Below are 113515 nucleotides of genomic sequence, written 5' to 3'. Positions count from 1 at the left end.
AAAATTTTTCTGATTGGTCCTATAATACCCCGCAAATCATAGATCTGCTAAAAGTTAAACCAGATGGGAGCCCAAGGGTATTGATTGCCTATGTTGATATAGGGCAAGCAGAAGACTACCGGGCTTACTGGCAGGATGACTGGGTCGCGCCCACAAAAACCAGCCGAGGATACCCGAGCTTTCTGATTACGATTGATCCTGACGGGTGGTCAGGAAATTTTCCCGTCGCCTATTGGGAAGAAGACTGGCAATCGCTTTGGCTAGGGTCAAACGGGATTATTGCGGATCTCGCAAGGTATGGCTTTGACGGTGTTCTCCTGGATTGGGTTGAAGCCTATGATGATGACCTGGTTCGCAAAGCCGCCAAAGAGGCTGGCGTTTCTCCTGAACTTTCGATGATCGCATTTATTGAGAAACTCGGGGAGGCCGGAAAAGCAATTGACCCAAGCTTTCTGGTGGTTGCCCAAAACGCCATTTATCTTATCGATACTGATCCTGACCGATACACAAACTCCATTGATGCATTGGCAGTTGAAGATACTTGGTTTCATGGGTGGGGTGACAGTGACTGGGATGATCCAGACGGGGGGGATCAGCAATACCGTCACGATGATGAATACTCTACCAACGCGCGGCTTGCGCAAATCGCTCTGTACCAGAACGCAGGACTACCTGTCTTTTCCGTAGACTATGCGCTCGATAAAAATAACGTCTCAAAGGTATACAGCGAGGCTAGTAATCACGGCTTTGTTTCACTTGTAACGCGCGTGGCACTTTCTAAGCTGACCGAAACACCGCCACCAAGCCTTGCATCCGATTAGGTGGCATCACGCAAATCCGCACCAAATCTGCCTGCTTTGGGCTCACTGTCTCCACTTTCCGGTGTGTAGGCAGCATGCATGGATCGCATTGATCCCTTGGCGCAGGTCGCACAAACGGCTGCTGCCCGCCCGCCTAGGGCCATCATCGGGCGTCGACTACCGGTACTGTGGATCTAGTGGACAGTCAGCGGTGCCGTAGCAATAGTCTTTCTGTCAGCTTTCATAACATATCGTATTTCATAGTTACCCGGTTTAGCCGGTGCCGTGATCGTCAGCGGCGAACCATTTCTGGTGTAGGAGTAAGTCTGGTAGTTCTCGCCAGGCACACCAATTGCAATGATATCACCTCGATAGTCAGGACCGGTCCATATGACTTCGATCTTTCCTCCGGCGGACGCGCTGGGCGGTGCTGACAAGGTGGCAAATACCTCCGTGACGGTGATTTCTGATGTCGTCAGTGACTTTCGTTCCGCTCCGGCCAGATACTTCACAACGTAGTCACCGGGTAATGCAGGAAGAGTGAGATCGAGCGGTGTCCCACCTTTGGTGTAGCTGTAGTTCAGATAGCTGCGATCTGGTTCATCGGGTTTGCTGATGACAATGATATCCCCCCTGTAATCCGGGCCCTGCCAATCAATTTGAATGGTGCTGCCAGCAGGCGCTGTCTCAGGGGCCGTCAGGCTGGCGCCAATCTCAGTCACTTCGATTTCAGTTGTCGCCTGCACCACACTACCTTGTCCGAGAATGTAACGAATTTCATATCGCCCGGGTTTTAGCGGCAATGTCAGGTCAAGCGGTGAACCTTGTTTGGTGTAGGTATAGGAGAGGTATTTCCGATTGTCGGCTCCGATTTCGGCCACCGCAATGATATCACTCCGATAATCCGGCCCGATCCAATCGACCTGTACGTCACTGCCTGCGGGTGCTGACGCGGGCCCGCTCACTGAATACTGCAAGCCAGTCACTGTCACCGGCATACGGGCCAGCATCCGGTTTTTCTGGCTCATTCGATAGACAATATCATAGTCGCCGGGTTCAGGCGGCAGCATGAGTTCTGCGGGTGATCCATGCTTGGTGTAGACGTAGTTGATCCGTTGATCCGTCCCCGGTGCGGTGACAGCAATCACATCACTTTTATAGTCGGGGCCGCCCCAGTCGACCAATACGGTGGCACCGGCAGGCAAGGTCTCAGGTGGTGTAATCGAGGCCTCAACCGGGGTGACTGTGATTGCCTGAGTAGCCAGCACCTTGCGATGATCACTTGATACATACCGCAACTCGTATGCACCTTCCTCCGAAGGCATCACCAGATCCAGAAAAGGGCCGTCTTTTGTATAGGCGTAATTGATCCAGGGGGATGAGGTTTGTGGGTCGGCGACGGAAATCAGATCACCCTTTTGGTCTGGTCCAGACCAGCGCACTTGTATCGTGGAACCGGCAATTGCGGTTGCAGGCCCTTCGATCGTGGCCGAAGGACGAAACTCTGGCAGCTCCAATACGACCTGCTTGTCTACAGACCCGATGCCAAAACGTTTTTCCACCGTTTCCTCATCAGCAATTCTGAGGACCGAGATCACGTATTCGCCGCGGTCCAGTTCGGTCCTGATGTCCGCAACAGCTTGATTTTCGAGGATTGACCCGTCTGGTGAGGTCAGGTTCCAGATCAAACCTTCGGTGATACGTGGGCCATTGCGCCCATCGATTGCATGAGCACGCAGGCTAACGGGATCAGGCTCTGGTTCTGGGGCTGGCTCTGGCGTGGCAATCACCGCTAGCGCAGTACTTAGCTCGGCAGCTGTATCAGCCGTTCTGAACGTGCCGCCGGTTTCTTCGGCTAGACACCGCATCTGGGCAATTGCTTCGGGGTCTCCGATATTAAACCCGACAACATGGGCGGTGAAATCAACACCTGCCTCTTCCAGCGCGCGTGCTGCGGCGCAAGGGTCTGGATTGCAGGTCTCAATCCCGTCAGAGACGAGGATAACTGTGGCCTTTTCCTCGGTATAACGCAGTGCTTCGGCGGCGTTGATAACCGCGTCCGTCATTGGCGTTTTCCCTTTGGGCTTGATCGAATTTACCGCCTCGACAATTGCCCCGTGTTGACCGACCTCAGGGGGGATGATCGTTTCGATGTCACTGCAATCCCCCTTGCGGCGATGACCATAGACCGTCAGTCCCAGTTCCTGGTTGTCAGGTAGTGTCTTGAGCAACTCTCCAACCACGTCCTGGGCGATTGAAATCTTGGCCGTACCGTCGATCTGCCCCCACATCGAACCCGAACCATCAAGTACCAAAATGGCCCGCGACTGCTCTTGTGCGGTGCTTTCTGATGGTGCGATAACGAATAATGCAGTGACGGCAGCAAGAAGTAATCTGATCATGTCCTCAGTCCCTTGGCTTAGCAAAACGGAGAGATTGCGGTAGGAATTGTGACCATGTGTAGTTGGGCTCTCACAGTTTGGCCGTCGTAAATTGGCAAAGCACAAACTTCTGCCTAGGTTTCTAGCCAGAATTCAGGGGCAACCACGGACAAACCGTAGCAGGTGCTCCGATCTGCAATCAAATAGATGGCCTTTCCCTAAATTCAATCCAGTTCAGTTCCTCAGGTAAGCATGGCAACGCTTGAAGCGCCTGAGGAGACTGTCCGATGACCACTCACAACGGCTATCTATTGATCGCCGATATTTCCGGTTACACCCAGTTTCTGACATCTTCCGAACTTGAGCATGCGAACCCAATTTTGCAGTCACTGCTCAGCGCTATGGTCGAACAGGTCGGCGAACCGCTGCAGTTCTGGAAAATGGAAGGCGACGCGGTACTGGCCTATTCAACACTGCAGGGCTTTCCCACCGGTGAGACTTTTCTGGCCACCTGTGAGAACCTCTACAATGCTATTGCAACCCGTCGGCAGAACATCATCGCCAACACCACTTGCACCTGTCAGGCCTGCGCCAATGTGACTGGATTGGATCTAAAAATCATTGCCCACCACGGGGAGTTCGAAGAGATGCAAGTTGGCCCAATGAAAGACATCTCGGGGGCGGATGTGATATTGGTTCACCGGATGACCAAGACCGATGTTGGTTATGTCACAGGCATCCGCAGTTACGCCCTGTTCAGTGAGGCGGCGGTGACGGCCATGGATATAGAAGATGCGCTGGTCCCTTATTCCCAGCCCTTTGAGCACTTCGGCGAGGTTTCGATGCAGGTCTATGATCTGGCCAAAGCCTGGGAGAGCTTCCGCGCAGGCTGTGAACATTTTTTCTTGGAAGAAACGGATGGTGTCTGGACTTACCATCGCCATTTTGATCTGCCGATTGTCGCAATCTGGGATGCCTTGACCGCCCCGGAACTTAAAAAACGCTGGATGGACGGTATGATATCGGTGACGGTCGAACGTCCAAAAGGACGTATTGGCGCCGGATCAGGATATCATTGTGCCCACAAAGCTGCCGACTTTCGTTATTGGGTCACGGATTGGGAACCCTTTGAATATTTTTCCACGCGTATCCATGATCCGGGCCGGGAGGGCATTAGTATGCCTGAGACGTACCAGCTGAAACCAACCTGTACAGGAACTGACTTTCGCTACACCATTGGCCAGGCCCATGACGCCGAGGGAAATCGTTCTGAGATTTCGGAACAGGAGGCTGTTGGTTTTCTTTCGGAATTCTGGCCGGTTTGCTTCGATGAAATGGAAGCGCTGCTCCGCAATGTTGAATAGTCATATGATCCATATAGCTGGGATTGAGTGTTGCCCAAGCCAGTTGAGCCACTGGCTGTCCGCCGGGACAAGACTTTTGAAAACCGTTGGTATGGCGATCCGTTGTAAGTGAGCTATCTTTGGTCGATCCAGCCAATTACTGGCTGTGTTATCAAACCGGAGGTCTCCATGACACTTAAGCAATCCGCTCAGCAGTTCTTTGATGCTTGTGAGACTGGAAAAGGGTGGGACATCTGCAAGCAATGGTGCCACGCCCAAGCGACGTTTTCAGCACAGGCTGATGCCCTTGCTGAGGTTTCAACGCTCGAAGGCTATACCGATTGGATGAAGGGGTTGCTTACACCAATTCCGGATGGGCACTACGAATTGAAGTCCTTTGCCGTGGATGATGAGCGAGGCAATGTGATGGCTGCAGCAGTGTTCCACGGAACGCATACCGTTGATGCCGGGTCAGGTGCGCCAACAGGTAAATCCGTTTCTGCCGACTATGTTTATGTGATGGATTTCGACGGTGAGAAAATCAAACACATGACCAAGATCTGGAATGATGGCCACTCTCTGAAACAACTCGGATGGGCGTAACAAGCGTATCGAGACACTGAGCGCGGGGCCCGGATTTATTGACCATTTAGACGGCTCGGTTTTGCTTGCCCGGCGTCCGCGCTCTTACAACGAATGGCTCCTCTCAAAGGCAGATGCAGATACCCATTGTAGGGCATGTTTGAAAACCGGTTGGAGCAGGAGCCATTTCTCCAGTCTGCTCCTCGCCCATTCTAACAAAATTCCGTACCAATGGCATCGTTCTCAGGGGGCGCTGGGCGGCGTATTCTATGTATCGTTCAGATAACACTTTTCGAATGGAATTGTTCGCAAACAATAGTTTATCAACGGTGCCTTGTCATTTCACATAACCGAGGGTTACCTTCCACTTGCAGCAAATATAGCAATTCTAATATTGGCAAATTGAAGCCGAAGAAAAATTATGTGAGGCGACGTATTGCGAAATTTTCTTAGGCTATTTGGCTCTGCATTGGCCCTCTTATGTGTGGGTTTTGGTCTAAGCTGGCTTTGGGTGATGCCCAAGGGCGAGCTGAAAGGAGTTTGGCAGACTGATGGGTATGGGCTGGTAATCGACGTTAGTTCACTTTGGATTGATGTCTATGAACAGACCAAGGTCAGCTGCTTGCATCAGTCACGCATACCATCACATCTGAGCCTGGTGAACTGGCTTGAAGATGTGACGTTTGGGATAGAGGAAGACCGACTGCGTCTTGATGTGTCTGGTGTGCTTAATCCGATTATGGCGGATGGGATCGCAGTTCTTCCAGATATTTGCCGTACAGCAACGCCCAATGCCCCCGGTACTGCACAAGAGAATTTTGACGTGGCATGGCAGGTCATGCAGGAGCATTATGCTTTTTTCGATTTACATGGCGTAGATTGGAGCGAAAAGCGGAAGACGCTGCGGCCTGCTGCGGATGCTGTTCTGGACGACACCGCGTTATTTGCCCTGCTGAGCAAGCTTTTAACCGGGCTAGACGACGGCCATACCTATATCCAAACGCCCGGTGATGGGTTCTCCCCCGAGTTGACCGACCCATGGCATGCCGAGCGTGTTGCGTTTTCAAAGGTAACTGCAGGGGCCGTTCGTGATGGGCTGACCAAAGTAGACGGAAGCCAACTTAGCTATGGTTGGCTGACACCGGACATTGGGTTTATCTCATTTGCGGGGATGTCAGTTGCTTCTGTTGCTGGTCATACCGACGCGGCTGTGGCGACCAAGGCCCTCGCTGTTGTTGCACAGGAACTGGCAGCGGCAAAGGCCATCGTGTTGGATATACGGTTCAACCCTGGAGGGTCAGATGACGTTGCACTGGCCTATGCCAGTTTTTTCGTAGATGGAGGCGTTCCCGCCTTTACCAAATCCACGCGCAGTGCATCCGGCTATACCTTACCATTTACCGCTTTGATCCCGGACACGCCCATTTCATTCGATCAGCCCAGCCTGCTACTTACCAGTAACTATAGTGCAAGTGCGGCTGAGATATTCGCCCTCGCGATGCAGCCGCTGGAGCACGTTCAAAGTATGGGCACCACAACATCAGGTGGGTTGTCGGATATCATGGAAGTCACTTTACCCAATGGGTGGCAACTCGGATTTTCGCACCAGCGCTACCTAACGCTTGATGGCGTCCTTTATGAAGGCATCGGCGTACCGGCGCATTGGCCCCGTGTGATGGATGTCAGTGGGTTTCGCGCGGGCAACGACAGCCTGTTGGAAGAGGCAAAGCAGCATCTTACGGCAAAGATTTCCGTCGTTTCGGACTGATTTTAGAGAGGTTAGGCTCCCCTAAGGTGTAGTCCGAAAGCAGTTTTATGCGTTTGCGGAACGCACGTCGCCGGATGGCTTCGGCCACACAATGAGAATTTCGTCTGGGTGTGTAAATGGGAGCCTCGATGAGGCATGACCCTGAACATAGGCGCACAACCAAAGTTGTGAGAGCAAATGTGCCAAATTAAGAGGAGAAGGTGCGGTTGCAACTGTCACAAGGCAGATCAATAAAATAAACAAAGAGGGGACACTGTAGAAACGGCGTGGCTTACCAAATTAGCCAGATACCGAATATCCCAGGTACTAAAAAATTTCTGCCTTGCGTTTGTTACAACCGCAACAAACATTTAGCCTGAAAGTTGACCCTAGGGTATGCGGGTATTCCAGACCTTTTGAAGATTGCAGTTTTGGGCCATAGATTCGTTTGATGCATTGACGCCGCTGAGCTGTCGGAACAGTCTGCCGGTATGAAAAGCTCTTTGACCGTTCTCCGCTTGCCACGCCCATTTGATCCTGAACTTGGGGCGGATGCCCGTGCTCTGGTTCCCGCCCTGGACAGCGATCTGGCGGCGCTTGTGTATGGCGCAGCTGGGTCAAGCCCTTACCTAAAAGAGTTGATTGGGCGCGAAGCCAGCTGGCTGGAAGAGGCACTGGATGACCCTCAGCTTGCATTGACACAAGTGTTTGAAGCCTGTCGTGCTCTGGCCCCGGATCAGATGAAACCGGGATTGCGACAGGCCAAACGAAGGGTGGCATTGCTGACGGCTTTGGCTGATTTGGGCGGCGGCTGGAGTTTGGAACGGGTTACCGGTGCGCTGACCGACTTTGGCGCGTTGGCAGCAGATGTGGCGATTAAGGCCGAGATCGCAACCTTGATCCGTCGAAAGAAACTGCCGGGTATGGTTGAAGATGACATTGCCACGGCTGCAGGCCTTAGCATTCTGGCGATGGGCAAAATGGGTGCACATGAGCTGAACTACAGTTCAGACATAGATATGATCTGTCTGTTTGACGAAAGCCGGTTTGATCCCGATGATTTTTTTGAAGTCCGTCAGGGGATGGTGCGTGCGACGCGCAATATGTGCGCAACGCTGAGCGACCGAACGGCTGATGGCTATGTCTTTCGCACCGATCTGCGACTGCGTCCAGACCCGGCCGTTACACCTGTGTGTCTCGCAATGGAAACTGCCGAGCGCTATTATGAAAGTCTGGGCCGCACCTGGGAGCGAGCAGCTTACATCAAAGCACGCGCCTGTGCCGGAGATCTGGCGGCGGGTGAGCGATTTTTGAAAACTCTTCGCCCCTTTGTGTGGCGCCGTCATCTTGATTTTGCGGCCATTCAGGACGCCCACGATATGCGGCTTAGAATACGCGAGAACAAAGGAACGGGTGGAGCCATCGAGGTCCCCGGCCACGATATGAAACTGGGTCGCGGTGGAATCCGGGAAATCGAATTCTTTACTCAAACCCGGCAGTTGATAGCAGGCGGACGCGACGAAGGGCTGCGCGTGCGCGGCACGGTAGAGGGGCTGGCAGCATTGGCTGACCGAGGCTGGATACCAGAAGACGTTGCAGTAAAACTGACCGATCACTACCGCGCGCATCGCGAGGTCGAGCACCGCATCCAGATGGTGCATGATGCCCAAACACATCAAATGCCCAAGTCAGAGGATGGGCTGGCACGCGTGGCATGTTTGATGGGCCGCGATGTCGAAGACTTGAAGGAAGAGATCAAAGAGCGTCTGAGCGAAGTTCATGTGCTGACCGAAGACTTTTTTGCACCCGGGCCTGATGCCAATCATGCCGCACTGTCGCATGATCTAAACGGCGATATCATCGCGCGCTGGCGCACCTATCCTGCTTTGCGATCTGTGCGAGGTGCGCGGATTTTCGAAAGGCTCAAACCCGAGCTGCTGTCACGGTTGGACAAAACCGCGAAACCGGCAGAGGCACTGGTGGCCCTGGATGGATTTTTGGCAGGGTTGCCCGCAGGGGTGCAACTGTTTTCCTTATTGGAAGCCAACCCACAACTGATAGACCTGCTGGTCGATATAGCCGGCACGTCTCCAGCGCTTGCCAGCCATCTATCACGCAATTCAGGCGTTTTCGACGCGGTGATTGGTGGGTCGTTTTTTGATGCCTGGCCCGGAGTTGAGGCGCTGGGGCATGAACTGGCAACCATCCTGGCGCAGGAAACGGACTATGAGACGCAGTTAGACGCTGCCCGGCGCTGGTGTAAGGAATGGCATTTCCGGATCGGAGTACATTACCTTCGCGGTCTGATAGGTGCACCCGATGCTGGGCGTCAATATGCCGAATTGGCAGAGGCGGTGATTGTCGCAATTTGCCCCGTGGTGGTAGCACAGTTTGCCATCAAACATGGACCTCCTCCTGGACGCGGGGCTGCGGTTTTGGCCATGGGTTCATTGGGGGCCGGGAGGATCAATGCGCAATCTGACCTTGATGTCATTGTGATCTATGACCCGCAAACGGAAGACACCTCTGACGGTAAACGTCCACTGGCAACACGTCCCTATTACTCCAGACTGACCCAGGCCCTGATCACTGCTCTGGCCGCCCCGATGTCGCAAGGACGCTTGTACGAGGTTGACATGCGGTTGCGGCCTTCCGGCTCGAAAGGGCCGGTGGCCACCAGTTTTACCAGCTTCATACACTATCAGAAAAACGAAGCCTGGGTCTGGGAACATCTGGCTCTCACCCGCGCCCGGGTTGTGGCTGGGGCCACAGGTCTTGCGCGCGATATTGAAACGTTTCGAAGCTCCGTCTTGTCGACACCAAATGACCAAAATAGGGTTCTGGCTGAGGTGGCTGAAATGCGTGCCCGTCTGGCTGTGGCCAAAAAGCCCGCTGGGATTTGGGATGCCAAGGTTGGTGGCGGCCGGATGATGGATATCGAATTGATGTCACAGGTTGGGGCGCTGTTGTCGGGCAACCCGGCGCAGAATGTCAGCGCAGGATTAAGGGGCACAGTCGCAAGTGGCTGGCTGAGCGTCGCTGAGGCGACACAGTTGCAGGAAGCTTATGATCTATTCTGGTCGGTGCAGACAGCTACACGCTTGTTGTCTGCGACCGGGATAAACACCTCCAATCTGGGCGAGGGCGGAGCACAGTTCCTGTGCCTTAGCACTGGCTTTGACAATCTGGAGGCATTGCAGAATAGCTTGGATGTAAGATACCAGGCCTGCGACGACCTGATTACCCAGGCCTTGGAGCGGGAGAGTGCGGATGTTGGGCAAGACTGAATTGGACCCCAAGTCTCTGATGTATGAGGCGTATCGGATAGACGGGATTACCCCCTCACAATGTCGCAGCATTTTTCTGGATTGGGCGCTCTGCCTGCCTGTAGGGCAGAACAGCCGTGATGCGATCCAGGTGATCCTGGATCGATATGGGGCAAACAATCCTGACCATCCAATGAGTGTGGTATTGCGCCAGGGGTTAGAGGGTTCTGTAACTCCTAAACGGCGTGGAGGATGGCGTGGGCGGGAACGTCCCCAGTAACCCAGACTGGCAGACTACGTTCTCTCTGTCGCGCTCAGTGGTGTTGTCGGCCCCGGGACTGAAAGTTTCAGATCACGACACATTTTACCGCCGTCATTCGCAGGCAATTGGTAACCTCGATCGTCAGACAAACGCCAAGCTTGGTTTTGTCCAGATAGTCGACACCATGTTCGCGCTGTTTTTAGGGGCCTTCCCATGATCCGGTGATATCGCTAAGAGAGGCCCATGACAGCTTCCTCTCCTGCGTCCCAGCGCGCCCGCGTCCGTATGAAACCTAAATCCAATGCCCGTGCCATCCGGCATGGGTTTCCTTGGGTCTATGCCAACGAACTGGTCACCGACCGTCGTACCCGTAAACTTGCGCCCGGTGCTCTGGCCGTGCTTGAGGATGAAGCGCAGACCCCAATGGGGTTGGTGACGGTTAACCCGGAAAGCAAGATTATCGCCCGGATGCTGGATCGCGATCCACAAGCCGATCTGAACCTTGCTTGGTTTGAAGCCCGCTTGACCCGTGCACTGCAGATGCGAGAGCAGCTGTTTGATGCACCATTCTACCGGTTGGTTCATGCTGAAGCAGATGGTCTGCCAGGGATCGTAATCGACCGCTTTGGGGATGCCTGCGTGGTGCAGCCCAACGCAGCCTGGGCCGAAGTGCATATCGAACTGCTGACCCAAGCTCTGGTCAACGTTACCGGTGTCGGCACAGTGCTGAAAAATGCTGCTGGCCGCACCCGCAGCCTTGAAGGGCTGGATGATGTGAACATGGTACTTCATGGTACCGCACCAGAGGCCCCGATAACGGTGCAGATGAATGGTGCCAGCTACATGGCAGACCTTACCGGTGGTCAGAAAACGGGCTTGTACTACGATCAACGATACAACCACGCATTTGCGTCTCAACTTGTTGCACCCGATGCTCGCGTGCTGGATGTCTTCTCGCATGTTGGTGGTTTTGGACTGGCCATGCTGGCAGGTGGCGCAGGTTCGGCGCTTTGCGTGGATGGTTCTGCCCCGGCATTGGCCTTAGCAGAGCAGGGGGCTGCTGCCAGCGGGTTTGGCGATAAATTTAGCACCCGTCAGGGGGATGCATTTGATACCCTCGCTGCATTGGCTGCTGAAGGCGAGACCTTTGATGTGGTGATCTGTGACCCACCAGCCTTTGCGCCTTCCAAACCAACACTGGAAGCCGGACTGCGGGCCTATGAGAGGATTGCCAAACTGGCGGCTCCACTGGTGAAACCCGGCGGCTATCTTGGGCTTTGCTCGTGCTCACATGCTGCAGACCTTAGCAAGTTCCGGGGGGCTTCGGCGCGCGGCATTGGTCGGGCCGAGCGTTCGCCGCAGTTGATTCACACAGGATATGCCGGAGCGGACCACCCTCAACTGCCGCAGTTGGCCGAAAGCGGTTATCTGAAAGCTGTATTCTTCCGTCTCGACTAAGGTTGCAGCATGAAACTGCTTCTGGACACCTGTGTGCTCTACCCCACAGTGATGCGCGAAATGCTCTTGGGCGCCGCCCGGCTGGGGCATTTCGTGCCGTTGTGGTCGACCCGGATACTGGGCGAGTGGGAACGGGCAGCCATTAAACTGGGTCCGGAAGGCTCGGCACAGGCCTGCGCTGAAATTGCCCTGATACGTGCCAACTGGCCGCAGGCAGAACTGCCCGCGGCGCAAGGATTGGAACAACGGCTGTGGTTACCGGATCCTGCGGACATTCATGTGCTGGCCACTGCTATTTCCGGATCTGCAGATGCCATCGTAACGATGAACAACAAAGATTTCCCGCGCAATATCCTGGCGGAAGAAGGCTTGAAAAGGCTTGGGCCTGACGAGTTGCTTCATTCCATTTGGTTAAAGGACAGCGCGGGAATGCAACAGTTGGGCGAACAGGTCCTTACCGTAGCAAACCGTCTGTCAGGCAGTGAGTGGCAGATCCGTCCCTTGCTAAAAAAGGCGCGCCTGCCACGACTGGCCAAAGCACTGGCGGGTTAGGCGGCTTTCAGGATTTCCGCTGCAATTTCAAACGATTTCAACCGCGCCTGATGGTCGTGGATTTGCCCGGTTATGATCAGCTCATCGGGCTGATAGCGTTCGATAATATTGGACAGGGCACCCCGCACCGTGTCTGGGCTGCCGGTGGCAGACACCTGCAAGGCCTCGTTTACACCTGCCAGAACATGTGGTTCCAGATGTGCCGCGATGTCATCAACCGGGGCAGGGAGTTTGCCAGGTTTTCCGAGTCTCAAGCGGGCAAAGGCTTGTTGCATGGTTGTGCGCAACCGGGTGCCTTCAGCATCGCTATCTGCTGCAAAAACATTGGCCGCAATCATGGCGTGGGGTTTTTCCAGATAGACCGATGGCTGAAAACTGCGCCGATAGAGGCTCAGGGCTTCGTCCAGCGCCTGTGGTGCAAAATGTGAGGCAAAAGCATAGGGCAGACCAAGCTGTGCGGCCAACTGTGCGCCATAAAGACTGGACCCCAATATCCAGACGGGAACCTGTGTTCCCTGACCGGGAAAGGCCCGGACCTTTTGCTCGGGGTCTTCAGGGCCCAAGAACTCCATCAATTCCACCACATCCTGCGGAAAACTGTCACCGTGCCCCATACCACGTCGCAGCGCGCGGGCCGTCAGCATATCGGTACCGGGCGCCCGACCAAGCCCGAGGTCGATCCTATCGCCATGCAGGGCCGCAAGTGTGCCAAAGGATTCAGCGATCATATAGGGCGCGTGATTGGGTAACATGATGCCACCGGCACCCACTCGAATGCGCTGGGTCTGACTGGCGATATGACCAATAAGCACCGCCGTCGCTGCGCTGGCAATACCGGGCATGTTGTGATGCTCCGCCAGCCAATACCGGTGGAAACCCCAGCTTTCAGCCTTTTGGGCCAATTCAGTGCTGTTTTTCAGAGCCTGCGGGATATCGCTGCCCTCTGGCACAGGGGCAAGGTCAAGAAGCGAAAACAGCATTGGGTCTCTCCGTGTCATGTTACGCAGACTTGGGCACTCTGATCTCGTGGCGCAAGGGGGCGTTAGGTTTTGTTCCAGCGGCTTTCGAGGTTCTCGAGTGCTGCAATCCGTTCCTCGGTTTTTGGATGGCTCATCAACCAGGCTGGTGCCATGCCCGCACGTTGTTGGGTCAGGGCTTCCAGCTTTAGGAACAGACTTTTTTGCGGCTCAACACCGATCCCGGCTTTGGTAAGCAAAGCAGCGGCATATTCATCGGCCTCATACTCATCACCGCGCGACAAACGGGCAGCCAGCAGCGAGGTCAACATATCGGCAATCCATCCGCTAATAAGAGGAATGTAACGCCCAACGATCATCATCAGGGCTGTGCGCAGGGCATTTTGACCGGAAAAATCTATCATTCGGCGTTTGGCGTGCCCTAACGCCACATGCCCCAGTTCATGTGCAATGACCGAGGCCAGTTCAGCGTCGCTGACTTCACCTGACTGATACTTACGGTAAAATCCGCGGGTGATGAAAATCCGCCCGTCCGGCGCAGCCAAGCCGTTGACCGGATCAATTTCGTAGATGAAAACCGGAATGCGCGGAATTTCCAGCGCAGCGGCCATCCGGTCCGTCAGTGCCTTCATTTTTCGATCGGCAAGCTCGGTCGATTTGGCATCCAGTTCTTTATGGGTGCGCCAGATCGAAATGCGATACATCACAATGCCATAGGCAAGGGCAAGCAGGATTGGGGTCAGGCGTAACATGGCTTAGATATGGGCTGTGCTAACGCAATGGGCAAGGGCAAGCCCGTACTGCGGTTCACCGGGTTAAATCTTTCATGCCTTGCTCTAGTCCCGACAGGGTCATTGGAACCATCTGATCCGCAAAAATTTCCCGGACCATGCCAATCGAGTGGGTGTAGTCCCAGTACTTTTCAGGGACCGGGTTAATCCACAGGTTCGACGACCACTGCTCGCGGGCGCGTTGCAACCAGACTTGCCCGGCTTCTTTGTTCCAATGCTCGTTAGCACCACCCGGATAGGCAATCTCATATGGGGACATCGAGGCGTCACCGACAAAGATGCATTTGTAGTCCGGCCCATAGGTCCGCAGTACTTCGTGTGTCGGGATCTGCGCGTCCCAACGCCGGGCATTGTCACGCCACACGCCTTCGTACAGGCAATTGTGGAAGTAGTAGTATTCAAGGTGTTTGAATTCGGTGCGCGCGGCCGAGAACAGTTCTTCGACAATCTTGATATGTGGATCCATTGATCCACCAACATCCAGAAACAATAGTACTTTGACGGCGTTATGGCGTTCTGGGCGGGTTTTGACGTCCAGATAGCCGTGCTCAGCTGTCGAGCGGATGGTGTTATCCAGATCCAGTTCTTCGTGCGCTCCCTGACGCACCCAGCGGCGCAAACGTTTCAGCGCCACCTTGATGTTGCGGGTTCCCAGCTCGACGTCACCATCCAGGTTTTTGAACTCGCGTTTGTCCCAGACCTTGACCGCGCGCCCATGGCGGCCTTCCTTTTGGCCGATCCGCACGCCCTCTGGGTTATAGCCATAGGCTCCAAAAGGAGAGGTGCCAGCCGTACCGACCCATTTGCTGCCCCCCTGATGGCGCCCTTCTTGTTCCTTCAGGCGCTCCTTTAGCGTTTCCATCAGTTTGTCAAAGCCACCCAGCGCTTCAATCTCAGCGCGCTCTTCTTCGCTCAGGTGTTTTTCCGCCATTTTGCGGATCCACTCTTCAGGGATGTCGACAGCATCCATCACAGCCTGCGCCGAAATAGCCTCTAACCCTTCAAAGGTGGCAGCAAAGGCGCGGTCAAACTTGTCGATATTCCGCTCGTCTTTGACCATGGATGAACGGGCAAGGAAATAGAATGCTTCGATGTCATATGTGGCCAACCCAGCCTTAATGGCTTCGAGAAAGGTCAGGTACTCACGCAGAGACACAGGAATTGAGGCGTTGCGCAGGTTCTCGAAAAAAGGTTGAAACATGGATTCAGAGCGCCATTCGGTGCGCCACAATGGTGATCAACATGCCAGCCAAGCCATATAAAATGCCGTAAACAGCAGCATATTGCAGGATGTCGCCAAGACCCCCACCACGTCTTCGAGCTGAAAATGCCCCCAACAGAGCCCCGATTGCCACGCCGCCGATTACGATCATATTCTGTCCGTCCGTCTATGTATTGGGGCGCAGAGCCGCGATTTCATTCACTTTGGACCGCACCGCCCAGTCTGAACCAAAGCCGTAGCGCGCCCACCCCAGACTGTCCAGCCTGACAGCTTGAGCGGCCTCAAAATCGCCAGTCAGCTCCAGCGCTTCGGCCTGCAAGAGCATCAAGGTGGAGAGCAGGGCGGCATTTTCAAACTTCGCAGCGGCGGTGATGCTGGGGGCGGCTAATGACAAGGCATTGCTGCCCTGACCACGGGCAATATCATAGGCCATCATCCGGGCCACAATTTGGGCCCGGTGCAACTGGGTGCTTGGGGATTGTCCCAGATAACGCAATGCGGTTTGAAAGTGCCGTTGCGCCAAAACCGGATCGCTGCTCTGAATCATGCGACCAAGTATATAGTGGCTGAAGGCACGTCGATGATCTTGCCAGCCCAGCTTTTGTGCTGTGGTCACAGCTTGGTTGGCGGCGCGCCGACGGGTTTCAGTTGATACATCGGGGCCTAATGCGGTTTCTATCGACGAGATCCACTCCCGAGGGCTCTCCTGCAGCGCGGTAGACGGGAGGGCGTCGCCCGCTGGGTTGTAGCGCGTCAGGATTGCGGGCAGGCGGGCAGCGACCTGTGCACGGCTCATGCCTGTGGAGAGTTCAGGCGCGTAGGTTGCACGCAGAATCAGCATGTCGAACCCGGTCAGAACGGTGTGAACATTGTCGTCGTTGAACACTGAGTCCGGCAACCGGTACAGGTCGTTCAGCGGCCCGATAGACTGCGCCAGCTCTTCATGTAAACAATCGCGGACTTCTTGTGGGCTGACGTCATTGGGAATGAAAATGGCCAGGGTCTCGCGCTGCCGCAACTGTGTCCAATTGGTGCTGGCACGGCGCTTGCTGCGCCGGTATTCAGCCAAAGAACTGACGTTGGGCACAACAAAGCAGGCGGCTCTGGGTAGGGCCCGCCGGATTTCTGAGCGGCTGACAGATTCAATGGTAATATTGGCGCTGCCGCTGTTGACGCGGCGAATACTGATGCCTGCTTCTTGTTGCAGCCGAGACAGCAGGTTGGTCAGATCTGAATTCAGATTGCTGGCAGGTTTGCCTGTTACCCGCAGTGTAATAGGGGCATCAAAACGAGTAAACGTGGGTAAAGTCGTACCACCTTCCAGTTTGAAATGCAGGTCCAGAAAATCCCGTGCCATATCGGCATTAGAACGCTGTGGGTCGACCGGGCTTGGGGCGCCAAACGTTTTGACGGGGGGTAAGGCACTGTCAGCAATAGTGGCCCGTGTTGGTGGGCGTTCCAGCGGAACTGTGTCACAGCCCGCCAAGACCACCACAAAAGCCAGAACCGCGCGGCAAATTTTCACCGTTGGTACCGAATAAATGGGGTCTGTTTGCCAATGCGGTCGTAAAGCTTGCGGGCTGTGTGGTTGAACTCTTGTGTCATCCAATACACCGAGCCACTTCCCTGCACATCCGCAGCCGCGTAAACTGCTTCAATCAGGGCACGACCAACACCGGATCCGCGTGTTTCAGGACGGGCATACAGATCCTGCAGATAGCAGGTGTTGTCTTGGGTCCAAGCATGGCGATGAAACAGGTAATGTGTTAGGCCAACCAATTGACCGTCTTGCTCTGCGACAAAACAGGAGAAATCCTGTGGATCATCCCCAATCAGGCGCGCAAATGTTGTGTCATAGACAGCATCTGGCAAAGACGTTTCGTAAAACTCCAGATAGTCATGCCAGAGTTCAGCCCATTCAGGGCGGTCGTCTGCACGTAAGGCACGGATCGTCACTTGGCTGGTCATTGTTGGAAAATCCAATAGGTGGCGGGAATTCTACGGCTATCAATCATGGTGTCACTGGTCATCACTCATGGCAAGATATGAGACTAGCGCTTGCCGCGTGCCATAAAAGCCAACCGTTCAAACAAATGCACATCCTGTTCGTTTTTCAACAGTGCACCATGTAGCCGGGGCAGGGCGTCCGCACCATCACGGGCCAGATCTTCTGGGGTAAGGTCCTCAGCCAGTAACAGTTTTAACCAGTCCAGAACCTCAGAGGTAGAGGGCTTCTTTTTCAAACCGGCGGTATCGCGGATCTCGTAAAACTGGGTCAGCGCAGTCGTTAGCAACGTCTGTTTGATACCTGGATGGTGTACTTCGACGATCTGCTTCATCGTTTCCGCATCGGGAAAGCGGATGTAATGGAAAAAACAGCGCCGCAAAAACGCGTCCGGCAGTTCTTTTTCGTTGTTCGAGGTGATGATCATAATTGGGCGATGCTTGGCCCTGATGGTTTCACCTGTCTCGTAGACGTAGAACTCCATCTTATCGAGTTCCTGAAGAAGGTCATTGGGGAATTCGATATCTGCTTTGTCGATCTCATCAATCAGCAAAACAACGCGTTCATCCGCTTCAAATGCCTCCCAAAGTTTGCCTTTTTTGATGTAGTTGCGCACATCGTGCACCCGTTCATCACCCAGCTGACTGTCGCGCAGACGGGACACCGCATCATATTCGTACAAGCCTTGTTGGGCGCGGGTGGTGGATTTGACATTCCACTCGATCATTCGAAGGCCCAAGGCCGTGGAAATCTGGCGTGCCAGCTCTGTTTTACCAGTGCCGGGTTCGCCTTTAACCAGCAGTGGGCGCTCGAGTGTAACAGCCGCATTTACGGCGATTTTCAGGTCGTCGGTTGCAACATAGTCTTTAGTGCCCTGAAATCGCATGTGTTTCCTACTTTTTTACAGCCATTAGAATGATGATCGGTCGTTACCATGCTTTTAACTCAGTGGAGATACTATTGTGTAGTGACAATCTCGAATGGAGCAGATAAATGCTGCGTCAGAGGGGGCGGCCAGATGTTTGGGAGTACACTATGACCAACATTCATGGCCTGACCGAAGGAGCCGAAATGAAGCAAGAAGTGTTTCTGCCGGATGACTATCGACCGGCCGAAGATGAGCCTTTCATGAATGAAAGGCAGTTGGAATTTTTCCGACGTAAGTTGTTGAACTGGAAGCAAGATCTTCTGGCAGACAGTCGTGACACAATCGAGGGTTTGCAGGATAACACCCGCAATATTCCCGATGATGCCGACCGTGCCAGTGAAGAGACTGATCGATCGCTGGAGCTACGTACCCGCGACCGGCAGCGCAAGCTTGTGTCCAAGATCGACGCAGCAATTCGTCGTATTGAAGAAGGTGAATATGGTTACTGCAGCGTTACGGGTGATCCGATTTCGTTGAAGCGCCTGAATGCCAGACCCATCGCTACCATGAGTCTTGAAGCGCAAGAACGGCATGAACGTCGCGAAAGAGTTCACCGCGACGACTGAAGCGCGTTCAAAGTCTTGAAAACAATTCAACGCCGGGGCCTGTTGTCCCGGCGTTTTTCGTTTATGTGGGTGAAGCATAAACTCGGTTGGACGTGATGGAACTCAAAGGTCAGAGAATTACGATCATTGGTGGCGGTATCGGTGGATTGACCTCCGCCTTGGTGCTGCAGCAACGCGGTGCCTCGGTGACCGTGCTAGAGCAAGCCGAAGCAATTTCTGAAGTCGGTGCCGGGCTTCAGATCAGCCCAAATGGTGTTGCTGTGCTGAAAGCACTGGGATTGCACGATGATCTGGCTTGGCGATCACAGCGGGCACGCGCAGTGGTTCTGCGACATCACAAACACGGGCAGCAAGTTCTTCGGCTGGACCTGGATCAATACAGTGTAGGACAGAATTTCTACTTTGTGCACCGATCTGACCTGATCTCAATTTTGGCAGATGCTGTCCGGCGCGCCGGAATTCAGGTGCGGTTGCTTCAAAAAGTAGATCGGGTTGAGGCAGGGACGTCGCCCGTTGTGCATCTATCCAATGGTGCTCAGTGCGGCGGTGATTTGGTAGTTGGAGCAGACGGGCTGCATTCTAAAGCCCGCAAAGCATTCAACGATCCGGGGCAGCCGTTTTTTACTGGCCAGGTGGCTTGGCGGGCAACGGTACCAAATGTATTGAACCTGCCCCCCGAAGCGCAGATTTTTATGGGATCAAAGAGGCATCTGGTGGCCTATCCTTTGCGGGATGGCAGTCTGGTCAATATCGTCGCAGTGCAGGAGCGCAGCGAATGGGCCGACGAAGGCTGGAACCATACAGATGATCCAGCCAATCTTCGGGATGCGTTTCGTAACTTTGGCGGCACAGCGGCTGGCCTGTTGTCTGCAGTAGAAGATGTCCGGTTATGGGGCTTGTTTCGTCATCCGGTGGCCAAAAATTGGCATCAGGGACGTGTAGCCATTCTGGGCGACGCTGCGCATCCAACGCTGCCCTTTATGGCGCAGGGTGCCAATCTGGCACTGGAAGATGCCTGGGTGTTGGGCGCGTCTCTGGCCTCTGCAGATACCATCGATTCTGGATTGGGTCTGTATCAACAGCAACGGCGCGACCGGGCGGTGAAAGTGGTTGCTGCAGCCTCCAAAAATGCTTGGAAATACCATTTGCGCGCACCGCTTGCCTGGCCTGCGCACCAGTTGCTAAAGCTGGGCGGGCGGTTTGCTCCACAGCGCATGGTCAGCCAATTTGACTGGATTTATCAGCACGATGTGACAGCCCAGCCATAACAGGCTGGCTCTGATCACATCGTAGTGGGGGTTACAGGTCTAGCTCGACCCAAACCGGAACATGGTCTGAAGGCTTGTCGCCACCACGAACATGCTTGTCGATTTGGCAATCCATCAGCAGATCGGCGGCCTGAGGCGACAGCAGGAAGTGGTCAATGCGTATGCCGTCGTCACGATTCCACGCACCCGCCTGATAGTCCCAGAACGAATAGTGACCTGCTCCCTGATGGCGGGCGCGAAAGGCTTCGGTGAAACCCAAATTGACGAGACGCTGAAACGCTGCACGGCTTTCAGGCCGATGCAGGGCATCTTCTACCCAGGCCTCTGGCCGTTTGGCATCTTCAGCCTGAGGGATGATATTGTAGTCACCTGCCATCAGCGCGGGGGCATCCTCAGCCAGCAGCTGCTTGGCGCGTTCGTGTAACCGCTGCATCCAACGCAGCTTGTAATCGTATTTGCCACCCGGTTCGGGACTGCCGTCATCCCGCAGTTCAACCGGATTTCCGTTGGGCAGATAAAGTCCGCAAACGCGCAACGCCTGTTTGCCTACAACAGTCGCTTCAATCCAACGGGCCTGTACATCATCATCATCGCCGGGCAGGCCACGCTGAACATCTTCCAGCGGCAACTTTGACAGGATTGCAACGCCATTGAACCCTTTTTGGCCATGGGTTTCGACGTTATAGCCACGGTCTTCGAATAGCTCACGAGGGAAGGCCTCATCGACGGATTTGACCTCTTGCAGCAACACCACGTCAGGCTGTGCATCATCCAGCCAGGCAGGCAGAGCCTGTGCCCGTGCCTTGATACCATTGATGTTGAAGGTGGCGATTTTCATCTCACGTCTCCTGTTGAGGCCAGGAGTGATCTATTGCCGATACCGGCAGGAGAGGCAAGGCAGCGGTTGTGTTGCAGGGATAAGCGATTCGGTTTTGTGTCAGAAACCGACACTGCACGACCGCAAAATCAACCCGTAGTAGAGTAAATTTGGTTTGCGAATTTGCGCTAGCCGACCTGCGGGCCGGAATACTTTCTGGAAATTTATTGCTCTTTTTTTACAGCGATTTGCGAGGTGAAAGCTACAAATTCGCGGGGTCAATCCCTTTAAGTTGCAAAATCTGATGCTCAAATCAGCCAATACGTGTGTTAACAATATGTATACATCCACCCCAATTTAGGAGTTTAGCCATGACCGCCCTTCGTATTCCAACTGAGCTGCCAATTGTCACTAAAACTGCTTCTACCAGCCAGTTCGACGGAGATGGCACAGCGCTGTTTTCTTCAGGGTCAGCGCCAGAAATGAGTGCGGACATTATGAGCGGCGACGTGACTTGGGCGTTTTCATCTGGTTCAACACCTACCTGCGTTTCGGATGCCTTGAAAGGTGAAGCAACACAGTTGTTCTCTTCTGGATCCACTTCGGTTCGCTGTCAGCTGACATCAGTTGGTGACGGCACAGAAATGTTCTCGTCAGGCAGCTAAGCATACGGGCATGCGTGGCGCCTGATTTTCAAAAGGAAGAGGAAAGACCGAAAATGTCAAATATCATTCCTCTCAGGGCGCCACCATCACAGCCACCAACTGCTCCGCTATACGGAGCTTTGATCGGTAATTTTGCCCAACACCGGAGACAACAAGATGATGTTTTCTGGCTAAAAGAAAACGCAGAGCTGCTGAACATTCTGGAGTGTACCGGTGCCAAATTATGCGGTGATCAATTAGATCCTCTGGTTAACTTTTACAGTAACATTGAAAGCCGGATCTGTTTTTTTCAACAATATTATAGGTTTATTCTGTCCATTTGCCTAGATCTAGAAGATCTGGGGTTTGGTGGCGACAAGGGCGAAGAGATTGCCCATTGGGTAGCACGACAAGGGCTGGCCGAGGCTGAGTTGTCAGACTTACAACGCGCCGAAGCCCGTCGCCTTTTGCTGCGACGCGGTGTTGCCGGCGTCGCCAATAGCATGGCACTTACAGACCGTTTATATCGCTTTATCAACCGCCCCGAGACGTTTGCTCTGCCAAACAAAAAGGCAGCTTATGAACTCACACATATTGTTTTTTACCTATCGGAGTATGGTCGCCGCGATCCCGGGCTTGGCAAGCAAGCCATATTGAGTTTGGAATATGCGGGCCTGCTGGCTTTCTTAGATCAAAACTCAGATTTGTTGGCCGAGGTCTGCATTTCGCTGCTATACGCTGGAAAGCACCCGCCAGCGGCTTGGTTGGACTGGTTGCGTTGGCAAACTGCCGGGTTTGTGATCACCAGTGCCACACCGGGGGCGGGACAAGATGCTTATCATGATTATTTTGTCTGCAACTGGGCAATGGCTACCGTGAAGGGGGTGCCTTTTATTCCACAGATGGCTCCGGGGCCGATGCAGATACGCAAAAGCGCAGCACGGATAGGCCCATTGCGTCAGATGTCGCAGATGTTGTTCGATCTGGGGCGCGATCGTAGCCCTAGTTGGCCGGTAATGCGGCAACATTTGGAGCCGGGACTCAGCAAGGAGTCTTACGAAATCCTACGCACAGCTGAAAGCAGCAGCGTCCATTTTGAGAGGTTCTTTGCCAGTTTTGCACGGTCTTCGTTGGTATTTGGCTAGCAACGGGCAACAAGTCTGGTGTCTTACATTGAGAACGAAGTCCCACAGCCACAGCTGGAACTGGCATTAGGATTTTCAATGGTGAACCGGGCACCAATTAGCTCCTCGGTGAAGTCGATCACCGCATTTTCCAGAAACGGCAGCGACACAGCATCAACCACCACCTGTTCGCCCTGACCCGATAGTACCAGATCGTCGTCCTTGGCATCATCCAGCGCAATTTCGTACTGGAACCCGGAACAGCCACCACCTTCTACCGCGATACGCAGGGCCTGACCCTGCACGGCAGCGCCAATCTCGGCCAGTCGGGCAAAGGCTCTATCGGTTACTTTTGGTGGTAGTTGCATACCATCTCCACGAAGTTCTGTTGCGGCGCAGTCTAATATATAGAAAGGTAGAGGCCGGGCGACAAGATTTGCAAAGGAAAAGATTACAGATGCATGCGCCTTATGCTTCAAAGCCAGAAAATACCCGTGGACGATTGGTTGCCGAAGAGGAGAGTAGTTTTCGCTCGCCCTTCCAACGAGACCGTGACCGGATCATCCATGCCAGTGCCTTTCGCCGCCTGAAACACAAAACACAGGTCTTTGTTGAACACGAAGGTGATAATTACCGCACGCGGCTAACCCATACGATCGAGGTAGCACAGGTCGGCCGCACAATTGCTGGTGCTTTGGGGCTGAACCAAGAACTGACAGAAGCCGTGGCTCTGGCCCACGATCTGGGCCATACCCCGTTTGGTCATACCGGCGAAGACGCCCTGCATGCGCTGATGGAGCCCTATGGTGGGTTTGACCACAACGCACAGGCCATTCGTATCGTCACCGCGCTAGAGCGCCACTACGCTGAATTTGATGGGTTGAATCTGACCTGGGAAACGCTCGAGGCAATTGCCAAACATAACGGCCCAGTGGTTGGCGACCTGCCGTATACCCTGGCCGATTACAACGCGCGGCATGATCTGGAACTACATACCTATGCCAGTGCTGAGGCGCAGGTGGCGGCCCTTGCTGATGATGTTGCCTATAACAATCACGATCTACATGACGGCTTGCGGGCCGGTTTGTTCACCGATGCAGATATTGAACAGTTGCCAATCATCGGTCCCTGTTATGCTCAAGTTGATGCGTTGTATTCCGGTCTCGATCCCAACAGGCGCCGCCACGAAGCACTGCGCCGGGTGTTTGGGGTCATGGTCGGGGATGTGATCAACACTGCGCGTGCCGCATTGGCCAAAACCGGGGTGCAGAGTGTTGAAGCTGTCCGGGCTTTAGATCATCCCGTTGTCCAGTTCTCGCGACCGGTCTGGGCCGATCTGAAGGAAATCCGCGCGTTTCTGTTCACCCGGATGTACCGCGCACCCACGGTGATGGTGAAACGGACCGAAGTGGGGAAGGTGGTCGAGGCGCTGTTTCCTTATTATCTGCAAAAGCCACTTCAAATGCCCGATCGCTGGCATGCTGAAATCCAAGCCGCAGATGGCGAAACCGCTTTGGCACGCATCGTGTCGGATTACATCGCTGGCATGACCGACCGTTTTGCCCTGCAAGAGCACCAGAGGCTAATCAAGGGGCTGGAAGTGAGTAAATAGCGGTTTGTCGTGATCTGGTGCCTGTTTCCAATTCGCAGCATCAGACCATAAGATATTGACCATTGGGCTGGGCATGATACTTCGCGGTCCTGAACCTATGGGACACCAGACATGAACTTGTTTACAGATATCCGCTCGCTTGTGATTGAAAGCCTCGACACGATGGTGTCTGACGGCACGTTGCCCGCAGGTCTGGACTTGCGAAATGTAGCGGTTGAACCGCCCCGTGATGTTGCCCATGGCGACATGGCGACCAATGCTGCAATGGTGCTGGCAAAACCCGCCAAGAAAAAGCCACGCGATATCGCCGAGGCTCTGGCAGTCAAACTGGCCTCTGATGATCGGGTCTCCTCTGCCGAAGTCGCTGGACCCGGCTTTTTGAACCTGCGTCTTGCAGCATCGGTGTGGCAGGGCATTCCCAAGTCGGTTTTAGGTGCGGGTCTGGATTTCGGCCGCTCCGAAATGGGGCAGGGGCTCAAGGTTAATGTTGAATATGTTTCGGCCAACCCCACTGGGCCGCTACATGTTGGTCATACCCGTGGTGCCGTATTTGGTGATGCACTGGCCAGCCTGTTGGACTTTGCCGGTTATGACGTTACCCGCGAATACTACATCAATGATGGCGGCGGTCAGGTCGACGTCTTGGCGCGGTCTGTCTACCTGCGGTATCTTGAGGCACACGGCCAAGAGGTTGCTTTCCCCGATGGCACTTATCCCGGTGACTATTTGATCGACACCGGCAAGGCGCTGAAGGCCAAGGTCGGTGATGCCTATGTTGACCAGCCCGAGGATGTCTGGTTGCAAGAGGTCCGGACCTTCTCGACCGATGCCATGATGGAGCTGATCCGCGCTGACCTGAAGTCGCTGGGCGTGGTAATGGACAAGTTCTATTCAGAGAAATCGCTGTATGGCACCGGCCGGATCGAAGCCGCCATTGGCGAGCTGGATGACAAGGGATTGATCTACGAAGGTGTGCTGGAGCCGCCGAAGGGGAAGAAGCCTGAGGATTGGGAACCGCGCGAACAAACCCTGTTCAAATCCACCGAACATGGCGACGATGTCGATCGTCCGGTCAAAAAATCTGATGGCGCCTGGACCTACTTCGCGCCTGACATTGCCTATCACTATGACAAGGTCGATCGTGGCTTTGATATGTTGATTGACGTCTTTGGCGCTGATCACGGTGGCTATGTCAAACGGATGAAAGCCGCGGTTTCAGCCCTGTCTGATGGCCGGGTGCCACTGGACATCAAGCTGACGCAGCTGGTTAAACTGTTCAAGGATGGACAGGAATTCAAGATGTCGAAACGGGCGGGCACCTTTGTCACCCTGCGCGATGTGGTGGATCTGGTCGGGGCTGATGTCACCCGCTTTGTGATGCTGACCCGCAAAAACGATGCATCGCTTGATTTTGATTTTTCCAAAGTTCTGGAGCAGTCCAAGGACAATCCGGTGTTTTATGTGCAATATGCAAATGCCCGAATTTGCTCAACGCTACGCAAGGCGGGTGAGGCCGGAATCGCTACGGATGATGCGACCCTTGGTGCGGCTGATCTGTCACTGCTGGATGATGATGCACAATTGTCTGTAGCCAAAAAGCTGGCTGAATGGCCGCGATTGGTGGACATTGCTGCCCGGACACATGAACCACACCGGGTCGCGTTCTACCTCTATGATCTGGCTTCAGATCTGCACGGATTGTACCATCTCGGCAAATCCAATGACGATTTACGATTTGTTAACACAAGCAGCCAATCGGCAACACATGCAAAATTGGCGCTGGCTCGGGCCGTTTCGATTGTTATTTCTGCCGGTTTGGGTATTCTAGGGGTGAATCCAGCGCAGGAGATGCGGTAACAAAATCGCCCGAAACGCTGGTCTGAGGCAGATCAATAGACCCTGACATGCGCATCGTCGCATCAAACGGGCAGTGAGGCGGACATGGCGTTAAACGCGCAAGCTGGCGATAGCCAGGCTTATTCTTTAGTTGGCGCATCCCTTTCCAGGGCGGCGAACAATGGAAATCGCTACCAACCACAATATCACAATGATGATCCGCAGGCCTATGGCCATGCGGATCATCATCATGCCATGAACCACGGGTCTCCCGCAGCCGAGAGCGGCGGCGTTGCCAAGGCGGTGGGGCTGCTGGGCGCTGTTGCGTCGCTGGCACTAATCGTTGGCATCGGCGTTTGGGGCTACAAACTGGTGGCGCGTGACGTCAGCGGAGTGCCCGTTGTGCGTTCGCTCGAAGGGCCAATGCGAATACAACCAGACAATCCAGGTGGTCGATCTGCGGACAATCAGGGCCTGGCTGTGAACGCAGTTGCTGCCCATGGTACAGCGGCAGACCCTGCTGACCGTTTGACGCTGGCTCCGGCTTCGATGAATCTGACCGAAGACGATGTACCCGTTTCCGATGTGACTGTTACGGTGGCTCCAATTCCAGCACCACTTCAAGAGGAGCCAATTTCTGAGGCTGCGGTAACAGCCTTCCAGAATGGAGAAATTGATGCCTTGGTGGCTGAACTGACCGAAGGCGTGACCCCGCTGGGTGAGTCAGTGGCTACACTGGCCTCGGTTGCAGCGCCGGTAATTGTCCAACCCACACCTTTGCAGCCAGTGGAAACTGCCGCAATTACGCCTCTTGCCCCGTCACCAGCAGTTTTGAATGCCCCCGGTGTTAAAGTGTCCTTACGTCCTTTGGTGCGCCCTGCGCGTGCATCGCTCTCGCAAGGCAGTGGTACGCCAATACAGGGTCGTTCCGCTTTGGAAGTCGAGGCTACAAGCCTGGCTGCGGGGACTCGATTGGCACAGCTTGGTGCCTATGAAAGTGCAGCTGTGGCGCGGGCTGAATGGGAACGTATTTTTGGCCAGTTTGGCGATTACTTTGAAGGTAAAAGCCGGGTGATCCAAAAGGCCGAAAGTGGTGGCCGCACCTTCTATCGGTTGCGCGCGATGGGCTTTGATGATCTGTCGGATGCCCGCCGGTTCTGCGCAACCTTGGTTGCGGGCAAGGCGGACTGCATCCCAGTGACCACACGCTGATGCGGTTTGGTGCCACCATTTTGGATGCCGAAGGGCTGCGATTGACCGCCGAAGAGGTAGCTCTGTTTCGCGATACGAATCCTTTTGGCTTTATTTTGTTTGCCCGCAATATTAATACGGCTGACCAAGTCAGGGCCTTGTGTGACGATTTCCGCAATGCGGTGGGGCGCAACTGTCCAATTACAATTGACCAGGAAGGTGGCCGTGTTCAACGCTTGCGCCCCCCTCTGGCCCGGCAATGGATGCCGCCGCTGGAACATGTAGAACGTGTTCTTTTGCCTGAAAATACGACCCGAGCGATGTATCTGCGCTATCGTTTGATTGCGCAGGAACTGTTTGCACTTGGAATCGACAGCAACTGTGCGCCGATGGTAGACATTGCAGGCAGTGAAACACATGCGTTTTTGAAAAATCGCTGCTACGCCAGTGATGCTGAAACTGTTGCTGAGTTGGGGCGCGCAGCCGCGCAGGGCTTGCTGGATGGTGGTGTGCTGCCGGTGGTGAAACACTTGCCGGGACATGGCCGGGCCACAGCAGATAGCCATCATGACTTGCCGCATGTCAGCACGGATCCAGGCATTCTGGACAGCACTGATTTTGCCGCGTTCCGCAGCCTGAACGATTTGCCGATGGGGATGACCGCACATCTGGTTTATGATGCAATCGACAGCGTGCCAGCCACCTTGTCTCCTGTCATGATGCAACTCATCCGCGCCCAGATCGGTTTTGACGGGCTGATCATGACCGACGATATCTCGATGAAGGCCCTGCAGGGGGCACCTGCTGATCTGGCGCGTGCGTCTTTGGATGCGGGCTGTGACGTTGCGCTGTATTGCAACGCGCCTTTGGCGGACCGTGCAGCGGTTGCCGCTTCAGCGGGTGAAATGACTGACAAGGCCCAAATTCGGGCTGAACGGGCCCTTGCAGCCCGTCGAACACCCGATGAACTTGACATCGATGCTGTCGAAGCGGAACTATCTGCCCTTATGGGCGGATTGGTGTATGGCTAACGATCTATTTCAGGAGACGGCTCAATCGGTTGCCGAAAGGTTGGCGGCTGAAGCGCTGATCGTGGATGTTGACGGGTTTGAAGGCCCGCTCGATGTCTTGCTGAGCCTGTCCCGTAGTCAAAAAGTAGACCTTCGCCGGATCTCGGTGCTGGAATTGGCGCGGCAGTACTTGAACTTTGTCGAACGTGCCAAGGTGTTGCGGATTGAACTGGCCGCCGACTATTTGGTGATGGCCGCTTGGTTGGCGTTTTTGAAATCACGTCTTTTGTTGCCGCCTGAACCAGGGGAAGACGGACCAAGTGGTGAAGAACTCGCGGCCCATCTTGCTTTTCAACTCGAACGACTTCAGGCCATGCGCGATTCTGCAGCCCAATTGATGGCGCAGGATCAGCTGGGCCGTGACTTCTTTGCGCGTGGCCAGTGCGAGGACATCACCCGGATTAAGACCGTAACCTACAATGCCACTTTGCTGGATCTGATGCAGGGCTATGCCCGTATCCGTACCCGTGATGATTTTCGTCCGTTTGTACTGGACCGAGAATCAGTCTTTACCATGGAAGAAGCACTGGAGCGCATGCGCAAGCTGATCGGGTTTACTGGCAGTTGGACGGATATGCTGAGCTATCTGCCTGACGGTTGGCACAGTGATCCAGTCAAACGCCGCTCCGCCACAGCAGCAACTTTTGCCGCATCGCTACAGCTGGTAAAAGAGGGCAAGGTGCAGCTACGACAAAGCGAGACCTACGCCCCAATTCAACTGCGCAGCTGCGACAAGGAAAATTGATGGAAGACCATAGCGCAGCTCCTGAAGGTGAAAACGAAAGCCTGTTTGACGCACCCTTGATGGCTGAACAGGAACGCATGGTTGAGGCTGTGTTGTTTGCCAGTGCTGCGCCAGTCACCCTGCGAGATCTCGAAGCACGGATGCCGCACGGCTGTAATCCGGGCGAGGCATTGGCGCATTTGCGCAAGAAATACGAAGGCCGTGGTGTGCATGTGGTTCGCATTGGCGATACCTGGGCGATGCGAACGGCACCAGATCTTGGTTTTCTGATGCAAAAAGAAACCGTTGAGACGCGCAAGCTGAGCAGGGCAGCAATCGAAACGCTGGCGATCATTGCGTATCATCAACCGGTGACACGGGCGGAAATCGAAGAAATTCGAGGCGTGTCTGTATCGCGCGGTACGATCGATCAACTTCTCGAAATGGAGTGGATTCGTCTTGGGCGACGTAAAATGACACCGGGCCGCCCGGTAACTTTTGTGGTTACACCACAGTTTCTGGACCATTTTGGCTTGGAAAGTGCCCGTGATCTGCCTGGGTTGAAAGAATTGCGCGCAGCTGGCTTGCTGGAAAACCGGCCGCCGCCGGGTGCAATGGCGCTAGGCGATTTGGATGTTGAAGATGACGATGCCCAAACCGAATTGTTCGAAGAGTGACATTGGCATCTGTCTTCGCCTCGAAATCAACTTAATCGACTGATATTTCTGGCACTGATCTCAAGGGGGTGCCAGCATGAATATGAACAGTTTGATCAACATGATTGTGCGGCAGTTGATGCGGCGCGGTGTGAACTCTGGAATTAGGGCGGGTATCAACGCAGTTTCAAAACGGCGCACCACAGGCCGTCACAATGACCAGACCAAAGATGCGCCAGATTTGAACGGCGATGTCAAACGCCGGGCTAAACAGATGCGTCTGGCGCGACGTGGGCCATGGCAGTAGGTCGACGTAGCCCTTTGGCTTCGAACATCTCGATCAGGCACAAAAACGCTGACACTGCCAAACAACCAGCCAAACCCCAGTTTGCATAGGCCAGCCCGCCAAGCGCAGGCACAGCAAAGATGCACAGATATGTTGCCGTGCTATACAGCCCCATGATGGCGCCGCGTTGTGACGGATCTAAGGCCGTCAGTCTTGCCACCAGCAAGTTTAAGCCAAGGTGCTGAAAGATGCCCCAAAGCGCGGCCACCATCAGAAGCCCATAAAAGGTACCAGACAGTGCGATCATGCATACATACGTCAGGGTGATAGCCAGAAACACCGGCGCAGTGGCGCGTTCCAACCCGATTCTATCCAAGATAGGGTCTGCCAACACAGCCAGTCCAAAACCAATCCCATAGAAAAGCGGAACCAACCCAGCTTTTGTCGTGCTTAAGCCCAAATCAACAGTGACATGGGCGCCAATGAAGAAGTATGTGATGTAAAAACTGAGCATCAACAACACGGTAGCCAGCAGGCCGCGCTTAATTCCGGGGACCTTGAGTGCAGTCAGTGGCGACGTCGTACGGTCGCCCGAGCTTCCCAGATTGCGAAGGCGGGTACTGAAGAGCCAAAGCAAGGCAGTCCCAATGGATAACGCGGTATAGACTGCCCGCCAGCCGAAGTGGTCAGTGATCCAGGCGCCAAGGCTGACACCCAACACCAAGGAAACGGTCCAACCCGTCAAAACAGCTCCCAAAGTCTGCGACTCACGCCCTTTGGGCGCAATGGTCACGGCCAGCGTGTAGATAGATGGCAAAGCGGCCCCAGCGGCCAGCCCGCATAGGGTCTGCGCGGCAATCAAGGCATAAAGAGTAGGCGCAAGGGCGCTGGCGGCCAAACCGACGACCAGAAACACCAGGGTAACCCGCAACAGGCGGCCGGCGCCAAACCGATCCCCCAGGGGGGCCAGTAACATGGCAGCAAGGGCCACACCCAACCCATACGCACTGGCGGCCTGCATCACCTGTGCAGCGCTGACTTGCAGGTCAGCACCAACGGCTGTGACCAGAGGCGACAGCAACAGTGAATTTGCCCCAATCACCCCAATGGCGCTTAGCAAAATGAGAATCGATGCCACCATGATCTTGCCCTCGAAGATTGTTCAGAGGTAACCTCTATTCACGGAATTTGGTTCTGTGAAGCATAGAAGGTACCCGTGATGGCAAAAACAGATAGCATTCAGAGGAAACCCCGTGCTGCACGGGAATTGGACGATCTGGACAGAAGAATATTAGGTGAGTTAAGCCGCGACGCCACCCAAGCCTATGCCGCAATTAGCCAGGTGGTTGGCCTGTCTCCACCCGCGGTGCACGAACGGGTTAAACGGTTGCGCGCCTCAGGCGCGATCAAAGCAACCGTAGCCCAATTGGATGGACCGGCCGTTGGTAAGCCATTGCTTGCCTTCATTCATGTGGACACTGTGGGGTGGGGCAAGACCAGCGCAATGATGGCGCTAGGCGACTGGCCGGAGGTGGAGGAGATCCACTCTGCCACAGGGGACACCTGTCTAATCCTCAAGGTTCGTGTTGCCTCGCCACTAGCGCTAGAGGGGCTGTTGTCGCAACTCTATGATACCAAGGGCGTGCGTGGGACCCGCACATATCTAACCCTGTCGACACATTTGGAACGCGCCGTGCAGGCCGAGGTTTCAACCGACCTGGAAGACTTGGCAGGGATCAGGTGAGGTTAGCTTTATACTTTTGTTTTGAAGTGCTTGGATAGTTTTAGACCCTGGCCCTGATAGTTCGACGCAATGCCGGAGCCATAGAGTTGTTCCGGCACCTGCGCCATTTTCTCATACACAAGCCGCCCGACAACCTGACCATGTTCCAAAACAAACGGAGCCTCGTGGCAACGCACTTCCAGCACGCCGCGCGATCCGGCCCCACCAGCTGCATCATGGCCAAATCCGGGATCAAAGAAGCCAGCATAGTGAACTCTGAACTCCCCCACCATGGCGAGGTACGGTGCCATTTCAGCGGCGTATTCTGGTGGAATATGGACAGCTTCGCGGCTGACCAGGATGTAAAATGCACCGGGATCTAGAATGATACGGCCTTGGGTGGTGCGGACTTCTTCCCAATAATCATGGGCGTCGTATTCGCCAATGCGTTCCAGATCAATCACCCCAGTGTGGGGCTTGGCGCGATATCCAACCAGATCACTGCCGGGCAGCTGCAAATCAACTGAAAAGCCGAGGCCATCCTGAATGACCGCAGGCCCGTCGACCAATGGGGACTGGGCGTGAAGCAAATTCAGCTCATCGTCACTGAGGACGGCCTGACCCGTGCGGAACCGTATCTGGTTCAGGCGCATTCCCGGCCGAACCAGAACCGAAAAAGACCGCGGGCAGATTTCAGCGTATAGGGGGCCAGTATATCCGGGTTTGATACGATCAAACTCCACACCACCATCCGTAATGGTACGGGTGAGCAGATCCAGACGTCCGGTCGAACTTTTGGCATTGGCCACTGCGGAGACATCATCTGGCAGGTCCAGCTGCTCCATCAAAGGAACCACGTAGACGCAGCCCTTTTCCAATACTGCGCCATCCCTCAGGTCGATGCGGTGCATTTCAAATTCGTTCAGACGATCGGCGACACTCTGGCCGTGTCCTGCCAAAAACGAGGCGCGCACCCGGTAGGCCATCGTGCCCAGACGCAGGTCTAGGCTGGCAGGTTGGATCTGGGCGGCTTCAACGGAAGGCGATCCGTTGATTTCGCCGCGTTTGATCATCGTTTCAATGGCTTGGCTGGGTAGTACGCCGGTCATGGTGGATCCTGTCTCTGGTCGTGCCATGAGCGCAACGACCTGCTGATTCTGGCCTATTTTTTGTCTCGGCGCAATTCGACATGTACCAAGAATTGGTCGGCGGATAAACAAAACGCCCGGGTGATTTCTCACCCGAGCGTTTTTGTATGGTCGGGCTAGCAGGACTCGAACCTGCGACCTTCCGTCCCCCAGACGGACGCGCTACCAGGCTGCGCCATAGCCCGTTATTGAGAGCGTTCTACTGGATTTGAGGGCAGGGGCAAGAGGGAAATTTGGTCTTTGGTCAATTGGCAGGCTGATTGTTCTGGTCGGCAATAAATGTTTTGAGTTGCCCGGCACAAATCAAGGCTTGTTCTTGGCTGGCTGCATCCAAAGAGGTGATGTTTGCCAGTTGAGCCAGAACGCCTGCATGTACCACATTCAGCGAGTCATCAGCGATGTCTTCGATCTCGACAATCAGTGGAGCCGCTGCCGGGGGGGGCGTTGTGGTGACATCAGTCTCGTTCAGGGCATCGAAGGTTTCTGCAGGAACAGGGTTGGGCTCTGCAGGAACAGGGTTGGGCTCTGCAGGAATTGGGTCTGGCTCTGCAGGAATAGGGTCAGTCGCTGGAAGAGATGTCGGAGATTGGCTTTCAAACTCTATCAGGTCAGCGGTTGCTTCAAAGCTCTCCTCAACGGGGGAGTTCGGCGGGTTTGGCTCATGCGGAGCATCGAGATCCATATGCATTTGGTCCGGGACTGAAGGACGCGGTGCAACAAAATCTGCAAAGGTGTCTTCTATCTCGACCACCGGCATCGGGTCCGCTGTCGCCTCTAGTGACGCAGAACGCTCCGAAACATATGCAGGGCCGTGGTCGCGCAACAGGGCCTGTACCTGTTTGATAGTCTGGCCTTCATCATGCAGGAGGTGTTTGATCCCGCCCAGCAGCAACATGTCAGCGGGGCGGTAATAGCGTCGCCCGCCCGCGCGTTTGACCGGTTTGATTTGGCTAAATTTACTTTCCCAAAAACGCAAAACATGCGCCGGAATCCCTAGCCATTCCGCAACTTCACTGATTGTGCGAAAGGCATCTGGTGACTTTGACATAAAATTTGGTCCTGTTACGAGCGGTTGCCGCCAGCGACACGATCTTTCATCAGGTGCGAAGGACGGAAGGTCAAAACTCGACGAGGTTGAATAGGAACCTCTTCACCAGTCTTTGGGTTGCGGCCAATACGGGCAGATTTGTCCCGCACGCTAAAGGTGCCAAAAGACGAGATTTTTACCTGTTCACCGCGGACCAATGCATCAGACATATGGCCGAGCATGCTTTCCACCAGCTGGGCGCTTTCGTTGCGTGAAAGCCCAACTTCGCGAAAAACGGCTTCGCTTAAATCCATTCGCGTCAGAGTCGTGTCACTCATAACCAATCCCCTTGTTTTATAAACAATAGGGCGTAGAGAATTTCCCTGTCAATATCAATGATTTGCAATGACCGGATTAGTAGGCCTGTGTCTGGCTCAAATACTTACCAGCGCAGAACCACTGAACCCCAGGCTAAACCGCCGCCAATGGCCTCAGCAACGATCAGATCGCCGCGCTTGATTTGACCCCGTTGCTTACCAACAGAGAGAGCCAAAGGAATCGAGGCTGCAGACGTGTTGCCGTGGTCCTGAACAGTCACCACAACCTTATCCATGCTCAGTCCCATTTTCTTGGCGGTGCCCTGAATGATCCGTATGTTGGCCTGATGGGGGACAATCCAGTCGACCTCCGGAGCTGTCAGACCAGCCCGGTCGAGGGCTGTATTGGCAGTTGAGGCCAGTTTTTCGACCGCATGGCGAAACACCTGATTGCCCTGCATCCGCAGAAAGCCGGTGTTCTGGGTAGATACGCCGCCGTCCACATACAAAAGGTCTTTGTAGCGCCCGTCCGAGTTCAGGTCTGTCGAAAGAATGCCGCGGTCATCACTGTCTCCTTGGCCTTCCTGGGCTTCAAGCACAACAGCCCCAGCTCCATCACCAAACAAGACACAGGTCGAGCGGTCGCTCCAATCCATGATTCGGCTGAAAGTTTCCGCACCAATCACCAGCACGCGTTTGGCTTGCCCCGAAAGGATCAGGGCATTTGCGTTGCTCAGGGCAAATACAAAACCGGCGCAGACCGCCTGGACATCAAAGGCAAAGCCACGGGTCATCCCTAGGGCGGCTTGAACCATCGTTGCTGCGGACGGGAAGGTCAGATCGGCGGTAGATGTCGCCAGAACAATTGCATCAACGTCATTTGCTTCACAGCCTGCGTCGGCGAGTGCGGCCTTAGCGGCATGTGTGGCCAAATCAGAGGTGGTTTCACCCTCGGCGGCAAAATGGCGGCGTTCAATCCCCGAGCGGGAGCGAATCCATTCGTCTGAGGTTTCGAGCGTGGCTTCGAACTCTGCGTTTTCGACCACACGCTCTGGAAGATAATGTCCAACACCGGTAATCACAGCACGTCGCGTCATTCTATTGCCTGCCTTTAGTCTTTTTGAGTAGTTGCCCTGGCGAAGTCGCGGGCAGGTGTATCTTGGGTAAGCTCAACTGAGGATGCAACCCGTGCCGCCAGCTTTTCTGCAAAGCCTTGTTCAGCCAGACGGAACGCCAACTTAACTGCAGCGGACACTCCGGTTGCATCAGCGCCACCGTGGGATTTGACCACGGTGCCATTCAGACCAAGGAACACACCGCCATTTACCCGGCGCGGGTCGATTTTTTTGGAGAGACGCGTAAGCGATGGCAGCGCCAGCAGGGCCGCCAGTCGTGACAATATGGAATATTGAAAGGCTTCACGCAGCGTCGATCTGATCAAGCTTGCAGTGCCTTCACCAGTCTTGATAGCAACATTTCCGGTAAAGCCATCAGTCACGATCACATCTGCAGTGCTGCCAGGAATATCACTGCCCTCGACAAAACCTACAAATTCAAAGCTCCCGCGATCGGCATGTTCCGCGATCAGCGCATAGGCTTCTTTCAGCTCGGCATGGCCTTTGTGTTCTTCAGTTCCCACATTCAATAAGCCAACGCGAGGGCGGGCTATGTCCATAGAGTTGCGGGTATAAGACGTGCCCATCAGGGCGTACTGCAGCAGATCCTGGGCATCGGCCCGCACATCCGCTCCGACATCCAACATCACGTTGAACCCCTGAGGATTGCTCGAGGGCCACAAAATTGCGATGGCAGGCCGGTTGACGCCGGGCAGCTTACGCAGGCGGATCATGCTGACAGCCATCAAGGCGCCAGTATTGCCGCAAGAAACGGCCCCGGCGGCTTCCCCATGCTTAACTGATTCGATGGCTGACCACATAGAAGTGCCCTTGCCATTGCGCATGACCTGAGATGGCTTGTCATCCATCGTCACAACATCGCGCGCATCGCGAATCTCAACGCGCCCATCTAAGACGCGCTTCTTGGCAACCAAAGGTGTCAGCTGCTCGATTGGCCCGTGCAGGATGAACCTGATATCCGGGTTCATCTTTGCGGACATGGCAATGCCGGCCACCACAACTGTGGGACCGGCATCTCCGCCCATGGCGTCGACCGAAATGGTATTACGGCCAGCAGGTACCTGAGTATGGTCGGTTTGACCTGTCATGCGTAAGCCTGTCTGGCAAATGAGCGTATAACGGGGCTTATGCCGCGTCCTCGTCGATTTCGTCGTTGGTGCTGACGATTTCTTTGTCGCCGTATGTACCACACGAAGGGCATACGTGGTGCGGGCGCTTCAGCTCACCGCAGCTCGGGCATTCGTTTGGGTTTGCAGCAACCAGTGAATCGTGCGCACGACGGTTGTTGCGACGCGACTTGGATACTTTATTCTGTTGGACAGCCATGTCTCAACCTTTGTCTATTGGGGCCGTGGGGCAGATCCCGGTGGCCGGATTTCGTTGTTCGTTTCAAACGGTGTGACGTGCGTTTAGGCCGCGGCCTGTCCGATGTCCAACCATAATTCCGATGAGCGCGCGAAAATACTGCGAATCCGACGCTGTGCAAGCGGTATTTAGGGCAGCATAACGGATTGGACCAGAGCTCATATGTCTTTAATGCAATAAAATATCCCTAGCGATCCTTTTTGAGCTGATCCTGCAACTCGGCCAGTCCGGCAAACGGCCGGGTGTCCTCGTCCCGCATGGGTTCCTGTCCTGGTGCCGTGAACACGGCTTCGCCAAGTTCGACACCTTCTTTTCGCGGGTAGTGGGGTATCGCGAGTGCCAGAGCTTCTACCATTACTGCCTGAGGGTCGATATGGCTTCCAAGCAATTCAGCGTTGTCATCTTCTGGCATTTCCACCTCGGGTTCGTCGGATGTTTCCATACCTGCAAGAAAAAAACGTTCAACCGGGACGTCGATACGGGTGGTCATCGGTTCCAGTGTAACGACGCAAACCTGTAGAGCTGTTGCGCCAAGCATACCGGTCAAATGCCAGTCGCGTTGATTCTGTGCATTTATCTCACCAGTGAACCTTAGTTTGCGTAATCCACGCAAATCCAGTTCCGAGGCCAACGCCGTCATGGCGGCGGAATCAGGGCGAATATCAAAGCTTGTCGGGCTGTTTTGGGACAGATCGGCAACGCGTAGGGCAGGGGTATCAGACATCGCGGACACTTTCGTTTCTTGAACCGGAGGCCGGGTTTAGGTAATCGGGTTCAAAGGCGTTATCAAGCCGCGACGGGAGAGCAGCATGTTGTCATTGGCATATCGGTTGAAATCAGTGTTTAGAATCGTGGTTCTTACAGGGGCAGGGTTGGCACTGGTCAGCTGCGTCGGCCAATACCGCAATCATGGCTATGTGCCCAGTGAAGAGGACTTGGCCGAGGTTGTTCTTGGCGTCGATACTCGGGATTCGGTCGCTGAAACAATAGGTGCACCGTCTTCTTCCGGAATTTTGGATGCTAGCGGATATTATTACATCGCAACTCGGTTGCGTCATTATGGTCCCAGTGAGCCCAAACCAGTTTCGCGTGAACTGGTCGCCATTAGCTTTGATCAGGCGGGTGTCGTTAGCGGAGTTGAACGTTATGGGCTTGAGAACGGAAACGTGATTCCTTTGCAGCGACGGGTGACCAGTTCTGGTATTCAGGACAAAACGTTCCTGCGTCAGCTGTTGGGTAGCTTGGGTAACATTGGACCCGGCAACATCGTTCAGTAAGAACTGTCGCGTGCTGACTGGCCCAGTCAAAGCGTCTTTTGGCGTTGCGGAGATCAGCCATGTCTCATCCTACTGAAATCCTGAGCAAAGGGCACTACCGCGCCAGGTTTGCTCAGGGTGAGCACGATCTGTCTGCAGCACAGAGGCTCCGGAGCCACTGCTTTGGGATATCAAAACTGGATCGGGATCGATTTGACGATTCCTGTCATCATATCCTGATCGAAGACGTCCGCTCAGACACATTGGTGGGGTACTTTCGCGTTTTGCATCTTGTCGATGGTGCCAATGTCCCACAAAGCTATTCAGCGCAGTTCTACGATCTATCCAGACTTGAGAAATTCCCAGGTCCAATGGCTGAAATGGGACGGTTTTGCATCCTTCCCAATGCAAATACTCCCGATATTCTGCGTTTGTCCTGGGGCGCGCTGACCTGCATCGTTGATGACATCGGAATTCAAATGTTGTTTGGCTGTACGTCTTTTGCTGGCACTCAGGCAGATCGGTATCTTGATGCGTTTGCTGTCCTGAGGCACCGTCACCTGGGGCCAAGCCAATGGCTACCGCAGGTTGGGTCGCCAGAGGTGTTTGAGTTTGATCAGCTGTCACAACAGAAGCCTGATATGAAGCAGGCCATGTTGCAAATGCCCCCCCTGTTGCGAAGTTACATGGCAATGGGAGGGTGGGTCAGTGATCATGCGGTGGTTGATGTCGAAATGAACACTATGCATGTGTTTACTGGGCTGGAAGTTGCTACAATCTCTGCCAGCCGCAAACGTCTGCTCAGGGCTGTTGCGGACTGATGTTGGGTGTCTAGCACAGGAAGAAAACCGGCTCGAGCCGCGGCGAGGCGTTGACCTGCCTCTGGGAGCGGGGTAGCTGGCGGATATGGCACGTATTCCTCTTTTGCAGATGTCCGGTATTTCGCTGACCTTTGGTGGTGAACCGGTTTTTTCCGATCTTGATCTGGTGGTTCAGCCCAGCGACCGTGTGGCGCTGGTTGGGCGTAACGGGTCCGGTAAATCCACCTTGATGAAGGTGATGGCCGGGCTGGTTGAGGCCGACACTGGCACCATTGTTATCCCTCCTGGGCGATCTGTTGGCTATATGGAACAGGATCCCACCATGGAGGGCTTTGCCACGCTGGGCGATTTTGCCTGTAGCGGGTTGGAACCAGGGGAATTGTACAAGGTTGAGCGAGCAGGCGAAGGGTTGAAATTTGACCCCTCGCGCAGCGTTGAAACCGCATCAGGTGGTGAGAAACGCCGCGCGGCACTTGCCAAGTTGATGGCAGAAGCGCCGGATTTGATGTTGCTGGACGAGCCCACCAACCACTTGGATATCGAGGCGATTGGGTGGCTGGAACGCGAGCTGAAGTCGACTCGAACAGCCTTTGTGCTGATTTCACACGACCGGGCATTTCTACGCGCTTTGACCCGTGCCACCTTGTGGATTGATCGCGGTCAGGTGCGGCGTCAGGAAAAAGGGTTTGATGCTTTTGAAGCCTGGCGGGATACCATCTGGGAAGAAGAGGACATGCAGCGCCACAAGCTGAACCGGCTGATCAAGTCCGAAGCTCGGTGGGCGGTGGAAGGCATCAGTGCGCGACGCAAGCGCAACATGGGACGGGTGCGTGCGCTGCGGGATCTGCGCGAACAGCGTGCAGGTCAGATCAAACGTCAGGGCACAGCCGATTTCGCCTTGGATACCTCGCCCAAGTCCGGGCGTAAGGTGATCGAAGCAGAGCGCTTGACCAAAGGATTTGGCGACAAACAGATTGTGGTTGATTTCGATCTCAAGGTGCAGCGCGGCGATCGGGTGGCTTTTGTTGGCCCCAATGGGGTGGGAAAAACCACGCTCTTGAAGATGTTGTTGGGGCTGGAAGCACCAGATTCTGGCAACGTTAGACAGGGCACCAAGCTGGAAATCGCAATGTTCGACCAGACACGCGACCAGTTGAACCCCGATCTGAGCCTGTGGGACAACCTGACCACTGACCCCGAAATGGGCGTTTCGGGTAAGTCCGATCAGGTGATGGTACGTGGCATGCCCAAGCACGTGGTTGGTTATCTCAAAGACTTCTTGTTTGACGAACGTCAGGCCCGTGCTCCGGTACGGTCGCTGTCGGGCGGTGAAAAGGCACGCCTTCTGTTGGCCAAGCTGATGGCGCGGCAAAGCAACCTGTTGGTCTTGGATGAACCGACCAACGATCTGGATATCGAAACGCTGGATCTGTTGCAGGAGCTGCTGGACAGCTATGACGGCACAGTGCTGTTGGTCAGTCACGATCGGGACTTTCTGGACCGGGTTGCGACCACCACCATCGCAATGGAAGGCGATGGGCGTGCCACCGCCTATGCCGGTGGGTGGAGCGATTACCTGAACCAAAAGGGACCATCTGAAGCAGAGCAGGCAGAGAAAGCAAAATCGGCTAAGGTGAAAGCCAAGCAAGAGACCAAGGTGGTGTCTGGGCTGTCTTTCACTGAAAAACACCGGCTAGAGGCCCTGCCTGAAGAGATTGAACGTCTGGAACAAGAGATCGCGAAACTGGAAGGGTTGATGGCTGACCCGGAGCTGTTCACACGCGAACCGGTGAAGTTCAAAAAAGCCAGCGAGGCCCTAGTTCAGCGGCAGCAAAAACTATCTGCATCCGAGGAAGAATGGATGGAGCTGGAGGAGAAAGCCGGGGGCTAATTGTTTCGCGCGCGAAACATCCATTAAAAATGGAGTGATTTCTGTAAGGAAAAAGTCACTTTATTTGCTCGGCAGTAAACGAAAGATTTTGTCGGGTCTGCGGTATAAGCTGTTAAAAATATTGAGTAATATGTGGGCTTGAATGGTCTCTGTGATCTGATGAATCTATGATTTACGCAACGGTCGGAGGTGCTGCCTGGAACGCAACACCTCTTGATCAATCAGCGCATACGCAGCGCGCCGTCAAGCCGAATGACCTCACCATTGAGATAGCCCATTTCAACGATGAATCCGGCCGTCCGGCCATATTCAGAGGCCTCTCCCAGACGCGGTGGATTGGGCACATCCGCTGCCAGCTGTTGCTGTACCTCTTCGGGCAAACCCGCCAGCATTGGTGTCATGAAGATACCTGGCGCAATGGTCATCACCCGAATACCGGTTGAAGCCAGATCGCGGGCCATTGGCAGGCACATGCCAACCACACCACCCTTGGAGGCGGAATAGGCAGCTTGGCCCTTTTGACCATCAAATGCAGCAACGGAGGCCGTGTTGATAATGACACCACGCCCGCCATCGGATTCAGGGTCATTTTTGGCGATTTCAACCGCTGCCAGTCGGGCGACGTTGAAGGTGCCGATCAGGTTGATGTCGATGGTGCGTTGAAAGGCGTCCAGTGGATGTGGTCCATCGCGGCCTACGGTTTTGATACCAAAAGCGATGCCAGCACAGTTCACGCAGGCTGAAATCCGGCCCATTTTCTCAACAGCAAAGGCCATTGCAGCGGCAACCGAAGTCTCATCGGTGACATCCGTCTGCACAAAATGCCCGCCAATTTCAGCAGCCACAGCGGCGCCACGTTCGGCGTCGCGGTCAAGAATGGTGATCTGGGCGCCATTTTCAGCAAAGTGACGCGCTGTGGCTTCTCCCAAACCCGAAGCGCCGCCAGTGATGACGGCGGCGGTTGTGGACAATTTCATGAGCAGGGCTCCTCGCGTTATCTGAACATACGTTCAGATAGACAAGATCACCTAGGCCTGTCCAGTTTTCCGGGGCGTCATTAAGCGACGGTCCAGTGCAGCAAGTGGCCCAAGCAAGCGCCCCATTGGTGGCCAATAGGCCCAGGTACCGCCCAAACTATGTAGTTTTGCTCCGGTCCCCAGTTTGAAACGGGCCAGCCCGGCGGCGTCTTCTGTGTTGATCAATCCCAGATCCAGCTGCAGGTAGTCTTGTGCCGCGAGCCAGTTCATCGCCTTCCACATCAATAGGTTATGGGCGGAGAGACTGCGGCCCCGGTCTGTTGAATGGCTGATATGATAGGTGGCGCTGTTGCCATGACACAGGATGAGTACGGCAGCGATCACCTCGCGATCTTCGAACGCCTGAAACAGTTTTGCCTTACCGGGGTTCTCATGCACATAGGCCAGTGTCAGGTCCATGGGCCAATTGCGATAGCCGCGTTGGCCCTGTTGTTTGGCATCCGCCTGGAGCAACCAGTGATCCGGGTCTAGCGGCATGTTTTCACATTTGACCCGAAGGTTTTGCGATTCAGCATGGTTTAACCGGTTGCGCCATTTTTGATGTAATGCGGCGCGGCGTTCTGACTTTGACGTGGTCAGCTCAAGTTGGGCAACCTGCGCCGGGCTGATCAGGGGAACCGCGCCGAGTTTCGCCAGATCTGGCGTGAGTGACTGTGGCGACAGGATTACGGGCGTCCGGCGCAGGCCATTTTCCTGCAGCAGTTCCAACAACCTGAGTGGCTTGGTGATCTGTGCCCGGTTGACCATTGCAACATCAACACGGCCCCAAAAGCGTTGTTGCATAACAACTGTGTCACCCAACTGATCAAGGACCAGAGGCTTTTGACCACGCAGCTGTACGGCGCGGGTAAATTCCTGCGATTGGGCCAAGGCGCGGATGGGGATTGAACGTTGAATGGGGCGGGGCCTGACGTCTGCTGGCATGAAATCGAACATAGGCGCCATTAACGCCGTATAAACCTAAATGATGGTTAATGAGGTTATGAAAAATTCTATTCAAATCCTCGGCCATAGCGCCCCCGCGCCACGTATGACCAAAGCCGCTGCAGTGTTACTGGCCACAGCGTTGTCAGTACCGGTGTTCCTGGCCCTAAGTGTGCTTGATTTTTTGGTTTTCTAGACTGCCTTTACGGGACCGCTTCTCCGATCCGGCGTCCTCACCAAACAGGTCCGCGCCGCGTATAGCGTGGCGCCCGGCCCAACGGGAGGAAGATATCTTTGATATCTTACACCGGGCGGGAGCTGTTGTTTAGACATCAAGGGCCGCGCGAACGGCCCTTGTCTGGTCATTGAGGTTGGTTGTCCTATGCGTCCAGTTGCACCAGGGCATGGCGCTTTTTACCTGCGCTTAATTTGATCGGAGAGGTCAACGCCGCTGCGTCAATCATTAGCCCTGCATTGGTCAATGGCTCGTCATCCAGCTTGGCGCCGTTTTCCTTGATCAGGCGTTTGGCGTCTTTGCCGGATTTGGCGAGGCCGGATTTAACGATCAGTTGAACGATGGACATGCCATCACCAAGGTCAGCGGCTGACAAAGACAGGGTCGGCAGGTCGTCGCCCACGCCACCTTTTTCAAACACTTCACGAGCGGTCGCTTCGGCGGCCGTGGCAGCTTCGGCGCCGTGCAGCAGGGTTGTCACCTCGTTCGCAAGGCGTACCTTGGCCTCGTTGATCTCGGATCCTTCCAGCGCGCCCAGACGGTCGCATTCGTCTACTGGCAACTCGGTGTAAAGCTTCAGGAAGCGGCCAACATCGGCATCCGTCGTGTTGCGCCAAAACTGCCAGAATTCATAAGACGACAGCATGTCCGGGTTCAGCCAGATCGCGCCGGACTGGGATTTCCCCATTTTCTTGCCGTCCGAGGTGGTCAGCAGCGGTGAGGTTAGCCCATAAACTTCGCCTTCGATGGTGCGGCGGGTCAGGTCAATACCGTTGACGATATTGCCCCACTGATCCGAACCGCCCATTTGCAGAACGCAGCAATAGCGGCGGTGCAGTTCCATAAAGTCATAGGCCTGCAAGATCATGTAGTTGAATTCGAGGAAGGACAGCGACTGTTCGCGGTCTAGGCGTGATTTCACCGATTCAAAGGCCAACATGCGGTTGACCGAAAAATGCCGACCAATGTCGCGCAGAAACTCTAGGTAGTTCAGACCGTCAAGCCATTCGGCATTGTTGATCATCACAGCGCCGTTCTCACTGTCGTTGTAATCGACGTAGGCCGAGAACACTTTCTTGATGCCGGCGATATTGTCGTCGATCTGTGCTTCGGTCAGCAGCGGGCGTTCATCCGCGCGAAACGACGGGTCGCCCACTTTGGTCGTGCCGCCGCCCATCAGAGTGATTGGCTTGTGACCGGTTTTTTGCAACCAGCGCAGCATCATGATTTGGATCAAGGATCCAACATGCAATGACTTGGCAGTGGCATCAAACCCGATATAGGCGGGTTGGCCGGGTGTCATCAGGGCTTCGTCCAGGCCTTGATAATCGGTGCAATCGGCAAGAAAGCCGCGCTCCATCATGGTGGCGATGAATTCCGATTTGGGGTGATAGGTCATGATGTGCCTCGGCTATGGTATGCGTCGGCTTGTATAAAACGCAATTGCGGCAGTGGGAACCGGTTTTCGGCAGAAAAAACAGCGCCTATAGTGACGGGTAACGGGCCAAGGCAAGCCCAGCTGCGGCATAAGGGATAGAGCATGGCGAAAGCGATAGAAAAAACGGGTGTGGTTACCGCGCTGGGGATGATGAGTGGCACCTCGCTGGATGGGGTTGATGCGGCTGTTGTCGACACTGATGGAATCCGAATTCACAACTTTGGTGCCAGTGGGTATCGCGCCTATTCCGAGGCTGAGCGAACCTGCTTACGCGCAGCACTGGGACACTGGGGTGGCGCCGAGGCTGAGGCCGCCGCCGAGGTGGTGGATGACGCTCATGCTGAGCTGCTGTCAAGGTTTTCTGACTATGATGTTGCAGGGTTTCATGGGCAAACTCTGGCCCATGCGCCACGTCAGCAGGGGACCTATCAGGTTGGCGACGGTGCGACGCTTGCGGCCAAAACAGGTCGGCCTGTTGTTTGGGATTTTCGCTCTGATGACGTTGCGATGGGCGGCGAAGGTGCGCCTTTGGCTCCCTTCTTCCATTTTGCCTGCGCGAAATATCTGAACCTGAAAAAACCAGTTTGTTTTCTCAATCTCGGCGGGGTTGGGAACCTGACTTATGTCGATCCGCGGTTTGACTCGCCCGAAGACGCCGGGGCCTTGCTGGCCTTTGACACCGGACCAGCCAATGCGCCCGTCAATGACCTGATGCAGGCGCGGTTGGGGCTGAACATGGATGCGGATGGGCGGCTAGCTCAGTCCGGGACCGTTGAAACCGGGGCGCTCGAACTGTTCTTGGCCGAATCCTATTTCTCAAGGCTGCCGCCCAAGTCTCTGGACCGAAATGATTTCTCTGAAATGATCAATTTGGTTGGCGAGTTAAGTGATGCAGATGCAGCCGCAACATTGACTGCGATGTGTGCGGCGGGTGTGGCGCAGGGTATGCAGCATTGTCCCGAATCCCCCTCTAGCGTTTTGGTCACTGGCGGCGGCCGTCACAATCCGGTGCTGATGCAGATGTTGGAGGTCTCGCTCGATTGTCCGGTTCAAAAGGTCGAAGAGCTGGGTCTGGATGGTGACATGCTGGAGGCGCAGGCATTTGCCTATCTGGCGGTCCGGGTGGCGCGTGGCATGGCCACCTCTGCCCCCGGTACAACCGGAGTTAGTGCTTGTGTGGGCGGTGGCGTGGTGAGTCTCCCTGGATAAAGGATATGGTCCGGGTATAGGATCAGTGTGCGGGGCGGTCCAAAGCTCTACTTAAAACCTCTACAAACGCGTTCGGATTGAAAATCATCTGATCATGACCGACACCGGGGACAACGGCGATTGAGATGCCATTTCTTTTCAGTTCGCTGGGATCAGGAGCGTCGGCCTTAATTTCACCAGTGTTTTCTGGATATGTTTCCTCTCCGTAAACAAATGTCCGCTTCAATGGGAGTGAGAGGAAACTTTGCTTAAAATTGGCGGGTAGATCGACAAGAGATTTGCTGTTTCTATATATGCCCGTGAAGTCGACATCCTCCCAGGCACCACATCTCCATTGAGCCTCTGTATCTCCGTCGCGACCATCCTTTCTCCATTTTGCAAGCAGCTTTGGGAAAAGGGTAGTTACAAACTCGGTTTCAGAGACCGAGGTGAAATACTGTGTTCCCATGCCTCCGCCAGGTGTAACGTTTCCCTCACACACAATCAGTTCGGAGACCAGATCTGGCCTTTGCATGGCCAGGTAGATGGCAACAGTCCCTCCCATGCTGTGCCCGACAATTACGCATTTCTGTAGACCCTCGTGATCTAGGATCTTCGCAACGATTTTTGCATGGTTTTGCATCGAATGATCAAAGTCTGAAGGCCGTTCACTATGCCCAACCCCAAGATAGTCGATCAAAATACTGCGGAATCCGCGCATTTTTGAGTGGGTTGCGGTTGGCAAAAAGTTTGCCAAGGACGGAAAGCTGAGTGCGGGTAAATAGACTGCTGCTGGCCCGTACCCTTCGATGACATGATATCGAACAGTGGCGTCAAACTCTTTCAAATAAAGACTATTCATTATGCGACCCTTTGGATGCTTGTCGACTGGATATCGTTGCTAGCTAGTTAACAACATGACATGTTTCAGTCTCGAAGAATGTCAAATCCGTCTGCGGCCAGTTCAAATCCATCAAATTGAAACCCTGGCGATACTGTGCAGCTGACCAACGTGTACTCTCCAGTTGTCCGCGCAGCTTGCCAATGTCCCTTGGGAACGATGATTTGCGGCGCACCTTTGCTCAGGTCTGGGGTTAGAAGATGGTCCTGGGCGGGACCTTCGTCGCGTTCAGAGAGCGATAGCGTCAAGGGCGCCCCTGCATGAAAAAGCCATATCTCGGTGGCATCAACCCGGTGCCAGTGGCTGCTCTCACCGGCGGCCAGTAGAAAGTAAATGCAGGTTCCCGTTGCACGTCCTTGATTTTCGGCCTGCCAGGTTTGGCGGTACCATCCCCCTTCGGGGTGTGGCTGTAGATCCAGTTTGGTGATAATGTCTTTTGCAATCATGGCGCGGGGTACTTTCTTCACTCTGGCAATTCTGATTTCAGCGCATATGTTCTGCGCATGAGCATGCACATCCCTTTTGACAATTCATACGCCCGGCTGGCGCCCAGTTTCTACAGCAAACAGGTGCCAGACAGGGTGATGTCCCCCAGTTTGCTGGCTTTCAATACTGATCTGGCACAGCTGTTAGACATTTCGCCCGGCGACACCGACGAGATGGCCCAGGCGTTTGGCGGTAATGTGGTGCCGGATGGGGCTGAACCTTTGGCGCAGCTGTACGCCGGCCATCAGTTTGGCAATTACAATCCACAACTTGGCGATGGTCGGGCGCTGCTTTTGGGCGAAACGATTGGTCGTGACGGGGTTCGCCGGGATATCCAACTCAAAGGATCTGGGCGAACAGCTTACTCCCGCGCGGGCGATGGTCGTGCCTGGCTGGGGCCGGTGCTGCGGGAATATGTGGTCTCTGAGGCCATGCACGCACTTGGGGTTCCCACCACCCGTGCGCTGGCTGCGGTGAGCACAGGAGAAACAGTCTGGCGTGAAACAGGGCTGCCCGGTGCAGTGCTAACCCGGGTTGCCTCTAGCCATTTGCGGGTCGGCACCTTTCAGATCTTTGCCCGCCGTGGTGCGATCACCAACCTGAAAGCGCTGACAGACTATGCAATCCAACGCCACTATCCAAAGGTCGATGGGCCAATGGGGCTGCTGCGCGCGGTGCGGGATGCGCAGGCTGCGCTGATTGCCAAATGGATGGCTGTTGGCTTCATCCACGGGGTTATGAATACAGATAATTCGTCGATTTCAGGGGAAACCATCGATTATGGCCCCTGCGCCTTTATGGATGTTTATCACCCGCAAACCCTGTTCAGTTCGATCGACCGACAGGGGCGCTATGCCTATGGCAATCAGCCCGATATCGCAGTGTGGAACCTGGCCCAATTGGCCACGGCGCTGATCCAGCAGTTGGACGACCCCCAGACCGGTGTCGAGGAGGCAACTGAGATTGTTCATGCGATGCCAGACATGATGCAAGAGTATTGGCTGCAAAACTTCCGGGCCAAGCTGGGAATGACCACTGCCCGTGATGGGGATTTGAACCTGATTTCGGATCTACTGGCCCTCATGGCTCAGGAGCAAAGCGATTTCACCAATACGTTTCGCAGTCTGGGTGCTGGGGAACCCCGTGACCAGTTCATTGACCGCAGCAAGTTTGACGCTTGGGAGGCAAACTGGAAGGTGCGGTTACAAGATGAACCTGACCCACAATCCTTGATGCGCCGCACCAATCCCGCCTTTATCCCGCGCAATCACCGAATTGAGCAAATGATTACAGAGGCGGTTGATGGCGACTTCACCTTATTCAATCGGCTAAATCAGGTGCTCTCGCGCCCCTATGAAGATCAACCGGATCAAGCTGACCTGCGCCATCCCCCAAAGCCCGATGAGGTGGTGAAGGCAACGTTCTGCGGAACCTGATCCTCTTTATCTAGCTGAAAATATCCTCGGGGTGAATTGGCCATCGGCCAAGAGGGGCAGACGGCCCTTGTGGTCAAAACTTTCAGGTTCACTCTGGACCTACGGAGCGGATCGCCGCACTAAGAAGACAAGCCTAGGAGTTACGATGTCAGAGCCGACCCTGCGACTTGCCAGCTATAATATTCAAAAATGCGTCGGCCTTGACCTGCGTCGAAAACCACGTCGTACCTTGCAGGTGATCGAAGGCACCGGTGCCCAAATTGTGTTGCTGCAAGAGGCCGACAAACGGCTCCCGCCACGTCCAGCCGCCTTGCCGCATTTTGTCTTGAATGAAGCAGGCTGGAAGGTGGCAGATCTGGGTGGCGCCGGGTCACTGGGTTGGCATGGGAATGCTATATTGTGGCGTCCGGGAGGCGTACAGATGCGGGATCACGGGCATATCCACCTCCCAGGTCTAGAGCCGCGCGGTGCCGTTTGGGCTGAATTTGACACCGCCATTGGCCCCTTGCGGGTGGTGGGTACGCATTTGGGTCTGACGGGCAGGGCCCGGCATGAACAGGTTTTGCATTTGGCCCGCGAGAGTGCGGGTTTCGACGACATTCCTGTGGTTTGGGGAGGGGACTTCAATGAATGGTCGCGCTCGCCTGTGTTGGAACACCTCGCTCCGGCGATGCAGTTTATGGCGCCCAAAGCAAGCTTTCCGGCGTTGCGTCCCATTGGGGCGCTAGACCGGATGGCTGTAAGTAAACAATTGAGTGTGGCCGCACATGGGGTTTACCGCGATCGCCCGGCACATATTGCATCGGATCATCTGCCGGTTTGGGCAGATTTGAGCCGCGCATAGAAAAAACGCGCCCCAGACTAAACTGGGACGCGTTTTTGTTTTATGATTAGGCTGCGGATCGGTTGCCACCACCACCACCACCGCGACGACGACGACGCTGACCGCCAGGTTTCGCACCTTCGCCACCACCAGCAGAGGACCTGCGTTGGCCACCCTGGCCACCGCCACCACCGCCGCCACGACGACGGCCGCCACCGCCATTGGATTTTTTGGCACCGGGCTGGACTTCCCAAGGGGTGCCCGAAGCAACGGGAATGGTGGTTCCCAGCGTCTTTTGAATGTCCTTCAGTTCACCCATTTCATCTGGTGAACAGAATGCAATCGCTGCACCGTCTTTGCCCGCGCGTGCGGTCCGACCGATACGATGGACATAGGCGTCGGGCACGTTTGGCAGGTCATAGTTATAGACGTGTTTGACGTCAGGAATATCCAGCCCGCGAGCGGCCACATCAGTGGCAACCAGCACTTTGATCTGGCCGGATTTAAACGCGGCAATCGCACGGTCGCGTTGACCCTGGCTTTTGTTGCCGTGGATCGATGCGGTTGAAAAACCGGCCTTTTCCAGCGTCTTCATCAGCTTTTCAGAACCGTGCTTGGTGCGGCCAAAGACCAGCGCACGTTCGTCTGTGTGCTTAGCAAGCAATTCTTTCAGCAGCGAGGTCTTCTCTGCTTTTGCGATAAAGTGAATTTCTTGGGTCACTTTGTCTGCGGCTTTACCCGGAGGGGAAACCTCGACGCGGACCGGGCTTTTGAGGTAGCTGCTGGCAATCTCATTCATCTGCTTGGGCATGGTGGCCGAGAACAGCATGGTCTGGCGGTCTTCGGGCAACAGCGCTGCGATTTTGCGCAGGGCGTGAATAAAGCCCATGTCCAGCATCTGGTCGGCTTCGTCCAGAACCAGAAAGTCACAAGACCCCAAATTCAAAGCGCGACGGTCAATGATGTCCAGCAAGCGACCGGGTGTTGCGACCAGAATGTCGATGCCACGGCCAATACGCTGGATCTGCGGGTTGATCGATACACCACCAACGACCAGGCCAACTTTCATCGGGGTGCCGTCAAGCAGGCCCTGGAGCTGTTGACAGATCTGGTTGGCCAATTCGCGGGTTGGCGCCAAAACCAGACCGCGGGCGGTTTTGCCTGCGGGTTTACGGTCGTATTGCATCATCTGTGCAATCAAAGGCACGCCAAAAGCTGCCGTTTTGCCGGTGCCTGTCTGGGCCAGGCCCAATACGTCGCGGCCCTGCAGCGCATGCGGGATTGCGTGCGACTGAATTGGGGTCGGATCTTTGAAACCCATGGCTTCAATACGTGTCAGAAGCTTCTCGGGAAGCCCCATAGTTGAGAATTCACTCAAGTCATATCCTTTCGCAGCCGTGCAGATGCAACGACCGGTGTTTGCCGCATCGCGTGCGGCCAATTGGGGGCAGGGACCTCAGGTACTGCTGGCCGTATGCCAGAGCGCCGGTCGTCTGCTCGTGCCCCACGCGTGATCTTGGGAACGCAGGTATGTCACTGTAGGCGTTAGAGGCCGGAGCCTCGGAAGGGGACAATTTGCCCGAACGCCTCTGCTCACGCGGCAGAGAGGGATACCCGAAGGGGCAAATGGATGTGGATAAGACGTTTGTCAACCAGATTTCTATTTCGATACCCTATTTTCTGGCGCGGTTTCTTTCGTTACATAGGAAAGCCAAGCGCAGTGAGAGCGCACAGAGGATGCAGATGTCTGACACAATCATTTCCCGTTGCGAGGCCAAAGGGCTACGTATGACTGGCCAGCGCCGGATCATTGCGCGTGTCCTTCAGGACAGTGAAGATCACCCGGATGTTGAGGAGCTGTACACCCGTGCCAGTGCGCTGGATGATGGGATTTCGATAGCAACGGTATATCGCACTGTGAAGCTGTTCGAAGAGGCGGACATTCTGGAACGTCTGGAATTTGGCGATGGTCGCGCCCGCTATGAAGATGCGGAACGTGAACATCATGACCACTTGATTGATATGAATACGGGTCAAGTCATTGAATTTGTCGATCCCGAGATCGAAGCCTTGCAGGAAAAAATCGCCAAGAAACTTGGGTACCGGCTGAAAGGCCATAAACTGGAGCTGTACGGCGTGCCAATCCGCAAGGAATAATTGTCCAGTAGGGTTTATGCGCCCAGCTGGGACACTGAACGCAAATTAACGCGGCGGTGATGGAGGGGCCATCAAGGCGGCTGCTTCGGCATCTCCTATTGCTTCATCTGCATAGGTGAAGGTGCCCTGTTCCAGAGCTTCACGCGCGGCTCGCATCATTGCCCCCAATGCCGCGCGTGCAAAGGAGCCGCCGACACTGACTCGTTTGACCCCTGCATTAGACAGTTCTCCCAACGACCAGGTCGGCCCGCTTAATCCCATGACGACATTCACTGGCTTATCAACCTCGCGACACAAGGTAGTGATTGACTGTAGGTCAGGCAGGCCGGGCGCATAGAGCACGTCTGCACCAGCTTCTGCATAGGCCTGCAGGCGGGCAATTGTATCTTTGAGGTCAGGATTGCCGTAGAGAAAATTCTCGGCGCGGGCTGTCAGGAGAAAGGGCTTGTTCTGACAGGTCTCGGCAGCTGCCCGAACACGGTCAACAGACAGGTCGAAATCATGGATTGGGGCGTTAGCGTTGCCGGTTGTGTCCTCAATAGAACCACCAACAAGGCCAACGGCCATTGCCTGACTGATGGTTTCGGCGCAGGCTTTGGGGGTGATGCCAAAACCATCTTCCAGATCTGCGGAAACAGGAAGGTCGGTTGCCATCGTCACGTCACGGGCATTTTCCAGAATCTGGTCTCGGCTAACGGCCCCTTGCGAATCCCGTTGTCCGATTGCGAAAGCAAACCCTGCACTGGTGGTCGCCAAGGCCTCAAATCCCAGTGACCCGAGCATTCTTGCGGTGCCAGCGTTCCAGGGGTTGGGCATGACAAATGTGCCGGGACGGGTGTGAAGGTCGCGAAATTTCTCGTATTTATGAATGAGTGATCTCATTGAAGCTCTCCTAATGTACCGGGTATAGCACGGAGGGAACAAAAATAGAACATCAAGATTGGTGATGTGTCGCAACACGACTTGTTGTGATGGCTTGTCGTGATTGGACTAGCTTGATCGGGTGAAATGCGGTTCATCTGTGCAGATTGCGCCAGTTTATGCTGGCGGTCCTTCCTATGGAAATGCGCGCATGAACAATCTGAATGGTATCCTGCTGGTGGTCGCTTCTATGGCGGCCTTTACGTTGGAAGATATGTTTATCAAGCAGCTTTCGGCTGACTTGCCAGTAGGGCAGATCCTGATTCTTCTGGGAATCGGTAGTGGCAGTGTATTTGCTGCACTTGCCTGGTCTAAGGGGTATAGTCTGCTGGCGCGAGCCGCCTGGAAACCGGCAGCTATCTTGCGCACTATGGCTGAGGCCGTGGGGGCTATGCTTTTTGCCACCGCATTGGCGCGCGTTGATATTTCGACAGTTGCAGCCGTTTTTCAGGCCCTGCCACTGGTCATCACCATGGCTGCCGCGGTTTTTCTAAAGGAACAGGTTGGATGGCGACGTTGGAGCGCCATTATTGTTGGATTTATTGGTGTTTTGCTGATCATTCGCCCAGGACTGCAGGGGTTTGAACCCGCATCGGTTCTGGTCCTGTTGTCGGTGTTCGCAATTGCGGCGCGCGATTTGCTAACCCGGTTTGTTGATACTTCGGTGTCCTCTACCGTGGTTAGTTTTCAAGGCTTTGCGGCGCTGATCGTTGCAGGCCTGTTGCTGCTAGTATTGACCCCAGGCGAGATCACAACGGTGAACAGTCCTCAGGCTCTGATGATCTTTGGTGGTATCGTGTTTGGCGTCATGGGGTATTATGGCATTGTGGTTGCGATGCGGGTTGGGGATGCCTCGGCGGTGACACCATTTCGCTATTCACGCCTGTTGTTTTCGATCCTTGCAGGGATGGTGGTGTTCGGAGAACGCCCCGATGTTTTGACGATGACTGGTGCGTCGCTGATCATCGGGTCGGGTCTGTATACGTTCCTGCGTGAGCGGCGGTTGGCACAGGGGGCACGCGTCGCTGCTGCCTGAGCTGTTGGCGCAAACAGTGTAATGTTAGCCCTAAAGGGCTGGAAAATTGCGTGTTAGCGATAACGCTAGTGGTTTACATTTCCCGGATGCCTGCCTATGACGCAGGCAATCAATTGTCATAGACAGGGATCCTCCGATGAGCACCATTATCGACATTCACGCCCGCGAAATTCTGGACAGCCGGGGCAACCCGACAGTTGAGGTTGATGTGATCCTTGAAGATGGCACCATGGGCCGTGCGGCCGTGCCTTCGGGCGCTTCGACGGGTGTTCATGAGGCGGTGGAAAAGCGTGACGGCGACAAAAGCCGTTATTTGGGCAAAGGTGTGCTGGAAGCGGTTGCTGCAGTGAACGGCGAGATTGCCGAAGAGCTGCTGGGCTTTGACGCAACCGAGCAGGTGTCGATTGATGGCGCGATGATCGAGCTAGATGGCACCGAGAACAAAGGTCGTTTGGGCGCAAATGCTATTTTGGGTGTGTCGATGGCGGTGGCCAAAGCCGCTGCTGATTTCACCACACAGCCTCTGTACCGTTACATCGGCGGCACATCAGCGCGGGTTCTGCCAGTGCCGATGATGAACATCATTAATGGTGGTGAGCACGCTGATAACCCAATCGACATTCAGGAATTCATGATCATGCCAGTGGCTGCGGACAACATCCGCGAAGCTGTGCGCATGGGGTCCGAAGTATTCCACACCCTGAAGAAAGAGCTGTCAGCCGCTGGCCTGTCGACTGGTATCGGTGACGAAGGTGGCTTTGCGCCAAACATCGCGTCGACCCGTGAAGCGCTGGACTTTGTGCTGAAGTCGATTGAAAAAGCAGGCTACAAGCCCGGCGAAGAGATCTATCTGGCGCTCGATTGTGCCGCAACCGAGTACTACAAAGATGGCAAATATGTGCTGTCTGGCGAAGGCAAGACCCTGAGTTCGGCCGAGAACGTTGATTATCTGGCTGCGCTGGTGAACGACTACCCGATCATCTCGATCGAAGACGGTATGTCCGAAGATGACTGGGATGGCTGGAAAGCCCTGACTGATGCCTTGGGTAACAAAGTGCAACTGGTTGGCGACGATCTGTTTGTGACCAACCCTGCGCGTCTGGCTATGGGTATCGAACAGGGCAGCGCCAACTCTATGCTGGTCAAGGTCAACCAAATCGGTACCCTGACCGAGACCCTGCGCGCCGTCGATATGGCCCACCGGGCTGGTTTCACCAATGTGATGTCGCACCGTTCGGGTGAGACTGAGGACGCAACCATCGCTGATCTGGCCGTGGCGACCAACTGTGGTCAGATCAAAACCGGCTCTTTGGCACGCTCTGACCGGCTGGCGAAATACAACCAGCTGATCCGCATCGAAGAGGCGCTGGGTGAAGTTGCGGAATATGCCGGACGTTCAGTTCTGAAAAGCTGATCCAACACCTGAGAAGTCGTCTTTTGCGCCCCGGCCTTTGGTTCGGGGCGTTTTCTATTTGTACGATTGTTTTACCGTACCTCGACCTGCTCTTGAAAAGGGGATGGTATGCCCCTAATAATTTGATCAAATTATCTGGTTGGAGCGAAAACCGTGGGTGAAATGGGAATTGTTACTCGGGAAGTTGACAGTGACGATATTGAGATTGTCAGTACGTTTGTCGGCTATCTACTGGCAGAGCTGACAGGTGGCGATGCTCCTAACGTTGTTGCACTGAAGCAAACCGCACTGGAGGTTTTGGCCAACAACTCAGTAACCGGTTTGTTGGCCCTAAGAGGTGAAACACCTGTTGGTCTTATCATGTTGAATGAATGCGCTGCGATTTATGCTGGTGGGCGGTTTGGCGAGATTTCCGAACTTTATGTCTCACCGCAACAACGCTCACATGGGGTGGCTGCGCAACTGGTGGCGGCAGCCGCTGCGTATGGTCAACGCAAGGGATGGCAAAGGCTGGAAGTTGGAGCCCCAACACAGCCCGAGTGGAAGCGTACGGTTGAGTTCTATGAACGCAATGGGTTTGCTGAAGTTGGCCCTCGTTTACGCAGGCTGATCTGAGTGCGGTTGAGGACTAAAGCTCTTTGGTCATCAGCATATAGCGGTCGCGGGCTTTAAAACGGGTTCGGGCATAGAGCCGCTGTGCGCTCTCGTCCTCACGGTCCACTTCAAGGTGCAAAGCCGTAATTCCAGCCTCGGCCAGGGTCTTGGGTAGGGCAATCAGAACTTCGGTGGCGATCCCGCGTTTGCGCACTGGTGGGCGGATGTAGAGTTCGTCAATGGCGCCATCCATGCCGCCAAATTCCACTGACCAGCTGAAGGTTACAACAACATACCCCACGGGCGCACGGGTTGGGCCAACCAGATAGACTGCGCCGTAGGGGATACCATTAAGCAGGGGTTCGATGGCCGCCTTGCGGCTGTCTTCGCTGCTGGCAATATCCATTTCCGTGTGAAAAGCTGCAACAAGGGCAAGAACCTTGTCCAGATCTTCTGGTTTTGCCAGATGTAAGGCCGCGCTCATAACCGGGCCAGACGGTTTGTGAGCATTTCAAAGAAACCGTCCGCATCGACATCGCCGATAAAGGTTGCATTGGCGGGTCGGTCAGTGACCCCCCACCAGTCGGCAACCGTCATGCCCAATGTGAGCTCGGACTGGGTTTCGATTTCGATATTGATGTGGCGACCGGTGAATAGCTCTGGCTGTATCAGATAGGCGGTGACACAGGGGTCATGCAGTGGCGCGCCTGCCGAGCCATATTTGGCGACATCAAATCGCTCGAAGAATTCAGTCATCTCGGCAACAAAAGTGCCAACCTTGGTGTCGAGGGCGCGAAAGGCATCACAACGGGGTTTGGTGACCAGAACCTTGTGGGTGACATCCAGCGGCATCACGACGATAGGACGTCCGGACTTAAACACGATATCTGCGGATTCGGGATCAACATAGATATTAAATTCTGCTGCCGGGGTGATGTTGCCAACCTCAAAATAGGCCCCACCCATCAATACGATTTCCTGCACCTTTTCAACGATGTCTGGCGCTTTCACAAATGCGGCGGCGATATTGGTCAATGGCCCCATCGGGCAAAGCGTGACCGTTCCGCTTTCATGGTTGCGCAGAGTTTCAATGATGAAATCTACTGCGTGACCGGAAGCAAGCGGTATTTTGGGGTCAAACAGTTCCGGACCATCAAGACCGGTTTTACCGTGTACGTGCTCGGCGGTTACCAGCGGGCGCTTTAGCGGGGCATCACAGCCTGCATAGACTGGCACATCTGTTTTATTGGCCATTTCGCAAATGATGCGAGCGTTCTTTTGGGTTAGTGGCAGAGGCACGTTGCCGGCAACGGCGGTTATGCCAAGCACATCAATTTCGTCAGGGCTGGCGAGGGCCAACAGAATGGCCACGGCGTCGTCTTGGCCGGGGTCGGTATCGATGATGATTTTACGTGCCGTCATGTTTGCCTCTGAGAATTGCAAGACCTGACAGTTGCAAGGCGTGTTGCAATTGTCCAGCGATGTCACCTGTGTTCAGTGTCGGATTGAGTATTTTTAGCAAAAAGAAGCTTTCAGTCACCGCTTACTTGTCGGGCAGTGCTGCACGCTCGTCAGCTTTTACAGCATCCCACAGAGCATCCATCTCTTCCAGGTTGCTGTCAGCAGGGGATTTCCCAATTTCGGACAGTCGTGTTTCAACCCCTTCAAAGCGGCGGGTGAATTTGGCGTTGGCACGGCGCAGGGCGGCTTCGGGCTCGACGCCGAGATGCCGACCCAGATTGGCCATGACAAACATCAGGTCGCCAAATTCCTCTTCGACTGCGTCTTGTGTCAATTCATCGCGCGCTTCGACCAGTTCGGCGCTTTCTTCGGAAATTTTGTCCAGAACGTTTTGCGCAGACGGCCAGTCAAAGCCGACGCGGGCGGCGCGTTTTTGCAGTTTGTAGGCGCGCAACAGGGCTGGCAGGCCCACGGCAACACCGTCCAGCGTGCCTTGCTGGGCTTTCCCGGCGCGCTCAGTTGCTTTGATCGCCTCCCAGTCGCGGGTTTGTTGTTCGGCGGATTTGTCGCGCGATTCGGTGCCAAAAACGTGCGGATGACGCGCAACCATTTTGTCCGAGATGTTACGCACCACGGATTGAAAGCTGAAATGGCCGGCTTCTTCGCCCATTTGGGTGTGATAGATGCTTTGCAACAGCAGATCGCCCAACTCACCTTCGAGCTCCGGCCAGTCCTTGCGCTCGATCGCATCGGCAACTTCGTAAGCTTCTTCAATGGTGTAGGGGGCGATGGTGTCAAAATCCTGCTCAATATCCCAGGGACAGCCCGTTTTGGGGTCTCGCAGGCGGCGCATGATTTCGATGAGCCGTTCAATACCGGCATCTTGGTCGTGGATCAGGGGATTTTCGGGCATTGCGGCGGCTCTCATTCCAGTGTCAGATGCATCAATCCCGAGTCTGACCAAGGAGTCCAGCCCATGCCGGTCGTCAACCGTATCGCCGATTTTGCCGAAGACATGAAAATGTGGCGCCAGCATCTGCACACAATTCCCGAATTGTCGTTCGACCTGCCGCAGACTGCAGCGTATGTTGCGGACCGGTTGCGCGAGTTTGGCGTTGATGAATTGCACGAAGGGATTGCCCAAACCGGGATGGTTGCCATCATCAACGGACAGGGATCCGGCCCGACAATTGGACTGCGTGCAGATATGGATGCCCTGCCGATCGCCGAGGAAACTGGCGCTGACTATGCATCGGGTCATGCGGGGAAGATGCATGCCTGTGGCCATGATGGGCATACATCGATGTTGTTGGGGGCCGCAAAGTATCTGGTCGAAACACGCAATTTTCGAGGGCGCGTTGCATTGATTTTCCAACCCGCTGAAGAAGACGGCGGTGGCGCCGGGGTCATGGTCGAAGAGGGCATCATGGACCGGTTTGATATTGGCCAGGTTTATGGCATCCACAATGTGCCAAACTTGCCGGTAGGCGACTTTGTCACCACCTCTGGTGCATTGATGGCGGCCGTGGATGAGTTTCATATCAATATTCAGGGTGTGGGTGGTCATGGTGCGATGCCTCATGAGACCAACGATCCTGTGGTGGCCGCTTGCGGTATCGTTCAGGCGATCCAGACCATTGTCAGCCGCAACCATTACACCCAGCAGGATCTGGTTGTTTCAGTCACGCAGATTCACACGGGCAGCACTGATAATGTGATCCCGGACACGGCCTATATAAACGGCACTGTTCGCACGTTTGATGCATCTGTGCAGGCTATGGTGATGCGGCGGATGCAGGAAGTGGTTGCCGGGCAGGCCGCCAGCTATGGCGTCGAGGCGAAGTTAGACTATGAGTTGGGGTATCCGGCAACTACGAATGACGCGGAAAAGTCTGCCTTTGCGGTGGATGTGGCGCGTGAAATCTCTGGCGCAGATAAAGTTGATCCCGAAGGCGGGCGCGAAATGGGGGCCGAAGATTTCAGCTACATGCTGCAAGCGCGACCCGGCGCCTATCTGTTTCTGGGCCAAGGGGATGGCGCTGGACTGCACCACCCAAAGTACAACTTCAACGACGAGATCGCGCCAATTGGGGCTTCGTTTTTTGCCCGATTGGTCGAGCGTGCCCAGCCACTGAGCTAAGGGTTTGCAACACAGGCAAGGTGACAGGCGGCAAGTGGTCGGCTATGCCGTGCACAAGTGCTGTCAGAAAGGCGTGCTGAAATGGCGTTAGAAGATGCAAAACATTTGGTCGACGAGGCCTTTACACGCGAAGACCTGAAGGGGTTGAGCTTTGAAAACACCTTTGGTGGTGCCACTTCGTTTTTGCGACGCCGGTATCGCAAGGAACTGGACGGTGTTGATATTGCTGTGACGGGGGTCCCGTTTGATCAGGCCGTAACCAATCGTCCTGGTACCAGACTCGGACCTCGTGCGATCCGTGAAGCCAGTGCATTGCAAAGTCCGGACGCACCCTATGGCTGGGGGTATGATCCGCTGACTGAGTTGGCGATTGTCGACTACGGTGATTTGGCTTTTGATTATGCCAATATTTCTGCATTTCCTGCGGCGTTGACGGCCCATATTCAGCGCATATTGGCGGCGGATGTTGCTTCGGTTGCACTGGGCGGTGATCACTACATTACTTTCCCGATGCTAAAGGCTTATGCCGAGAAGTACGGACCCATGGCGCTGCTCCAATTTGATGCTCATAGCGACAGTTGGGCGGATGATGACATGGATAGGGTGGATCATGGCACTTTTGTCTATAAGGCTGTCAAGATGGGGCTGATTGATCCGGCGCGTTCGGTTCAGGTGGGCATTCGCACCAGCAATGAAGACACCATGGGGGTGAACATCATAGATGCAGCCGAGGTACATGAGATTGGACCTGTGGAAACGGCACGCCGGATAAAATCAATCCTGGGCGATCATCCTACCTATTTGAGTTTTGACATAGATGGGCTCGACCCTGCTTATGCACCAGGCACTGGTACACCGGTTTGGGGGGGGCTGACGTCACCTCAGGCGGCGCGGATTTTACGTGAAATCGCCGGCATTAATATCAAAGGGGGAGACGTCGTCGAAGTGTCGCCACCGTTTGACACCACCGGCGTCACGGCTATAGCCGGTGCGCATGTGGCTACTGAAATTATCTGCCTTTTAGGTTGGAATAAGAGAAACAATGACTGAGTATAATCAACCCATCAGCGGTAACGATCTGGCCCGGTTTTCGGGTCCGGGGACATTTATGCGGCTGCCTCAGGCAACATCCCTTGACGGTCTGGATGTGGCGGTTCTGGGGATCCCGATGGATATCGGCACGTCGTGGCGGGCTGGTACTCGCTTTGGCCCCAAGCAGATCCGTGCCGAAAGCTCTATGATCCGGCCCTATAATATGGCCACCGGTGCGGCGCCGTTTGACTGTTTACAGGTCGCGGATATTGGCGACTTGGCAATCAACACCTTTTCCCTGACCGATAGCCTCCGCATCATCGAGGCCAGTTATGACGCGATCCTGCGATCCAGTGCGGTCCCAGTGGCGATGGGAGGAGATCATTCGATCACACTGCCTATTCTACGTGCGATGGCCAAAAAATACGGTCCACTGGCAGTGGTGCACGTAGATGCCCATGCAGATGTAAATGACAACATGTTTGGCGAAAAAGAAAACCACGGGACCGTGTTCCGCCGGGCCTATGAGGAAGGCCTACTTCAGGCCGATAAAACTTATCAGGTTGGGCTGCGCGGCACCGGGTATGGCGCCAGTGATTTCAAAGAGGCCCAAAAATGGGGGTTTCAGCAATTCCCGGCCTCTGAGCTATGGCATCGGTCCCTGAATAATCTGGGTGCGGAAATACGTCGCGATATCGGTGATAGGCCTGTCTACGTGTCATATGATATTGATAGCCTAGACCCAGCTTATGCGCCGGGCACGGGAACGCCTGAAATTGGTGGGCTGACAACAGCGCAAGCGCTGGAGCTGATCCGGGCGTTGCGAGGTGTGAATATCGTCGGCTGTGATTTGGTCGAAGTCTCGCCGCCCTATGATACGTCTGGCAATACTGCGCTGACCGGTGCCAACCTGTTGTATGAACTGCTCTGCGTCCTGCCTGGGGTGGCGACCAAATAACGATAATCTCCGGGTGCCAGGTGGCTTTGGAGCCGCAATGAAGTGGATCAGGGCCAGAATGGGACGACTAATGATATTTGTATGGTTGGCCATCGCTGCAGTCATTGTGGTGCTTGGCTTTATCCGGCTGGCTCCGATTGACCCTTTGGATTGGAATACGCAGCCTGAGTTTTCTGAAGACAAGAATTTTCGCGGTGGGGTGTTCCGGGTTGTGCGAACTGGCCCCGACGGGCTAGCGCGGTTTGACGCCGTCGCCAGTGCGGCCCCACGTACCAAATTACTGGCGGGTTCGGTCGAGGATGGCACTGCGACTTATGTTACCCGCACCAAGCTGTTTGGGTTTCCAGATTACACCACCGCCCGTCAGGACGGGGATCTGCTCAAGGTCTATGCACGGTTGCGGTTTGGTCGCTCCGATTTGGGAGTGAACGGAACCCGGATCGCCGAATGGCTGGCGCAGATGGACATTGCAATCCAATCAGATGTTACGGCACCTGTTGAATAGAGCAGTCGTTAGAGTGGTATAAGTGAGGAGACTTGGCTGCTGATTGGTTTGTCCTGTTGATCAAGCGACGATGACAGGCAGCCCTGTTGCACTTCACGCCACATGGGCACGTTTAAGGACATTTGGCATTGGGCCATAAACATACGACCATCAACTTGCAGGCAGATGGTTTGGCCCAGTTCGATCCTTGATCCGGACCGGTCAGTACAAAAACAATCAATAGTCTTGCCGCCAGGCCCGGTGACATCTGACGCTGCGGGCTGGGCCAATAAGGCAAGGGTGAGGGCGATAACGGCTCTGGCATGTTGCATGTCGCTAGCATATCACAAGAGCCAGTTATGACCAAATTTCTCTATAAACGGATGTGCCACCAATGGTTCCCGAAGAACGCCTTGAACAGATCCTCCAGCGGTTTCAATATCTTGAGGCCGCAATGGCGGATGGCGCCAGTGCGGGTGACATAGCAGCACTGGCCAAGGAGTATTCTGATCTGCGGCCGGTGGTTGAACAAATTGAAGCTTTCCGTCGTTTAAATGAAGATTTGGCCGAAGCTCATGAGATGCTTTCTGACCCTGACATGAAAGAATTGGCCGAGGAGGAAATACCCGCGTTGAAGGCGGCAATTCCCGCTGCTGAACAGGCGTTGCAACTGTCGCTGCTGCCAAAGGATGCAGCGGACACCAAGCCTGCGATGCTGGAGATCCGTCCTGGAACCGGTGGTGATGAGGCCGCTTTGTTTGCTGGTGATTTGTTGCGCATGTACCAGCGATATGCCGAGGCGCAGGGCTGGAAGTTTGAAATCCTTGAGGAACACGCCACTGAGTTGGGGGGCATCAAAGAGGTCGTGGCCCATATCAAGGGGGAGAATGTGTTTGCACGGATGAAGTTTGAATCCGGTGTGCACCGGGTCCAGCGGGTTCCAACCACTGAAAGTGGCGGGCGCATCCACACTTCTGCTGCGACCGTGGCAGTGTTGCCTGAGGCCGAGGATGTGGACATTCAGATCAACGCGAATGACTTGCGGATTGATACAATGCGCAGTTCCGGTGCGGGAGGTCAGCATGTGAACACCACTGATTCTGCGGTGCGTATCACCCACTTACCCAGTGGAACCGTGGTCACCAGTTCGGAAAAATCACAGCACCGAAACCGTGAAATTGCGATGCAGGTTTTGAAAACACGTTTGTATGATCAAGAACGTCAACGCGTGGACAATGAACGATCGGCTGACCGCGCATCACAGGTTGGATCTGGCGATCGCTCTGAACGTATTCGGACCTACAATTTCCCGCAGGGTAGGATGACCGACCACCGCATAAACCTGACACTCTACAAGTTGGATCAGGTGATGACGGGAGATCTAGACGAGGTCATTGATGCGCTGACGGCAGACAATCAGGCGCGCCTGCTGGCCGAGATGGGTCAATGAGCGGGCCAACAGCAGCGCAGGTCATGGTTGCTGCAACGGCACGTCTCCGCGCCGCAGGCGTGCCTGATCCGGCTCGTGACGCGCGGATATTGCTGGCCCATGCGGCACGGATAGAAGCTTCACGGGTCACGTTGATTGCGCCTGAAGATCTGGCGCCGGATATTGCTGAACGCTATGAGCAATTGATTGCATTGAGGGTGATCCGGGTTCCGGTGTCACATTTGCTGGGCGAGCGCGAGTTTTATGGCCGCCGGTTCAAGGTTTCCGGCGACGTCCTGGATCCACGCCCAGAGACCGAATGCTTGATTGAAGCCGCGATAGCCGTTCCGTATCAGAACGTATTGGATCTGGGGACCGGATCGGGCTGCATTCTGGTGACGCTATTGGCAGAGCAACCAAAGGCGACGGGATTGGGGGTGGACCTGAGCGAGGCGGCCTGTTTGCAAGCCAGCGCCAATGCAGTGCTGCACCGTGTTCAGGCCCGCGCGGACATTCGCCAGTCAGATTGGTTCGAAAAGGTCGAAGGCCAGTTTGACCTGATCGTCTCCAACCCGCCTTACATCGCCTTGGACGAAATGCAGGGCCTATCGACCGAGGTGCGCATTCATGAACCGGAAATGGCGCTAACGGACGGAGGCGACGGGCTGGCCGCTTATCGCCAGATTGCCAAGGAGGTTGTCTTATATCTGAAGCCGGGAGGACGGGTTTTGGTAGAAATAGGACCAACACAGGCCTCGGCTGTCGCCGCGCTGTTTGAACAGGCAGGACTGCAGCATATCCGGGTGGTACAGGATCTGGACGGCCGCGACCGGGTTGTTTGTGCGGATTCCATTCCCTTGAGTGGTCTGGAAGGTGGAAATTGATCAATTTGATCGAAAAAAGTAGAAAATCCACCTCCTAGCTCTTGTCTGTATGGGGGGGACATGGTTACACATAGGTGTCGTATGTGTGTTTGGCTAAAAACCTTACCGGCGACACCAAGCCCAAAATGGTCGATGATCCGGCGCTGATATGCGCACTTTGGGATCTACGACGCAACGAATCAAGGCTGACGTTAAACAAATGAGATCGTCTAAATCACGTTCGCGGTCGAAATCGAACCGCAATCGCCCATCTGGTGGTGGTAATGTTGTCAACCGGGTGTTCGATAGTTCGGGCCCCGAGGGCAAGGTGCGCGGCACCCCGCAACAAATCATCGATAAGTATAATCAACTGGCCCGCGACGCGCAGCTTGGAAGTGACAGGGTTGCTGTTGAGAACTTTCAACAGCACGCTGAGCATTACATGCGTTTGCTAGGGGAAGCCCAGCGTGAGCAGGATGCTCGCCGGGAGGAACAAGAGCGGCAAAACCGAGAACGCCAAGCTGAGCGCGACCGTGAGCGCGCAGAACGCCAGGAACGCGAGGCCGCGTCTCGCAGCAACGAGCCTGCGCCTCGGAGCGAGCCTGCAGTGCTCAGCGAAGATCCTGCCGAGGCACCTCAACCAGACGTAATGGACCTGAGCACCAATGGTGACTCAGGCGGCGATTCTGGCCTGGTGGAAACACCTGAAAGCAAGCCAAAGAAGGCGAGTACTCGTCGCCCACGCACGCGCAAGCCTGCAGCCAAGGCGCAAGAGCCGGTTGCGGTTCAGACCGAAGCAACCGCGCCGGCTGAGAAGCCCGTTGCTGCGGCCGTTGAAAAACCCGTTGCGACGCCTACTGAAAAGCCCGCTGAAGCACCTGCCAAAAAGCCCACTGCGGCGGCTGCCAAAAAGCCGGTGGTTGAGGCCAAAACCGGCGATGCTCCTGAAGCTGCTGAGTAGACGTAAGTCTAATCGAAAAAAAGGCCCCGGACCATTTGGTGCCGGGGCCTTTTTTGTGACTGCGTTTCCGTGGACTAAGAAAAGTCCAGTTATATTTGAGGTTCCAAGCTGCGCGCGAGGGCACAGAAGCCTTCAAGGCTGACCTGTTCAGCACGTTCAGTTGGGGGAATGCCGGCCTCTTTCAGGTGATCTTCAATATCTGGAGAGACGCTTTTGAGAGCGGACCGTAACATCTTGCGCCGTTGATTGAAGGCGGCAGCCACCACCTTGTTCAACATGCCTGCATCAGCGGGAAAACGTGGCTCGGGCAGGGCTGTTAGATGTACCACGGCGCTGGACACTTTGGGCGGCGGCGTAAAAGCGCCTGGCGGCAGGGACAACACAATGTTTGGCTCAGCGCGCCACTGCGCCAGCAGAGCAAGGCGACCGTACTTCTTGGTTCCAGGCAGGGCCACAATCCGTTCCGCAACTTCGCGTTGGAACATGAGCGTCAGGCTCTGCCAGAAGGGCGGCCATTGTTTTGGCGTCAGCCAACGCACCAGAAGTTCGGTTCCAATGTTATAGGGAAGGTTGGCAGCAACCCGGATAGGGGGTGTTAGATGTTCCAACGGATTGACTTCGAGCGCGTCACCTTCAATCACCTGCAGGCGATTTGGGTATGCGTCGGCGATTTCGGCCAGGGCTGGAATGCAACGGCCATCTTTCTCGACGGCTAACACCCGTCGTGCACCTTCGGCCAGCAGTCCCCGGGTCAACCCGCCTGGACCCGGGCCGATTTCAAGCACATCACAGTGAGACAGATCACCGGCCTGGCGGGCGATCTTGGCCGTCAAATTGAGATCCAGTAAGAAGTTTTGTCCCAGCGATTTACGAGCTGACAGCTGATGAGTCGCGATCACCTCGCGTAGAGGGGGAAGAGTGTCGATGGCAGTCATGTCAATTCGATCTTGGGGCTGGCCAGAGAGAGATGAAGATGCTCTTGCCTCCGGCGGGGATATTTAGAGCTAGATGAAGGATCAGGAGCGCGCGGCCATTCTCTGGGCCATTTTGAGAGCTTCGATGAGGCTGGTGGGGTTCGCTAGGTTTTGTCCGGCGATGTCGCAGGCCGTGCCGTGATCAGGGGAAGTCCGGATAAACGGCAGGCCAAGGGTGACATTGACGCCCCGGTCGAAATCTAATGTCTTGATTGGGATCAGGGCCTGGTCATGGTACATGCAGATGGCGGCATCATAGCGGCGACGGGCCGCTGCGTGGAACAAAGTATCGGCCGGATGTGGGCCGGTCAGATCATAGCTATTGCATTGCATATCGGCGAGCAGCTCGTTTATCCAGGCAAGTTCTTCCTCACCCATGGCGCCGCCTTCCCCCGCATGTGGATTGAGACCGGCAACCGCAATCCGAGGGTGGGAAACTCCAAATTGTTCACGCAGCCCCTGGGCAGTGATCTGGATGGTTTCACGCAACAGGGCGGGAGTTAGTTGTGCTGGGACCTGTGACAGTGGAATGTGAATCGTAGCGGGAACAACTCGGAGTTGCTCTGATGCGAGCATCATGACGACCCGGTCTACGTGTGCCAGTGCTGCCAGAAACTCAGTATGGCCGGGATAGGAAAAACCAGCGCCATCAATCAGAGCTTTTTTATGAATTGGCGCGGTGCACAGAGATGAGGCCTGGCCGTCTTGTACCAGCTTCACACCCGTTTCAATTGAGCGGATCACCCCGCCCGCATGTTGGGCCTGTGGGTGACCGGGAGCGGCAGGACCTTCAAATGGCAAGGCCAGTACAGGCATTGCAGTTGCGCAGACTTCGAGAGCCTCATCTGGTGAGGTGATTTGCGTAAAAGTGGTTCCGGGTGGAAGATGGTCCGGGCCTCCAATCCAAAAGAATGGGCAATCACCGCGCAATATATCCCACGATTTTGCTGCGATTTCTGGGCCGATGCCAGCGGGTTCCCCACAGCTGAGTGCAATGGGGCGTGCTCGGCTCATTTTATCACGATCTCAGCATCTGCGCGCAGCTGCTCGACAAAACTATCTGCAAAAGCTCCTAGTCTTTGCTGGGTCAGGGCATTGGCCACGCCCTCACGGGATTCAGATTCGCCCGCTCCCAGATCAGCAGTCCGCCCGCACATCATAAGTAACATCAAGGTCTGCCCGTTGTTACGTGTTAGAACAGTTGAGATTTCACCTGGATCCAATTTGGCCAATTCAAGCGCAATATCTTGTGGGATCTCGCTGGGAGCTAGGGCTTGGCGGTCCAGAACGGAGGGGTCCTGATCTTTGGCAATGCCATAAAGATCATCACAGGTGTCGATCTGGTTGACGATTTTTTGTGCAGCTGACATGGCCTCGGGGGTGCGGCCACCGGCAATGAAATAGCTGGCATATTCAATCGCAGCATAACGCGGAGCGGATCCGGTAATTTCACGAATACCACGCATTTGAAACAGTGCCACCGCGCCTTGCAGGGGCATTGGAGCGGTGATTTCTCCGGTATCCAGTCCCAGGACGACCTCTTGAAGTTGTGGGGGTAAGTTTGACAGGTTCATCCAAGGCAGCTGGCCCTGATTATTGCGACTGTCAGAGGCAGAATATTGGGTCGCAGCAGAAGAAAAGGCCGAGTAGCTCTTCAATTGGCTGATCTGTTCTGCGATCTCTTCGACCTGAGCCACATTCTGTTCGTTGATAGGAATGATCACTTCGGACAGCAAAACTTGAACACCGCCGGTGCCAGCGCGCCCCATGGCGCGATCAATTTCTGCTTCACTTGGACGGGCCCGCGACAGGAAACGGGAACCGACATAGTCCCGCCAAACGAGACCGGCGCTTGTATAATCACGAAGAGTTTCGGGCGCTACGCCGTTCTGTCCCAGCACCTTCGTGAACTCTTCCAGAGAAAGATTTGCCCGGCCAGCGAGTTCAGTCATGCCCGCTAAGACATCCTCTTCGCTGATGCTAATCCCAGCCTCAGTGACGGTGGCTCTTTTTAAGCGATCCTTGATCAGCTCTTCGCGGGCCTGCTCATTCGGGTCGCCCGAAGTTCCCAATAGACGCATGAACTGGGCGCGTTGTTCCAGTTCGAAGTAGGTGATGACATCTTCATTCACCGTGACGGCCGGCGAAAATAGGCCCTGAGCCGCCACCGGGAGAGGAAGGTTGAGCGCCGATGCCAATACGAGACTCGGGGACAAGAACCAAAACTTTAAGAATTGCTGCATGATCGCCTGTACTTTTTATTGCCACTATCGACGGAGAACCCGTTCAATGCGATGGTAAAGCCGAAATCTGTCGAAGGCTCAACACTTGATGTCGAAGTATATCGCCTGCTGACAGAAAGGTCGACCTTGACGCATTCGTTGCTGTAGACAAGTCCAATGCCTGCATGTGAGGCACGGGCATCGGAAATATCATACCGCAGGTTGGCGCTGGCCGACCAACTAGGGTGAAGTTGGTAGCTGCCGTCGAACCAGAGCTCCGAGGTTTCCTCGGTGCGACTCTCGGCGGCATCGGTGCCGAGCCATAGGTAAGTACTTGAAACATCAAGCCGAGAGTTGGCCCAATCCCCCCGTAACTCAGCTTTGGAGAAATTTAACGAACCATTTAGCAAACCACGTGCGGTGATTGCTAAGCCTTCGTTCAACTTTAGCTGGCCGGCTAGCAAGATATCTGAAGATGTGCCGCCCAGGCCGGATGATTTGGTGAAGCGGTTATCAGCATCTTGCCGGAATATTTGACCAACAGTAGCAGATGCTTGCCAACCATCCGCTGCGTAGCGAGCCCAATTTAGACCGTAGACCAAGGCAAGACCGTCTTCGCGGGCATCCGTCGCGGGGAAGCGGGAGAGTTCCAAAAGGTTACCCTGATCAAATTCAACAAAGTTGCTTTCGTCATTTGGAACAGTGTCACCTGTAACGTCGCTCCAACCGAGTTGCACGATAGGTTCAAGGTATTGAGAGGCGCCAGCTGAAGAGTGGCGGGTCATTGGCAGCCGCAACGTGACAGCACCGCGTGGCGTTAAACGATTGGCGCGTGACGGGTATGCGCTGTCATTGCGAATTCCAAAAGCGTCGGCCGAGAATCCCAACTGCCCTTGGGCTATTACGCCATTCTGAAGATGCCAGCTACGCTGCCAGTCTGCATCAAATGTCGTGCGAGAAACATCACGGCCGACAATATCCAGATCTGATGTACGGGTGTGGCCATGTGCATGCAGTGTCATCTGCAATTCACCACCCAACTGGGCTGGGTGGTAACGTTGCTGATAGTAGATATCTGCAATTGCCGAAGGGATTAGGGTTGGGTCTTCCGTTTCGCGTAGCGTTTTATAGTGAAAGGCCCCTGCACGGAACAGTGAATCCCGACGCACTTGTGTGAGAGTTAATTGTGAGCGCAATCGATCCAAATCTGGTAGCCCGTAGTCAGCCAAATATGCGTCGTCAGAGGTGGTTTTTACCTCAAACTCTAGTTTGACATCGTGCCGAAGATCAAAGGCACCGTTCCCAAATAAATAGCCACGGTCGTTATGTGGCTGCAGATCGTCGCGGGTGAAAGCCCCCTCCAGCTCGATGTTGCCATTGCGAAAGGCCTGACGATACCGTGCATCCAGTGTCCGCGTTTTAGAGGATAAATAAGGAGAGAGCGTTAGATCGCGGCTCTCACCAAGTGTAAAGAAATAGGGAACCTTAATTCCGGTACCAAGGTTTGAAGTGGTGCGCACTGATGGCACAAGGAACCCTCTTGCGCGATCCAGTGTAGGATCTGGTAAGCGCAGACCGGGAAAGTAAAAAACTGGAACATCCATGATACGGAACTGAGCGTTCTCAAAATAGAGCTGCTTTTCCAACTGGTCGTGGGTAATTCTTTCGGCGCGGATTTGCCAAAGGGGCGGTGATCCGTCGTCACAGACCTGACAGGATGTCACGGAGCTCTTGTATAATTGGGTGTAACGGCCGCTAACACGTGTCATCTGGACTGATGATAACTGAAGATGCTGTTGAAACACCATGCGGGCACTATTGAGGATACCATCGCGTAGGTTGTTGCTCATCTCCGCCGCGTTGGCCAAAATGGTGATTTCACCACCTTGATCGATGCGTATGGGGCCATCAATTTGAAGAGTGCCACTGTCGCGATCAAAAGTGATTTTTTGGGCTCTGAGCCGAATGTCCCCCTGAAATGCTTCAACGTTACCTTCCGCGATCAGGATTCTATCGCTGGTAATGAACACCTGATCAGCGACCAGCATGGCTGGTCCATCTGTAGCAGGGCTCTGTTGTGCGCTAGCAATTGGGGCTAGGGCAAGCCAAGGAGCAACTACCAACATTTGCAAAGTGTGGCGCATGTTAACCATCCTCCGCATGGAGTAGTAGGCCTAGGGTCAGCAGTATAGACGCGGCAGGTGGAGCCCAGGCTGCCAAGGCGACTGGAATCTGACCATTCTCTCCAAGGATTTGCGCAAAATTACGAATAAAGTAAAGCCCAAAACCCAAAAGCACCGCAGTCAAAACAGCCAGACCAGTGCCTCCAGACCGCGCATGACGCATGGTAAAGGCTGCGCCAACCAGAACCATGGCAATCAAAAAGAGCGGCCGCGCCAGTTCTACCTGCAGCCAGACTTCGTAACGTTTGGTTGAAAAGCCAGCTTGTTGGAGTGCTTTGATGGTTTCGGGTAGATCGTAAACTGAAATTCCTGAGGCGGTACCCAAACTGTCACGAATTCGATCTTGGGTCAGTGTCGTGGGTAGCAGAAGTTTGCTATGCTCAACCGAGTTGGTTTCGGGATTGAAACCCGGCGTTAGCGGCCAGACCTTGGCGTGGTTCAGCACCCAGTGATCCCCCTGAAGTTGGGCGCGTTGTGCGACTATTTGGCGGGTCGGATTTCCGCCTGGGGCATAAGAGACAATAGTAACATTGTGCAGAGTAACGTTGTCGATTTCACCGCTATAAGCGGTGGCGTGGATAACAGATTGGCCCTGTGCGCCCCCCTGTCGAAGCCATAAGCCTTCCCCTGAAAGAGATAGCGCAGCCGGGCCACCATTGCGGTAGGTATCTGAAAGTTCCTGATATCGGTTTGAGGTCGCAGCGACAATTGGATTGAGGGTGCTAACGGTCAATACACCAATCAGCGCGGCCATGATGATGGGAGCAGCAAGTGCACGGATGCCTGAGCGGCCGATGGCACGTGTCACCACGAGTTCGCTACTGCGGGCTAAACCTACAAATAATACGATGGTCGACAAGATCATAATCAGTGGCAAAAACTCGCTGAGCGCGGAAGGGGCGTTCAAGAGGGTCAGGTTGATCAATTGGCCAAAACTAAGATCAAGACCGTCAAACCGACGGATCTGTTCATTCAAGTCGATGAGCATCACAAGTGTGAGAAGAACCGCGCAGATGATGCTGAACCACTGCATGAACCGGCGAGCATAATAGAAATCCAGCTTCATGACGCGGCCTTGGATGGTGCTGCCCGAGGGCGTTTTGGTAGGATACGGACTGGCCGCGCTGCAAGTTGCAGAAACAGAGCTGCAATCCCAAATCCTATTACTGAGGGCAGATATATCAGCGGCCATAGGTCGGCGTTCTTCAGAACTGGTTCAGAGACCACGCCGCGAAGACCTTCAATGAAGATCAACAAGACAAAGGCCAGCAAAGCTTGTCGCCAGACCCCAAACCTGGAAAAAGTCCCCAACATTAGCGAAGTAAACCCAATCAAGGCGACCGCAACACTGATCAGAGCTCGAGCAAAGCGTAGGTGGAGCTCTTCGGCCAATTGACCGTGGGTAAACGATTCCTCAGCCACAATTTGGTCTGGAATCATCAGTAATTCCAAGCTGGGTATGGCGCGGATGTTTCGGGCTTTGTTTCCAGCTTGGTCAGCCAGAGCGCTGATTTCGTAGGAAAAGTCCGAAAATACAGTCGTGGACAAAGTGCGTCCTTTGGTGTCCATGCGGAGGGCCATTCCATCAACCATGACGAGGTGTGTTTGGTCCTGATCTTTTACCAGAAAGGCTCGGGCACCGGTGTACAATACGCTCTGGTCTGGGCTGCGTCGATCAGACAGGAATACATCGTTTAATGTCCCATCAGGATCAATTTGGCGAATGTAGAATGTCACACCCTTAGCTGGGTGCAAAAAGTTGCCCTCACTCAGAAGTTTGGCGGTGACGTTACGTGCAACATCGGATTCGCGCTCTTGTAGCTGGCCAATGGACGCAGGCAGCAAGAAATGTGTCAGTACAGACATCATCAGTGCGGTAATGAGACCAAAAACCAATGCCGGTCGGGCCATTTGCCAAGGACTGGTCCCGGTGGCGCGCAACACGGTCAGCTCACTTTCGCTGTTCAGCCGGTTGGTCACCCAAACCGCAGATGCAAAAGCCGCAATCGGTAGCACCATCCGCACCAGATTAGGCAGCGCAAGCGCGGTAAACTCTAGAAATACCAGTGCAGATTGTCCGTCACCAATCAATCGATCAAAAAGGACAACGGCCCGGTTGATCCAAAACATGGCAACCAGAATCAGAGCAAAGAAGCCGAAAAAAAGTAGATACTGGGACAGTACGTATCTGTCGAATCGTGACACTGCGATCCCCCCAGACCCTGTCATACCAATTTCAGCAAATCATAGAGTAAATCTGAACGGGGGAAAACTGCAATTTACGGTCGGACAGAAGATGATGTTTCTGTTCAGACCCTAGCCATCGGTCACGGTGCAGGCTAGCTGTTGCGCCAACCATAATCATCCCAACAGGAGCCCACCATATGAGCCGTCTGATCCCCATCCGCTTTGCTGACTACGACCCCAAAGAGTTGAAAGACATCGCAGGACGCCTGGTGGTGCTTGTTACACCTGAAGGGACAATGGATCAGGCTGCGCGCAGCGCCAACCGGCTGAGCAAAGGAGCATTGGCCCGGCTGATTGCCAGCGACGGCTTCAGCAAGGCAAAAACCGGGCAGGTGATTTCTCTGGCTTGGCCTGCTGGGATGCAGGTCGAAGCTTTGGATGTTCTTGTCATGCCGCGCAGGGTGACACCGATTGAGGCGCGTAAGGCAGGGGCCGCACTGGCAAAAGCAAGTGCTGGAAAATCCACAACGGTTATGGCTGGATCGATGCCCAAAGCCGCAGATCTGGCGCTCGGTATGGCTCTGCGCACCTACACCTTTGAGGCGCATAAGACTCCGAGTGACAGCAAAATTGATGGTCAAGTGGTGATCGCACATAAAGCGCATGAGGATATGGCCGCAAAGTTTGCGCCTATGCTGGCTGTTGCCGAAGGTGTTCATATGACGCGCGATCTGGTCAACGAACCGGCGAATGTGTTGACTACGTCAGAGTTTGCCAACCGTTTGGTAGAGATGGAGTCTATTGGCCTAAAGGTCGAAGTGCTGGACGAGGCACAGCTGGCTGAACTGGGCATGCGTACTTTGCTTTGCGTTGGGCAAGGGTCCGACAGTCCTTCCAAAGTCGTTGTTATGCAGTGGAATGGCGGACCAGAAGGAGAAGCCCCTGTCGCGCTCGTTGGCAAAGGTGTGGTGTTCGACACCGGCGGAATTTCCCTGAAGCCAGCTGGTGGTATGGAAGATATGACGATGGACATGGGAGGGGCTGGTGTGGTGGCTGGCACCATGCGAACTCTGGCGATGCGCGGCGCCAAAGCCAATGTTGTTGGTCTGGTTGGCTTGGTTGAGAACATGCCTTCGGGGAATGCGACCCGTCCCGGTGATGTGGTTAAGTCGATGAAGGGTGACACCGTTGAAGTGATCAATACCGATGCCGAGGGACGCTTGGTTCTGTGTGATGTGATGTGGTATGCTCAGGAGCGTTTCAAACCAGAGGCCATGATTGATCTGGCCACCCTGACTGGTGCGATTATTGTTGGCTTAGGCCATGAAAATGCAGGCGTATTTTCGAACAATGATGCGCTGTGCAATGCCTTCCTCAAAGCGGCGTCAGCCGAAGACGAGGGGGCCTGGAGAATGCCACTGGGCAAAGGGTACGACGACCTGCTGAAATCTCGTATTGCTGACATGAAGAACATCGGTGGCCGCGCTGCTGGGTCGGTTACTGCGGCACAATTCCTGCAGCGGTTTGTTAAAGATGACACCCCTTGGATCCACCTCGATATCGCAGGAGTTGCCTCGGTTAAATCTGAAACACCTTATGCGCCCAAAGGGGCCACCGGTTGGGGGGTGGCGGCTCTGAGCCGTTTGGTTCAGGACGGCTTCGAGACAGAGTGAAGCGGAAATGGGCGCTGTTTACTTCTATCACCTGACGCGTGGCCCGTTGGAACAAACCCTCCCCGTGTTGCTGGAAAAAGCACGCGGGGCAGGGTGGCGCATTGCGGTGCGGGGACGCGACCCCGACCGCATGGGCTGGCTGGACGACCGGTTGTGGCAAGGTAGCCCTGACAGCTTTTTGCCTCATGGGGTAGAAGGCGGCGCTCATGACGTGTTGCAACCGGTGCTTTTGACCACTGGGCCTAAAGCGGCCAACAAACCCGATTGTGTCATGGCCATCGATGGCGCCGCAGTTGAACCTGAAGAAGTCGAAGCGATGCAGCGTGTTTGTGTGTTGTTTGACGGGACCGATACCGAGGCGGTTCAGCGGGCGCGTGCTCAGTGGAAAGAGCTGACAGATGCAGGGTGTTCGGCGCAATATTGGTCGGAAGAGAGCGGCCGCTGGGAAAAGAAAGCGGAGAAGTAGTCAAAGGATTCTGCCCACGGTTTAACGGGTTAGCAGCAGAGCCCCATTCCGGATTTCGATGCTGGACCAACGCTGCAGATAGGCCATGCCGAGCAGTGATTGGTCCAGTTCCCCTTGATTGACCCAAACCCGAACATTCGAATCCGTAATGTTCCCGAGCGATATACTGTCGAGCCAAACAGACGCGGTGCGTACTTCCCCATTGGCAGTATTTGCGCGGCCCAAATAGTTTAGGGTGTCAGGGTCGATCCCCGCTCGCCGCGCGTCCCGGGCATTTAGCACCACGTCAGTGGCACCTGTATCGATTAGAAAAGTAATCGGCACGGTGTTGATGTCTAAAGTCAGATAATAGTGCCCATCGGCTGAGCGGGGAACTTCGACCTGGCCAGTACTGTTTATCACTGACTGTTGCGGTCTGACGGTGTTACGAATGTCGCCCCATAGTCCGTAGCCTGCAATCACCCCTAAAAAGATGAACGCCCAGATTGCCAATTGTTGAACAGTTTTCCCGAGGCTTTGGCGGTTTTGCACAAACACCCAGGATCCAACGGCCGCCAGCAGCAGCACAAGGTAGATTATCCGGCCGTAGTCGACATCAGCCATCAAGTGTTCTCCTGATCTTGTGACCCGGCGGTTGAAATTCTAACTCGCAAAACCAAAGTCTCGCAACCCGTCCAAAACAAACTGTACTGACAAAGCGGCCAACAACATGCCCAGAAGTCGGCTAATCACATTGATCCCGGTTTTGCCCAGTAGTTTTTCAAACAGGCCGGAGCTGAGGAACATCAACGCTACAACAGCCAGCACCGCCAGCATCACAGCGATGACCATAGTAAAGCCCTCGATATCCGGTCTTTGACCGGCAAGCAGGATGACGGTGGCAATAGAACCGGGGCCCGCGATCAAAGGCATTGCCATTGGGAACACCGAAGGATCATCGATATCATCTTCATTGCCCTGATCTTCGCGTCGTTTGGTGCGACGTTCAAACAACATATCCAGCGCGGTCAGGAACAAGAGCGCGCCACCAGCTACCCGGAACGCAGCCATAGAGATCCCAACAAAACCAAGAACAGCTTCGCCAAATGCAGCAAATAAAGCCAGAAGTCCCGCAGCGGTGAAACAGGCGCGTAGCCCAACTGAGCGGCGTCTGGCTGGGCTCATGCCTTGGGTCAGCGCTAGGAATACCGGTGTCAGACCGATCGGGTCAACGATCACAAAAAGCGTAACAAACGAGGTGATCAGAAACCCGGTATCGATCATTGAGATTCAGCTTTCTCCAGTTTTTCCAGTGCTTTCATCCACATAGATTCGGCGCGACCCAATGCAACCATAACTTCTGCATGTTTGCCTTGCCAGACCTTCGCCTGATCCTTGTTTTCAGGCTCATACATTTCCGGATCACCTAGTTTGATGTCCAGTTTTTCCTTCATCTGCGTCAGCTTCTCCACCCGCTGTTCATTCTTGCGGGCGTCCGAGCGTAGCGCCAAAATCGCATCACGAGTTGGGCGTTTGGGCTTGGTTTTTGCTGCAGCGGGTTTGGGCACGGGCTTATCGCGCGCCAATAGCAGGTCTCGGTAAGAGGCAAGATCACCCTCATAGGGATTTACGGTACCTTTGGAAACCAGCCACAACCGGTCAGCAACCAGGCTGAGCAGGTGCATGTCGTGGCTCACCAGAATGACCGCACCGCTATAGGCGGTCAGGGCTTCAACCAACGCTTCGCGGCTTTCGATATCGAGGTGGTTGGTCGGTTCATCGAGGATCAGCATATGCGGGGCATCAATTGTTGCCAGCAGCAGCGACAGACGTGCCTTTTGCCCACCGGACAAGCGGCCGACCTCGGTATCAGCCTGATCAGCACCAAGACCAAATCCAGCCAGGCGTGCACGCAGTTTAGATTGACCCTCACCGGGACGCTCGCGTTGCAGGTGCATCAATGGGGTTTCGTCGATGAAAAGTTCATCTACCTGGTGCTGGGCAAAGAAACCGATGCGCAGCTTATTCGACTGGGTCATCTTACCTGACATGACCTGCAGGCGTGCCGATAGCATTTTGGCAAGGGTGGATTTTCCTTCACCGTTCTTGCCCAGCAGAGCGATACGATCGTCCTGATCAATGCGCAAATCCAGCTTGCTCAGGATCGCCTTGCCATCATACCCAACCGACGCACCCTCGGTTGCGATAATTGGCGGCGACATCTCTTCAGGCTCGGGGAACGTGAAAACTGTACGCGCGGCATCTTCGGGTGCACGGATGGTTTCCATTTTCTCCAGCATTTTGACGCGGGATTGGGCCTGCTTAGCCTTGCTGGCTTTGGCCTTGAACCGGTCGACAAAGCTTTGCAAGTGGGCCCGGCGCAGATCTTGTTTCTTGGCCGCGGCCGCTTGAACGGCGCGGTTTGAAGCGCGCTGTCGGGCAAATTGGTCGTAGTTGCCCGAGTAGAACGTAAGCCCACGATCTTCCAGATGCAGGATGCCATTGACCGAGCGGTTTAGCAGTTCGCGATCGTGGCTGATGATGATCACAGTGTGCGGATATTTCACCAGATAGGCCTCGAGCCACAGTGCGCCTTCGAGGTCCAGGTAGTTGGTCGGTTCGTCGAGCAGAAGTAAATCAGGCTGGGAGAACAGCACCGCTGCAAGCGCCACACGCATCCGCCAGCCGCCGGAGAAATCTGAACAGGGACGCTGCTGCGCTTCCATGTCGAAACCCAGGCCCTTGAGAATTGAGGCCGCACGAGCCTCAGCAGACCAGGCATTGATGTCGGCCAGGCGGGTCTGGATATCAGCAATGCGTCCCGGATCCGTCGCTGTTTCCGACTCGGCCATCAGATCTGCGCGCTCGGTATCTGCTGCAAGAACTGTATTGATGAGCGACACATTCGAAGAGGGAGCCTCTTGCGAGATGCCGCCAATGCGCGCTTTGTTGGGCAATGAAATATCGCCTGATTCTAGGGCCAACTCGCCGTAGATAAGGCGGAACAAGGTTGTTTTCCCAGTTCCGTTTCTGCCAACCAGACCAACCTTGTGGCCATTGGGAATTGTGGCGCTGGCGCCTTCGAACAGGGGCCGACCTTCGACCGCGTAATTTATATCTTGGATGCGTAACATGCGCCGGACGTAGCAGACCCGGAACGCCAGCGCCAGCGGCTTAAATATCCATCAGTTTGCAGCTTGTCCGGCGCCATTTGGGCATTTGGTTCAAGGGCAATAGCCCATCCTGCTGACAGTAGCCTTCAGGCAACCCGTCTTCATCAATGTCAACTTCGGCCCATCCACCATGAGAGCTGGTTACATGTACGGTGCGTGCAATACAGACATGTCCCACCTCCGCGCCGCCGGGAAAGTCGTAGACGGGCAGGCGGTCACGGTTGACCCAATAGTGCGCCCTGACAACTGAGGTCAGATGTTGCGCGTCATAAAGCCGTTCGCTTCCATCGCCATTGAAGGCCCCAATAGAGCGGGTCTGGTCTGGATTGACGATGTTGGTGTCGATGTGGATTTTTTGCCCGTGACCATCGGTAACGGCGCTCAGGTCGATGTTGGTTTTGTTTTGGAACATATGCCAGCGATTGGAGTTCATATAGGCATGGGTGCCTAGCCATGCGGGGGCCTCGGGGACCCAAAAACGACTGGCCAACCCAGCGGATTGGATCAAGTCGCAGCGGGCGCCTGCCGCGTAAATGCCTATGTCAAAGCGCCCAGCGAACACCTGCGCTACGGCCTGAAAGTACTCGGTCACACCTTGATCTGAATTTAGGGCCGCATCGGAGTCCACGCCAAAGTAGATGGCGCTGCCACTCGGTTGGCCGATTACTTGCGCCCGGTGTAAGCAAAACTCTGCATCCTGAGTACCGCGCGCTCCGGTGAAACGGTTTTTGCTACGGCCTTCAAATTGATAGACAATTGCCAGTGCCAATCCGTGTTCGTGAAGCATGTCACGTTCGCGGCGCGTCACGTTTTTGCAGTTGAGGTTGGCGTTATTTTGGTCCGAATAGTAACGGATCACAGTGTTGACACCTGCAAAGGCCAAAGTTTCATAGAAATCATGATTGGGGCGTGTGCATCCATCGCGGGCGTCCAGTTCTATCCTCGTTTGGCTACGGTCTAAATAGGCGGCGTTCCCCATATCAATGATATGCGCGTTGGTAGAGAGGCCTGAGCTGATTGCAACACGGGGCAGGGCAGTCAGGACTGCACATTGAGAAAGAAAGCGACGGCGTGTCAGGGTTTGCATCAGGATCTCATTGCACTGTTCAAACAAGGTGCCGGAAACTTCTTGCAATCTTACTGTATCTCAGACGTTGAAGGAACCACTGTCCCCTTTTCAAAGCCAACTTGCCGTGTTACCGGGGCGCAAATCAGATAACTGGTGGCGGGGCGTTTTGCCCGGCCCTACACACAGGAGATGCCCAATGGCTCTGGAACGCACTTTTTCGATCGTTAAACCCGATGCAACACGTCGCAACCTGACTGGCAAAATTGTTGCCAAGTTTGAAGACGCTGGTCTGCGCGTTGTTGCGCAAAAGCGTATTCACCTGACCAAAGCTCAGGCTGGTGAATTCTACAAAGTGCACGCTGAGCGTCCTTTCTACGACGAACTGTGTGAATTCATGGCGTCTGCTCCAATCGTTGCTCAGGTTCTGGAAGGCGAAGGCGCCATTGCAAAGAACCGTGAAGTCATGGGCGCAACCAACCCTGCTGATGCAGCACCAGGCACCATCCGTGCTGATTTTGCTGAATCTGTTGGCGAGAACTCGGTTCACGGTTCCGACGCACCAGAAACTGCAGCGATCGAAATCGCTTATTTCTTCTCCGGTCTTGAACTGGTTGGCTAAACCTTAGCGGTTTAGAATATTTATGGGGCCGTCTGCACGTTCAGGCGGCCCTTTTTCGTTGTAGATCAGCGGTCTTTTTCTACCACGCCAATTTGGTTTAGAATCGTTTCCAATTCTGACAAGCTCTTGTCAAAGGCACTGTCCTTAATGGCGTCAAAGCGGACGCGCAGGGCCTTTTTCTCTTCCCCTTTGCAATCGTTCCAGGGCCGTCCTTGCAGGCCCATCACCAGAACATAATAGCCGATGAAATGTGGTTTGCTGCCCGTTTTTAACAGCCTAGAATAGGTTTCGTCAGCTCCCAGCTCTCGGAGCTCTTCAGCTGAGTGTATATTGGCACGGGCGCAGGCTTCTTCGTATGCGGGTCCGAGATTTCGGATTGAGGATATTGGCGTGTTCATGTTTCGTTTTTAGCCGTCGGGGGTTCAGTTGTCATCCCGCTAACGGTTCTTTTTGGATAGGCATTTGAACGATTGACAGTTGCATTCTGGACTAGCAATTTTGAGGAAAATTACGAGGAAGACTTGGATGGCTGCACCTATCACGCAACAAGCGACTGTGGACATTGAACATTTTGACCTGGCAAATCCACCGCTGGGGTTTGTGTCGGACCCGTTCCCTTTTTACGATGCTTTGCTGTCAGCCGCGAGGGTCGTGACGCAACCAGATGGTTCAGTCCTTTTGTGCCATCACGGCGATCTGGACCGCGTCTACCGTGACACCACCCTATTTTCGTCGGACAAAAAGGCAGCATTTGGACCAAAATTCGGGGTTGGCTCCCCTTTGTTTGAACATCATACAACGTCATTGGTATTTTCTGACCCACCGCTGCACACGCGGGTGCGTAGAATTATGACTTCAGCGCTGACCCCTCGGGCCATTGCGCGGATGGAGCCGGGGCTGGTCAATACTGTTGATCACTTGCTGGATGAAATGGCGCAGAATGAGCAGGTCGACCTTATTGAGGACTTTGCAGCGTCAATCCCAATCCAGATCATTGGCAACCTGCTGGATGTACCAATGGAGGAGCGCGGGCCGTTGCGGGATTGGTCTTTGGCAATTTTGGGTGCGTTAGAACCATCGCTAAGCCCGCAGCAACTGGCTGTGGGACAGTCTGCAGTCAACGAGTTTAAGGACTATCTGTCTGACCTGATTGCGCGAAGAAGGGCACAACCGGGGGATATCGAAAGCGACGTGTTGACCCGCCTAATCAACGGAGATGGGGCGGAGGGGCAGCTGAGCGAGATTGAACTTATTCAAAACTGTATTTTCATTCTAAATGCTGGCCATGAAACCACCACCAATCTGATTGGCAACGGGTTGGCGCTGTTGCACGACCACCCGGATCAAAAAGAAAGACTGCTGGAACAGCCTGACCTGATCAAACCGGCTATCGAAGAAATGTTGCGGTTTAGGTCGCCCAACCAGCTAGGCAATCGCGAAACCACTGCCGAAGTTGAAATTGGCGGGCTTACGATTGCAAAAGGCACCAATCTTCACTTGGTGATCGGCGCCGCTAACCGTGACCCAAAGATTTTTTCCTCGCCAGAAGTGTTCGATATTTCGCGAAGCCCAAACCGTCATTTGGCGTTTGCGGGAGGGCCACATGTTTGTGTTGGGCTGACACTGGCACGGATGGAAGGAAAAATTGCCATTGGTCGGTTGTTGGAGCGTTTTCCCGACTACAGGATCTTGCCCGGTCGGGTTTCTGGTGGTCGGATGCGGTTCCGTGGGTATGCCCGGCTTCCAGCAGCACTATAGGGGTAGTTTAGGAGGCCGGGTTCTTAGAACAGTCCGGCTTCTTTCGCAGCCAATGCTGCCTGTGTGCGATTTTTAGCGTCGAGCTTACGACAAAGGGTTCTCACATGAAGCTTAATGGTCACTTCCTGTAGCTCTAGGTCGCGGGCAATCTCTTTGTTTGACTGTCCCCGACATAATCCGCTCAAGACCTCTGTTTCGCGCGGGCTCAACATCTGGGCCATTGGATGTTCCGGCGCAGCGGCCTCTTCGCGCATCAACGTGACAGGAACGTAGATTTCACCGGCACTCATAAAGCGAATTGCGTTCAGAAGCGATTTTGCTCCCATAGTTTTAGGGAGGTACCCAACGGCTCCAGCATCCAGTGCTTCTTGTGCAGTATGAGGTGGGGCGCTGCCAGACAGGATTGCTACGCCAGTCCCACCATTACATTTAAGTGCGCGAACAAGCCCTTCGAGCCCAAACATCCCAGGCATATTGTAGTCTAGCAAGACCAGATCAAAGGGGCCGTTCTCTTCGATTTGTTGAAGTGCATCGTTTAGATCAATAGTCGAAACAACCTCGGCACCCCCTACTGATTTTAGGTAGGCGGATATGGTTTCGCGAACCATGTCGTGGTCGTCTGCCAACAATATACGCATTCAACTTTCAGATCTTTTTACGTGTTCGTTTTTAAGATGTTACAAGAGCATTAATTCTAGATCCATAATCTTTTGCACCAAAGAGGGTGATTTTCAACAATTTGCAGTGACTGTGCTTTTGATTTCATCGGTCGAAATTGCACAAAATCAACATTTTGATGTTGGCGTGTAGGCCCTGACTTGGCTAAACCTTGAGGTGAAAAACTAACCTAAAGGTTATAGGCCTATACTTAGGGTGAGGTGCATCTGTCGTCAAACTGTGTCAGTCTTCGAACAGACGAATCTTGTAAGATCCTGCTATTCTGTGGGTTCCCAGGGGGGAGTGCAAGAATGAAACATCTGAGTTTTTGGTTGCGCACGTCGTCATTCTCTCCGACGGTTTTTGCTGCTCGTCCGGTAATTTTTGCGTTTGAACACCTAAAGCGCCACCTGTTTTGCCTCTTATCCATATCCTCATCGTTCGGTGGTAGCCAAAACTTGGCACTGATCGCTTGTGAGAGCAAAGATGCCTATGTTTTGCTGAAAACAATGTGACTTTTTCAACCTGGGCGGGTAAACAAGTGCTGTTTAGACTTTTCTTTCGGTGTGACCGAAGCAGTGTGAAGCCCGTGGAACAACAAGAAAGGTGAAACAGTTGCAGTCCAAGCAAGCCCCAGTAAGCTCAAATTTGGCTCTGACATTGACCCTTATTTTTCTTGTTTCGCTTGGCGGGTTTTCTGTGCTGTTGGGTCGTGTGGTATTGAACGAGATGGATAGTATTACGTCCATCACAACCGATGCGGCGTCAAAACTGGTCACTAGAAATTTGGCACAGGGTCAGGTCGATTTCCTTAGGCTTAAAGAAACAGTTCGATCTGCTGAAGATGGGGGGGACTTGGATGAACTCCGGGCCAAATTTGATCTCTATTACAGTCGAATAAAGACCTTCCAAAACAGCCCAAAACTTGAAGAACTGAGAACCAATAGTGAGATTGTCGATCTGCTGGTCCGGGTGCGGTCACGTTTGGACCGGTTGGTGCCGCTGATCGAGGGGGCGGACGAGGGGCTTCGCAAGGCGCTTCCTGAGCTGTCACGGATCATCCTTGAAAACGAGTTTGACGCCCAGACACTTGTTGAGCAAGGGGTGCTGATAGAAACGAGGACACGAACCAACACAAAACAACGTTTGTCGCAAACCCTACAGTTGTTGGGGGGAGTGCTGATTGTATTGGTTGTGGCATTGGGCTTGGCTGGCCTGATCACAGCACGCCAGTTTCGCCGTGGGCAAATTTTATCCGCAGCCAACAAGGCGGCCGCTGCGCGCATGCGCACTATGGTTACATCCTCGTTGGACGCCATTTTGATGCTTGATAAAAGAGGCCGCATTTTGAGCTTTAACGGGGCTGCTGAGGACGTTTTTGGGTATTCAAGAACTGAAGCTCTCGGCCAATCTATGGTTGACTTGATTGTCCCTGATTATTTGCGACGGTTCTGCATTGAAAATGTAGCCAATTTTCTAGCTACCGGTGAAGGCCAGTTGGTCGACCGCGGGCTTTTGCAAATGGAGGGTAGAAAAAAGTCGGGGAAGATTTTCCCGGTTGAGTTGAGCATGTCATCCAGTCAGGCGGGGAGTGACTTGGTTTTTGTTTGTTTTATGAGAGACATTACAGATCGGGTCGAAAGCGAAGAAGCGCTTCGTCGTGCACGCGATGACGCATTAGCCGGTGAGCGGGCAAAGGCAAATTTGTTGACGGTGATGAGCCATGAAATCAGAACTCCGCTAAATGGTATTCTGGGATCAATCGAACTGCTTGAAACGACAGGGATGCTCGCCGAGGAAAAACGTTACCTACAGGCGATGCGGATCTCTGCTGAATTGTTACTGCACCACGTGAATGAGGTCTTGGAGCTATCCAGATTGGAAGCAGGCGGGGAGGCTGAGCAAATCAGGTCATTCGACTTGCAGGACTTGGTCGCCGGGCTTGTGGATGGCCAACAGGCTGCTGCATCGGCTCGTGGCAACAAACTGTACCTCCAATGTCGTTTAGATGATCAACCCATCGTGATGGGCAGAGCTGAAGGGCTCCAACAGGCACTGTTAAACTTGGTGGGGAATGCACTGAAGTTCACCCAAAATGGTGACGTAGTCGTGGAAGTTGAAAGGCTTGGCGATGAAACCGGTCGGGTGGAATTTCGGGTCTGTGACACGGGGCAGGGTATATCCCAAACCAATCTGGACCGGGTGTTTGAAGAGTTTGTCACTTTGGACAGCAGTTACAGTCGCAAACGCGAGGGGACTGGGCTGGGGTTGGCCATTACTCGTCGGTTGATTGAAAAAATGGGCGGTGAAATCAGCGTCGAAAGTGAGCTGGGTGAAGGGAGTTTATTTCGGTTTGCGGTTCCTCTGCCTGCTGCTTTCAAACGTGTGCCAACGCATGTAACCGACCGACCTGTTTCGGTGGCACCTAAACGGCTGTTGGTGGTCGAGGACAACGATATCAACCGGATGCTGCTGGAAAAAATGTTGCAACGTCAAGGGCACCAAGTGGAGAGTGCCGTTGGAGGCGCCGAGGGTGTCGAAGCTGTAACAAATAACAATTATGACTTAGTGTTCATGGATATCAGTATGCCTGGAATGGACGGTATCCAAGCGTTAAAGAAAATTCGCAAATTTGAACTGGCCGAAGATACCACGATCATTGCACTTACTGCACATGCTGCGGCTGATGACTGCGACCGTATTTTGCAAGCCGGATTTGCTGAAGTTTTGACCAAGCCAGTGACACAGGCAAAATTGGCCGAGGCGATTGAACGCCACACTAGTGAGATGAAGCCGAAGCTCTCCGACATGGAGACGTCGGACATTCAGCAATTTGTTGCTGCCCTGGGCGAGGAAAGAGCACAGGGATATTTGACCACCTTTTGCCAGGATGTAGCCCAGCTTCAAAAAGCGCTTGATGACTCTGGCACGGTTGACGAAGAACAACAGAGTGAAGCGCATCGCCTGGCTGGTTCAGCGGCGGTTCTTGGGCTTGCTGCACTGCGATCCTGCATGCTGGAGATTGAGGCGGCTACTCCACAAACGGAGCTACCCCTTGGCGCTCTGGAGCTAGCCTGGTCCGAAGCGGGGGTGTTATTGGCACCGCATTTAGCTGGAAAGTCAGCCTGAAGGCAGGCCCGTGTTCTCACATTTGATGGGTCTGTTTGTTCGTCTCAGGTGTTGTCATTCGTAGGCATTGCAAACAACAGTTTCTGGAGGGACCAGACGGCCCAACTGCAAGGCGGGCAAAATGGTAATAGAACTAGAATCTATCAAGTGGTGATAGATTTTCCATTAACTTCAAGAGATTAATGGCTCCGGCGGTAGGGATCGAACCTACGACCAATTGATTAACAGTCAACTGCTCTACCGCTGAGCTACGCCGGAACGGTGCGTGTCGTATAGCCATGGAAACTGGGAAGGTCTAGAGGGGAAACGTGACTTTTTTGATTTCCGCATGGTTTTTTTGAAGATCGGAAATGTATATCAAAAACAGGAGTTTGGAGCAAGTGCTTCAACAGCTTGGAGCCAAATGTGTCAGTATGCGTAACACTTTTAGTGAACCATTTTGTCAGTTCCGACAGGCACTGTGAGCGAAAGCAATATTTGGGCTGCAAGCGAGATCAGAGATCATCACGTCAATCTACATGCTCTACTTATTCTGGATATGCCGTGCATTGTGACCTAAGGCGAAAAGGCAATGCTATTCGAAGGGTTCTAAGCATGATCCAAACAGTCCCAACGAAATAGGTAACAAGGGGCTCAGAAAAGGAGACGCGCCTGCAATGAGGCGCGCCGTTATTGATTTGTTTTTTGATCAGTTGCCGTGAACCGCGGGTGGGCTCAGTAGCGCTTGTCCCATGTTTGGAAGCTCGTGAGCGATACCCTTGTGGCAGCTGATGCAGGTCTTTTCACCCGTGAACAAAAATCGTTCATGCGCTTCTGCTGCGCGTGGACTTTGACGTGTGATGTCCATCGATTCCGCGCTGTGACAGTTGCGACATTCCAGGGAATTGTTGGCCTCCAGTCTGGCCCATTCGTTCTGCGCAAGTGACAATCGGTGGTTCAGGAACTTTTCGCGCGTATTGATGGTGCCAAAAATCTTGCCCCAGACTTCTTTTGAGGCCTGCATCTTGCGGGCAATCTTACTGGACCATTCATGTGGCACGTGACAGTCGGGACAGGTTGCCCTGACACCTGAGCGATTTGAGTAGTGAATCGTTGGTTTCAACTCCTCAAACACGTTGTCGCTCATTTCATGACAACTGGTGCAAAAGGCTTCGGTGTTGGTGACTTCAAGGGCAGTATTAAAACCGCCCCAGAAAACGATTCCCATCAGAAAGCCGCCAAAGGTCAAAAACCCAAGCGAGTAGTGGACACTGGGGCGCAGGATTATGCCCCATGTGCGCTTGATTAAGCGAAGCATCAGTTGCCCTCCTGACCCGAGACATACTCAAGCACCTGGTCGATATCGACAAAGCCGTTTTCGAGCAATGGACGCACTTCAGCCTGCGGGACGTGACACTGGGTGCAGAAGTAGCGTCGTGGTGTCACTGAGGCCAAGAACTGATTGTCCCGGTTCATGAAGTGCGTAATCGAAACCATTGGTGCCTGGCTGATTTCAATGGCTGTCCGCGAGTGACACAGTAAGCACTGGTTGGCGTTCAGATCAATCTGATAGCCGTCCGTCTTGTGTGGGATCAATGGCGGTTGCTCGGGGTAGTTCCGAACTTGTCGCAGATCAGTGTTTCTCACAGGTGCGATAGCGTGTGGCGCTGCGTTTTCTGCAAGCGGAGTTCCTGCACGCAGGGTGGCAATGGTTTCTTGGGCCATTGCAACACCTGCAGGCGCCAGTGTCGCCAGAACCAGAGCGGCGATATGGGCGGAGTTTTTCAGACGTTTCATGATCATGCCCCCAATGCTTCGATTTTGATCGCACACTTTTTGAAGTCGGTCTGTTTAGAAAGCGGATCGGTTGCGTCCAGCGTAACCTTATTGATCAGCTGCCGTGCATCGAACCACGGGATGAAAACCAACCCCTTTGGTGGCTTGTTGCGGCCACGCGTCTCAACACGAGTGTGGATTTCACCGCGACGCGAAGAGACTTTGACCGCTGAACCGCGACGCAAACCCAGCGCCTTGGCATCATCGGGATGCATGTAGCACAGTGCGTCTGGTACCGCCTTGTACAACTCTGGCACACGTTGGGTCATCGAACCCGAGTGCCAATGCTCCAACACGCGACCCGTGCTTAGCCAGAACGGATATTCTTCGTCGGGACTTTCTGCCGCTGGTTCGTAGGGCAGGGCAAAGATCACAGCCTTGCCATCCTTTTTGCCGTAGAATTCAAAGTCGGATCCTGGAGTGACATAGGGGTCAGATCCTTCTTTGAAACGCCACTTGGTTTCTTTGCCGTCAACAACGGGCCAGCGTAGGCCGCGAACCTCATGGTAGGTGTCAAATGGAGCGAGATCATGTGCGTGACCCCGGCCAAAGGCTGCATATTCTTCGAACAAGCCTTTCTGGATGTAGAACCCAAAATCCTCAGATTCGTGGTTGGCGTAGTCTTTTGAAGTCTGCTCGAGCGGGAAGGCATCAACTTGCCCGTTGGCGTAGAGAACTTCGAATAGGGTCTTGCCCTTGTAGTCGGGGTTGGCATCCAGAATTTCGGCGGGCCAGACTTCGTCGGTGGTGAAACGCTTGGAGAACTCTACCAATTGCCACATGTCCGATTTGGATTCACCGGGTGCATCTACCAGCTGATGCCAGAATTGTGTGCGGCGCTCTGCGTTGCCATAGGCCCCTTCCTTTTCCACCCACATTGCGGTTGGCAGAACGAGATCGGCAGCTTCCGCAGTGACCGTCGGGTAGGCGTCAGAAACAACAATGAAGTTGTCAGGGTTGCGATAGCCGGGCAGCCCTTCCTCCATCATGTTGGGCGCAGCTTGCATGTTGTTGTTCACCTGAACCCAATAACAGTTGATGTCGCCATCTTTCAGCTTTCGGTTCTGCACCACAGCGTGGGCACCATTCCAGTCTGGCACTGTGCCCTCGGGCAGTTTCCAGATTTTCTCGGCATAGGCACGGTGTTCAGGATTTTTAACCACCATATCCGCTGGCAAGCGGTGCGAGAATGTCCCGACTTCGCGTGCTGTCCCACAGGCTGACGGTTGGCCGGTCAGCGAGAAGGGTGAGTTGCCCGGGGTGGAAATTTTACCTGTCAGCAGGTGCAGGTTGTAGAGCATGTTGTTGGTCCAGACACCGCGCGTGTGCTGGTTAACACCCATAGTCCACAGCGACATCACCTTAGTGTTCGGATCAGCGTACAGCTTGGCGATTTTCTCAATCGTCGCTATTGGAACCCCGGACATTTCTTCGGCTTTTTCAAGCGTGTATTCCGAAACAAATTCAGCGAATTCTTCAAAGGAGATTGGGTCGGACTTGCCGGAGTTCGGGTTTGCCGCCGCCTGTTGAAGTGGGTGTTCATCCCGCAGACCGTAACCGATATCTGTTTCGCCTTTGCGGAAATTCACGTGTTTGGACACAAAGTCCTTATTCACCGCATCGTTTTGGATGATGTAGTTGGCAATCGCATTCAACAACACCATGTCAGTTTGCGGCGTAAAGATTCCAGGAATGTCAGCCAGATCAAAACTGCGGTGTTTGAAAGTTGAAAGCACGGCTACTTTAACATGCGGGTTCGAGAACCGGCGGTCGGCGATGCGGGTCCAAAGGATTGGGTGCATCTCAGCCATGTTCGAGCCCCAAAGAACAAAGGCGTCGGCATGTTCAAAATCGTCATAGCAGCCCATTGGCTCGTCGATACCGAAGGTGCGCATAAAGCCACCAACAGCCGAGGCCATGCAGTGACGGGCGTTAGGGTCGATGTTGTTCGAGCGGAACCCGGCCTTCATTAGTTTGGAAGCGGCGTAGCCTTCCCAGACTGTCCACTGGCCTGACCCGAACATACCAATGCCTTTAGGACCTTTTGCCTTTAGTGTGGCTTTCCATTTTTCGGCCATGATATCGAAGGCTTCATCCCAGGACACCGGCTCAAAATCACCGTCTTTGTGAAACTCACCATCCCGCTTACGCAAAAGCGGTTGGGTCAGCCGGTCTTGACCATACATGATCTTGGACAGGAAATAGCCCTTCACACAGTTCAGGCCACGGTTCACCTCGGCTTCGGCGTCTCCATGCGTGGCGACCACGCGGCCCGCTTTCGTCGCGACCATAATTGAGCAACCAGTGCCGCAAAACCGGCATGCGGCTTTGGACCATTTAAGATCGGTAATGTTTGCGTCGGTGACAAGATTTTGTGCAGCGGCTGGCAACGGCAGGCCCGCCGCGGCGGCAGCAGCGGCAACCGCTTGTGCCTTGATCATGTCGCGTCTTGTGATGGCTACCATATCAGTTCTCCTGTTGGTGGCTTTACTTCGAATTACGGATTGTTATTTCAGCGGTTTCGCTATCGGCCTGATGGTAAATCAGGGCTGCGCTTACGACGCCGTCGAGCAATTGTAGATTGGTGAGAGAGTCGACGATCTCGCTCTCGCTTGGGGTTTCCAATGTGACAATGATTTTCCCCGACGCATCAGAAAGTGGCACCTCTGCATTGGGAACTTTGGCAATTTCTTCCAGCACATTGTGCATCAACGCCGGGTCGGCGCGTAACAGAAGGCTGGATATATGGATCACATCCTCAGGCATGTTTTGTTTCCTCAGAGGGGGCAGGGCTTGGCCGTGTGGTTGTTGATATGGCTTGCTCGGGGCAGGCCTCTATGCACGCGCCGCAGCCAGTGCAGGATTCCGTGTCCAGTTTGATGCGCCCAACGGGGCGCACGGACAGATCAAGGCGCAGGGCTTCTGGTTCGCAACTGTCCGTACAAATTTGACAGGAGATGCCAAAGCTAAGCATACATCCGTCGCCAATCGTCGCGAGTAGTCCGCCTTGCTCGGCCCAGGGCTTGTCTTTGCGTGGCGCAAAAACAGTTTCGGCTTCGGGGCAAGAGTCGACGCAGTCCCCACAAAACGTGCAGCCACCATTTGTAAAGTCGACTTTGGGTGTACCAGCAGGTCCAGCAATCAAAATCGCCTCGGGGCAGGCTTTGAGGCACGCACCACAGCTGGTGCAACCGTCAAGTACACGTTGTTCTGAGCTCCAGGGGGGACGCAGAATTTGAGTGCCCGACCGTTGAAATAGGGTACGCCGCAGGGGGAACGATCGCTGTTGCATCAGATCAGCCTGTGGGTGGTCCCACAATGAGCTGAAGCATCCAGATAGCAAAGCCATAGGTGCCAACAAGTGTCACTGCCAAGGCTGGTGCCAAGAACACTGCCAAGAAAAGAAACGCGCGGCGTTCTTCTGCGCGTGTTTGTGTCGGCGCTGTTGGGTCTTGGGTGCTGGTTTTGGTCATAAACGCAGGCCTTTCAAAGAGTAGTCCTCAGATTGAGCGGGCCGCACCGAAAAGTGATCGAGATTGCCGTCAATGTGATGCGGCCAGTATTAGCAGCCGGTTTCGGAGTGAAAAATATGTATTTCAGAAGACTGTTTGGTAAAGGTATTTTTACAGGGTAACTTATTTTTTGAAACTTTTCATCTGTAAAATAAGCGAAATGAAAAGCCTTGGCGGCTCATTGTAGCGGAAAATTAGGTAAACAAAATCTTGATCGAGCCGGTGGGCAATCTTCCTCGACTTATAGCAGGTGAGGCGTTCTCGAAGTTCCTGTTCGAATCGTCAGTAGAGAGGCCCTTCCAAGCCTCAAAATGCGTTGACGGTTAGGTGGACATACACAGCGTTCTTATTGTCGTTAACGGGACTTTTGCGGGCGTTATCTTGTTTTACCTACTCATAGCCAAAACCACATCGCCATGAGTAGAATAACTAATCCCAGCAATGCTTGCAGGACCGCCCCTCCAGTCAGGATCCCGATCACACGCAATTCTCTGGTCTCTGCCTCTAGCGCATCACGACGAACCAACCAGTAGTAGCTGTCATTCGGCAATATTGCGATAAATGAGCCAAGGCAGATTGCAAAAACCGCAACCACAGGGTCAAGGCCACTTGCCACAACCACTGGCGCTGCAACCGGAGCAACAGCTGCAAACGTTGCCATGCTGGACCCTTGTGCGAGTTTGAATAGGACTGTCAGGCAAAACAGACCCAGTACCGCGAAGGTGCCGCTGCCTTGTGGTACAAGATCGTCAACCGGCACAAGTGTGGTCAAAACCGCCCCAAACGCACTGGCTGCACCGATCACCAAGAGCAACGAAGATGTGCGTCGTACGGTGCTGTCAAAACATGCACGCCGGGCGTTGGATGGCGTCTGTGCCAACGCGAGAACTGCAGCGGCAACCAATGCGCCTTTGGGTAGGAGCAGGAAGTCGATAATTGGTACTCCGGTCTGACCAACCCAAATCCCGAACCCCAATAGGGCTGCTAGAACAATAAATGGTGCAAAGGATTGTAGAAGGTTTCTATCCGCCACCTTCGTTTCTGCGGGGGCAGGGCTGTTTGCATCGCTTGACCCATTTTGGCGAACAGCAAGACGCGCCCATATGACACCGGCTATTGCCAGCGGTATCGTTAAAGCTATCCCCAATAGCATCAGTTCCCCCGTAGCTGTGTCATCTCCTGCTACGCCTAGTCCGGTTGCAACGATCAAAGGCCCTGCAGGATAAAGCAATTTGAAACCAGCGTAGGCGCCAAAAGCGACGTCCAGTTTCCGCCTACCTGCTGCCGGAGACAGCGCCGCGTATGCCGTGTCGGGGCAAATCATACCCGCTCCGGCAGCTGGAGCTCCTATTGCTGCTGCTTTTTCGGCTCCTGGTGACGAAATTTCACGCCGTGACAAGGTCGCCGCCAGAATGAAAGACGGCAACAAGATCAAAGCGAATTCTCCGAGGGCTCTTCCGAACCCGCTGTTGAATGTGGAAATGAAAGTATTTGTTTCCATTCCACCAGCGAAGGCCAGCATCATTGTGACAAAGACCATCCAGATGACCAGTGGCATATCTGGTAACAAACCTGCTGGCATCGCCCGGGTCGCAGAAGTGTTTGTTGAGGGAAGAGATGTTGGTTGTGCCATTTAGGGAGTTCCGATCTTGCTTCATAATTTAATCTGATGCTAATTTCGGAGTTCACTTTGTTTAAATGAGAAATTGGCGACCCTTTCATGAGTTTAAATCATTATAAGCCATCGCTCAGAGCTCTCGAAGTTTTTGAATCTGCGGCCCGCATGGGTGGGTTTACTTCAGCCGGAAATGAGTTGGGCATTACGCAAAGCGCGGTTTCGCGCCAGGTTGGTGATCTAGAAGCCATGTTGGATGTGAAGCTCTTTCAACGGCGAGGTGCTCATGTCACCGTTACGCCCACGGGCATGCGCCTGGCTGAGAGGCTCGCAGTGGCGTTGAAAGATATGCGTGCCGCTGTTTCGGAAGCAGCACGTTCAGACGGGATGGTCACACTATCTATGCTGCCTTCCGTCGCGGCCAAATGGTTTGCACCTCGACTGGGTCGTTTTGTTACCGCGCATCCACAAATTGACCTGCGCGTTTCAGCATCCAGGCATCTCGTTGATTTTGGGGCCGAGGGCGTAGATGCCGCAATTCGATATGGCCGTGGACCTTGGCCGGGCCTCGCGGCGCAAAAACTTGCGACTGAAACAGTTTCGCCAGTTTGTACACCATTTTATGCGGAACAGGTTGGCCTAAATGAGCCAGCGGACCTTATTCAGGCGACCCTTTTGTACGGGGATATCCCTGAAGATTGGGAGGCATGGTTTGCGGTTGCAGGATGTACTGAAAATGTACCACCCGGTCCCCGGTTGGGGGATGATGCAGCCATATTGCAAGCAGTTCTTGATCATCAAGGGGTAGCCCTTGGCAGATCACGCTTGATTGAAGACGACCTGGCATCAGGTAAGCTTGTTACTCCCTTTGATATTCGCTTATCAGCAAGCCATGCCTATTGGCTTGTCCAGCCAGAAATAGTTGAGAAAAGTGATGCGATGTTGCGCGTCGAAGATTGGGTCAAAGCGGAGTTTGATTGAGTAACCCACGAGGCATGAAATTGGGTGAAACTGAATTGGTTTTACGCTAACCGTGGTAAAGTTACGCCACCAGTTGCAATCGCTAGGGCGATCTTCAACTGGTGGCGCTAATGTGCACTCTAGGCCGTTTGCGCCAAGTTGAACTGCTGTTCTTCGATCTCGTCCCACATGGAATCTTCCATGTTATCCAATTCGCCTTGAAAACCCGGTGTATCACTTTGATTTTTGCTCAGTTTGAATACAGAAACGACGTGTACAAGGTTTTTAGCTTCATCACGCAGCATTTGTCCGGATGCCGCGGTCTGCTCCAGCATCGCTGCACTTTTCTGAGAATCCTGGTCTAGATTGGTAATTGCGGTGTTCACCTCGGACAAACCTGTGGACTGTTCCACGGTGGTTGCGGCAATTTCATTTACTTTTTCTACCGCCAGTTCGACAGCGTCCTGAATCCTTTCCAGTGCCTCACCTGTTTCGGCAACGAGTTTGACCCCATCGGCTACATCTACCACGCTTGCCTGGATCAGCGACTTGATTTCCTTAACGGCTTCGGTCGAACGATTTGCTAAGGCCCCAACTTCAGAAGCGACAACTGCAAAACCACGTCCTGCTTCGCCAGCACGGGCCGCTTCAACACCTGCGTTCAAGGCGAGCAGATTAGTTTGAAGCGCGATATCTTCGATCAAGCCTGTGATTTTGGCAATGGCACCCGATGAGGTCTGAATGCGTTTGATGGCCGCAACTGTTTTATCGGCAACTGTCCCGGTCGATTTCGCCAACTGGTGTGCTTCGCCTACATTTTCTTCGGCCTGCTGTGCACTTTCTGCCGTGCCACGCACAGTGTCATTCAAAGTCTGAACGGCCCCGGTAGTTTCTTCAAGCGATGCGGCAGAATTTTCCCCCCTACGTGATGCGTCATCAACCGCAGATGAAATTTCACCTGCAGTATTGTTCAGCATCTCTGCGCTGCTAGATAATTGACGGATCATGCTGTTAAGGTTGTTTGTTAGGTTTTCAGTTGCTGTTGAAATCTCGGCAAACACACCCTTGTGCCCTGATGGCATGCGCCCGGTCAGGTCATTGGACGAAAGAGCATTGAGAATGGTAAGAACGTCTCCTAAACCTTTTTCGGCCACCTCCCCAATTTGGTTTACGCCGCGGCCCATCTCAATGAACGAACCGGTTTCACCATCTACTTGAATTCGTTTGGAGAAATCACCATCGGCGCAGGCGGAAATCACATCGGAGATTTCGGCTGTCAGACGCTCTTTTTGTTCTTGATCACGCCGGAAATCTTCTACCGCATTTGTGATCGCTGAGATTTCGGTTATTCTCGACTGCGTCAACGCCAAGGAAAAATCGCCGGACATCATTTGAGTCAGGACCTTGTTTACGCGGCGCAGTGGGCGAGAGATGCTTAAGGCCACAACGATGGCAATACCCACGAACACAAGGAGCCCGCCCAGGCCTGCAATCAGCGAATTTTTCTGAGCTTGCGCGCTTTGAGCTTCGGCGTTGGCCAAAATCTCATCAAGCCGTTCGTTTGCGCGGGTATGGATCTTTTTCAAGATTGGAGCCGCTTCTGAAAACCGCTGAGACAATGCTTTACGATGGTCCTGCTCCAGCATTGTTTCCGTGACAAAACGGGCAAACGAAGTTTGATATGTATCCAAGAGACCGTCGATTTCGTTGTGTCGAGACTCTCCCCCGAACATTTCGTGTGGAAAGGCGTGGAATTCTTCGATGCGTGCATTCAATCGATCAAGGTATTTTGTATCGTGACGCATGATGAAATCTTTTTCATGACGCCGCATCATGAGCATCTTTACTTGTAACTGTGGCTGGTTGATTTCCGCCAAAGCAGTTTCAACACTGCGAACAGCATTGCGCAACTGCCCCTGCAGCCCAGAGGTCTCGTCCAGTCCCAAGTTCTGATTGATGGCGACCAATGCGGAGAACTCGTCCCGGTAGGCGGTAATGGCCGCAGATAGATCTGCAATCTCTTTGGCGGACGCTTCCAGGCCTTCGATTTGTCTCAGCTGGTTTTCAGATTCATTTAGGGCCGCATACAGACGTGTCATCGTATCGGCATGGCGCAGCACATATTTTTCATCCAGACGAAGCAAAAAGTCTTTCTCGGCGCGCCGCGCCATTAAAAACTCAATCTCCAGCCCCTCTAGCGTCGACCCCAAAGCATTTACGCGCAGGAGATCGCTTTGCACATCGGCACTCACGTTATGTGTATACCTTGAGATACCGATCAGCGTGATCATGATTAGACCGGCTAGGATCACAATTGATAAAACGGCGGTGTTGATACTGGTTTTTAGTTTCATGGGGTCCACACTGAAGATCGACGGGGACTCCTTTGCTACGCATCTCAGATTAAGGAAAGGTGCAGATAGTCGGTGCCTACCACCGACACATTGGCGGTTGTTCCCGGTATGAGTGTTAGGGTGGGAGGGTCACTTTCCTTGGGCGTGTAGTGGGGTGATTTTCACGTTGAAGATTTGAATTATCTATCTAAATACGGTTAGTTGTCTGATATTCCTCATTAAAGTGTTAGAAGCGTAGACTTTTAAACCACCCGGTAGATGCAGTCGTTCTTGAAGCGTTTGTTAGTGAGAATAGCTTGCCTAGGATGTTGATTTATCAAATCTATAGTTTAACAATCACACCCGAACGAGAGACTGTTTGCCACTGCGATTTGCTGCGCCACGGTTCTACCTAAATCACGCGATTTGGCTCCAATTAAAGTTCTAAGAAAAGAAATCACTCATTTCTCCACTTTCATTCCTAGCGGTATGGAGTAAGGGAGGTGGGGCGTTAAGGAGAACGAATGATGGGCGCTTCACAAAACTTACTGGAAATTGTTGCGGCTGCGCAGGCTGACGCAAAGACGGCTGAAAATCGCATTGCAGACATATTTGAACAGACCGGCGGGCAGCACGGATCCGGTTCCCAGAGTGAAGAATTGCACGCCTTGACGGTTTCGCTTGAATCAGCTGCGGTCGACATCTTCACTTTGTTTGAGGCGCGGATGCAGCACCATTTCAGACGAGGCCCGTTCTCACGTAAATTGAAATCGCTGCTATTGGAGACTGGGCAAGCAGATCTCGCCGAGAGCGTCCACCAGTATTATCTTGCGATCAACGTTTTGAAGCATGGGAAAGGCGCGAGTTATCGTGAGCTGCTCAATGCCCCAAACGCGCTTTTTGTTGTGAGGCCCGCCGATGACATCCCCGTCGGCGAAGCACACGATGCCGTAGGTCTTGTTGATGTCAGTGTGCCGGGCTTTTTCGATGGGCTGACTACAACAATTCTTGAAGCCTATCATTTCCTTGAAAACAGACAAGTTTCGTAGTTCTGTTTGCCAAGATGAAATCGGGTGAACAGCCAACTTAACTGGTTGGGCACTAACATTTTAAGTCTTCGAGTTCGCGAACCAATCGCTGAAGGCCGGGCGCATCAGTGGACGCTGAGGGGCTTACTATTCGAATGGGCCATTTTAGTTCTACGGCCAACGGCACCGCTATCACATCCGGTTTGGCAACGAGGTTCAACGATTCCTGATCTACTATTGCCCGACCTGCTCCTTGGGCCACCATTCTGATAAGAGCGGATTGGGTGCCTGCCTCGGCCATGATTTGAAATGTGACGCCAGCCTGATCAAACATGTGCTCGACTGCCCGGCGGAATGGGCTGTGAGTTGGCAACATATTCTGAGGAACCTTTGCCAATTCTGCCAGCGTTACCTTTCCTACACGAGCAAGTTCATCATTTGGGTGGAAAATGGCGGTTGGCAATACATCTGCCACTCGTGTGCAGACTAGGTTTGGATCGCCCGGGTCGGACGAAATGACCACACAGTCAGCACGTCCCTCTCTCAGTGCGGCAAGGCATGAGTCTTCGTTCAGAACGTCGACATCAATCCTGAGTGCCGGATGTCGTGCCATCAGGCGGCCTGCAGCGCTAGCGACACGGGTATCTGCAACAACGGGCAGTGCGGCCACTCTCAGATGACCTCCCAATCCTGAGGCAATCTGTCTTGCGGCATCTTTGACTCTTTCCAGCCCATGATAGTGTTTTAACGCGGCCTCTTGCAGGCTGTGGGCCGCTGCGGTTGGTTCGAATTTCCGACCCGACCGATCGAACAGTTCCACTCCGATTTCGAGTTCAAGTTCTGCGACTGCACGGCTGATCGCAGGTTGAGAAATATGCAATGCATCGGCTGCTTTGCGCGTCGACTTCAGGCGATATGCCATCTGGAATATTTCAATTTGGCGGGCGGAAAGGCGCATAGGGTTCGATAACAGAAACGTATCAACTGATGCAACTTTTTGATTTCTTCAACATCGAAACTCGCGGTATACAGGGTGAAGATGCTTGCCGAGAGGACCTCCTTTGCACCTGGATTTAGAACTACTGCTTTTGGCGATCTTTTTGGGCGCCGTGCTTCAGGTTGGGGTTGGGATTGGGTTTAGCATTGTTGCGGGCCCTCCCATGATGGTTTTGCTGGGAACTACGGTCGCGGTTCCAGTTCTGCTGATGTTGAATACACTGGTGTCAGCTATTGCCGTCGACTGGCGTATTTGGGTCGCTGAGAAAAAAACGATTAAGACTGCGATAGTTGGGTGTCTTTTGGGCGTGGCATTGGGGGTGGTTATCTATCCGTATCTGTCTGAACAGATTGTTTTGATCCTGACGGGCACATTGTTACTAATAGGCGTTCTGACAACGCTTCTCCCGCATCGCTCAGTGGCTGGTACTAGGGGATTCGCAGCAATCTCTGGGTTGTCTGGCCTGGCAACAGTTTGGGCCGCGACCCCCGGACCGCTCATGGTGTTTGGCCTGATCGCAACTGGTCGGTCCGCACGGGATACCCGCAAACTGGTACAGCCCATTGCACTGGTCGCTTATGGGGTTGCCTTGCTTTTGCATGGGTTGGTTGATGGAGTGGCATTTGCACAGGTATCCAATGTCTGGGCATTTGTAGTTGCCACGTTTTTTGGCAGCATTCTTGGGCGTGTAATCGGCCCATTGTTACCCCAACATCTGATCAAAAACGCCATTCGGATCGTCTCAATCCTGGCCTGTTATGCGCTTTTCCGGCGCGCCTATTTGATAAGTTAGACACGGGGTAAATACGATGCAACGCACTGAACTACTGGCCCGCTTTCCACGCGCGGAGCTCATGAATGGTGAAACACCGTTGGTCCGTTTGGGCCGGATGTCTGAGCGCCTTGGAATTGATCTGTGGCTCAAGCGCGATGACCTTACTGGTCTTGGATTTGGCGGCAATAAAACCCGTCAACTAGAATTCTATTTTGGCGACGCGCTGGCAAAGGGGGCAGATACGGTGCTCATCACCGGTGCGGTGCAATCAAACTATGTGCGATCAGCGGCGGCGGCGGCAGCACAGTTGGGGCTTCGCGCCATCCTGCAACTGGAAGAGCGTGTCGCAGGTATGGGAGCGCCATATTACAATTCTGGCAATGTGCTGCTTGCCAAAATACTAGGTGCAGAGCACATCAGCTATCCGGAGGGCGAAGACGAGGCCGGGGCCGATGCAGCGCTTCATCAGCGTTCTGAACAGATCAAAACCGAGGGTGGCAAGCCGTATGTAGTTCATCTGGGGCTGGATCACCCACCACTCGGTGCGCTTGGGTATGTCGCGGGAGGAATTGAACTCTGCGAGCAGATGGACGACTTCGATGCTGTGGTTGTTCCCTCAGGCAGTGGCGCAACACACGGCGGGCTCTTGACCGGGTTACGCCTGTCAGGGCAATCGGCCCCGGTTCACGGGATATGTGTGCGCCGCGATCACCAGCAACAGCAGCAGCGGTTAAAAACTGTGCTGCACAAACTGGCCAACTTGTTAGATATTGACGCAAAACTGACCTCGGATGCTGTTCTTACCTGGGATGGCGCATTGTCCCCTGGTTACGGGAAAATGGGTCCGGATACCCAACATGCGCTAAGTTTGATGGCGCGCACCGAGGGGGTTTTCCTCGATCCGGTTTACACCGCAAAAACATTCGCTGGTTTGTTGGGTCTGATTGACACCGGTCACATTGTAGCAGGGCAAAAAGTTGTCATGCTGCATACGGGGGGATTGCCTGCGCTCTTTGGCTATCAAGAGGAGTTATCGACGAAATGAAATGATCTTGGTGTGCTGCGATGTTCCACCAAATCTTTCACAGTGAAAGACGTTCAGCCCGCCAAATCTAATCACCGCTGAAGCAAAACAATCAAGCGAACCGAATTTTCCAATCCTTAATCAGAGTGTTCATGATGCCAAACCAGCCTTCTCAAAACATAGCCGATCTTCCCTTGCGCATCACCGGACCGGCAGCATGGATCGGCGTGGAAATGGCCGGCAACCCAGATGCCTGGCTTTATCAACTCAGCTCAGAAGACATTGCCGATCTCGAAAACGCAGCGCGGCACTTTATTGCGCTAGGGCTTGATGTCGGAGAGATCTCTAAGGAAACCTTTCCACTTACTACGTTTTCCACACATGCTAGGGACCTAAGTAAGATCCTGTTGAATGGCGTGGGCGTCCAAGTGCTGCGCGGTCTGCCCATCGCAGACTATTCTCAAAAATTTGCGGCAACCATCTTTTGTGGTCTTGGCGCCCATTTGGGAAGCGCGCGTTCCCAAAATGCGCAAGGACATATTTTGGGGCACGTTCGCGATATTGGTGGTGATGTCAACGATCCCAACAGCCGCATCTATCAGACATGCGAACGTCAAACTTTTCACACAGACAGTGCTGATGTTGTTGGTCTGCTATGCCTGCAAGAAGCCAAGCAAGGGGGGCGATCCTTACTTGTGAGCGCGGTTTCCATCTATAATAGAATGAGAGCCGAGCGGCCTGATCTGCTGGAAAAGCTCTTTGATCCAATCGCGACTGACCGGCGAGGGGAAATTCCGGAAGGTGCCAAGCCGTTCATGGAGATACCCGTTTTGAACTGGCACATGGGCCATTTGACCGTTTTCTACCAACGGCAATATATCGACAGTGCACAACGGTTTGATGGTGCCTTGCCTTTGACACCGGAACATGTTGAAGCGCTTGATATGTTCGACGCATTGGCCAATGATCCCGAACTTTGCTTTGGGATGCAGTTAGAGCCGGGCGACATGCAGTTTGTTTACAACCATTCGCAACTGCATGATCGCACTGGCTTTCTCGATTGGCCTGACCCCAGCAAGCGCCGCCACCTGATGCGCCTTTGGCTTTCGATTGATGGCGACCGACCGTTGCCCGACTGTTTCAAAGAACGATATGGCTCCATCGAAATTGGCAATCGCGGCGGAATAATCACTAAGGAAACCAAACTACACGCGCCGTTAGACTGAATTCGGTACAGAGCGATGTGGCGTACTGTCTTGAACAAGAGCAGATTTCTGGAATACACCATTTCTGCTTCGTCCTAGCCACTCAACTTTTTCGTCGTGGAAAACCGAACGGATTGGCATCTTTGGCGCCCCTGTCACTCGATGCAGCTTGAAGGCTCTCGGCCATAGGATCTAGGAAATACTTGCCGTCTAGGAGATCTATCTTCTGTGGCCTGAGTACACGCAAACACAACATGATCCGGATGACGTTCTCCAAATCATACTGACGGATATTTCGTCTACTTCTGTGTGATGAGTTGGCAAGAGGAGATCGGGGAAGGCGATGTCCTTTGGCAGTTGATTTAGCACATATTTCACAATGCGTTATGGGCCAAATTTAACTGTTTTGAACATTTTGCGAAGGATATGAAGCGAAACATGGGCCTTTCAATCTCGCTGTCACTTTTTGGAAAACCCAGTGACAAGCCAGAGGCGTTGGGCCGTGCGCAAAAACCAAAAAAGCCACCAAGCTATTGAGCTTAGTGGCTTTTTATGGCTCCGGCGGTAGGGATCGAACCTACGACCAATTGATTAACAGTCAACTGCTCTACCGCTGAGCTACGCCGGAACGGTGCGTGTCGTATAGCGTCCGGATTCTAGAGCGTCCAGAGGGGAATTACGAAATTTTCAAATTATTTCCTGGTGCTCACTTTAGAAGTTGAAACTTGGATGCAGGCTCCAAATCTCCAATTTGGGAAACTCTGTTTTTGCCCACTAGATCAATTAGATGAGCAAAGACATTGCGTTCCGCCGCTGCAAGCAATGAAGCCGGTGTTTCCGTGTATATTGCTTGCGCAAGACTAAGGGCCGTCGCAGGCCCTTGGGCAAGACATTCTAGGACAGCAGCCTCGCGTGATTGACGGTGAGCAATCAGCCAATCCAGTCGGGCGGTTGGGTCTGTAACGGGTGCGCCGTGACCGGGATGAAACACCCGCCATTGCCGTTCTTTCAGGCGATGGCACGACGCCATGAAATCACTCAGATCACCGTCTGGTGGTGATACCAGTGAACTGGCCCAGCCCATGACGTGATCAGCGGTGAAACAGGCATCGTTCCAGGCCAGGGCAACGTGGTTGCCTAGATGGCCTGGGGTGTGAATGACTTCCAAAGCCCAATCTGAACCTGTGATGATGTCACCGTGAGCGACGGTTAGGTCTGGATGAAAATCTAAATCGATGCCTTCGCCACCGCCTGTCATTCCAGCTGCGGCCAGCTGGGTCATTACCTCGCTGCGACCGGCAGCTGAACTGCCATAGGCATAAATCGGGGCCCCAGTAATCTGACTGAGTTCTGCCGCCAGCGGTGAATGATCAAGATGGCTGTGGGTTACGATGACATGAGTGATCTTTTGGCCGGGTTCGACGGCAGACAAAATGGCCTGTAAATGATGGGGCAGGGCGGGGCCAGGGTCAACTACCGCCAGATCAGTTCTGCCGATGACATAGGTATTGGTGCCGCGATAGGTCATAGGAGACGGGTTTGGTGCCAAAATGCGCCGCAACCCTGGCTCCAATTCAATTGCTTCGCCCGGGTTCGGGTTGAAATCATCTGGGGCCTGCATCATGCTACCTCGGTCATTTGACATTCATTTCAATCGCCTGCACGGGTTTGTGTTTCACTGCCCTGCCTGCCCGCTATAGGCTTAACCCATGTTCTTCAACTGGCTCAAACAATATATGCCACGTAGCCTTTATGGACGGGCGGCGTTGATCCTGGTGTTACCTGTTCTGGTGATACAGCTCGTGGTTTCGGTGGCCTTTATCCAGAACCACCTAGAAGACATTACGACCCAGATGTCGCGGACAGTGGTACGAGAATTGCGGTTGATTTCCGACCAAGCGGCGGCTGCGACGGATCAGCAGGCAATGTTGACGGAAATGGCACCTTCTCTGGCGACGCTGCAGATGCAGGTGCGTTTTGTTACGCTCGACGAGATACCGCAGAGCGATCAGTATCGTTGGTTTGATTTTTCCGCCCGTGTGGTGGCGCGAACATTTCGCGGAGCACTTCCTCAAACTCTTGCTGTGCTGTTTCCCGACAAGCGAAGGGTCTTGTTGTACATGCAATCGAGGTTAGGCCCGGTTGAAATCAGTTTTGAACGACGGCGGGTCGCAGCGGCAACGCCGCACCAGCTGATCGTAACTATGGTGTTCTTCGGCACCCTAATGACGGTCATTTCCTTTCTTTATATGCGTAATCAGTTGCGTCCGATTACTTGGTTGTCTGAGGCAGCCCAGGCTTTTGGGCGTGGGCATCATGTGCCATTTCGACCTAGCGGCGCAACTGAAGTTCGGCTTGCTGGGAGCGCCTTTCTTGACATGAGGGCACGGATTGAACGCCAGATCGAACAGCGAACGCTGATGCTGTCCGGTGTCAGTCATGATTTGCGTACCCCCTTAACCCGGCTAAAGCTTGGGTTGGCACTGTTGGATGAAAGCGATGCAGAACCATTGTTGCGCGATGTAGATGAAATGCATCAGCTGTTGGACGCATTTTTGGATTTTTCCCGTGGGGTTAGCACCAGTGAACCCGACTCCACTGACCCCCATGAAATGGTCCAGACCATAGTTGGAAATTGGCGTCGTGAAGGCCAGGATGTCATGTTGGGAGAGTTGAGTGGTACTGGCGAAGTTATGTTGCGCCCGGCTGCAATGCGTCGCGCAATTGACAATTTGATTTCAAATGCTGTGCGTTACGGTAGTCGAGCTCGGGTGTCGGTCGCCCTGACAGATCGCTCGTTGCGCATTCGGGTGGAGGACGACGGTTCAGGTATCCCGCCGGATCTACGCGGTGAGGCAGTTCGCCCCTTTATTCGGCTAGATCCGTCGCGCAATCAGGATTTGGGAGCAGGAGTGGGGCTGGGATTGGCTATTGTCGCCGATATTGCCCGCGCGCATGGTGGCGCCTTGCGATTAGGTGAAAGTGAAGGATTGGGTGGATTGCAAGCCGATATAGTGATCGGCCGGTAGTTAACCGACTGGGGCAAATGAGCGAAATGGCGCTGAGGACAACAAAATTCTTGTGATTGTAACTATCAGTTGTACCTTAACGATATGATTTATTCAGGATTTTCCCCAAAAACACCCTTGGCAATTTCCTTGTGGAAAAGCCAGCTGCTGAAAATTAGTACTGTTTTGGTGACCTTTGCCGGGGCTTCTCCGGCAGTGGCACAAGCGGACGGCGATCCTCCTACAATGGATCTGCGCGCTGTGGAGATTGTGACATCTGCAACTGAATATTTGGCTGCCCAGGAGATCTTATCTGTAGACTGGTTTGTTTCATTTGATGTGGTGGCTGATGGCCGTGAAAAGATCACCTACATGCGCAGTGGCTCCAACCTGTTGCAGCGTGGCGTTGGTTTCTACGGCAATAGCGAATTTGGCGAAGACACGCGTGAGTATTTTTTTGACGGTACACAGTTTCAAATTTATGACGTTGAAGAAAATGCCTATGTATCCACTGAATTTGTCGGTGATTTTGATGCTTTGGCAGATCGGGCGTCAGAGGCATATGACCTGCGACTGCCTATCTGGCAGGTGATGAGCGCATCTCCAAATGCGGAGCTGTTAGATCGGGCGACTTCAGCAGCGTATTTAGGCACGACCCGGATTGCTGGCCGTCAGGCTCATCACTTGGCCTTTTCAGATTATGATGCGGACTGGCAAATCTGGATTTCTACCGAAGCTGCGAAGCCAGAGTTGATGATGATCGTTGGTACAGCCCCCTATACGCAGGGTTGGCCTCAATATCGCGCCTACTTCACCAATTGGGATTTTGACCCCGACTTTCCAGACAGCGTCTTTACCTATGTACCTGACGATGAGGCTGAGCAAATGGCCTGGCCTCAGCCAGCGGACGTCAACATTTTGGGGGCGGGTAACTGATGCGACAGTTTTTTCTAGGATTTCTTATTTTCGCGCTGTCAGTTGGGACATCCCCAGAGAGTGTGATGCGATTGTCCCCCAGCACAGATGCAGCTGATGCCAGAAATCGGGGCGGCGGTGGTAGGGCCCGACCATCTGGCGGTAGCCGCGGCGGGTTTTCGGCGGCTCCTAGAACACGGCCTTCCGGTGCGCGAACCCGTCCATCTGCTGGCACGCGCCCGTCTCCGCGTACACGGCCCTCTACGGGTACCCGGCCTTCAACAGGTACACGTCCTTCTACGCAGCCTTCGACTAGGCCAGCGAAACCCCCTGTAGTTGCGCCCAGCAGGCCATCTGCAGGACAACGACCTTCCACCCGTCCATCGGCTGGTGTTCGTCCCCCAGGTGCACGTCCCCCGGGGTCACGCCCTCCTGGTGCCCGGCCGCCTGGCCACCGTCCTCCTGGAACACGTCCACCTGGAACCCGTCCGCCAATCGGGGGGCGTCCACCCGGATACCGTCCGCCAGGGTATCGTCCACCAGCCTATCGTCCACCTTATTATCCGCCTCCATATCACCGTCCGCCACATTACCACTACGGCCCTTATCATTATAATCCGGGTTGGGGGTGGTTCTTTACTGCGGCCATTGTTGGGTCGACGCTGGTCTATACAACCTCGTTGCCTTCCGATCAGGAGTGCCAGAAGGTCACAGAAAACGGCGAAACGTTATATCTGTGTGATGGGGTCCTGTATCGTTCGACCTTTTATGAGGACGAAAAGGTCTATGAGATTGTTTCGGATCCGCCAGCAGAGGAGGGGGCACCCCAATCTGTTGTTGGCATGGGTCTGACTGATCCACTGACACGTGGCGATACGGTCCGTGAACTGCAAAACCGTCTGGTTGGCGCTGGCTACGATGTTGGCGGCGTTGATGGTGTCTTTGGCGGTGGTACTGAAACCGCTGTCATGTGGTTGCAGTATGACAATGGGCTTGAATCGACCGGTTTGATCGATCCCCCAACAGCTCAATTGCTCGGATATGATGTACCTGGTTCTGCAGAAAGTGCTGCTCCTCCGGTGGAACAGGGTTTGTCAGAAACATCACCGAACGATGCTGAAGAACCTTCCGCAGCACCTGAAACCCAACCGGATAGCACAACACCCGGTGATCAGGACGCGGTTCCAACCGACGGTGAAAGCCCTCCGGTTGAAGAGTCGCAAAACTAAAAGGCAATCTGATGCAGACCCGCGTAATCTGCATCAGACAAAGATCGGTGTGGAGTTGGTGTATAAGCTCTACTCAATTGATCAATCTGTCCACGCTCAACAGCCTTCGCTGATATGCAAATAGAACATTCCAATCAGGAATAGTGAATGATTGTTCGGTGCGCATGGCAGCTGTTGGTGGGCGAATGTTGGAATTGGGGCAAAAGCGCACATTTTGCTTTTGCGTGAATATTGAAAATTTAATTCGCAAACAAAAAGGATCGCTCGCTTGCCCCGAAATTGTTCTATACCCGCAAAGAAGACCTCCTGCGGCAGAATGTTGGTTAATTTGATCGCGGCTATGTTTCTAACCGTGATGGTACCCAGTTGGTCACCAGCGCAATCGCGTTCAGAACAGGCTTTTGCCCGCAAAGTTTTGGCTGGCCTTCAAGCCAGTTCGATAGCGGCAAATCGGGAATATTGCGGTATTATTGGACTGACGGAAGCGGGGGGGCTTATCGCTTCGGCAGCGCGTAAAGGACGGCGTGATTCCTGTCTGCCAAGAGATCCCCGCGGTGCGATAGAGCTGATTGCCAGCTATCACACTCATGCAGGGTTTGACGAGGACGCCGACAGCGAAGTGCCTTCCGCCAGTGATGTGATTGCCGATATGGAAGAGGGGCTGGACGGATATGTCGCAACTCCGGGTGGGCGGTTGTGGTTTATTGATGGGCAATCGGGAACCGCGCGCCAGCTGTGTGGCCTAGATTGCCTGCCTTCCGATCCGGATTTCGTGCCCGGCCAATGGGGGCCGGTCAAACAGCGATATACCCTGTCAGATCTGGATGCGCGCGATTAACCCGATCTTGTCCAACCAGGGAAGAGGATGGCTTGGCTAGACAACACAACAGATGTTCAGGGCCATTTGTCTGAAGGACGTCGGGCCCGCGCTTAATTTCGACGTTGTGAAGGAAATGGATATCTGTTCCGTCAATGATGGAAACTGTGAGTATTGCAGGTCTATGGATGGCTACATTGCTGTAGGGTCACCGCATAGCCATCAGGTTCGCGACCAGCATACTGCGCTTTTGTTCCATTTGTTCCTGGATCTTGTGAGCAAGGTCTGCTTCTGGGCCGCAACAAACGACCGCGGTTTCTTTCATCTCGCGATGTGTGCGTTGTGCAGAGTCAAGCATAGCTCGTCGGACGATGTCCAAAATTTCTTCCCGCTCCGCCTCAGGAAGGTCAGCGGCAAGGGCTGCTTCCAGTTCTTGGGTGACGCGATTTGATAGTTTTTCAAGATTCATCTGGTTCGCTCCGGTTTTAGACTGGCATCTAAAAGTGGCCACTTTTTGGCAGTCGTTAATAGCCTGTGCACTGAAAGTCCCATGTACAGGGGCCTGGCCGAAAGGTTAGGCCAACAGAAGAACCGGTGGCAATAAGATACTTGATTTAAGAGACAATCAATAACCAGCAGAGAGCGGTTATCTGGATTCATTCCGGTAATGTCGGATAACGGCATTGTGCGTCGGCAGAGTTTCTGGTTCCAAAAGTGGCCTAAACTAAGTGAGAGTTTGGCTCATCTGGTTGGTTTGATTATGCGGCGCGTTGCCTGTGATGTAAGCGGCGCGCTTCGAGGGTCTTTCGTTTAATCCTTTCTCGTTGTTGTAGAATGGCTTTGTCCCGTCCGAAGTAGACGTCGGCAGGTGTGACGTTGTTCAGGCTCTCATGGTAGCGCTGGTGGTTATAGTGGTCGACGAAGGCTTCGATCTGGGCTTCGAGATCACCGGGTAGGAAGTAGTTTTCCAGCAGGATGCGGTTCTTCAAGGTTTGATGCCAACGTTCGATCTTGCCCTGTGTCTGAGGGTGATACGGCGCTCCGCGTGAGTGCTTCATGCCCTTGTCCTGCAACCACTCAGCCAGATCGCCCGAGACGTAGCTGGATCCGTTATCCATTGCCCGGCAGGGTCATGCGCAGCATGATCCCGAGAGGGGCTAAGCAGGCGTGGCTTATGAACGACGTGGATCTGATCACATCCTGACGCCTGCAACGCGAGATCCAACGTATCGGTCACATCTTCAGTCCTCATATTGGTGCAGAGTTTCCACGAGATGATGTAGCGGCTGTAATCGTCCAGGAGTTTCAGCCCATAGTCGGGCAGCATTGAATGTCCAAAGACTTAGGGGGGCATCAACATAGCCGGATATGTTCTGCATCACTATAATAACATCGACGGATCGCGTGTTGGCGAGCTTGGCCCATTGTCTCTTCCCATAGTTGAAAAATATGGCGATGAATTGTTAGTCTCCTGCCGGATCGAACCACTAAAGGGCAATTCGATCCATTCCAATATGGTGGTCTACAAGTTCGAGACCTTTGTCGCTGTATCGGAGTTCTACCATTCACCTGAAATGGTGGAGTTCTCCAATTTGCGGGACAAAATTAAAGATGGTCTCGCGACTGTGACAACCCGGTCACTCAGAGACAGAGTATGTTGTGAATTCCGGTTACTTTCAGACCTAGTTGAAGTGTTTTAAACTTTTGGCAGTTCGGGAAACAACTCAATACAAGAGAGCATTTTGGCGCCTGGAGATGGCCTCGAACAGTCTGACAGGTTTGCTGCGATCGCTACGTTAGTCGAATGATACATGTGCTTTGAACAGCTCCAATGGATCAAAACAAACGAGCGGAGCTAGGGAATTCGCTGCATCCTAATTTGGTGTGGGATTGGTCCATGGGAATGACAACAACCACCCTTTGCAAATATTGCGGTTTGGCAGCATTACAATCTTTGGGCTGGTTTACGTGTTTGTCAGGAGGGGCTGTTCTTATAGAATATTTGAACCGCCACCTTCGAGTTATTTAATTACGTCAATAACCAGTACAAAACCGATCCCCAAAATAGGACTCCCCCGAGCGCGGCCCAAAGTACCCACCAGCCAGCTGGTTTCGATGCTTTCGTTTTTTTCACTGGCGTTTGCATTGCTCGACGCTCCGAGCGCAGGTCTTTCCAGTTTTGGAGGTGTTGAATGAACATAGTCACCCTTGTCAAAGGAGTAATTGCATATCGTAGGTGTAGCACAAATATAGATTTGCTTCAAAAAAAGAAAAATTCCCCCTTACGCGCCCCTTATTTGCTCAGGATTCCTAACGGGGCAGTAAAGCCCATCACTACCGAGTCAGCTAAGGAAAGCGAATCAGGCATAAGACACTTTGATCACTGGGTTGTAGTTTGGGGCCAGAACGATTTGGTTGATTCAGATATGCTTGTCCGTAGTTTTGTTGGCGCAGCCTCATAGCTCTATGAGGCTGCGTCGAACCTACTTCGTGATCATAGTTTCGCTCTATAGCATGGAACATGGATTGTTCGTAGATTTGGCGAAGAAAGGGGGAGGTATTTTCAGGTGGAGACGCAAAAGCTACAGAGTTTAAGGCTTTTTAACACGTTGAAATAATTTGTAATTTTCTTGGCGTCGCGCAAGATGTCTCGCTTGAAATCAAAGGCTCAGGCGGAAATTTGGTAGGCCCGGCAGGACTTGAACCCGCAACCAAAGCGTTATGAGCGCTCTGCTCTAACCAATTGAGCTACAGGCCCGCCGTTTCTGGTGGTTATGCAATGCTGCGCAGCAGGTCAAGCGGTGATTGCATAGGGGCGTGGGTGAACCTGCTGAAATTCCGCCTGAATCGCCTCCAGCCTGTCAACCACACCTTGCAGAATGATGTCGTGGCCTCGGCCCGCTGCGTGGCGGGTGGGGTAGACGGCAAAAACGGGTTTATCGGGATTGGAATAGGCTGGCAGCACCTGCTCATAGGTTCCATTGGCCAATTCCACGGCTATCATGAACCGAGGCGCACGGGCAAAACCGGTGCAATTGTTCACCGCCTGCAGGATCAAGTCCGGATCATCAGCCGTAAACCCGCCACGAACAGGGGCCTGGATTTCCTTGCCATCCTTGATGATCGGAATGAACCCCTGGGTCTGGTCTTCATTGTGCTGAACCATTTTCAGACGCATCAGATCTTCAATCGTTTCGGGGCGGCCGACCTTGTCCAGATAGGCGGGGTTGGCAAACAGCACCGTTTTCAGCGCCGCGATCTTGCGACCAAAGCCATCGGTGTCGCCCAAGCGCCCCGATCGAATGGCTAGGTCATAGCCCTCGCGCACCACGTCAACCAGCCGGTCCTCCAGCTTCATCACGATGTTCAGGTCGGGGTAGGGGGTGCCCAGATCAATCAGCATCGGGCCAACAATCGCACGCCCCAGAATGTTACTGACACTGAGGCGAAAGGTGCCCGAAACCGTTTCTTTCATATCGGTCAGTTCGGTCTGCAAGATCTCAAATCCCGATTGGATCGACCGCGCATGTCCCACAACCAACTCACCAGCTCGCGTGGTCTGAACCCCTTTGGATGTGCGATGCAGCAGCTGTTCGCCAAACAGGGTTTCCAGCTGCTTGATCTGCTGGCTGACAGCCGACTGGGTTATCCCAAGCCGCTTGGCGGTGCGGTTCAAACTGCCTTCGTCCACTGCGCAGGCAAAGGTTTCCAGTAATCCAAGACGATCCATGTTGCCCCTATAAGCGTTGCTAATACCCGGTATCGCCAATCCGTGACTGTTGGCTGGCCTGATGGCTGACTACCTCTGCGTCACGACGATGATCACGACCTAGGTATTGGAGCCTATTATGACAATCAACCGCCGACATTTTTTACAAGGCGCCGCTGCTCTTCCCGCTGCTGCTGCCATTGTTCCTGCGACCGCCAATCTGGCAAGTGCCTCTGCGCCTAAAGTAGGCCAACAGGTGCCAGGCATCTACCGTTTCACCGTAGGCGACGCCGAGGTCACAGCCCTTTTGGATGGGCACCTAGATTTCGGGACTGAGCTTATTAATGATCTTGACGAAGCTAAGGCCGCAGAGGCTATGGTTAAGAATATGCAGCCAATGGTGAATGGTTCTCTGCGAATACCGGTGAACGGCTACCTGGTCAATTCGGGCGGTCGGCTGACGTTGATTGATGCTGGAACGGCTCAGTTGATGGGGCCGACACTGGGCAAACTAGAGTCCGGGCTTGCGGCGGTTGGTGTGCAGCCAAGTGACGTTGACACCGTACTGCTAACCCATATCCATCCCGATCACAGCGGCGGGCTGGTTAATGGCGAGGGCAAAGCCGTGTTTGAAAATGCCGAACTGGCGGTGTCCAAAACCGAGTGGGATTTCTGGTATGACGACAGCATCCTTGCCGGAGTACCCGATGGCAACAAGCCGTTCTTTCACATGGCGCGCAACACGACATCGCCATACCGCAACCGGCTAAAGCTGATCGAAGGCGAGGGCGAGGTTGCTGCGGGCTTTACGTCATTGGCATTGCCGGGCCACACGCCGGGTCACACCGGGTACATGCTGAACTCTGGTGATGAATCGCTCCTGTTCTGGGGGGATGTCATTCACATGACTGGCCTGCAATTCACCCACCCCGATATGACCATTGTCTACGATATGGACCCAGTTCAGACCGCCCAGACGCGGCGAAAACTGATGGATCGCGCCGCAGCCGACAACTTGCTCGTCACCGGCGCACACATCGATTTCCCCGGCCTTGGTCGCGTACATCGTGACGGCGATGCATACCGCTATCAGGCGGCACCCTGGCAATACGCCCTCTAAAGGGCGAAAATAACACCCGCTGCGCCTTGTTTTAGGGGCGCGGCGGAATCGCTTATTTCATTCTTGTGGACGTTGCGTTAAAGGCTGCGCAACTCATACCAAGGAGCCCGGCGATGATCACTGGCAAAAACGGCCTGACCTATGCAGATGCAGGCGTGGATATTGATGCAGGCAACGCGCTGGTAGACCGGATCAAACCGGCCGCCAAACGCACCAACCGCTCGGGCGTGATGAGCGGGCTGGGTGGCTTTGGCGCGCTGTTCGACCTCAAAGACGCAGGTTATAGTGATCCGATCCTGGTTGGCGCCACCGATGGCGTGGGCACCAAGCTGCGGATCGCAATTGATACCGGTGTGGTTGACGGCGTTGGCATCGATCTGGTGGCCATGTGTGTCAACGATCTGGTCTGCCAAGGCGCTGAACCACTGTTCTTCCTTGACTACTTTGCCACTGGCAAACTTGAGATGGAAACCGCAGCACGGATCATCGAAGGCATCGCCGAAGGCTGCGTGCGATCAAACTGCGCGCTGATCGGTGGCGAAACCGCTGAAATGCCGGGCATGTATCCCAAGGGCGACTTTGACCTAGCAGGCTTCTCAGTCGGCGCAATGGAGCGCGGTACCGCGCTGCCTGCGGATGTGGCCGAAGGCGACGTGCTGCTTGGGCTGGCCTCGGATGGTGTGCATTCCAACGGTTACTCACTGGTGCGTCGTCTGGTCGAAGTCTCCGGTCTGGGCTGGGACGACGACTGCCCATTTGCCGACGGTAAACTGGGCGAGGTTCTGCTGACCCCAACACGTCTTTACGTAAAATCCTGTCTGGCCGCTGTGCGGGCAGGGGGCGTTCATGCGCTGGCCCACATCACTGGCGGCGGCCTGACCGAGAACCTGCCGCGTGTATTGCCCGATGATCTGGGCGCCGACATCGACCTGAACGCCTGGGAACTGCCCGGCGTGTTCCAGTGGATGGCCAAGACCGGCAACATTGAAGAATCCGAGATGCTGAAAACCTTCAACTGTGGCATTGGCATGATCCTTTCTGTTTCGGCTGATCAGGCTGACGCACTGACCGAACTGCTGACTGCCGAAGGCGAAACAGTCTCGCGTTTGGGCACAGTCACCGCGGGCGCTGGCATGCGCTATTCGGGCAAATTTCTGTGAGCGGACACAAAAAGGTCGCCATCCTGATTTCGGGTGGCGGTTCCAACATGATGACGCTGGTCAATAGTATGACCGGCGATCATCCAGCGCGTCCCTGTCTGGTGCTGTCCAACAATGCCGACGCTGGTGGGCTTAAGAAAGCCGTCGAGGCTGGTGTGGCCACCGCCGTTGTCGACCACCGCCCGTTCAAGGGTGACCGCCAGGCGTTTGAGGCTGAACTGGTCAAGCCAATCCTTGAATCCGGTGCCGACATCGTCTGTCTGGCTGGCTTCATGCGGGTGCTGACCTCGGGCTTTGTCAGCCAGTTTCAGGGCCGGATGCTCAACATCCACCCCTCGTTGCTGCCAAAGTACACCGGTCTTCACACCCATGCCCGCGCGCTAGAAGCGGGTGACGCCGAACATGGCTGTTCGGTTCACGAGGTGACGGCTGTGTTGGATGAAGGCCCGCTACTTGGCCAGGCCAAGGTGCCGGTGCTGGCAGGCGACACACCAGACGTACTGGCAGCCCGTGTTTTGGAGCAAGAGCACAAACTCTACCCGGCGGTCCTGCGCCGCTACGCCGCGAATGATCGAACCCCCGTTTTATTGGGCTGAAACTGCGCAACTGGCGGTGCAGTTTGCAATGCTCCGCTCAAGCGCGTATCACCGTTGGAACGCATAAAAGCTAAGAAAAGACGCGATTTATGAAAACTCTTACTACCACCGAAGCGCTCGCCTCCTTTTGTAAAGACGCGGCACAACATCCCTATGTCACGGTGGACACCGAGTTTCTTCGTGAACGTACATATTATTCGAAACTGTGTCTGGTGCAGGTCGCCTTTCCCGGGCAGGGCGATGAGAATGCAGTGCTGATTGACCCGCTGGCCGAGGGCTTGTCGCTGGAACCTCTGTACGAGCTGTTTCGTGACGAGTCGGTGGTCAAAGTCTTCCATGCGGCGCGGCAGGATCTTGAGATTTTCTGGGTTGAAGCCAAGGTTTTTCCTAAGCCATTGTTCGATACCCAAGTGGCAGCCATGGTCTGTGGCTTTGGCGATCAGGCAGGTTATGAAACTCTGGTGCGTAAGATTGTCAAAGAAGGTGTCGACAAAAGCTCGCGCTTTACTGACTGGTCTCGTCGCCCACTTAGTGATGCACAAAAAAACTACGCGCTGGCGGATGTAACCCACCTCCGGACGGTCTATGAGTACTTGGCCGCTGAGCTTGAGAAAAGTGGCCGTTCACATTGGGTGACCGAAGAGCTGCAAGTCCTGACCAATCCAGCCACCTATGACATCCAGCCACAAGATGCTTGGCGCCGTATTAAAACCCGCACCAATTCCTCCAAATTTCTAGCAGTTGTGCGTGAATTGGCTGCTTTTCGCGAAGATTATGCACAAACCAACAATGTTCCACGCAACAGGGTGTACAAGGATGACGCATTGGTGGAATTGGCTTCAACCAAGCCAAAGACAGGTTCTGATTTAGGTGGATCTCGTTTGCTTTTGCGCGAAGC

General features: G+C 54.1%; 111 protein-coding genes, 4 tRNA genes and 1 pseudogene (2 of these 116 cut by a window edge). 57 read left to right on the top strand and 59 right to left on the bottom strand.

All coding sequences use genetic code 11. From position 1 onward, the window contains the following. A protein-coding gene (locus tag FEE96_RS12220) for a caspase family protein (RefSeq protein WP_138163320.1) crosses the window boundary here: on the top strand, positions 1-821 show its end. Its footprint begins 1096 nt before the window's first position; only the last 821 of its 1917 coding nucleotides appear in the window; its start codon lies off the left edge, out of view; the stop codon is at positions 819-821. A gap of 173 nt (positions 822-994) precedes the next feature. Here the strand turns inward: FEE96_RS12220 and FEE96_RS12215 are convergent, their stop codons facing one another. Further along, a complete protein-coding gene (locus tag FEE96_RS12215; protein WP_138163319.1) occupies positions 995-3202 on the bottom strand; it encodes a vWA domain-containing protein in 2208 nt (735 codons plus the stop codon). 266 nt (positions 3203-3468) lie between these two features. Between FEE96_RS12215 and FEE96_RS12210 the strand changes: the two genes are divergently transcribed. The 7 genes from FEE96_RS12210 (at position 3469) to FEE96_RS12175 (ending at position 12391) form a co-directional block, all read left to right on the top strand. Beyond that, positions 3469-4545, top strand: a complete 1077-nt coding sequence (locus FEE96_RS12210) for a DUF2652 domain-containing protein (protein ID WP_138163318.1) — start codon at positions 3469-3471, stop codon at positions 4543-4545. Positions 4546-4713: 168 nt separating this feature from the next. Next, on the top strand, positions 4714-5127 hold the full coding sequence (locus tag FEE96_RS12205) for an ester cyclase (RefSeq protein WP_138163317.1): 414 nt from the start codon (positions 4714-4716) through the stop codon (positions 5125-5127). 415 nt (positions 5128-5542) lie between these two features. After that, positions 5543-6874: a S41 family peptidase gene (locus tag FEE96_RS12200; RefSeq protein WP_138163316.1), complete on the top strand. Its 1332-nt coding sequence runs from the start codon at positions 5543-5545 to the stop codon at positions 6872-6874. Positions 6875-7344: 470 nt separating this feature from the next. Further along, positions 7345-10140: a [protein-PII] uridylyltransferase family protein gene (locus tag FEE96_RS12195; protein ID WP_138163315.1), complete on the top strand. Its 2796-nt coding sequence runs from the start codon at positions 7345-7347 to the stop codon at positions 10138-10140. Beyond that, positions 10124-10399 (top strand): hypothetical protein, encoded by a 276-nt coding sequence (locus FEE96_RS12190; RefSeq protein ID WP_138163314.1) that lies wholly within the window; start codon positions 10124-10126, stop codon positions 10397-10399. Before FEE96_RS12195 ends, FEE96_RS12190 begins: the two co-directional genes overlap by 17 nt. A 225-nt stretch (positions 10400-10624) precedes the next feature. Further along, complete coding sequence (locus tag FEE96_RS12180; RefSeq protein WP_138163312.1) at positions 10625-11839, top strand: RSP_2647 family RNA methyltransferase; 1215 nt, start codon at positions 10625-10627, stop codon at positions 11837-11839. A gap of 9 nt (positions 11840-11848) precedes the next feature. After that, positions 11849-12391: an RSP_2648 family PIN domain-containing protein gene (locus FEE96_RS12175; protein ID WP_138163311.1), complete on the top strand. Its 543-nt coding sequence runs from the start codon at positions 11849-11851 to the stop codon at positions 12389-12391. Here FEE96_RS12175 and FEE96_RS12170 read toward each other — a convergent pair. The 7 genes from FEE96_RS12170 to FEE96_RS12145 form a co-directional block, all read right to left on the bottom strand. Beyond that, on the bottom strand, positions 12388-13371 hold the full coding sequence (locus tag FEE96_RS12170) for an LLM class flavin-dependent oxidoreductase (RefSeq protein WP_138163310.1): 984 nt from the start codon (positions 13369-13371) through the stop codon (positions 12388-12390). The two genes, FEE96_RS12175 and FEE96_RS12170, sit on opposite strands and share 4 nt — an antisense overlap. Before the next feature lie 62 nt (positions 13372-13433). Next, entirely contained in the window at positions 13434-14120 is a 687-nt protein-coding gene (locus FEE96_RS12165; protein ID WP_138163309.1) for a M48 family metallopeptidase, read from the bottom strand. Positions 14121-14175: 55 nt separating this feature from the next. After that, positions 14176-15360, bottom strand: a complete 1185-nt coding sequence (locus FEE96_RS12160; protein ID WP_138163308.1) for a vWA domain-containing protein — start codon at positions 15358-15360, stop codon at positions 14176-14178. 4 nt (positions 15361-15364) lie between these two features. Further along, positions 15365-15532, bottom strand: coding sequence for a hypothetical protein (locus FEE96_RS23485; protein ID WP_167741316.1), 168 nt, complete (start codon positions 15530-15532; stop codon positions 15365-15367). 15 nt (positions 15533-15547) lie between these two features. Beyond that, positions 15548-16900 carry a DUF2927 domain-containing protein gene (locus FEE96_RS12155; RefSeq protein WP_246079431.1) on the bottom strand — a complete coding sequence of 451 codons (1353 nt, stop codon included), beginning with the start codon at positions 16898-16900 and terminating at the stop codon, positions 15548-15550. Positions 16901-16902: 2 nt separating this feature from the next. Further along, a complete protein-coding gene (locus FEE96_RS12150; RefSeq protein ID WP_138163306.1) occupies positions 16903-17349 on the bottom strand; it encodes a GNAT family N-acetyltransferase in 447 nt (148 codons plus the stop codon). An 83-nt stretch (positions 17350-17432) separates the two neighbouring features. Beyond that, on the bottom strand, positions 17433-18272 hold the full coding sequence (locus FEE96_RS12145; RefSeq protein WP_138163305.1) for an AAA family ATPase: 840 nt from the start codon (positions 18270-18272) through the stop codon (positions 17433-17435). A 185-nt stretch (positions 18273-18457) separates the two neighbouring features. On the opposite strand from FEE96_RS12145, the gene dksA reads away from it, so the two are divergent. Together dksA and FEE96_RS12135 are read left to right on the top strand one after the other, a co-directional pair. Beyond that, complete coding sequence (gene dksA / locus FEE96_RS12140; protein ID WP_138163429.1) at positions 18458-18880, top strand: RNA polymerase-binding protein DksA; 423 nt, start codon at positions 18458-18460, stop codon at positions 18878-18880. A gap of 95 nt (positions 18881-18975) precedes the next feature. Next, positions 18976-20148: an FAD-dependent monooxygenase gene (locus tag FEE96_RS12135; RefSeq protein ID WP_138163304.1), complete on the top strand. Its 1173-nt coding sequence runs from the start codon at positions 18976-18978 to the stop codon at positions 20146-20148. Between the two features lie 31 nt (positions 20149-20179). Here the strand turns inward: FEE96_RS12135 and xth are convergent, their stop codons facing one another. After that, on the bottom strand, positions 20180-20986 hold the full coding sequence (gene xth / locus FEE96_RS12130) for an exodeoxyribonuclease III (RefSeq protein ID WP_138163303.1): 807 nt from the start codon (positions 20984-20986) through the stop codon (positions 20180-20182). A gap of 350 nt (positions 20987-21336) precedes the next feature. Between xth and FEE96_RS12125 the strand changes: the two genes are divergently transcribed. Together FEE96_RS12125 and FEE96_RS12120 are read left to right on the top strand one after the other, a co-directional pair. Next, positions 21337-21630: a DUF6749 family protein gene (locus FEE96_RS12125; protein WP_138163302.1), complete on the top strand. Its 294-nt coding sequence runs from the start codon at positions 21337-21339 to the stop codon at positions 21628-21630. A 53-nt stretch (positions 21631-21683) separates the two neighbouring features. Continuing rightward, positions 21684-22754 carry a DUF6902 family protein gene (locus FEE96_RS12120; RefSeq protein ID WP_138163301.1) on the top strand — a complete coding sequence of 357 codons (1071 nt, stop codon included), beginning with the start codon at positions 21684-21686 and terminating at the stop codon, positions 22752-22754. Positions 22755-22777: 23 nt separating this feature from the next. On the opposite strand, the gene FEE96_RS12115 is transcribed toward FEE96_RS12120, so the two are convergent. Further along, on the bottom strand, positions 22778-23101 hold the full coding sequence (locus FEE96_RS12115; RefSeq protein WP_138163300.1) for a HesB/IscA family protein: 324 nt from the start codon (positions 23099-23101) through the stop codon (positions 22778-22780). Between the two features lie 89 nt (positions 23102-23190). On the opposite strand from FEE96_RS12115, the gene FEE96_RS12110 reads away from it, so the two are divergent. The 7 genes from FEE96_RS12110 (at position 23191) to FEE96_RS12080 (ending at position 30129) form a co-directional block, all read left to right on the top strand. Further along, on the top strand, positions 23191-24345 hold the full coding sequence (locus tag FEE96_RS12110) for a deoxyguanosinetriphosphate triphosphohydrolase (RefSeq protein ID WP_138163299.1): 1155 nt from the start codon (positions 23191-23193) through the stop codon (positions 24343-24345). Positions 24346-24456: 111 nt separating this feature from the next. Then, positions 24457-26202, top strand: coding sequence for an arginine--tRNA ligase (gene argS, locus FEE96_RS12105; protein ID WP_138163298.1), 1746 nt, complete (start codon positions 24457-24459; stop codon positions 26200-26202). A gap of 84 nt (positions 26203-26286) precedes the next feature. Continuing rightward, on the top strand, positions 26287-27393 hold the full coding sequence (locus FEE96_RS12100) for an SPOR domain-containing protein (protein WP_138163297.1): 1107 nt from the start codon (positions 26287-26289) through the stop codon (positions 27391-27393). Continuing rightward, complete coding sequence (nagZ, locus tag FEE96_RS12095) at positions 27393-28403, top strand: beta-N-acetylhexosaminidase (protein ID WP_138163296.1); 1011 nt, start codon at positions 27393-27395, stop codon at positions 28401-28403. Before FEE96_RS12100 ends, nagZ begins: the two co-directional genes overlap by 1 nt. Continuing rightward, positions 28396-29187 (top strand): segregation and condensation protein A, encoded by a 792-nt coding sequence (locus FEE96_RS12090; RefSeq protein ID WP_138163295.1) that lies wholly within the window; start codon positions 28396-28398, stop codon positions 29185-29187. Before nagZ ends, FEE96_RS12090 begins: the two co-directional genes overlap by 8 nt. Further along, positions 29187-29843, top strand: a complete 657-nt coding sequence (gene scpB, locus FEE96_RS12085) for an SMC-Scp complex subunit ScpB (protein ID WP_138163294.1) — start codon at positions 29187-29189, stop codon at positions 29841-29843. Before FEE96_RS12090 ends, scpB begins: the two co-directional genes overlap by 1 nt. A gap of 76 nt (positions 29844-29919) precedes the next feature. Continuing rightward, positions 29920-30129, top strand: a complete 210-nt coding sequence (locus FEE96_RS12080) for a hypothetical protein (protein WP_138163293.1) — start codon at positions 29920-29922, stop codon at positions 30127-30129. On the opposite strand, the gene FEE96_RS12075 is transcribed toward FEE96_RS12080, so the two are convergent. Then, positions 30089-31249: an MFS transporter gene (locus tag FEE96_RS12075; RefSeq protein ID WP_138163292.1), complete on the bottom strand. Its 1161-nt coding sequence runs from the start codon at positions 31247-31249 to the stop codon at positions 30089-30091. The genes FEE96_RS12080 and FEE96_RS12075 overlap by 41 nt on opposite strands. Positions 31250-31327: 78 nt before the next feature. Between FEE96_RS12075 and FEE96_RS12070 the strand changes: the two genes are divergently transcribed. Then, positions 31328-31852: an Lrp/AsnC family transcriptional regulator gene (locus FEE96_RS12070; protein WP_138163291.1), complete on the top strand. Its 525-nt coding sequence runs from the start codon at positions 31328-31330 to the stop codon at positions 31850-31852. Between the two features lie 8 nt (positions 31853-31860). On the opposite strand, the gene FEE96_RS12065 is transcribed toward FEE96_RS12070, so the two are convergent. The 8 genes from FEE96_RS12065 to FEE96_RS12030 all read right to left on the bottom strand — a co-directional run bounded on the left by FEE96_RS12065 (position 31861) and on the right by FEE96_RS12030 (position 37548). Then, positions 31861-32940, bottom strand: a complete 1080-nt coding sequence (locus FEE96_RS12065) for a 2'-deoxycytidine 5'-triphosphate deaminase (protein ID WP_138163290.1) — start codon at positions 32938-32940, stop codon at positions 31861-31863. A 147-nt stretch (positions 32941-33087) separates the two neighbouring features. Further along, a tRNA-Pro gene (locus tag FEE96_RS12060) sits at positions 33088-33164 on the bottom strand. A gap of 59 nt (positions 33165-33223) precedes the next feature. Further along, complete coding sequence (locus tag FEE96_RS12055; RefSeq protein ID WP_138163289.1) at positions 33224-34027, bottom strand: MerR family transcriptional regulator; 804 nt, start codon at positions 34025-34027, stop codon at positions 33224-33226. A gap of 14 nt (positions 34028-34041) precedes the next feature. Continuing rightward, entirely contained in the window at positions 34042-34344 is a 303-nt protein-coding gene (gene ihfA / locus FEE96_RS12050; protein ID WP_138163288.1) for an integration host factor subunit alpha, read from the bottom strand. A gap of 104 nt (positions 34345-34448) precedes the next feature. Then, positions 34449-35420 (bottom strand): beta-ketoacyl-ACP synthase III, encoded by a 972-nt coding sequence (locus tag FEE96_RS12045; protein ID WP_138163287.1) that lies wholly within the window; start codon positions 35418-35420, stop codon positions 34449-34451. 14 nt (positions 35421-35434) lie between these two features. Further along, positions 35435-36547 (bottom strand): phosphate acyltransferase PlsX, encoded by a 1113-nt coding sequence (plsX, locus tag FEE96_RS12040; RefSeq protein WP_138163286.1) that lies wholly within the window; start codon positions 36545-36547, stop codon positions 35435-35437. Between the two features lie 37 nt (positions 36548-36584). After that, on the bottom strand, positions 36585-36785 hold the full coding sequence (gene rpmF, locus FEE96_RS12035) for a 50S ribosomal protein L32 (RefSeq protein ID WP_138163285.1): 201 nt from the start codon (positions 36783-36785) through the stop codon (positions 36585-36587). Positions 36786-37011: 226 nt separating this feature from the next. After that, positions 37012-37548: a YceD family protein gene (locus FEE96_RS12030; protein WP_138163284.1), complete on the bottom strand. Its 537-nt coding sequence runs from the start codon at positions 37546-37548 to the stop codon at positions 37012-37014. A gap of 85 nt (positions 37549-37633) precedes the next feature. Here FEE96_RS12030 and FEE96_RS12025 point away from each other — a divergent pair, with 85 nt between their 5' ends. The 3 genes from FEE96_RS12025 to FEE96_RS12015 all read left to right on the top strand — a co-directional run bounded on the left by FEE96_RS12025 (position 37634) and on the right by FEE96_RS12015 (position 40792). Next, positions 37634-38101 carry an outer membrane protein assembly factor BamE gene (locus tag FEE96_RS12025; protein WP_138163283.1) on the top strand — a complete coding sequence of 156 codons (468 nt, stop codon included), beginning with the start codon at positions 37634-37636 and terminating at the stop codon, positions 38099-38101. Between the two features lie 59 nt (positions 38102-38160). Beyond that, positions 38161-38901, top strand: a complete 741-nt coding sequence (locus FEE96_RS12020) for a GNAT family N-acetyltransferase (protein ID WP_138163282.1) — start codon at positions 38161-38163, stop codon at positions 38899-38901. Positions 38902-38986: 85 nt separating this feature from the next. After that, entirely contained in the window at positions 38987-40792 is a 1806-nt protein-coding gene (locus tag FEE96_RS12015) for an ABC-F family ATP-binding cassette domain-containing protein (protein WP_138163281.1), read from the top strand. A 221-nt stretch (positions 40793-41013) separates the two neighbouring features. On the opposite strand, the gene FEE96_RS12010 is transcribed toward FEE96_RS12015, so the two are convergent. Continuing rightward, complete coding sequence (locus tag FEE96_RS12010; RefSeq protein WP_138163280.1) at positions 41014-41769, bottom strand: 3-hydroxyacyl-CoA dehydrogenase; 756 nt, start codon at positions 41767-41769, stop codon at positions 41014-41016. 51 nt (positions 41770-41820) lie between these two features. Next, positions 41821-42765 (bottom strand): GNAT family N-acetyltransferase, encoded by a 945-nt coding sequence (locus FEE96_RS12005; RefSeq protein WP_138163428.1) that lies wholly within the window; start codon positions 42763-42765, stop codon positions 41821-41823. Between the two features lie 46 nt (positions 42766-42811). Here FEE96_RS12005 and FEE96_RS23480 point away from each other — a divergent pair, with 46 nt between their 5' ends. Further along, the gene (locus FEE96_RS23480) at positions 42812-42949 is read left to right on the top strand and encodes a hypothetical protein (RefSeq protein WP_171021688.1); all 138 of its coding nucleotides are present in this window, start codon (positions 42812-42814) and stop codon (positions 42947-42949) included. 184 nt (positions 42950-43133) lie between these two features. Here FEE96_RS23480 and tyrS read toward each other — a convergent pair whose 3' ends face one another. Then, positions 43134-44387, bottom strand: a complete 1254-nt coding sequence (gene tyrS / locus FEE96_RS12000) for a tyrosine--tRNA ligase (RefSeq protein WP_138163279.1) — start codon at positions 44385-44387, stop codon at positions 43134-43136. Between the two features lie 141 nt (positions 44388-44528). On the opposite strand from tyrS, the gene FEE96_RS11995 reads away from it, so the two are divergent. After that, complete coding sequence (locus FEE96_RS11995) at positions 44529-45635, top strand: anhydro-N-acetylmuramic acid kinase (protein ID WP_138163278.1); 1107 nt, start codon at positions 44529-44531, stop codon at positions 45633-45635. A 22-nt stretch (positions 45636-45657) separates the two neighbouring features. Here the strand turns inward: FEE96_RS11995 and FEE96_RS11990 are convergent, their stop codons facing one another. Next, positions 45658-46461 (bottom strand): alpha/beta fold hydrolase, encoded by an 804-nt coding sequence (locus tag FEE96_RS11990; RefSeq protein ID WP_171021687.1) that lies wholly within the window; start codon positions 46459-46461, stop codon positions 45658-45660. 80 nt (positions 46462-46541) lie between these two features. Further along, positions 46542-46961 (bottom strand): cupin domain-containing protein, encoded by a 420-nt coding sequence (locus FEE96_RS11985; protein WP_138163427.1) that lies wholly within the window; start codon positions 46959-46961, stop codon positions 46542-46544. A 57-nt stretch (positions 46962-47018) separates the two neighbouring features. Between FEE96_RS11985 and FEE96_RS11980 the strand changes: the two genes are divergently transcribed. Continuing rightward, positions 47019-48437, top strand: a complete 1419-nt coding sequence (locus tag FEE96_RS11980) for a protein adenylyltransferase SelO (protein WP_138163276.1) — start codon at positions 47019-47021, stop codon at positions 48435-48437. Positions 48438-48582: 145 nt separating this feature from the next. Then, a complete protein-coding gene (locus FEE96_RS11975; RefSeq protein ID WP_138163275.1) occupies positions 48583-49281 on the top strand; it encodes an endonuclease/exonuclease/phosphatase family protein in 699 nt (232 codons plus the stop codon). A gap of 46 nt (positions 49282-49327) precedes the next feature. Here FEE96_RS11975 and FEE96_RS11970 read toward each other — a convergent pair whose 3' ends face one another. Further along, entirely contained in the window at positions 49328-50638 is a 1311-nt protein-coding gene (locus tag FEE96_RS11970; RefSeq protein ID WP_246079422.1) for a DEAD/DEAH box helicase, read from the bottom strand. A 365-nt stretch (positions 50639-51003) separates the two neighbouring features. Between FEE96_RS11970 and FEE96_RS11965 the strand changes: the two genes are divergently transcribed. Then, on the top strand, positions 51004-51417 hold the full coding sequence (locus tag FEE96_RS11965) for a Fur family transcriptional regulator (protein WP_138163274.1): 414 nt from the start codon (positions 51004-51006) through the stop codon (positions 51415-51417). Between the two features lie 45 nt (positions 51418-51462). Here FEE96_RS11965 and FEE96_RS11960 read toward each other — a convergent pair whose 3' ends face one another. After that, positions 51463-52299 (bottom strand): isocitrate lyase/PEP mutase family protein, encoded by an 837-nt coding sequence (locus tag FEE96_RS11960; RefSeq protein ID WP_138163273.1) that lies wholly within the window; start codon positions 52297-52299, stop codon positions 51463-51465. 190 nt (positions 52300-52489) lie between these two features. Here FEE96_RS11960 and FEE96_RS11955 point away from each other — a divergent pair, with 190 nt between their 5' ends. From FEE96_RS11955 to FEE96_RS11945, 3 genes are all read left to right on the top strand, one after another. After that, positions 52490-53374: a DMT family transporter gene (locus FEE96_RS11955; RefSeq protein WP_138163272.1), complete on the top strand. Its 885-nt coding sequence runs from the start codon at positions 52490-52492 to the stop codon at positions 53372-53374. A gap of 136 nt (positions 53375-53510) precedes the next feature. Beyond that, positions 53511-54788, top strand: a complete 1278-nt coding sequence (eno, locus tag FEE96_RS11950) for a phosphopyruvate hydratase (RefSeq protein ID WP_138163271.1) — start codon at positions 53511-53513, stop codon at positions 54786-54788. Positions 54789-54950: 162 nt separating this feature from the next. Next, positions 54951-55403, top strand: coding sequence for a GNAT family N-acetyltransferase (locus FEE96_RS11945; RefSeq protein WP_138163425.1), 453 nt, complete (start codon positions 54951-54953; stop codon positions 55401-55403). A gap of 13 nt (positions 55404-55416) precedes the next feature. Here FEE96_RS11945 and FEE96_RS11940 read toward each other — a convergent pair whose 3' ends face one another. The 3 genes from FEE96_RS11940 to mazG all read right to left on the bottom strand — a co-directional run bounded on the left by FEE96_RS11940 (position 55417) and on the right by mazG (position 57756). After that, entirely contained in the window at positions 55417-55866 is a 450-nt protein-coding gene (locus FEE96_RS11940) for a GNAT family N-acetyltransferase (protein WP_138163270.1), read from the bottom strand. Next, positions 55863-56804: a nucleoside hydrolase gene (locus FEE96_RS11935; protein ID WP_138163269.1), complete on the bottom strand. Its 942-nt coding sequence runs from the start codon at positions 56802-56804 to the stop codon at positions 55863-55865. Before FEE96_RS11935 ends, FEE96_RS11940 begins: the two co-directional genes overlap by 4 nt. 121 nt (positions 56805-56925) lie before the next feature. Beyond that, positions 56926-57756, bottom strand: coding sequence for a nucleoside triphosphate pyrophosphohydrolase (gene mazG, locus FEE96_RS11930; RefSeq protein WP_138163268.1), 831 nt, complete (start codon positions 57754-57756; stop codon positions 56926-56928). Between the two features lie 63 nt (positions 57757-57819). Here mazG and FEE96_RS11925 point away from each other — a divergent pair, with 63 nt between their 5' ends. The 4 genes from FEE96_RS11925 to FEE96_RS11910 all read left to right on the top strand — a co-directional run bounded on the left by FEE96_RS11925 (position 57820) and on the right by FEE96_RS11910 (position 61478). Continuing rightward, positions 57820-58983 carry a M20 aminoacylase family protein gene (locus tag FEE96_RS11925; RefSeq protein WP_138163267.1) on the top strand — a complete coding sequence of 388 codons (1164 nt, stop codon included), beginning with the start codon at positions 57820-57822 and terminating at the stop codon, positions 58981-58983. Between the two features lie 81 nt (positions 58984-59064). Next, complete coding sequence (gene speB / locus FEE96_RS11920; RefSeq protein WP_138163266.1) at positions 59065-60033, top strand: agmatinase; 969 nt, start codon at positions 59065-59067, stop codon at positions 60031-60033. Then, positions 60026-60973 carry an agmatinase gene (gene speB / locus FEE96_RS11915; protein WP_138163265.1) on the top strand — a complete coding sequence of 316 codons (948 nt, stop codon included), beginning with the start codon at positions 60026-60028 and terminating at the stop codon, positions 60971-60973. Before speB (FEE96_RS11920) ends, speB (FEE96_RS11915) begins: the two co-directional genes overlap by 8 nt. A 58-nt stretch (positions 60974-61031) precedes the next feature. After that, on the top strand, positions 61032-61478 hold the full coding sequence (locus FEE96_RS11910) for a DUF1499 domain-containing protein (protein WP_138163424.1): 447 nt from the start codon (positions 61032-61034) through the stop codon (positions 61476-61478). A gap of 8 nt (positions 61479-61486) precedes the next feature. On the opposite strand, the gene FEE96_RS23795 is transcribed toward FEE96_RS11910, so the two are convergent. Then, positions 61487-61789, bottom strand: a complete 303-nt coding sequence (locus FEE96_RS23795; protein ID WP_138163264.1) for a hypothetical protein — start codon at positions 61787-61789, stop codon at positions 61487-61489. 62 nt (positions 61790-61851) lie between these two features. On the opposite strand from FEE96_RS23795, the gene prfA reads away from it, so the two are divergent. The 3 genes from prfA (at position 61852) to FEE96_RS11890 (ending at position 64710) form a co-directional block, all read left to right on the top strand. Further along, positions 61852-62907, top strand: a complete 1056-nt coding sequence (gene prfA, locus FEE96_RS11900) for a peptide chain release factor 1 (protein ID WP_138163263.1) — start codon at positions 61852-61854, stop codon at positions 62905-62907. Then, on the top strand, positions 62904-63770 hold the full coding sequence (gene prmC / locus FEE96_RS11895; protein ID WP_138163262.1) for a peptide chain release factor N(5)-glutamine methyltransferase: 867 nt from the start codon (positions 62904-62906) through the stop codon (positions 63768-63770). The genes prfA and prmC overlap by 4 nt, the downstream gene beginning before the upstream one ends. Before the next feature lie 199 nt (positions 63771-63969). Continuing rightward, a complete protein-coding gene (locus FEE96_RS11890; protein WP_138163261.1) occupies positions 63970-64710 on the top strand; it encodes a DUF4167 domain-containing protein in 741 nt (246 codons plus the stop codon). 89 nt (positions 64711-64799) lie between these two features. Here the strand turns inward: FEE96_RS11890 and rsmA are convergent, their stop codons facing one another. The 6 genes from rsmA to lptF all read right to left on the bottom strand — a co-directional run bounded on the left by rsmA (position 64800) and on the right by lptF (position 72294). Beyond that, entirely contained in the window at positions 64800-65645 is an 846-nt protein-coding gene (gene rsmA, locus FEE96_RS11885; RefSeq protein WP_138163260.1) for a 16S rRNA (adenine(1518)-N(6)/adenine(1519)-N(6))-dimethyltransferase RsmA, read from the bottom strand. Positions 65646-65726: 81 nt separating this feature from the next. After that, on the bottom strand, positions 65727-66698 hold the full coding sequence (gene pdxA, locus FEE96_RS11880) for a 4-hydroxythreonine-4-phosphate dehydrogenase PdxA (protein WP_138163259.1): 972 nt from the start codon (positions 66696-66698) through the stop codon (positions 65727-65729). After that, positions 66695-67927 (bottom strand): peptidylprolyl isomerase, encoded by a 1233-nt coding sequence (locus tag FEE96_RS11875; RefSeq protein WP_138163258.1) that lies wholly within the window; start codon positions 67925-67927, stop codon positions 66695-66697. The genes pdxA and FEE96_RS11875 overlap by 4 nt, the downstream gene beginning before the upstream one ends. Further along, positions 67912-70050, bottom strand: coding sequence for an LPS-assembly protein LptD (locus tag FEE96_RS11870; RefSeq protein WP_138163257.1), 2139 nt, complete (start codon positions 70048-70050; stop codon positions 67912-67914). Before FEE96_RS11870 ends, FEE96_RS11875 begins: the two co-directional genes overlap by 16 nt. Before the next feature lies 1 nt (position 70051). After that, entirely contained in the window at positions 70052-71155 is a 1104-nt protein-coding gene (gene lptG / locus FEE96_RS11865) for an LPS export ABC transporter permease LptG (RefSeq protein WP_138163256.1), read from the bottom strand. Beyond that, positions 71152-72294: an LPS export ABC transporter permease LptF gene (lptF, locus tag FEE96_RS11860; protein ID WP_138163255.1), complete on the bottom strand. Its 1143-nt coding sequence runs from the start codon at positions 72292-72294 to the stop codon at positions 71152-71154. The genes lptG and lptF overlap by 4 nt, the downstream gene beginning before the upstream one ends. A 179-nt stretch (positions 72295-72473) precedes the next feature. Here lptF and FEE96_RS11855 point away from each other — a divergent pair, with 179 nt between their 5' ends. Together FEE96_RS11855 and FEE96_RS11850 are read left to right on the top strand one after the other, a co-directional pair. Then, entirely contained in the window at positions 72474-73949 is a 1476-nt protein-coding gene (locus FEE96_RS11855) for a leucyl aminopeptidase (protein ID WP_138163254.1), read from the top strand. A 7-nt stretch (positions 73950-73956) separates the two neighbouring features. Next, complete coding sequence (locus FEE96_RS11850; RefSeq protein WP_138163253.1) at positions 73957-74415, top strand: DNA polymerase III subunit chi; 459 nt, start codon at positions 73957-73959, stop codon at positions 74413-74415. Between the two features lie 21 nt (positions 74416-74436). On the opposite strand, the gene FEE96_RS11845 is transcribed toward FEE96_RS11850, so the two are convergent. The 4 genes from FEE96_RS11845 to FEE96_RS11830 are packed head-to-tail and all read right to left on the bottom strand — an operon-like array spanning position 74437 to position 78654. Beyond that, on the bottom strand, positions 74437-75018 hold the full coding sequence (locus FEE96_RS11845; protein WP_138163252.1) for a retropepsin-like aspartic protease family protein: 582 nt from the start codon (positions 75016-75018) through the stop codon (positions 74437-74439). Positions 75019-75057: 39 nt separating this feature from the next. After that, on the bottom strand, positions 75058-75678 hold the full coding sequence (locus FEE96_RS11840) for a MarC family protein (protein WP_138163251.1): 621 nt from the start codon (positions 75676-75678) through the stop codon (positions 75058-75060). Beyond that, positions 75675-77528: an ABC-F family ATP-binding cassette domain-containing protein gene (locus tag FEE96_RS11835; RefSeq protein WP_138163250.1), complete on the bottom strand. Its 1854-nt coding sequence runs from the start codon at positions 77526-77528 to the stop codon at positions 75675-75677. The genes FEE96_RS11840 and FEE96_RS11835 overlap by 4 nt, the downstream gene beginning before the upstream one ends. Positions 77529-77568: 40 nt before the next feature. Beyond that, positions 77569-78654 carry a glycoside hydrolase domain-containing protein gene (locus FEE96_RS11830; RefSeq protein WP_138163249.1) on the bottom strand — a complete coding sequence of 362 codons (1086 nt, stop codon included), beginning with the start codon at positions 78652-78654 and terminating at the stop codon, positions 77569-77571. A gap of 178 nt (positions 78655-78832) precedes the next feature. On the opposite strand from FEE96_RS11830, the gene ndk reads away from it, so the two are divergent. Further along, positions 78833-79255 (top strand): nucleoside-diphosphate kinase, encoded by a 423-nt coding sequence (gene ndk / locus FEE96_RS11825; protein WP_138163248.1) that lies wholly within the window; start codon positions 78833-78835, stop codon positions 79253-79255. A gap of 65 nt (positions 79256-79320) precedes the next feature. On the opposite strand, the gene FEE96_RS11820 is transcribed toward ndk, so the two are convergent. Further along, complete coding sequence (locus tag FEE96_RS11820; RefSeq protein WP_138163247.1) at positions 79321-79653, bottom strand: TfoX/Sxy family DNA transformation protein; 333 nt, start codon at positions 79651-79653, stop codon at positions 79321-79323. 127 nt (positions 79654-79780) lie between these two features. Here FEE96_RS11820 and FEE96_RS11815 point away from each other — a divergent pair, with 127 nt between their 5' ends. Then, complete coding sequence (locus FEE96_RS11815) at positions 79781-81013, top strand: cytochrome P450 (protein WP_138163246.1); 1233 nt, start codon at positions 79781-79783, stop codon at positions 81011-81013. A gap of 23 nt (positions 81014-81036) precedes the next feature. On the opposite strand, the gene FEE96_RS11810 is transcribed toward FEE96_RS11815, so the two are convergent. Then, on the bottom strand, positions 81037-81651 hold the full coding sequence (locus FEE96_RS11810) for a response regulator (protein WP_138163245.1): 615 nt from the start codon (positions 81649-81651) through the stop codon (positions 81037-81039). Positions 81652-82330: 679 nt separating this feature from the next. On the opposite strand from FEE96_RS11810, the gene FEE96_RS11805 reads away from it, so the two are divergent. After that, positions 82331-84799: a hybrid sensor histidine kinase/response regulator gene (locus tag FEE96_RS11805; protein ID WP_138163244.1), complete on the top strand. Its 2469-nt coding sequence runs from the start codon at positions 82331-82333 to the stop codon at positions 84797-84799. 183 nt (positions 84800-84982) lie between these two features. Here FEE96_RS11805 and FEE96_RS11800 read toward each other — a convergent pair. The 8 genes from FEE96_RS11800 to FEE96_RS11765 all read right to left on the bottom strand — a co-directional run bounded on the left by FEE96_RS11800 (position 84983) and on the right by FEE96_RS11765 (position 91759). Further along, positions 84983-85057 (bottom strand) — tRNA-Asn (locus FEE96_RS11800). Positions 85058-85487: 430 nt separating this feature from the next. Then, positions 85488-86096 carry a NapC/NirT family cytochrome c gene (locus FEE96_RS11795; RefSeq protein ID WP_138163243.1) on the bottom strand — a complete coding sequence of 203 codons (609 nt, stop codon included), beginning with the start codon at positions 86094-86096 and terminating at the stop codon, positions 85488-85490. After that, positions 86096-86575, bottom strand: a complete 480-nt coding sequence (locus FEE96_RS11790; RefSeq protein WP_138163242.1) for a nitrate reductase cytochrome c-type subunit — start codon at positions 86573-86575, stop codon at positions 86096-86098. The genes FEE96_RS11795 and FEE96_RS11790 overlap by 1 nt, the downstream gene beginning before the upstream one ends. A gap of 2 nt (positions 86576-86577) precedes the next feature. Further along, positions 86578-89079: a periplasmic nitrate reductase subunit alpha gene (gene napA, locus FEE96_RS11785; protein WP_138163241.1), complete on the bottom strand. Its 2502-nt coding sequence runs from the start codon at positions 89077-89079 to the stop codon at positions 86578-86580. A 22-nt stretch (positions 89080-89101) separates the two neighbouring features. Continuing rightward, on the bottom strand, positions 89102-89380 hold the full coding sequence (locus FEE96_RS11780; protein ID WP_138163240.1) for a chaperone NapD: 279 nt from the start codon (positions 89378-89380) through the stop codon (positions 89102-89104). Beyond that, positions 89373-89906 carry a ferredoxin-type protein NapF gene (gene napF, locus FEE96_RS11775; protein WP_171021686.1) on the bottom strand — a complete coding sequence of 178 codons (534 nt, stop codon included), beginning with the start codon at positions 89904-89906 and terminating at the stop codon, positions 89373-89375. Before napF ends, FEE96_RS11780 begins: the two co-directional genes overlap by 8 nt. A 4-nt stretch (positions 89907-89910) precedes the next feature. Beyond that, positions 89911-90087, bottom strand: coding sequence for a periplasmic nitrate reductase, NapE protein (gene napE, locus FEE96_RS11770; RefSeq protein ID WP_138163238.1), 177 nt, complete (start codon positions 90085-90087; stop codon positions 89911-89913). Between the two features lie 433 nt (positions 90088-90520). After that, positions 90521-91759, bottom strand: coding sequence for a GntT/GntP/DsdX family permease (locus FEE96_RS11765; protein WP_138163237.1), 1239 nt, complete (start codon positions 91757-91759; stop codon positions 90521-90523). A gap of 87 nt (positions 91760-91846) precedes the next feature. Between FEE96_RS11765 and FEE96_RS11760 the strand changes: the two genes are divergently transcribed. Then, entirely contained in the window at positions 91847-92722 is an 876-nt protein-coding gene (locus FEE96_RS11760; protein ID WP_138163236.1) for a LysR substrate-binding domain-containing protein, read from the top strand. A 119-nt stretch (positions 92723-92841) separates the two neighbouring features. Here the strand turns inward: FEE96_RS11760 and FEE96_RS11755 are convergent, their stop codons facing one another. After that, positions 92842-95055, bottom strand: coding sequence for a methyl-accepting chemotaxis protein (locus FEE96_RS11755; protein WP_138163235.1), 2214 nt, complete (start codon positions 95053-95055; stop codon positions 92842-92844). A gap of 503 nt (positions 95056-95558) precedes the next feature. Between FEE96_RS11755 and FEE96_RS11750 the strand changes: the two genes are divergently transcribed. Next, positions 95559-96083: a hypothetical protein gene (locus FEE96_RS11750; protein WP_246079420.1), complete on the top strand. Its 525-nt coding sequence runs from the start codon at positions 95559-95561 to the stop codon at positions 96081-96083. A 52-nt stretch (positions 96084-96135) separates the two neighbouring features. Here the strand turns inward: FEE96_RS11750 and FEE96_RS11745 are convergent, their stop codons facing one another. Continuing rightward, complete coding sequence (locus FEE96_RS11745) at positions 96136-97020, bottom strand: LysR family transcriptional regulator (protein WP_138163234.1); 885 nt, start codon at positions 97018-97020, stop codon at positions 96136-96138. A gap of 103 nt (positions 97021-97123) precedes the next feature. Between FEE96_RS11745 and FEE96_RS11740 the strand changes: the two genes are divergently transcribed. From FEE96_RS11740 to FEE96_RS11730, 3 genes are all read left to right on the top strand, one after another. Next, the gene (locus FEE96_RS11740) at positions 97124-97852 is read left to right on the top strand and encodes a TSUP family transporter (RefSeq protein ID WP_171021684.1); all 729 of its coding nucleotides are present in this window, start codon (positions 97124-97126) and stop codon (positions 97850-97852) included. Positions 97853-97868: 16 nt separating this feature from the next. After that, complete coding sequence (locus tag FEE96_RS11735) at positions 97869-98879, top strand: D-cysteine desulfhydrase family protein (RefSeq protein WP_138163232.1); 1011 nt, start codon at positions 97869-97871, stop codon at positions 98877-98879. A gap of 131 nt (positions 98880-99010) precedes the next feature. Next, on the top strand, positions 99011-100084 hold the full coding sequence (locus FEE96_RS11730; protein WP_246079419.1) for a TauD/TfdA family dioxygenase: 1074 nt from the start codon (positions 99011-99013) through the stop codon (positions 100082-100084). A 532-nt stretch (positions 100085-100616) separates the two neighbouring features. Here the strand turns inward: FEE96_RS11730 and FEE96_RS11725 are convergent. Both FEE96_RS11725 and FEE96_RS11720 read right to left on the bottom strand, forming a co-directional pair. Next, positions 100617-100691: transfer RNA gene (locus FEE96_RS11725), tRNA-Asn, on the bottom strand. Positions 100692-100769: 78 nt separating this feature from the next. After that, positions 100770-101684: an MBL fold metallo-hydrolase gene (locus tag FEE96_RS11720; protein ID WP_138163418.1), complete on the bottom strand. Its 915-nt coding sequence runs from the start codon at positions 101682-101684 to the stop codon at positions 100770-100772. An 88-nt stretch (positions 101685-101772) separates the two neighbouring features. On the opposite strand from FEE96_RS11720, the gene FEE96_RS11715 reads away from it, so the two are divergent. Together FEE96_RS11715 and FEE96_RS11710 are read left to right on the top strand one after the other, a co-directional pair. Continuing rightward, positions 101773-103092 carry an ATP-binding protein gene (locus FEE96_RS11715; protein ID WP_138163231.1) on the top strand — a complete coding sequence of 440 codons (1320 nt, stop codon included), beginning with the start codon at positions 101773-101775 and terminating at the stop codon, positions 103090-103092. Between the two features lie 129 nt (positions 103093-103221). Continuing rightward, on the top strand, positions 103222-104007 hold the full coding sequence (locus FEE96_RS11710) for a DUF2092 domain-containing protein (protein WP_171021683.1): 786 nt from the start codon (positions 103222-103224) through the stop codon (positions 104005-104007). Between the two features lie 291 nt (positions 104008-104298). Here FEE96_RS11710 and FEE96_RS23985 read toward each other — a convergent pair whose 3' ends face one another. Further along, the gene (locus tag FEE96_RS23985) at positions 104299-104559 is read right to left on the bottom strand and encodes a hypothetical protein (RefSeq protein ID WP_171021682.1); all 261 of its coding nucleotides are present in this window, start codon (positions 104557-104559) and stop codon (positions 104299-104301) included. A gap of 107 nt (positions 104560-104666) precedes the next feature. Between FEE96_RS23985 and FEE96_RS23470 the strand changes: the two genes are divergently transcribed. Together FEE96_RS23470 and FEE96_RS11700 are read left to right on the top strand one after the other, a co-directional pair. Beyond that, positions 104667-105215: a peptidoglycan-binding domain-containing protein gene (locus FEE96_RS23470; protein ID WP_171021681.1), complete on the top strand. Its 549-nt coding sequence runs from the start codon at positions 104667-104669 to the stop codon at positions 105213-105215. A 316-nt stretch (positions 105216-105531) separates the two neighbouring features. Further along, positions 105532-106053 (top strand): DUF4329 domain-containing protein, encoded by a 522-nt coding sequence (locus tag FEE96_RS11700; RefSeq protein WP_138163228.1) that lies wholly within the window; start codon positions 105532-105534, stop codon positions 106051-106053. Between the two features lie 187 nt (positions 106054-106240). Here FEE96_RS11700 and FEE96_RS11695 read toward each other — a convergent pair whose 3' ends face one another. Both FEE96_RS11695 and FEE96_RS11690 read right to left on the bottom strand, forming a co-directional pair. Then, on the bottom strand, positions 106241-106501 hold the full coding sequence (locus FEE96_RS11695; RefSeq protein WP_138163227.1) for a hypothetical protein: 261 nt from the start codon (positions 106499-106501) through the stop codon (positions 106241-106243). Between the two features lie 289 nt (positions 106502-106790). After that, positions 106791-107335 (bottom strand): annotated as a pseudogene (locus FEE96_RS11690) (transposase); the annotation flags it as partial. Positions 107336-107384: 49 nt separating this feature from the next. On the opposite strand from FEE96_RS11690, the gene FEE96_RS24100 reads away from it, so the two are divergent. Beyond that, positions 107385-107732 carry a DUF1330 domain-containing protein gene (locus FEE96_RS24100; RefSeq protein ID WP_212744763.1) on the top strand — a complete coding sequence of 116 codons (348 nt, stop codon included), beginning with the start codon at positions 107385-107387 and terminating at the stop codon, positions 107730-107732. Positions 107733-108713: 981 nt separating this feature from the next. Here the strand turns inward: FEE96_RS24100 and FEE96_RS11680 are convergent. Both FEE96_RS11680 and FEE96_RS11675 read right to left on the bottom strand, forming a co-directional pair. Next, positions 108714-108790 (bottom strand) — tRNA-Ile (locus FEE96_RS11680). 36 nt (positions 108791-108826) lie between these two features. Beyond that, positions 108827-109762 (bottom strand): LysR family transcriptional regulator, encoded by a 936-nt coding sequence (locus tag FEE96_RS11675; protein ID WP_138163226.1) that lies wholly within the window; start codon positions 109760-109762, stop codon positions 108827-108829. 118 nt (positions 109763-109880) lie between these two features. Here FEE96_RS11675 and FEE96_RS11670 point away from each other — a divergent pair, with 118 nt between their 5' ends. The 4 genes from FEE96_RS11670 to rnd all read left to right on the top strand — a co-directional run. After that, complete coding sequence (locus tag FEE96_RS11670) at positions 109881-110861, top strand: MBL fold metallo-hydrolase (protein WP_138163225.1); 981 nt, start codon at positions 109881-109883, stop codon at positions 110859-110861. Between the two features lie 113 nt (positions 110862-110974). Beyond that, positions 110975-112021, top strand: coding sequence for a phosphoribosylformylglycinamidine cyclo-ligase (gene purM, locus FEE96_RS11665; protein ID WP_138163224.1), 1047 nt, complete (start codon positions 110975-110977; stop codon positions 112019-112021). After that, positions 112018-112617, top strand: coding sequence for a phosphoribosylglycinamide formyltransferase (gene purN, locus FEE96_RS11660; RefSeq protein WP_138163223.1), 600 nt, complete (start codon positions 112018-112020; stop codon positions 112615-112617). Before purM ends, purN begins: the two co-directional genes overlap by 4 nt. A gap of 89 nt (positions 112618-112706) precedes the next feature. Further along, positions 112707-113515 carry the 5' portion of a ribonuclease D gene (rnd, locus tag FEE96_RS11655; protein WP_138163222.1) on the top strand. The gene runs 349 nt beyond the window's last position, so the window shows 809 of its 1158 coding nt (coding positions 1-809); it begins with the start codon at positions 112707-112709; its stop codon lies beyond the right edge, outside the window.

Source organism: Parasedimentitalea maritima, from assembly GCF_005771405.1.
Lineage (GTDB): Bacteria > Pseudomonadota > Alphaproteobacteria > Rhodobacterales > Rhodobacteraceae > Parasedimentitalea > Parasedimentitalea maritima.
Note: the sequence above shows the minus strand (reverse complement) of the source record. Positions and strands in the feature narration are given on the sequence as shown.

What these genes read in the sequence shown, in the direction of transcription:
- FEE96_RS12215 (WP_138163319.1), bottom strand. Translation starts at nt 3,202, where the DNA reads ATGATCAGATTACTTCTTGCTGCCGTCACTGCATTATTCGTTATCGCA.
- FEE96_RS12210 (WP_138163318.1), top strand. Translation starts at nt 3,469, where the DNA reads ATGACCACTCACAACGGCTATCTATTGATCGCCGATATTTCCGGTTAC.
- FEE96_RS12205 (WP_138163317.1), top strand. Translation starts at nt 4,714, where the DNA reads ATGACACTTAAGCAATCCGCTCAGCAGTTCTTTGATGCTTGTGAGACT.
- FEE96_RS12195 (WP_138163315.1), top strand. Translation starts at nt 7,345, where the DNA reads ATGAAAAGCTCTTTGACCGTTCTCCGCTTGCCACGCCCATTTGATCCT.
- FEE96_RS12190 (WP_138163314.1), top strand. Translation starts at nt 10,124, where the DNA reads ATGTTGGGCAAGACTGAATTGGACCCCAAGTCTCTGATGTATGAGGCG.
- FEE96_RS12180 (WP_138163312.1), top strand. Translation starts at nt 10,625, where the DNA reads ATGACAGCTTCCTCTCCTGCGTCCCAGCGCGCCCGCGTCCGTATGAAA.
- FEE96_RS12175 (WP_138163311.1), top strand. Translation starts at nt 11,849, where the DNA reads ATGAAACTGCTTCTGGACACCTGTGTGCTCTACCCCACAGTGATGCGC.
- FEE96_RS12170 (WP_138163310.1), bottom strand. Translation starts at nt 13,371, where the DNA reads ATGCTGTTTTCGCTTCTTGACCTTGCCCCTGTGCCAGAGGGCAGCGAT.
- FEE96_RS12165 (WP_138163309.1), bottom strand. Translation starts at nt 14,120, where the DNA reads ATGTTACGCCTGACCCCAATCCTGCTTGCCCTTGCCTATGGCATTGTG.
- FEE96_RS12160 (WP_138163308.1), bottom strand. Translation starts at nt 15,360, where the DNA reads ATGTTTCAACCTTTTTTCGAGAACCTGCGCAACGCCTCAATTCCTGTG.
- FEE96_RS23485 (WP_167741316.1), bottom strand. Translation starts at nt 15,532, where the DNA reads ATGATCGTAATCGGCGGCGTGGCAATCGGGGCTCTGTTGGGGGCATTT.
- FEE96_RS12150 (WP_138163306.1), bottom strand. Translation starts at nt 17,349, where the DNA reads ATGACCAGCCAAGTGACGATCCGTGCCTTACGTGCAGACGACCGCCCT.
- FEE96_RS12145 (WP_138163305.1), bottom strand. Translation starts at nt 18,272, where the DNA reads ATGCGATTTCAGGGCACTAAAGACTATGTTGCAACCGACGACCTGAAA.
- dksA (WP_138163429.1), top strand. Translation starts at nt 18,458, where the DNA reads ATGAAGCAAGAAGTGTTTCTGCCGGATGACTATCGACCGGCCGAAGAT.
- FEE96_RS12135 (WP_138163304.1), top strand. Translation starts at nt 18,976, where the DNA reads ATGGAACTCAAAGGTCAGAGAATTACGATCATTGGTGGCGGTATCGGT.
- xth (WP_138163303.1), bottom strand. Translation starts at nt 20,986, where the DNA reads ATGAAAATCGCCACCTTCAACATCAATGGTATCAAGGCACGGGCACAG.
- FEE96_RS12125 (WP_138163302.1), top strand. Translation starts at nt 21,337, where the DNA reads ATGACCGCCCTTCGTATTCCAACTGAGCTGCCAATTGTCACTAAAACT.
- FEE96_RS12120 (WP_138163301.1), top strand. Translation starts at nt 21,684, where the DNA reads ATGTCAAATATCATTCCTCTCAGGGCGCCACCATCACAGCCACCAACT.
- FEE96_RS12115 (WP_138163300.1), bottom strand. Translation starts at nt 23,101, where the DNA reads ATGCAACTACCACCAAAAGTAACCGATAGAGCCTTTGCCCGACTGGCC.
- FEE96_RS12110 (WP_138163299.1), top strand. Translation starts at nt 23,191, where the DNA reads ATGCATGCGCCTTATGCTTCAAAGCCAGAAAATACCCGTGGACGATTG.
- argS (WP_138163298.1), top strand. Translation starts at nt 24,457, where the DNA reads ATGAACTTGTTTACAGATATCCGCTCGCTTGTGATTGAAAGCCTCGAC.
- FEE96_RS12100 (WP_138163297.1), top strand. Translation starts at nt 26,287, where the DNA reads ATGGCGTTAAACGCGCAAGCTGGCGATAGCCAGGCTTATTCTTTAGTT.
- nagZ (WP_138163296.1), top strand. Translation starts at nt 27,393, where the DNA reads ATGCGGTTTGGTGCCACCATTTTGGATGCCGAAGGGCTGCGATTGACC.
- FEE96_RS12090 (WP_138163295.1), top strand. Translation starts at nt 28,396, where the DNA reads ATGGCTAACGATCTATTTCAGGAGACGGCTCAATCGGTTGCCGAAAGG.
- scpB (WP_138163294.1), top strand. Translation starts at nt 29,187, where the DNA reads ATGGAAGACCATAGCGCAGCTCCTGAAGGTGAAAACGAAAGCCTGTTT.
- FEE96_RS12080 (WP_138163293.1), top strand. Translation starts at nt 29,920, where the DNA reads ATGAATATGAACAGTTTGATCAACATGATTGTGCGGCAGTTGATGCGG.
- FEE96_RS12075 (WP_138163292.1), bottom strand. Translation starts at nt 31,249, where the DNA reads ATGGTGGCATCGATTCTCATTTTGCTAAGCGCCATTGGGGTGATTGGG.
- FEE96_RS12070 (WP_138163291.1), top strand. Translation starts at nt 31,328, where the DNA reads ATGGCAAAAACAGATAGCATTCAGAGGAAACCCCGTGCTGCACGGGAA.
- FEE96_RS12065 (WP_138163290.1), bottom strand. Translation starts at nt 32,940, where the DNA reads ATGACCGGCGTACTACCCAGCCAAGCCATTGAAACGATGATCAAACGC.
- FEE96_RS12055 (WP_138163289.1), bottom strand. Translation starts at nt 34,027, where the DNA reads ATGTCAAAGTCACCAGATGCCTTTCGCACAATCAGTGAAGTTGCGGAA.
- ihfA (WP_138163288.1), bottom strand. Translation starts at nt 34,344, where the DNA reads ATGAGTGACACGACTCTGACGCGAATGGATTTAAGCGAAGCCGTTTTT.
- FEE96_RS12045 (WP_138163287.1), bottom strand. Translation starts at nt 35,420, where the DNA reads ATGACGCGACGTGCTGTGATTACCGGTGTTGGACATTATCTTCCAGAG.
- plsX (WP_138163286.1), bottom strand. Translation starts at nt 36,547, where the DNA reads ATGACAGGTCAAACCGACCATACTCAGGTACCTGCTGGCCGTAATACC.
- rpmF (WP_138163285.1), bottom strand. Translation starts at nt 36,785, where the DNA reads ATGGCTGTCCAACAGAATAAAGTATCCAAGTCGCGTCGCAACAACCGT.
- FEE96_RS12030 (WP_138163284.1), bottom strand. Translation starts at nt 37,548, where the DNA reads ATGTCTGATACCCCTGCCCTACGCGTTGCCGATCTGTCCCAAAACAGC.
- FEE96_RS12025 (WP_138163283.1), top strand. Translation starts at nt 37,634, where the DNA reads ATGTTGTCATTGGCATATCGGTTGAAATCAGTGTTTAGAATCGTGGTT.
- FEE96_RS12020 (WP_138163282.1), top strand. Translation starts at nt 38,161, where the DNA reads ATGTCTCATCCTACTGAAATCCTGAGCAAAGGGCACTACCGCGCCAGG.
- FEE96_RS12015 (WP_138163281.1), top strand. Translation starts at nt 38,987, where the DNA reads ATGGCACGTATTCCTCTTTTGCAGATGTCCGGTATTTCGCTGACCTTT.
- FEE96_RS12010 (WP_138163280.1), bottom strand. Translation starts at nt 41,769, where the DNA reads ATGAAATTGTCCACAACCGCCGCCGTCATCACTGGCGGCGCTTCGGGT.
- FEE96_RS12005 (WP_138163428.1), bottom strand. Translation starts at nt 42,765, where the DNA reads ATGTTCGATTTCATGCCAGCAGACGTCAGGCCCCGCCCCATTCAACGT.
- FEE96_RS23480 (WP_171021688.1), top strand. Translation starts at nt 42,812, where the DNA reads ATGAAAAATTCTATTCAAATCCTCGGCCATAGCGCCCCCGCGCCACGT.
- tyrS (WP_138163279.1), bottom strand. Translation starts at nt 44,387, where the DNA reads ATGACCTATCACCCCAAATCGGAATTCATCGCCACCATGATGGAGCGC.
- FEE96_RS11995 (WP_138163278.1), top strand. Translation starts at nt 44,529, where the DNA reads ATGGCGAAAGCGATAGAAAAAACGGGTGTGGTTACCGCGCTGGGGATG.
- FEE96_RS11985 (WP_138163427.1), bottom strand. Translation starts at nt 46,961, where the DNA reads ATGATTGCAAAAGACATTATCACCAAACTGGATCTACAGCCACACCCC.
- FEE96_RS11980 (WP_138163276.1), top strand. Translation starts at nt 47,019, where the DNA reads ATGAGCATGCACATCCCTTTTGACAATTCATACGCCCGGCTGGCGCCC.
- FEE96_RS11975 (WP_138163275.1), top strand. Translation starts at nt 48,583, where the DNA reads ATGTCAGAGCCGACCCTGCGACTTGCCAGCTATAATATTCAAAAATGC.
- FEE96_RS11965 (WP_138163274.1), top strand. Translation starts at nt 51,004, where the DNA reads ATGTCTGACACAATCATTTCCCGTTGCGAGGCCAAAGGGCTACGTATG.
- FEE96_RS11960 (WP_138163273.1), bottom strand. Translation starts at nt 52,299, where the DNA reads ATGAGATCACTCATTCATAAATACGAGAAATTTCGCGACCTTCACACC.
- FEE96_RS11955 (WP_138163272.1), top strand. Translation starts at nt 52,490, where the DNA reads ATGAACAATCTGAATGGTATCCTGCTGGTGGTCGCTTCTATGGCGGCC.
- eno (WP_138163271.1), top strand. Translation starts at nt 53,511, where the DNA reads ATGAGCACCATTATCGACATTCACGCCCGCGAAATTCTGGACAGCCGG.
- FEE96_RS11945 (WP_138163425.1), top strand. Translation starts at nt 54,951, where the DNA reads ATGGGAATTGTTACTCGGGAAGTTGACAGTGACGATATTGAGATTGTC.
- FEE96_RS11940 (WP_138163270.1), bottom strand. Translation starts at nt 55,866, where the DNA reads ATGAGCGCGGCCTTACATCTGGCAAAACCAGAAGATCTGGACAAGGTT.
- FEE96_RS11935 (WP_138163269.1), bottom strand. Translation starts at nt 56,804, where the DNA reads ATGACGGCACGTAAAATCATCATCGATACCGACCCCGGCCAAGACGAC.
- mazG (WP_138163268.1), bottom strand. Translation starts at nt 57,756, where the DNA reads ATGCCCGAAAATCCCCTGATCCACGACCAAGATGCCGGTATTGAACGG.
- FEE96_RS11925 (WP_138163267.1), top strand. Translation starts at nt 57,820, where the DNA reads ATGCCGGTCGTCAACCGTATCGCCGATTTTGCCGAAGACATGAAAATG.
- speB (WP_138163266.1), top strand. Translation starts at nt 59,065, where the DNA reads ATGGCGTTAGAAGATGCAAAACATTTGGTCGACGAGGCCTTTACACGC.
- speB (WP_138163265.1), top strand. Translation starts at nt 60,026, where the DNA reads ATGACTGAGTATAATCAACCCATCAGCGGTAACGATCTGGCCCGGTTT.
- FEE96_RS11910 (WP_138163424.1), top strand. Translation starts at nt 61,032, where the DNA reads ATGGGACGACTAATGATATTTGTATGGTTGGCCATCGCTGCAGTCATT.
- FEE96_RS23795 (WP_138163264.1), bottom strand. Translation starts at nt 61,789, where the DNA reads ATGCAACATGCCAGAGCCGTTATCGCCCTCACCCTTGCCTTATTGGCC.
- prfA (WP_138163263.1), top strand. Translation starts at nt 61,852, where the DNA reads ATGGTTCCCGAAGAACGCCTTGAACAGATCCTCCAGCGGTTTCAATAT.
- prmC (WP_138163262.1), top strand. Translation starts at nt 62,904, where the DNA reads ATGAGCGGGCCAACAGCAGCGCAGGTCATGGTTGCTGCAACGGCACGT.
- FEE96_RS11890 (WP_138163261.1), top strand. Translation starts at nt 63,970, where the DNA reads ATGAGATCGTCTAAATCACGTTCGCGGTCGAAATCGAACCGCAATCGC.
- rsmA (WP_138163260.1), bottom strand. Translation starts at nt 65,645, where the DNA reads ATGACTGCCATCGACACTCTTCCCCCTCTACGCGAGGTGATCGCGACT.
- pdxA (WP_138163259.1), bottom strand. Translation starts at nt 66,698, where the DNA reads ATGAGCCGAGCACGCCCCATTGCACTCAGCTGTGGGGAACCCGCTGGC.
- FEE96_RS11875 (WP_138163258.1), bottom strand. Translation starts at nt 67,927, where the DNA reads ATGCAGCAATTCTTAAAGTTTTGGTTCTTGTCCCCGAGTCTCGTATTG.
- FEE96_RS11870 (WP_138163257.1), bottom strand. Translation starts at nt 70,050, where the DNA reads ATGCGCCACACTTTGCAAATGTTGGTAGTTGCTCCTTGGCTTGCCCTA.
- lptG (WP_138163256.1), bottom strand. Translation starts at nt 71,155, where the DNA reads ATGAAGCTGGATTTCTATTATGCTCGCCGGTTCATGCAGTGGTTCAGC.
- FEE96_RS11855 (WP_138163254.1), top strand. Translation starts at nt 72,474, where the DNA reads ATGAGCCGTCTGATCCCCATCCGCTTTGCTGACTACGACCCCAAAGAG.
- FEE96_RS11850 (WP_138163253.1), top strand. Translation starts at nt 73,957, where the DNA reads ATGGGCGCTGTTTACTTCTATCACCTGACGCGTGGCCCGTTGGAACAA.
- FEE96_RS11845 (WP_138163252.1), bottom strand. Translation starts at nt 75,018, where the DNA reads ATGGCTGATGTCGACTACGGCCGGATAATCTACCTTGTGCTGCTGCTG.
- FEE96_RS11840 (WP_138163251.1), bottom strand. Translation starts at nt 75,678, where the DNA reads ATGATCGATACCGGGTTTCTGATCACCTCGTTTGTTACGCTTTTTGTG.
- FEE96_RS11835 (WP_138163250.1), bottom strand. Translation starts at nt 77,528, where the DNA reads ATGTTACGCATCCAAGATATAAATTACGCGGTCGAAGGTCGGCCCCTG.
- FEE96_RS11830 (WP_138163249.1), bottom strand. Translation starts at nt 78,654, where the DNA reads ATGCAAACCCTGACACGCCGTCGCTTTCTTTCTCAATGTGCAGTCCTG.
- ndk (WP_138163248.1), top strand. Translation starts at nt 78,833, where the DNA reads ATGGCTCTGGAACGCACTTTTTCGATCGTTAAACCCGATGCAACACGT.
- FEE96_RS11820 (WP_138163247.1), bottom strand. Translation starts at nt 79,653, where the DNA reads ATGAACACGCCAATATCCTCAATCCGAAATCTCGGACCCGCATACGAA.
- FEE96_RS11815 (WP_138163246.1), top strand. Translation starts at nt 79,781, where the DNA reads ATGGCTGCACCTATCACGCAACAAGCGACTGTGGACATTGAACATTTT.
- FEE96_RS11810 (WP_138163245.1), bottom strand. Translation starts at nt 81,651, where the DNA reads ATGCGTATATTGTTGGCAGACGACCACGACATGGTTCGCGAAACCATA.
- FEE96_RS11795 (WP_138163243.1), bottom strand. Translation starts at nt 86,096, where the DNA reads ATGCTTCGCTTAATCAAGCGCACATGGGGCATAATCCTGCGCCCCAGT.
- FEE96_RS11790 (WP_138163242.1), bottom strand. Translation starts at nt 86,575, where the DNA reads ATGAAACGTCTGAAAAACTCCGCCCATATCGCCGCTCTGGTTCTGGCG.
- napA (WP_138163241.1), bottom strand. Translation starts at nt 89,079, where the DNA reads ATGGTAGCCATCACAAGACGCGACATGATCAAGGCACAAGCGGTTGCC.
- FEE96_RS11780 (WP_138163240.1), bottom strand. Translation starts at nt 89,380, where the DNA reads ATGCCTGAGGATGTGATCCATATATCCAGCCTTCTGTTACGCGCCGAC.
- napF (WP_171021686.1), bottom strand. Translation starts at nt 89,906, where the DNA reads ATGCAACAGCGATCGTTCCCCCTGCGGCGTACCCTATTTCAACGGTCG.
- napE (WP_138163238.1), bottom strand. Translation starts at nt 90,087, where the DNA reads ATGACCAAAACCAGCACCCAAGACCCAACAGCGCCGACACAAACACGC.
- FEE96_RS11765 (WP_138163237.1), bottom strand. Translation starts at nt 91,759, where the DNA reads ATGGCACAACCAACATCTCTTCCCTCAACAAACACTTCTGCGACCCGG.
- FEE96_RS11760 (WP_138163236.1), top strand. Translation starts at nt 91,847, where the DNA reads ATGAGTTTAAATCATTATAAGCCATCGCTCAGAGCTCTCGAAGTTTTT.
- FEE96_RS11755 (WP_138163235.1), bottom strand. Translation starts at nt 95,055, where the DNA reads ATGAAACTAAAAACCAGTATCAACACCGCCGTTTTATCAATTGTGATC.
- FEE96_RS11750 (WP_246079420.1), top strand. Translation starts at nt 95,559, where the DNA reads ATGATGGGCGCTTCACAAAACTTACTGGAAATTGTTGCGGCTGCGCAG.
- FEE96_RS11745 (WP_138163234.1), bottom strand. Translation starts at nt 97,020, where the DNA reads ATGCGCCTTTCCGCCCGCCAAATTGAAATATTCCAGATGGCATATCGC.
- FEE96_RS11735 (WP_138163232.1), top strand. Translation starts at nt 97,869, where the DNA reads ATGCAACGCACTGAACTACTGGCCCGCTTTCCACGCGCGGAGCTCATG.
- FEE96_RS11730 (WP_246079419.1), top strand. Translation starts at nt 99,011, where the DNA reads ATGATGCCAAACCAGCCTTCTCAAAACATAGCCGATCTTCCCTTGCGC.
- FEE96_RS11720 (WP_138163418.1), bottom strand. Translation starts at nt 101,684, where the DNA reads ATGCAGGCCCCAGATGATTTCAACCCGAACCCGGGCGAAGCAATTGAA.
- FEE96_RS11715 (WP_138163231.1), top strand. Translation starts at nt 101,773, where the DNA reads ATGTTCTTCAACTGGCTCAAACAATATATGCCACGTAGCCTTTATGGA.
- FEE96_RS23985 (WP_171021682.1), bottom strand. Translation starts at nt 104,559, where the DNA reads ATGGAGGCGGATAATAAGGTGGACGATAGGCTGGTGGACGATACCCTG.
- FEE96_RS11700 (WP_138163228.1), top strand. Translation starts at nt 105,532, where the DNA reads ATGTTGGTTAATTTGATCGCGGCTATGTTTCTAACCGTGATGGTACCC.
- FEE96_RS11695 (WP_138163227.1), bottom strand. Translation starts at nt 106,501, where the DNA reads ATGAATCTTGAAAAACTATCAAATCGCGTCACCCAAGAACTGGAAGCA.
- FEE96_RS11675 (WP_138163226.1), bottom strand. Translation starts at nt 109,762, where the DNA reads ATGGATCGTCTTGGATTACTGGAAACCTTTGCCTGCGCAGTGGACGAA.
- FEE96_RS11670 (WP_138163225.1), top strand. Translation starts at nt 109,881, where the DNA reads ATGACAATCAACCGCCGACATTTTTTACAAGGCGCCGCTGCTCTTCCC.
- purM (WP_138163224.1), top strand. Translation starts at nt 110,975, where the DNA reads ATGATCACTGGCAAAAACGGCCTGACCTATGCAGATGCAGGCGTGGAT.